Below are 113738 nucleotides of genomic sequence, written 5' to 3'. Positions count from 1 at the left end.
GCCCTTGCTGCTCTTTTGGATCTTCCATTGAGCCAATCGGTAGCCCTACAGAAAAGAGTGACTTGTTTGCTTTATCATCTGAAATTAGCAATACCTCCATACCATTATCTAAGCGAATCGCTTGATAAATGGCTTTATCTGTTGGGCTTTTATGGATCTGCACAGCTAACTTCTCAAACCCTGCTTGAGCTTCCTTCTGTATAGTTTCTATCGCGGGGCTATGTGCAGTTGCAAATACTGTACTGGCTTGAGCTGCACCAAGTACAAAAATCAGCTGTAAGCTATAACTTAAAAAAGACTTTTTCATTGAATCTCCTGAGACCGTATCATCAACTCAAACCATCGTAGGGTACGTTGATGGATAGCATTAAAATCTGGCACAGCAGTTTGAACTACAACCCTATACCAATAAGAATTACTGCTGTCATTTAGACATTTTTCCAACAGCGCTAAATCAAGCTCGTTTTCATTGCCTTCCGATAAAGTTTTAAAATAGCCTTTTAAATCGCTGGTTAAAGCGGTAGTTAATTGGCCAAAATTTGCAAAATAATCTTGTAAGTAAATTTGAATTAAGTCAGCCGCTTGCGATTTATCAAGCGTAGTAAAGCGTAAACATTGCACTTTTTTATCAAAAAAATAAAAACGAAATAGCACATTGTTTTCTTGGGTAACGATTAGAAACAAATAATTTAACCATGCCCTAATAAGATCTTTATCCCGCAGTCTTCCTACTCGCCATTGTACAATTTGTTGCTGTTCAAAACAGTTTTGAATATAACCCTGCACACGAATTTGATAAGTTTCACCATTTGGTAATCGAATCCCTTGCGGATAATCGATTTCAAGTAAATTTTTTTCTTTACCTAAATAATCCGCCAAGGCGATTTGTAACATATGGACTTTTTCATTCATATCCTGCGTTGCCAATTCGCCAAAATACCCATGGGGTAACTTACCTTTTAGCTTAGTATTTTCAATATATTGTGCGTGGTCACAAGGTTTAATTTCAACTAACTTATTCAAAAGCTGATACTCATCAAGCTTCGAAAGCTCAAACACTTCATGTGGCTCTGGCGCATATTCATGTTGTTCGAAGCGAATCCCAAGCTGCCTATTAAAGAAAAACTTAACCGGATCTTGAACATAAGAAATCAGATCATCCAATTCAATTTCATTTGGTAAATCCACGAAGTCTCGCGCTATCGGCTCAGAAAAATCATTTATTGCCTGTGGTTGATGTTTCGCCTGTAACCATTCAACATCATAAGAAATTGCACCATCAATAAAATTATTTGGACTAAATACTGTCATTGGGTGCCGATACAGGTACTGCTGAACTTGAGAATCACTCAGTTGGCTGGAGAGATAATCTAATAACTGTGACACTAAAATAGAAGGCAACTTTTCTTGATTATCGGTGAGTGATTGTCCGATATAACTAATATAGAAGACCTGCTGTGCAGAGAGTAATGATTCCAAAAACAGGTAGCGATCGTCATCTCGTCTGGCACGATCTCCTTTTTGATGGGCATATTGCATCAAATCAAAACTATTGCTCATTTGCTGGCGCGGAAATTCCCCTTCATTCATCCCAAGCAAGCAAACTACTTTGAATGGAATAGCACGCATTGGTAATAACGTACAGAAATTGACATGACCAACCATAAAATTAAGGCTGCTACGCGTATCATGAAAACGACTTTCAAACAGCTGCAAGATAATCTCTGTAGCCAGAGGTTCATTGAACTCTGTTTGTAAGATCGGCTCCATCACTGCTTTAATCGAATGCTGCAAAACTAATACACTGTCGATCTGCTCATGCTCTTCACTATAAAATTGCGTGAGCAAATTAAGTAACATTGCTTGCCACTGCTTAGCGGTATGTGCCGTTTGTAATTGCATATGCCAAGCGGTCAGATTTTCTAAAAAATGTGCAAAATTGCCAGTTAAATCAGCATTTAATCCATAACTTTCATCAAAACCAAGTACATTTTGCCATGGGTTATTTTCTTCTTTTAATGCTGTACCAAGCAACAAACGAGCGATGCCATTTTCCCATGAATTGTAATTTTGCCAAGAGGGGTTATCTTGCTGTAAGCCTGCTCGAATGCCAACAGAGGTGATCCATTCTTGTAGTTGAAGTAGCTGTTCCTCACTGATTTGGTATTTCGTACGAATAGCCGCTACATTTAGCAAATCTAAAATTTCTTCTACACTAAATGTTTTCTCTTTAAATGAAAGCAAATTTAAAAAACTTGCCACGACAGGATCAACATGGCTTATTTTTTGATCGGATAAGCTAAACGGAATATAGCGATTATCACTGCGTTGAAAACGTGCAAATACCGCATTGATATAAGGCGCATAACTATCAATATCTGGAGACATCACAATGATATCTTTTGGCGATAGCTGAGGATCTTGCTCGAACATAGCCAACAAGCGATTATGTAGCACTTCTACTTCACGCATTTTGCTATGACAAGCGTGAATTTGTAAAGAAGGTATTTCGTGCTCATTGAGCGTCTCATCAAATTCAGGCTGATTATATAAAATTGCCCGCTTAACATTAGCCAACAAGGAGTATTTGCCCGTAAAATCATCAAATAAGCGTGGCTCATTAATCAAAGGTTCAAGCTCTTCTAGTAAGTTAAAAAACTCTTTGCCTTGCTTACCCCAAACAGCCAATAATGGATTACCTTTCGCATATTCCTGCATTTCTTCTGATGAAATTTGCTGTTTTAGCGCGAGTTTTTCCAGCATACGTTCATCTTGCTGATCACCCCAATACTCTTGGCTCGGATTAGTGAAAAACAGATGTACAGTAATATATTCACTCAACTTTTTTAATACGGCAAGCTGACTTGGCGGTAAAGAAGATATGCCAAAAACAAAAACCCGTTTCGGCAATTTTTGCAGTTCTAGATCGCTTAAATTAGCCAATTTCTCAAAATAGCGATGTTGCAAATAAGCACGGTGTGAAGTATGAAATATCTCTTCTGCTGTATCTTGGCGAATATCTGCAATCAAGGCATTCCACAACATTCCTTGCCATTGAATCGTATTTTCCAGCTCTGCATGAGCTTGTATTTTAAGAGAAGAATTTTGAGTTATTGCATTCAAGATATGCTGACTTTCGCCTTGTTCCCAGTGAATTAACCACTGCGGGCGATAAACAAGATACTGATCGAAAATATCTGCAATTTTAGTGGCCAACTGGTATAGCTTTAGCTGATCGCCTTCTGCCAAATAGCGAGCCAATGGACTCAGAGAGGGGTGAGAAAGTAGCTTAGGGATCAAACGCATAAACCGCCAAACTGTACTTGAAGGCGAGAAAATATTTTCTTTAGGTAGCTCTGGAAAGAGTGTGCGATATTGCTGCCAAACAAAGCTAGTTGGGAAAGGAAATGCGATATTAGCACTGATACCCATTTTCTGCGCAATCTCCATTTGCAGCCACTGCGCCATACCAATACTTTGTACCAAGATTGTTTCTTGCGAAAAAGGATCTGGATTTGGATCATTCTCTAAAATACCGACAAGCAGATCCTTATGATCCCTTAATTGGTTCGCATAATAGACTTTTAGCATCGCCCTTTCCTCTTTGAAGAAAGGGAGTATTTTAACTTTTTGTAGTGCGATTGACTATGATTTTCCCTTTTGGAAAGTGGATTTCTATCTCTGTGGTAGTACAACGAATAATTTCAAAATAGATACCATTCTGCTCTAATTTACGCTGGCAAGATAACCCTGCCATTTGGCGAGCAATCTGATTTTCTGCAATTTGCAAGGCTTGCTGACGCTGAAAAATTAACTGCTCCTGAGCATTTTGTTCTGATTGCCATTGTAACCACGCTAAGCAGACAATACTGAATAGGCCTACTGCAATGAGTAATGAAATAATACTTTCAGCTTTAATTATTTTCATGGTTTAATGTATTAGCAGAGTTGGGAAGATAGCGCCAATTCGAATAATCTCGCTCAATATTCTGAATGACATTTCTTTTATAACTTAAATTACGCCGATTAGGATCATTAGCATTATTACTCGAATAAATTGTGCCGTAGATACGCTGATCGGTAAAATTAAATAGATAATCAGTAATTACAATACCATAAAATGGCTGCATTAAACGCCCATCAATATTTTGGGTTATACGTACGATCTTTGGATTTTCTTCGCTACTCTCTGGCAAATCATCTAAGCTTGCAATAGGATAAATAACATGCTGATAAGCATTAATATCTAACCAATCATTAATATTCTCAACTAAAATATATTTTTCTTTAGTTGGTTTAGGCTGTATAAAAATTGAATGAAATTGACAGTGGAAGCTAAAAGTTAAATGTTTTTTGTTCAAAGAAATCGTTGGCTTCTTTTGAATCGAACACTCTTGTTCTTTATTTATTTTCTGAAATTCAATCAACCACATCTTCTCAGCAAGATAATTAATATAATTATTTTGGCTAATATTTTCATTTACGATAATATAACCTTTATTAAGAAAAAGAGTAATCCCAATGCTCGATAATATAATAAGAGAAAATAGTACACTATTTGCAAAATAATAACGTGACATATCATTCTCCATTTAACAAATAAGCATAAGCAATTGTATGGTACTGAATTTGACTATTCTTTAATGACGATAAAATTAAGTCTATTTTGAGCAATTTATCTCGCTTTTCCCAACTGAAATGAAGCCTTTCTATTCGATTATCAGATAAAGCTGCAATTTTCTCCCATTGAAAATTCTTGCACTCTTTTAGCCAATTTTTACACTGTTCCGAAAGACAAGGCGTGAAGCTATTCTGCTTACCTGCTATCATTAAATTATTATGCTCTAACTTGATTGCAAGTATCTCCTTTCCAACATCTTTGGCAATGCTAAGTGCTTGCTCACTACACTGTTTTTTTACTCTTGTACCTAAACAACCATCTGCGTTTATATCTTGAATTAATACCAAACAATGCTCTTCTACATGATAAGCACTATTTTGCACCTTAAACCAATCAAAATTACTCTTTTCTCGATTTATACCTTGATAACCCGTATTTAGAATATGTTGCTGTAAATAGTTTAGAATTTGATGTGCATTTTTCTGTAATTTAAATAGTTCTCGGTATTTAGTTTGAGCAAAATAAATCTCACTATATAATTGACTTGCGGCGAACAAGATAATACTACCCAATGATAACGCTACTAATGTTTCTAATAATGTAATGGCTTTATTAATTTTCTTTACATTGACTACGTGCTTTGGTATCAAGAATAACATTAATCACCCCATTACGCTGAATTTGTAAAATTGCCTGATTTTTCCCTTTGGATATACTTAAACAAATAGTCGATTGATTACCACTTCTTCCATCAAAGTACGTGAGAATTTTAGGGTAAGTATTCTTATTATAGATAGACACATTATTATGATTCTTATATAGGTGATAATCCAAACCTAATAGCTGACAACTTTTCAAATTTAAGCAATCACAAGCGGTCGATTTTCCACTATTTCTTGCAATAGCAATAATGCACCAATGCTGACTATTCTGAGCGATATTTAATGCATAATTTCTATTTTGATAACGTGCTTTATCTTGAAGCTGATAGAGAAATGATTTCACATTTTCAATCTCATTTTCTACCAAAAGTTGATCCTGAAAAGAAAATAGTACGGGAGAAATAAAATAACTTGCAATAACGATAATTGCTAATGTAATCAATGTTTCAAGCAGAGTAATTGCTCGATACATAAAAAAATCCCTTACAAAAATTTAGCTGTAAGGGATATTAGAGGTTTCAGGAGGGTTGTAAATCTATAAAAACTATTTTTTCGACACAGATCCCAAAATTAAAAAGAAGCTGTATCTTGGAAAAGACCAACTTTTAAATCAGTCGCAGTATAAATCACTCTACCATCTACTTCGACTTCGCCATCTGCCATGCCCATCACTAATTTCCGATTAATCACTCGTTTCATGTTAATACGATAAATTACCTTTTTCGCAGTAGGTAAAATTTGTCCCGTGAATTTCACTTCACCAACACCTAATGCCCTACCCTTTCCTTTACCGCCGACCCAGCCAAGAAAAAAACCAACCAATTGCCACATAGCATCTAAGCCTAGACAACCTGGCATAACAGGATCACCAATGAAGTGGCAACCAAAGAAAGGTAGATCTTGGTGAATATCCAATTCTGCCTCAATGTAACCTTTCTCAAATAAGCCCTCTTTATCCGTAATTTTGGTGATTCTATCCATCATGAGCATGGATGGTGCAGGTAATTGTGGGCCTTGTTCACCAAAAAGTTCACCACGCCCAGAAGCAAGCAAGTCATTGTAATCGTAGTTTGGTTTTATATTGGGTGTACAGCTGTTCATGATTTTCAAGCCTTATTAAGTAAAAAGAAAGTCTGTTATTTCAATGTTTCTAAATTAAACATATCATAACAGACTTAATAATTAGCAAACAGATGTAAGCTGACTTGTCGGATCAGTTAAATATTTTGCAAATTTTCTGCCAAAATGAACCGCTTGTTCCCATATGCTGCTGTTCATCAATATATTGGTGCACCAAGGTAAATAAAGAAGGCTGCTGAATCTCCACATTCTCTTCATCATAGAATGAACGGTTAAGTAAAATCTCTAGTGCCTCAAAAACATCTTCCACAGCCCAAATTGCAAATTGCTCATTTTTAACAGCAGAAATCACTGCTTGGTTTAAACTCAAATGTGAAAGGCATACTTTAGGAATAATGACCCCCTGTTTGCCAGTTAATCCACGTGCTTGACAAACTTGGAAAAAGCCTTCAATTTTCTGATTTACCCCTCCCACACTTAAAACATTACCAAATTGATCGATGGAACCGGTTACTGCAATAGATTGCGGCAGTGCTAATTTCGACAAGCTACTCATCAACACGCAAAAAATAGCTAATGCAGAGCTATCACCATCAATTTCACCATAAGATTGCTCAAATGCGAGTGAAGCGGAAAATGGTAGCTGTGTAGGTAATTCTAGTAAGTTAGCGAGGCAAGATTGAGCAATCAAAATCCCTTTAGAGTGGATATTACCCCCTAATTCAACTTTACGTTCAATATCATGAATTTCGCCATCACCATATTGAACATTACAACTAATTCGTAACGGCTCACCAAAACTTTGTGGCACACCATTAAATTCTACCACCGACAAACCGTTAATTTGTCCAATCTCTTCATCATCAGTTTCAAGGTAAAGCTGTTCTTTTAAAATATCTTGTAAGGCATATTGGTGCAAAACTGCTGCTTGTTGCTCAATATAGTCAAAATAACCTTGGATATTATCTAGCTGGCAATGTGGTGAATAAAACTGGCGCAATGCCTGTAAATGTTTCTGCAATAAGGCCGGAGAAATTGAAATTAAACTCCGATCTTCACTTTCTCGCACATAATATCGCAATAACTGATTAAGTGAACGATCGGATAACCTCAAGCCATTTTGTTGTGCTGCCGTACGAACATAGTCTGCCCATTTTTCAAGGTTATCGCTAATGTTCAGATAAGATTGAATTTCCGCATAATGTCCAACTTGATAAAGATCTTCATCATATTCAGCAAGCAGGGCAATATCATCACGACTACCCAACAACAGCAACTTAAATTGACTCTGAATCGGCTCTAATGCTACTGGAAGCGCATTTTCACTACGCGCCTCATATTGCCCAAAAAGTAATGCCGATTTAAGCTTATCCCATAAAGCAATATCATTAAGTAATGTAGCGACAGGTAGAATTAAAATTTTGCCATTTATTTGCTCAACAGCACCGCTTACCGTCTCAATCTTATTCTCTTTTGCTCGAAAAAATGCATAACCAAATAGACTTTTTTGATTTGCTTCATTTTTTAATAAAAATGACTGACTATGCTGGCTAAAAAAAGCCTGAATTTCAGTAAGAAAAGCAGGCAAAGTTTCCGTTTTTAATACCAATAGAGAGCCAAAATCAGCGAGTATAAACTGTTTGAGTGCTTGAGTCGCATTTGGTTGAAAATCAAAAAATGTGATTGAATGAGTATGCTCTGCGAATGTATGCTGAACAGTTAAATCTTGCCAAGCAAGTGGGGAAAGTTGCACTTATCTACCTCTTTATAGAAATTTGCTTCATTATACCCATAATTCCGCTATACTTCACAAATTATTAGGGGGAGATATGCGATACCAGAAACTTGAAATTCAGGAAGCAGGTTGGAAATGGAAATATCTGCTGAAAAAATACCGTGAAGGCGAAAACATCACCAAATATGAAGAGCAAAGCCTTATTGAACTAAAAATTCAATTACTGACGACTTTGCAAGATTCACCAGAAGAAATAGAACAATGGATTAAACAAGAAATGACGGCTGAGCAACGTAAGAAAATGCGTCAGTCTATTCGAGCCAGGCGTAAACGTTTCTTCAATGCTGAAAAGCAGTCCACTCGTAAAAAATCTATTGACTTAGACTATGCAAGCTGGCTAAGGCTTTCTAAGCTTTCTAACCGTATGGAAATGACGCTATCAGAATGCATTCACTACTTGATTGATGAGTCTGAAAACAAACAAATCTACACTGAACAAGTTGATAAAATGAAGCAGAACTTAAAAGCATTATTGAAGTAAGAAAAACAAAAACGCCATCAAATGATGGCGTTTTTCAAGCTTAGCTCAAAGATGTATTACATAGAAACTTCTTTAGAACCTTGAACTTGTAATTCAACACGACGATCCGGTGCTAAGCAAGCGATTAATGCTTTACGACCTTTCACTGCATCACAAGTGTTGCCAGTTACTGGGTTTGCTTTACCGTAACCTACCGCTGTGATAGATTCTGGTGCTACACCTTTAGATACCATGTAGTTCGCTACAGATTCTGCACGACGTTGTGATAATGCTAAGTTTGGTGCATCTTTACCAATGCGGTCTGTATAACCATTTACTTGGATAGCCGGAGTTGCTAAACCTAAGTTTTGGATTTCAGCGTGTGCTGCATCTAAAGATTGTTTTGCAGCTGATTTTAAGTTCGCTTTACCGAAATCGAATAACACATCAGAGCTGAATGCAAAGTTTTTAGTTACGATTTCTGGCTCAGCAACTGGCGCAGCGCCTTGACCAAAGCGGTAAGTTAAACCTGCAGATACAGAGCTGATGTCTGGACGATAATCAGAACCTTCAACGCCCATACGACGAAGAGTCGCGTAGCTTGCTTTACCTGCGTTATTTAACCATTGATACTCAATACGTGCACCTAAAGATGGAGTAATTGCATACTCAACACCAGCACCTAAGATTAAAGAGCTTTGGAAACGTGAAGTTTTGGTTGGCACTTTAGTATCTACATTCACAGTTTTGTAGCTGTTATTTACTAAAGCGATACCAGCTTTTGCATAAGTATCTAAACCGCTGATAACTTCGTAGTTACCTTTTAATGCGATAGTAGTACCGTGCGCAGAGTGACGGAAAGTTTTCTTAGAACCGCCTGCTTTGGTTTGCTCTAAACCACGAACACGACCAAAGTATTCATAACCTACTTCAGCTGCTAAGTTATCAATAATTTGATAACCAACAAATGCACCGTAAGTTACAGAATTTTTATTGATACCGTATTTACCACCGTTTTTGTGGTCGATTTGGCTGATACCGTCATGGAATGAAGCCCAACCAGCTTTAGCACCAACATATACAGAGTTAGCTTCTGGAGCAGCATTTGCTGAAGCAACAGCAAAGCCAGCTACTGCTAATGCAACTAATGATTTTTTCATTTGATGATCCTCTATTTACGTCATCGAAAATAAACAACACCATTATTTTATATGGTGCAACCATCTCTCTAACTAATACTTAAAGAGAAGTCATAAAGACTGTCTGATTATAGCAATAATTTGCTTTGCTTAAAATAAAATTTACAAAAAACGCCCAAAAAATGGGCGTTCTTTAAATAAATTTACGCTTCTAACCGAAATTACATTGCAACTTCTTTAGAACCTTGAACTTGTAATTCAACACGACGATCCGGTGCTAAGCAAGCGATTAATGCTTTACGACCTTTCACTGCATCACAAGTGTTGCCAGTTACTGGGTTTGCTTTACCGTAACCTACTGCAGTGATAGATTCTGGTGCTACACCTTTAGATACCATGTAGTTCGCTACAGATTCTGCACGACGTTGTGATAATGCTAAGTTTGGTGCATCTTTACCAATACGGTCTGTATAACCATTTACTTGGATAGCTGGAGCTGCTAAACCTAAGTTTTGGATTTCAGCGTGTGCTGCATCTAAAGATGCTGCTGCAGCTGGTTTTAAGTTTGCTTTACCAAAATCGAATAAAACATCAGAGCTGAATGCGAAGTTTTTAGAAACGATTTCAGGAGCTGCTACTGGAGCTGCACCTTGGCCGAAACGATATACTAAGCCCGCAGATACAGAGTGGATATCTGGACGGTAAGTTACATTACGTAAACGGTTTTCTTTAGATTCTGCTTTGTTGAAGTTACCAACATTGCTTAACCATTGGTATTCAAGACGAGCAGCTAATGCTGGAGTAATTGCATACTCAAGACCAGCACCTAATAATAAAGAAGTTTTTAAGTTGTGAGATTTTTCTTGATCTACATAGTTTTTGTAGTCATTACGAACTAATGCTGCACCTACTTTACCGTAAACATCTAAGCCAGAAACAACTTCATAGCTTGGTTTTAAGCTTAAGTGAGTACCGTGAGCAGTGTGTTTAACAGCTTTGCTATCTTGCTCATCAACTTGTACGTTACCACGAACGCGACCGAAGTAGTCGTAACCTAGCTCAACTGCTAAGTTATCAATGATTTGGTAACCACCAAATACACCGTAAGTTACAGAGTTACGGTTGATACCGTAAGCTGTTGGACCACCAGCATAACGTTCATCTAAAGCATATTTAGAATTGAATTGGTTTACATCGTTGTGGAAAGTTGCCCAACCAGCTTTAGCACCCACATAGAAAGAATTAGCTTCTGGAGCAGCGTTTGCTGAAGCAACAGCAAAACCAGCAACTGCTAATGCAACTAATGATTTTTTCATTTAAGAGTTCCTCTTACTTTGATAAAAAATAGAATTAAAACACAGCTAACAACTACGTCAGTCTGTATAAATTTTGGTGCATTCTAGCAAAAAAATAAAAAAAGAAAATGAACTTTTCCTATTTTTTACTATTTTTTAATCAATTAAACGCTTAAAAGCCCCCCAATTTCTTGCTAATATCACACTCATTTCCTTTTTAGTGCAGTAAACAAAATGATCCCTCATCTTACCCATATTCCACAAATTTCCCCTGAAGTTCAGCAATTTCTCGCCGAACTCAAACACCAACATTTCGCAGGCGATATTGCTGATAGTTATGCCGAGCGTCTTTCGCTTGCTACCGATAACAGTGTTTATCAAGCTTTACCACAGGCTATTCTATTTCCGAAAAGCGTTGCCGATGTGGTGATTATCACGAAACTTGCCAATCGTGATGAATTTAAATCGCTGACTTTTACCCCTCGTGGGGGCGGTACGGGCACAAATGGGCAATCGCTGAATCACAATATTATTGTGGATCTCTCTCGGCATATGACGCAAATTTTGGAACTGAATGTAGAAGAGCGTTGGGTACGAGTACAAGCAGGGGTGGTCAAAGATCAACTTAACCGCTTTTTAAAACTGCACGGCTTATTTTTCTCGCCTGAGCTTTCCACCAGCAACCGTGCCACACTGGGCGGAATGATTAACACTGACGCATCAGGGCAAGGATCGTTGCAATATGGCAAGACTTCTGACCATATTCTTGGCATTAAAGCGGTGCTAATGAATGGCGAAATTTTGGAAACGCAAGCGGTGAAATCTGACGATTTTTCTGCAAACTTAGATCAACTCAATTTATCCGCCCACGGCAAACATCTACACAATGAAATTTTCAAGCGTTGCCGTGAGTTACGCCCAACCATACTCAATGAATTACCCCAACTCAACCGCTTTCTCACTGGCTACGATCTCAAAAACGTGTTTAACGATGACGAAAGTGAATTTAATCTCAGCCGAATTTTAACGGGTTCAGAAGGCTCACTTGCCTTTATTTGCGAAGCGAAACTCAATCTTTTGCCGATTCCGCAACATCGCACACTAATCAATGTGAAATTTAATTCCTTTGACTCCGCCTTACGTGCTGCCCCTTTTATGTTACAAGCCCAAGCCTTGTCGGTGGAAACGGTGGATTCCAAAGTACTCAATCTCGCCAAGCAGGATATTGTGTGGCATTCGGTTTCTGATCTGTTGCGTGAGGATCCAAACAATCCGATTTTAGGCATTAACATTGTGGAATTTGCCTCCAACGATTTTGCAGAAAATCAGCAAAAAGTGACCGCTTTATGTGCCGAGTTAGATCGTAAAATTGCTACGAATGAAGGTGGGATTATTGGTTATCAGCTCACCCACGATGTCGGCGAAATTGAGAAAATTTACGCAATGCGGAAAAAAGCGGTCGGTTTACTCGGCAATGCCAAAAGGTGGGCAAAGCCGATTGCCTTTGTGGAAGATACCTGTGTCCCCCCTGAAAATTTAGCCGACTATATTTTGGATTTCCGTAAATTATTAGACGATCACGGCTTGGAATACGGTATGTTTGGGCACGTGGACGCAGGCGTGTTGCACGTTCGTCCAGCGTTAGATTTAACCGAGCGTTCGCAGGTGGAAAAATTTAAGCAGATTTCCGACCAAGTGGTTGAACTCACGAAACAATATGGCGGTTTAATTTGGGGCGAACACGGCAAAGGTATGCGTTCGGCTTATGGCGAAAAATTCTTTGGCGAAACCTTGTGGAAAGAACTTCGCTATATCAAAACCTTGTTCGATCCGCAAAACCGTCTAAACCCCGGCAAAATCTGCACGCCATTAGCAAGCGATGCGGAACTCTACCCTGTGCTGTCGCCAATGCGTGCGGACTTTGACCGCCAAATTCCAATCCAAGTACGAGAAGAATTTAAAGGGGCGATGAACTGTAATGGCAACGGATTGTGCTTTAATTTTGATGTGGACAGTGCAATGTGTCCGTCAATGAAAGTCTCGGGCAATCGCCTATTCTCGCCAAAAGGACGAGCAGGCATTACCCGTGAATGGTTGCGATTGCTTGCCGAGCAAAATATCAACCCTGCGGAATTGTTGCAAAAAGAGCCAAAACTCTCCGATCTTGTTGCTAAAATCCGCAATCAGTGGAAAAAAGAGAAAGAGTACGATTTTTCCCACGAAGTCAAAGCCGCAATGGATACCTGCTTAGCGTGTAAAGCCTGTGCCAGCCAATGCCCGATTAAAATTGATGTGCCAACTTTTCGCTCGCAATTTAATCAGCTTTATCACAGCCGTTATTTGCGCCCCGTTAAAGATCATCTAGTCGCCAATTTAGAATTTGTTGCACCAATGATGGCAAAAGCCCCGAAACTGTTTAACTTTTTCAGTGGCAATCATCTTGTGGCAAAAGCACTAGAAAAAACGGTGGGAATGACCTATTTGCCCCAACTTTCTGTGCCAACATTACAGGCACAAATTGGCAAGCAACCGACACTGGAAGCGCTGGAAAATAGATCAGCAAGCGGTCAGATTTCGCCAGAAAATGGCATCATCGTGGTACAAGATCCCTTCACCTCATTCTACGATGCCAATGTGGTTGCCGATTTTGTTCGCCTTGCCGAAAAACTCGGCTTTAAAGCGATGGTGTTGCCCTTTAATCCAAGTGGCAAAGCCCAACACGTCAAAGGCTTTTTACGCCAATTTGCCAAAACCGCCCAAAATCAGGCGGAAATGCTTAACCGAGTGGCAAAACTCGGTATTCCAATGGTGGGCGTTGATCCTGCATTAACCTTAATTTACCGCCAAGAATACCAAGATGTGCTGAAAGAAAATCACGGTGGCTTTGAAGTGCTACTCGCCCACGAATGGTTAATTTCAAAATTAGATCAATTTGGTAAAAAAGCACAAAAATCCGACCGCTTGCCGTGGCATTTATTCGCCCACTGCACCGAAAGTACCTCATTGCCTAATTCAATGAAACAGTGGCAACAAATTTTTGATCACTTTGGCGAAACGTTGAACGTGGAAAATATCGGCTGCTGTGGAATGGCAGGCACATTCGGACACGAAATCAAACATCTTGCAATGTCCAAAGCGATTTACGCCCAATCGTGGCAGAAAAAATTAGCGGGCAAAGATTTAGCACGCTGTTTAGCCACAGGTTATTCTTGCCGTTCGCAGGTAAAACGTTTTGAACATAAAGTGCTGAAACACCCTGTGCAGGCGTTGTTGCAAAGTATTAGGTAAATATGATGTCAAATCTTGAACGTATTTTTCAAGCCCTGCTATTTGAAGCGGGGGCTGTCTTTTTTACCGTCGTGTTAATGCGTTTAGCAACCGCTCATAATACAGGCGAACTCACGCTCACTATCGTGTTAATTTCTGTTATCGCCCTGATTTGGAATCTCTTTTTTAATGTTGTGTTTGATAAGCTGTTTCAAGGCGAAAGAGTTCATAGAAGTTGGGCGGTTCGCACCTTGCACACAATCAGTTTTGAACTGGGATTATTGATTTTTACCTTGCCATTAGTGGCATTTATCCTACACGTGAGTTGGTGGGAAGCGTTTGTGATGGATATTTCCATGACGCTCTTTGTCATGTTTTACACATTGATATTTCATTGGTGCTACGACCATATTCGTCATTGGCTCAGTCAGCATAGATAGGGCGAGTTATTCGCCCCATTCTGCTAAAGCAACAAGTTCCAATAATTCGGGATACTGTTTTAGCCACTTTTGCCACTGTACTTTATCTACCTCAATCTCAAGCAAACGGTCGCCAAATTCGTTGAAATATTCGTTAAGAATACAGTTCCGTTGGTAAAATTCAGCATAAATTTGACCGCTTGTCGGTGGCAATAAAAGTTTTTCTCGCACTAATTCAGATTTTAAGCGCGCTTGCATTGCTTGAAAGAGCAAATCAATCCCTTGCCCACTCTGTGCGGAAAGATAAACGGCAATAGGCGTGCCATCGTCAGCATATTCAATATGAGGTAACACCTCCTCCAGTTTATCAACCTTGTTGTAAACCAATAGGCTTGGAATTTCTAATGCATTAATTTCATCTAGCACCGCATTGACCGCATCGATATTTTCCTCACGCCGTTCATCAGCCCCATCAATCACATGCAATAGCAAGGTTGCCTCTGTCGTTTCTTGCAAAGTTGATTTAAACGCAGAGACCAAGTCGTGCGGTAAAAAACGGATAAAACCAACCGTATCAGCGAGAATTGCTGTGCCGACATCTTGAATTTGAATGCGGCGTAAAGTGGGATCAAGTGTCGCAAATAATTGATCAGCTGCATAAACACCTGCATGAGTAATCGCATTAAAGAGCGTGGACTTCCCCGCGTTGGTATAGCCTACCAGAGATACCGTGGGAATATCTGCTTTTTGACGAGTTTTGCGGTTTTGATCTCGCTGTTTTGCCACTTTCTGTAAGCGATTTTGCAACTGCTGGATTCTGACTTTAATCAAGCGACGGTCAGTTTCAAGCTGAGTTTCGCCCGGTCCACGTAAACCAACTGCACCACCTTTTTGTTGATCTTGATTGCCTAAACGGCGAACTAGGCGAGTCGAGAGATGGCGAAGCTGTGCAAGTTCAACTTGCAATTTCCCTTCAAAAGAACGAGCCCGTTGGGCAAAAATATCTAAAATTAAGCCTGTGCGATCGACAACCCGACAATCACATAGCGTTTGCAAATTACGCGTTTGAGCAGGACTCAATTGGTGATTAACCAGAACAACATCCGCGTTAAAGTACTTAACGGCATCGGCAATTTCTTGTGCTTTGCCTTGTCCCACGTAATATTTAATATGAGGGGCAGAGCGAGACGTTGTTAGCACCGTTGCAATTTCAACGCCTGCACCTTCAGCAAGAGTTTGAAATTCATGCAGATTTTCAACATCCTTGTTTTGAGCCAAATAAAGATGCACCAATATCGCTCGCTCTTTGCTTTTAGCAAGCCATGGTGTCTCCAATAAAACAGAACCAAATTCATCCGCTGAATTTGGTTCTTGTTGATTCATCACTACTGACACAGAAAACTTATTCCGCACTTTCTGTTACTGCTGGCTGTACCGCAGCTTGTGCTGGTGCTGAATGATGATTATGCCCACTATTATTATGAGAAATAGAACGTGCTGGCACCACGGTCGAAATAGCATGCTTATACACCATCTGGCTTACTGTATTTTTCAGTAAAATTACAAATTGGTCGAAAGATTCGATTTGACCTTGTAATTTGATCCCGTTTACAAGGTAAATAGACACAGGGATACGCTCACGGCGTAGTGCGTTTAAATATGGATCTTGTAAAGATTGACCTTTTGCCATTTTTGATTCCTTCTAGTCGTTATAAATTGGTTTTTGCCAAAGGCGAGCCGATTCTATCACAAACTGGATAGCTTTTGCTCCATTTTTTCAAGCATTTTAGATAAAGCACCTTGAAAGTCTAGGCTATCTAGCCACTCCAGCTCACTTGTCCAACCTCTCAACCAAGTAATTTGGCGCTTCGCTAATTGGCGAGTCGCACAAATCCCTTTAAAAATTGCTTCATCCAAACTGATTTTGCCTTCCAGATATTCCCACATTTGACGATAGCCAACACAACGAATCGAAGGCAAATCCACATTTAAATCGCCTCGGGCAAACAAGGCTCGAACTTCTTGCTCAAAACCTTGTTCCATCATTTTATGAAAACGCTGTTCAATACGTTGATGTAATACCGCACGATCTTGCGGTGCAATCGCAAACTGAGTAATGTGGTAAGGAATGGCTTCACCTTGCTGTGCGGTGAGCTCAGTCATGCTTTTACCCGAAATATAGAACACCTCTAAAGCACGATTAATGCGTTGGCTATCATTAGGATTAATCCGCGCGCCTGCAACTGGGTCGATTTTCAGTAATTCTGCATGTAAACCTGCCCAGCCAATCTGTGCAGCTTTGGCCTCAATTTCAGCACGAATAGCAAGATCAGCAGAGGGTAATGGCGACAGCCCATCTAATAAGGCTTTGTAATACAGCATTGTACCGCCAACAAGAAGTGGAATTTTACCCTGTGCTGTGATGTCTGCCATCTCCCGCAGTGCGTCTTCACGGAAATTCATCACAGAATAACTTTCTGAAGGATCGAGAATATCAATTAAGCGATGGGGTGCAAGTGCTTGCTCTGCTTTACTTGGCTTTGCCGTACCAATATCCATACCTTTATAGATTAAAGCAGAATCAACGCTAATTACTTCCACTGGTAATCGCTGGCGTAATGCAATGGCAAGATCAGTTTTTCCCGAGGCTGTCGGACCCATTAAAAATATGGCAGGATTTTTTTGCATAATCGTCTTAAAAAAATAACAAGCGGTCAGATTTTACCGAAATTTTGCAAAAGTTTCAGTAAATCTAACCGCTTGTAAGGTATCGTTCGCCGTTAATTTAAATGCTTCGCACTCTAAGAACGACTATTTCACCTGAAAATCAGCTAATGAAGTGCCTGCTGGTGCTTCAGAGCAAGAGAGAATACCACAACCTTGTTTAGTTGCACCAAAGACACCGTTATAGTCTTTGTCTGCACCCTCTGCGACATAGAATGTCCCTGCAATATCTAAGCCTGCTTTACCGTAGAATGCACCGTTAGTATGCACCCCATTATATTGACCGGCAAAGGTATTGCCACCCTCTTTGATATTGCCGCCTAATGTGAGTTTTACCGTATCCGCCTCTTTTAGCTCTACTTTAACTTTTTTCTCATTAAAATCAGCAATTGCCTCGGTATTGAGCTGAACATAGTTGTTCTCTTTGCCATAAAATGCTAAACCTTGGTATGCATAGACTTTATCGGTTGGCAATGCATCTAAAATAGCTGCGCCATCACGGTTAAAATGGTTACCATGATCGTATGGTGAAGCAATTTTTGGCTCTTCAGCATTTTGAACCGGTGTTAAATGCCCTTGTACAAACAAAGTGGTTTTACCATTTTTAGTCACATAGCCATAGCGAGATTGCGTGTGGTCATCATGATATTTACTTTTTGATAAACCTACCACATGACCAAGATAGTCATCTTCATCAATTTCTTTGACCGTTGTTTTACCCATTGAATAGCTGGCTTGAATATCAGCACTATCAAATAATTGGATGCTCTTACCATCAATCAGTAAGGTATTGAGATCTTTATGCGCCGTTGGGAAAGTGCTATCGGCTAATGCACCATTTTCTACAGTTAAAATCTTACCTGCTACATTGCTGATTTTAAATTCTGTTGGGGTTTGTCTAAAACCGTAAGCAATAATTTTATTTTCCGTACCGCGATCTTCAAAGCCCGCTTGTAATGCCGCTACATTTTCAGCAACACGGCGCTCCTCTGCGGCTAATGCCGCAAGTTTATCTTGTTCAGCCTTTTTCGCGGCATCAAGCTCTTGTTGTAACTTATCTGCACGCTCTTTTTCAGCTTGCGCCGCTTTAGCAGCATTGTCTTTCTCTGCTTCTGCCTTTTTTAATTCTTCTTTTGTATTTGTCTCAGAACTATTGGCTTCTGCTAACTTTTTCTCAGACTCAGCCAATTTATTTTCTGCTTCACGCGCTTTTTCTTCGGCATTTTTTTGTGCTTCTTTCGCATCCTGTGCTTTTTGATTTGCACTCTTTTGTGCCTGATTTGCTTGGCTATTAATATAAGAATTCACGCTATCCTTGACAGATGAACACGCTCCTAAAGCAATGGCGCATGCCACAGAAAGCAGGCTGATTTTTAAGGTTTTCATTATGTCTCCAAATAAAAGTTTTAATATGAAATTGGGCGAAAATTCTAACAATAATCCTAGCAAAATTCAATATAATTGATAATAGTTATGATTTGAGTTATTTCTGCGCAATTGGTAAAATGCCGCGGTTTTTACCTCCTGAGGATCTTTTATGCAAAAATTACATTTTAGCTTTATCACTACCGCCTGTGCACTTATGCTTTCAGCCTGTTCATCCAGTAGTGGTGGCGGTAACGGTACTGCACCAATTTTCTTAACAGAAATACCAGATTCCAGCAATAATACCCAGCCTGCGACCCCGTCAGTCACGCCGCCGAATGCTGGAAATACCTCGGCAGATCACGCCGTGCAGCCTAACACGGAAGATAACACTCCTAAGCTGACTTCACCTATGTTTAGTAGCCCTAAAGACGCGCGTTTAACGGGTGCGATACTCAGCATTAATTCAGCAAATGGTAGTGTATCTGGCAAAAATCTACACAATGTGGAAAAAGAAACATTAGAAAGTCTCTTTATTGATAATGTTGAGATCGCGCTGAAAACCCTTGCCGCAGAGGATGAGCAACGTGGGTTTAATTCGCTCACTACGGCTGATCAAAAACATGGTTCATTGGGCGAAATTTCGGGTGCAGTAAACAAAACCTCTGTCTATAGCTTATATGATCAAAGTGTTTATCAATTTGTCCGCTTTGGTGTGATCAACTCAAATGCACATAGCCACTTATTTGTGCAAGGCTTACAAACCCCGATTGAAGGGGTATGGAGTGAAATAGATAATGGACATGCGAATCTGTATCCAATGCCAAAAAGCGGTAAATTTGTTTACAAAAAAGGCGATGCCTTATATGGCAAAGCGGGAAATTACAGTGCGCTTAGTGCAGAAGTAAGAGCTGATTTTAATCAAAAACAACTGAATGTCTCACTCAAAGATGGACAAACTGAAAAACTCGCTTTCAGTGCAGCCATTGAGGGCAATACTTTCAATGGTAATAGTCATGGCGTTGAAAGCAAAGGAGCATTCTATGGCTCAGGTGCAAACCAAGTAGGCGGTGTATTCTACGAAAGCCAAAGCCAATACAATGGTGTTTTTGGCGCAACCGACAAGCGTCCTGACGATTCACAATAAAAACAAGCGGTACATTTTGCAAAAAAATTTACAAAATGTACCGCTTAATTTGAAACAGGCAATTAAAACTTAATTTCTACAGAAAAAGCATAATTACGTCCTGGCGCATAAAAACGTTCTAGCCCTTTGCCTTCCCGATCAACTGTATTGGTTGTACTTTGCAGATTAATACCACGCAAGCTATCCCATGTGTGATATTTACGATTAAATAAATTGTAAACACCCGCACGTAATGTTGTGTGCTTACCAATTTTTGCAAAACCATACATATCAAATAACACCGCGGATCGATTTAAGAATGGGTAAGTACTCGTCCCTCCACTTTGGTCATAATAATACGTTAGGATTTGTGCATCCTTACCTTTCTTCTGCCCTAAATAAGTCCAACGCGCTTGTAACCCCCAGCGATCATTAGGATCATCATAACCTGCCCCTAAAATCACTTTAACCGGCTGAATAGATAGCAAGCTTTCACTCGTACCGTAGAGTTTGCCTTTAGAATAGCCTAACGCGCCCATTACGCTCACACCTTGTGGAATAGCTGCCACCCAGTGATGTAAATTAAGCATACCACGAACTTCTAAACCACTAATTTTGGCTCGATCAATATTCACAGCCTGCTGGAAGAGCGTTCGATAATAAGGTGAGGAGCAACGAAAATCACAGTTAGTATGCAAACGCCACCCTGCGGTTTCACGTTCATATAAGAAATCTTTATAGTTCGTGCGATAAAGTTGCAAAGCAAAATTGCCTTGCTCATTCTCAGCCACCAATGCAACTGATTGGTTTAGGCTACGTTCAGCTTTCAAATTAGGGTTAGCCAGCCAGTTACCTGCCGCATTTAAGAAGGTAAAGTACATTTCAGTTGCGGTCGGAATACGGTAACCACTGGAAATGTGGTATCCAGCCTTCCAAGTTGGATTAATTTGATAATCCAGCCCAAAACTTCCACTCAAATTTTGGAACGTGGTGCTCGCTGATGACACTTGATCACAAAATTGACAGTAAACATTCGATGCTCTTGGAGTAAGTTTAGTAAAATCATAACGCACACCCACATCACTGCTTAACTGCTCATTCCACATAATTTTATCTTGTAAAAGCAGATAAATATTTTGAGTTCTAACCGGTTTTTGCACAGCAGAAATATAGAGTGCCTGATCAAGTTCGCCAAATAAGTAAATATCTTTGTTAATATTTTTAAATTCGCGTTGGGAATAGGCAGTACGTAACGAAAGATTATGCGTACCCCAACGGCTTTCTAATGGAGAGCTATCTAGGCGAAGGTTAATACGGTGGAAATCATTTTTCATGCGGCGATCAAAAATATCATCAAGGTCTTCTACGCCATCAGTACGATACAAGCCTTTAAGATTAATGGCTCCCACTGTAATTTTTTGCCAGTCATAATCTAATTTTAAATAGCCAAGCAAACCATTGGATGGGAAATATTCATAAGCAACATTTAAATTATCCCGTTCTGTTGTATCCAAGGTTCTACGCCATCCGACAAAAGTATAAGAACGTTCGTCTGTGAGATTTTCATGGTTTTGCCCTGTGTAATTTAGGCTAATGCGATGGTTGTCGTTAATAAAATAAGACAATTTCGCCAAATAGTTATGATTACGGTGATGAGAAGGATCAGGCACACCACGCGCTGCGCCACTAATGTCTGCACCATTACCTAAGCTTTTTAATTCATGCCCTCGGCGGTAAGAATAGAGCCCAACCGCTTCCCATTTCTCATCTTTATAAGCTGCGCCAATAGTGTTGGTCCATTCATTATTTTTAGTGGCGTATCCACTACGGAATAACCCTCCAAAACGGTTACCTATCTGCACAATATCATCTGCAACAACCGTACGATAGCTCACCCCACCACCTAAAGCACCGCTGCCTTGAGCAAAAGAATCTGCACCACGCATAATATCAATGCCAGTGACTAATTCAGGATCAATTTGTACACGGGAGCTATTAAAATTACCATAACGTGCGTATAAGCTATTCTCTTCGGAATCAGGTAAAGACACACCATCAATATTGATACCAACACGATTACCCTCTACGCCGCGCATCGCAAAGCCTTTATTATGGCGTCCACTGTCCGCAATCCCAACATCCGTGGTATAACGAACCAAATCTTTCGTATCTGCAATTAATTCATCTTGAATTACACGCCGGCTCTTTTTAATCTCACCATTCGTCTTTGCTTCTTCTTTTGCTACTACACGAACTTCATCTAGCTCTACCAGTTCTTCAGCGAACACATTAGGCAGCGAAAGCACCCCCAATATAGCAAGCAGCATTAAGGCTGTATTTTTTTTCATCCTAATCCCCAATCATTAAATTCTTCACAATTATAACTAGCCAAAAAACAAAGTAAATGAGAATGAATTGTCTTTGCGTAAAATTTATAGATTCAAACCGCTTGCTATTGCATAAATCCATTTTGAAAATATAATGCAAACCATAATCATAATTATGGTGCAACTTATGTTATCGCTTAAACAACAAATCACTGAACTTCTCAATAGCAATCCTAACTTAATTACGTTAGAGCTGGCAGCACAACTCGCACGTCCAGAAGGCGAAATTCTGCTAAATTTACCCGATCAATTTGTAAAAACCTTTCCTGGTACACGAGCAGAAGAAATTTTACGAGCTATTAGTGGCTGGGGAAAATTCACAACAATTATCGAAAAAGCCGGTTCTATTTTTGAGGTTAAAGATCAATTTCCTAGCGGTATTATTGGGCGAGGCTATTACAACTTGAACATGAAGGACGACGAAGGTGCTCTTCACGGGCATTTAAAACTGGATAATATCGCTCATATTGCCTTTGTCAGCATGCCATTTAGAGGCACTGAAAGCTATAACATCGCCTTTATTACTCAAGAAGGTGAAACTATGTTTAAAGTCTATTTGGGACGGGATGAAAATCGTCAATTATTCCCTCACCAAGTACAACACTTCAACGCATTTCAATAACAGGAGACAACTCAATGACTAACCGTCAAGAAGTATTACAAAATCGCTTAGGGCCAGAAATTCAAGAGATGAAACAGCAAGTAAAGACCTTAGTGCTTGCAACCTTAGACAAAAATGGCACACCAAATGTGAGCTATGCCCCTTTTGTTATTCACAACGGCGAATATCGCGTACTGATTTCCACTATCGCCCGCCACGCCCGCAACTTACAAGAAGTACCAAAGGTTTCATTAATGCTAATTGACGATGAAAGCAAAAGCCGTGAAATTTTTGCGCGCCGCCGTTTAACATTCGACTCCACGGCACGCATGGTTGAGCGTCACTCAAATGAATGGGAAGAATGTATTACTCTGCTTAAAGCACGCCACGGCGATTTAGTTTCAGAGCTTGCCAATATGTTAGATTTCAACGTCTTTAGCTTTAAGCCAGAACACGGTTTATTCGTAAAAGGCTTTGGCAAAGCCTTTGATGTGAGTGTGGATGATTTAGTGAGCTTTGTGCATTTAGATCAAGGACACTTAAACCAAGTCCCCCCACAAGAGTAACGACAAAAAGAGGCGAATCATCATTCGCCTCTTTTCCTAAAAACTATCGAGAGTTCTGCTGCAAACAATATAAAATCTGCTTACAGAGAGGGGGTTAGAAGCTAAATAGCCAACCCTATAAACCTAATGCGTATTGCAACGCTTTTTTCTTTAAAACCCCTGCACGCTGAGCAACAACTAACCCTAAATTCCGCAAGGCTTTCACTGGCATTAAATCAGTTTTAAAGGTTTTATAAAACACATCCATACCCGTTTGCATAAGCAAATTATCCGGTTTGCGCTTCCATTCGTATTTTTTCCAAATATCCGCATTTGCAAAATTTTCGCCCTTTTCAAGCGCTTGTTCCGCCTGCTCAAGCAAGGCTTTTACATCTTTAAAACCTAAATTGACTCCCTGCCCTGCAAGTGGGTTAATCGTATGGGCAGCATCGCCTACTAAAATTACACCATTTTGATAGTAGCGTTGAGCATGTTGGCGAGTAAGAGGAAAACTACCTTTTGCCGTCACACTCACTTCACCTAAACGGCTAGGGAAAGCCGCCATAATTTCCGCACTTAATTTTTCATTTGATAGTTGAGTCAGCTCGGCAATGCGTTCAGGGCTGTCGTACCACACAATACAACCATGATTACCGCACAATGGCAAAAAAGCTCTTGGACCACTTGGGAAAAATTGCTGCCACGTAATGCTCTGTTGCGCTAATGCTGTTTCGGCCACAGCTAACAAACAATGTTGGCGATATTGCCAACTCGTCAGTCCAATACCGCCCCATTGCCGTACCTGAGAATTTGCCCCATCGCAAGCCAGTAAGATCGGTGCAGAAAATTGGCGTTCATTATCAAGTGTTACTGTCCAAATTTCATCTTCACGTTTTGCAGAAATCTGTGAAAAACCAACCGCTTGTGTGCAGTTAGCATAATCATTTAAAGCTTGCCACAACCCAATTTGGATCAGGTTATTTTCCACCATAAACCCGAGCTTATCCAAACCAAGTTCACTGGCGTGAAAACATGTATCAAAGCCTTCTACCTCCCACGTTTCCAAACCATCGTAAGGGCAAACTCGCATTTGCTCAATGATCTGCCAAGCCCCCAATTTTTCTAATAAGGAAACCGAAGCGGCACTAATTGCTGAAATCCGTACATCATAAGGACAATTTGGCTCAAAAGCCGGCAGTGGATTTTTCTCAATTAAGGCAACATTCAACCCCAGTTTGGCTAAGCCTAATGCCGTTGCCGCCCCAACCATACCGCCACCGATGACAATGACCTCTTGCATAATTTCCCCCAACCATCAATAAACGCTCTATTCTAATCTATTCTTATCCTATTTAGTTAATCACAAAACTATTTTTGTGATCTGCTTCCAGAATTTACATTTCTTCACTGGTAAATTTCTATTGTTTTTTTAAGCTCGACAAAAACAACTGGAGAACAAAATGTCCCTTGCGATTATTTATAGTCGAGCCTCAATTGGTGTAGAAGCTCCACTAGTCACAATAGAAGTACATATCAGTAATGGTAGCCCAGGTTTAACGCTCGTTGGTTTACCGGAAAAAAGCGTAAAAGAGGCTCAAGATCGGGTACGAAGCGCGTTGATGAATGCCAATTTCAACTATCCCGCCCGCCGAATTACCATTAATCTTGCACCGGCTGATCTCCCTAAAGAGGGCGGCCGTTTTGATTTACCTATCGCGATTGGTATTCTTGCCGCCAGCGGGCAGATTGATATGGATAAATTGCGTGCCTTTGAGTTTTTAGGCGAACTCTCACTGACAGGCAATCTACGAGGCGTACACGGCTCAATTCCCGCTGTCATTTCAGCCCATCATTCCAAGCGAGAGCTGATTTTACCTCGCCAAAATGCCAACGAAGCAAGCCTAGTTTCTCACGCTCAAAGCTACTATGCCACCTCGCTTTTGCAAGTGGTTAATTTCCTGAATAAGCGCGATCAACTGCCTATCGCCCAAGAAATTTCGCAAAAAAATGTGGAAAATCCACCGCTTGTAAGCCGAGATTTAACGGATATTATCGGGCAACAACACGCCAAACGCGCCTTAACCATTGCCGCTGCCGGGCAACATAATCTGCTTTTTCTTGGCCCACCCGGTACAGGCAAAACGATGCTCGCCAGCCGTTTACCAGATTTACTCCCCGAAATGAGCGATGAAGAAGCGATAGAAACCGCAAGTATTACAAGCTTGGTGCAAAATGAGTTAAGCTTCCAAAATTGGAAACAACGCCCATTCCGTTCACCCCATCATAGTGCATCCATGGTCGCATTAGTCGGAGGTGGTTCGATCCCTAAACCAGGGGAAATCAGCCTTGCTCAAAATGGTGTACTATTTCTTGATGAGCTACCCGAATTTGAACGTAAAGTACTTGATGCGTTGCGCCAGCCATTAGAAAGTGGCGAAATTATTATTTCTCGTGCGAACGCTAAAGTACGATTTCCTGCAAAATTTCAGTTAATTGCAGCAATGAACCCTAGCCCCACAGGACATTATCAAGGTACACATAACCGCACCTCTCCTCAACAAGTCATACGTTATTTAAATCGGCTCTCGGGGCCATTTATCGATCGATTTGATCTCTCAATTGAAGTCCCTCTTTTACCTCAAGGTGCTTTACAGCAGCGAGAGCAACAACGTGGCGAAACCACAGAGCAAGTTCGCAAGCGGGTCATTTCTGCTAGAAATTTACAAATGCAACGTGCAGGCAAGATTAATGCTCAGCTAAGTAGCCGAGAAATTGAACGAGATTGCAAACTCCATGCTCAAGATGCCATATTTCTTGAAAATGCACTCACGAAACTCGGTTTGTCTGTGCGCGCCTATCATCGCATTCTAAAAGTCGCTCGAACCATTGCCGATTTGGCTAATGAGCCCAATATTCAGCAAATTCACCTTGCCGAAGCCTTAGGCTATCGAGCAATGGATAGATTATTACAACGTTTACAAGGATAAAATTAAAAAAAATTTTCTTCTTCCCCTTGAAAGCCTCTTTTTCGTTCCTATTTTATGCCCCGTCTGAGGGGAAGCGGTCGGTTTCCCCACATTTTTACAAAGTTTCTAAATAGAGGAATCCAAAATGGGAAAAATTATCGGTATTGACTTAGGTACAACTAACTCTTGCGTTGCTGTGATGGACGGCGATAAACCACGTGTAATTGAGAATGCAGAAGGTGCACGTACAACCCCTTCTATCATCGCTTACACGGCAAACGAAACCTTAGTCGGTACACCAGCAAAACGCCAAGCGATTACTAACCCGAAAAATACCTTATTTGCAATCAAACGTTTAATCGGTCGCCGTTTTACCGATAGCGAAGTGCAACGTGATATTGAAATTATGCCATTTGAAATCGTGAAAGCAGACAATGGCGATGCGTGGGTAAACGTAAAAGATGAGAAAATGGCACCACCACAAATCTCTGCGGAAGTGTTGAAAAAAATGAAGAAAACCGCAGAAGATTTCTTGGGCGAACCAGTTACCGAAGCAGTTATCACTGTGCCAGCATACTTTAACGATGCACAACGTCAAGCAACCAAAGATGCAGGTCGTATCGCAGGTTTAGAAGTTAAACGTATCATCAACGAACCAACAGCGGCTGCGTTAGCGTACGGTTTAGACTCTAAAAAAGAGAACCAAATCATCGCCGTTTACGACTTAGGGGGTGGTACATTTGACTTATCTATCATTGAAATTGATAACTTAGATGGCGAACAAACCTTTGAAGTGCGTGCAACCAACGGTGATACTCACTTAGGTGGTGAAGACTTTGACAACCGCTTAATCAACTACCTCGTGGAAGAGTTCCAAAAAGAGCAAGGCGTGGATTTACGCAATGACTCAATGGCGATGCAACGTGTGAAAGAAGCGGCAGAAAAAGCGAAAATTGAGCTTTCATCAGCACAATCAACCGAAGTGAACTTACCATACATCACAGCGGATGCGACAGGGCCGAAACACTTAGTGATCACCGTAACTCGTGCGAAATTAGAAGCATTGGTGGAAGATTTAGTGGCTCGTTCATTAGAGCCTGTGAAAGTGGCATTAAACGATGCAGGTTTATCTGTTTCTGAAATCAACGATGTGATTTTAGTGGGTGGTCAAACCCGTATGCCATTAGTGCAACAAAAAGTGGCAGAATTCTTCGGCAAAGAGCCACGCAAAGACGTAAACCCAGATGAAGCAGTGGCAATCGGTGCGGCAGTTCAAGGCGGTGTATTAAGCGGCTCTGTGACAGACGTATTATTGTTAGACGTTACCCCACTTTCATTGGGTATTGAAACAATGGGCGGCGTGATGACCACCTTAATTGAGAAAAACACCACGATTCCAACCAAAAAATCGCAAGTGTTCTCAACAGCGGAAGACAACCAATCTGCGGTAACCATTCACGTGTTACAAGGTGAGCGTAAACGTGCACAAGACAATAAATCGCTTGGTCAATTCAACCTTGAAGGCATTCAACCTGCACCACGTGGCGTACCACAAATTGAAGTCACCTTTGATATTGACGCAAACGGTATCATCAACGTATCAGCGAAAGATAAAACCACAGGTAAAGATGCTCAAATCCGTATCCAAGCTTCTTCAGGTTTAAGCGAAGCTGAAATCGAACAAATGGTGCGTGATGCCGAAGCCAATGCCGATGCAGACCGTAAATTTGAAGAGTTAGTGCAAACTCGCAACCAAGCAGACGCATTAGTTCACGGTACTCGCAAACAAATCACCGAAGCAGGTGAAGCGTTAAATGCAGACGACAAAGCGAAGATTGAACAAGCGGTCGCAGATTTAGAAAAAGCTGCAAAAGGCGAAGATAAAGCGGATATTGAAGCGAAAATTGAAGCCTTAGTAAAAGCCTCTGAACCATTGCTTCAAGCAGGTCAAGCACAAGCACAACAAGCAGGGCAAGCACAACCAAATCAAAAAGATGACGGTGTGGTAGATGCTGAGTTTGAAGAAGTGAAAGACAATAAATAATCTTTCAGCATTGAATGTAGGGGCGTATGTCATACGCCCCTTTTATTCATAAACATAGGATAAAAAGTGATATGTATAACATTCGTCTATTAACCCCTGATGGAATAAAATATATTCAATGCAGTCATGATGAATATATTGTCGATGCTGCTGAGCGACAAAATGTAGATCTTCCTTATTCCTGTAGAGCTGGAGCCTGTACTTCCTGTGCAGCAAAGCTCATTATCGGTTCAGTCGATCAATCTGATAATTCTTTCCTAGATGATGCTGACATTGAGGAAGGATGGGTTCTTACTTGTTTTGCTTATCCAACATCTCACTTAACCTTACAGACACATATGGAAGTTGAATTATTAAGCAGCTCAGGAATGCGCCAAACTATTGAAGAGCAAAAAAGAGAGGAAGAAAAACGCAGACAACGTGAAAGCATTAATAGAGAAATTCAACAGGCTGCATCATATGGAAAAGTTATCGACCATTTTGATACCAATGTTTTTAATGGTGGTATTTATGAAGGAGCTAGTATTCATAATAGATTTACGAGAGTAAATAGTACTATTACAAAATATGGTAATAAATTATTTGTCTCTATAAATGTAGGGATTTCTGATCCACAAATAAGAAAAAATACATATTGGGGAGCAACAACAGTTGATGTAATACATAAAGGGAAAGTTATTGCTTCATCTAGGCTAGATGGTCATAGCCACCCATATTTATCACCGGAATTATCCCATGCAGGGACAGCAGTAGTAGATTTAAAACGTTCTTATTCTGGAAAATTAGTCACAGTTAGGACAAATTTATTTGGTATATACAACACAGGAGATGGTAATGCTCCTAACATTCCTAGATATTTAGATAGAAAAGTGAGATTAAAATGAAAAAAACATTATTTTTCTTATTTATTATTCTGAGCATTCTAGGATTTTTCATTGGGAATGATTACTTAGATTATAAAAATGATTTCAAGGAAATTGATGAAATTGTATTAAATACTTTTGAAAAAGGTGGTGATATTGAAGATCAGATAAAAGGTTATGCAATAGCGGATATTTTATTGAAATCGAAAATTGAAAAAAACAAAAATCGCTTTATTCCTAACCTATGGCAAGATTGGTATTTAAACAGACGAATTTCTTTATTCGCAGCATCAGAATATCCAAATCATTACAGTGAATTATTATTTCTTTATGAAGAATTGTATCAATATAATAAGAATGCTCATGCCTTTATTATGAGTTGCTTTTTAAAAGAATATCTAGGTAAAAAAGATTCTATTTGTTATGAAAAAGCCTTACCCCTCATTAAAGCACAGGCAAATTATGAAACCTCACCTTTTTATTGGTTAGCTTATGAATCAGTCGAACCAAATAAATTTGATCAAATAAAAAAATTAGTGAATGAAATAGATGAAAATCGAGAAAATTTCATTTTAAATTTTATTCAATAAGATAAGCGGTCAATTTACCGCAAAAATTCACAAAACGGAAACCTTATGGCAAAACAAGACTATTACGAACTACTTGGTGTCAGCAAAAACGCTGATGAAAAAGAGATTAAACGTGCCTATAAAAAATTGGCAATGAAATATCACCCTGACCGCACCAAAGGGGATAAAGAAAAAGAAGAGAAATTCAAAGAAATTCAAGAAGCTTACGAAGTCTTAAACGATAAAGAGAAAAAAGCGATGTATGACCAATATGGTCATGCCGCTTTTGAGCAAGGTGGCGGCTTTGGTGGAGGCGGTGGCTTCGGTGGCGGTTTTGGTGGCTTTGAAGACATTTTCAGTGAAATGTTCGGCGGCGGTTTTGGCGGTGGACGAGGTCGCCAACGTGTCGTGCGTGGTGATGATTTGCGTTACGACTTAGAAATTACCCTTGAAGAAGCCGTCAAAGGCGTGAAAAAAGATATTCGCATTCGCACCCTTGTACCTTGTGATTCTTGTCACGGTAGCGGTGCAGAAAAAGGCAGCAAAGTAGAAACCTGCCCGACCTGTCACGGTGCAGGCAGAATCCGCCGTCAGCAAGGCTTCTTTATGACTGAACAAGTGTGCCCACACTGTCATGGTAGCGGTAAGAAAATTGAAAAACCGTGTCAATCTTGTCACGGTGGCGGACGTGTAGATAAAGTGAAAAACTTATCAGTAACGATTCCTGCGGGCGTGGATACCGGCAACCAACTACGTTTATCTGGCGAAGGTGAAGCAGGCGAAAATGGCGCACCCGCAGGCGATTTGTATGTGATCATTCACGTGCGTGATCACGACATTTTTGAGCGTGATGGTTCAAATCTTTATTGCGAAGTGCCGATCAGCTTTACAATGGCAGCATTAGGCGGCGAAATTGAAGTGCCGACCTTAGACGGACGAGTTAAACTTAAAATCCCTGCTGAAACCCAAACCGGTAAACTCTTCCGAGTGCGTGGTAAGGGCGTGACCACACCAAGAAGCGGTTATGCAGGCGATTTAATTTGCAAAGTGATTATTGAAACCCCAGTATCGCTAAATGAAGAGCAAAAAGAGTTGTTACGCAAATTAGAAGAGAGCTTAGAAGGTAAAGGGCAACACCGCCCGAAACACGAAGGCTTTTTTCAAGGCGTGAAGAACTTTTTTGATAATTTAGGTAAATAACCAATAGGGCTGAACACAAATGTGAATCAGCCCTATTTTTTGCTCTTGTTCTTCGCTTCCGTCAATTCATGATCTTCTGCATGTAGCTAGAATAGCTTTTCAAAGCAAGCTTACTCTAATTCACCACAGAAACGGTAACCTTCACCATGGATGGTGACAATAATTTCCGAATTTGGCGTGTGATCTTCAAAATGTTTCCGAATACGGCGAATAGTAACATCCACTGTACGATCGTGTGGTTTAAGCTCACGTCCAGTCATTTTTTTCAGCAGCTCTTCTCGTGTCTGGATTTTACCTGGATTTTCACAGAAGTGTAGCAGCGCCCTAAATTCGCTACGTGGCAGCTTAATAACCTCGCCTTCAGGATTAATCAAACTGCGGCTATTAATATCTAACGCCCAACCGTTAAAACGGAATACCTCAACATTCTGTGTCTCTTTAGGTAATTTCTCGCTTTCAGACATAGTACGTTGCAATAAATTTCTTGCCCGAATTGTCAGCTCACGAGGATTGAAAGGCTTAGTGATATAGTCATCAGCGCCAATCTCTAGCCCCAAAATTTTATCAACTTCATTGTCGCGTCCCGTTAAGAACATTAACGCAATATCATCTTTCTCTCGTAGCTCTCTTGCCAGCATCAATCCATTTTTGCCAGGTAGATTAATATCCATGATAACCAAGTGAATTTCCTGTTCACTGAGTACTGAGTGCATTTCAACTCCGTCTTGGGCTTCAAACACTTGATAACCCTCAGCTTCAAATACACTTTTTAATGTATTGCGGGTAACTGCTTCATCTTCAACAATTAAAATTTTTGGGATCTGCATTCTCTGACCTTATCAATCCTTTACGTTATTACGAATAGGAATATTTTACCTGCCATTTTTAACATCAGAAATACTTTATTTAAAAATAAGTTGGTTTTAATCAATTTTTGTCACGAAAGCGAAACATATCTATACAGCGAGATATTCAACTTCTAGCTCAAATAATGCTTTCGCTAACATTGATGTCATCTGATAATGGCTTAAAATTGCCTGTTTTTCGCACAAGACAATACGCTCAATTGGATGTTCGACCCCACTAAAACGATAATAGTTCAGTGCACTTTGCAGAGGTAAGAAACTCGGATTAAAAGCGGCATTTTCCGCATATTTACCATAAAAAATCTCGCCTCCGGCCTGGAATGCAAGACCACTGTATGCCTGACTATAAGGGGCATAAGAGCCATTCATTGCACGGATTGCGGCACATTGTAAAGCATCACCTTGAACTGCTATACCTTGATCCTGCTCATCAAAAAGTAACTTATCAATATTCAGATCTTTCGGGCCAAAATCATCTGGCAAATAGCTATGTAACAAATTATTTTGACTATGCGGTAAATGAATTTTTAACTCATTAGCGCTATTAAGTTCATTCATAAATTGGCGACAATGACCACAAGGCGTGTAATTAACTACAACATCGGTAATTCCTGCTTCGCCAGCAATCCACGCATGTGAAACGGCACTCTGCTCTGCATGCACGGTCTGTTGCATTGCTACACCAGCAAACTCCTGATTTGCACCAAAATAGAAAGCCCCCGACTGACCAATCGCCACAGCACCGACATTAAATTTTGAAACAGGTGTTAAAGCATAACAAGCAGCAAGTTCAATACAGTGCAAAGCAAGCTGTACTGGCGTTAATCTGAACGTTTGGCAAAGCTGCTCAACCTGCTCTGCTGATAACCTACCTTGCCAATTTTGCTCTGCTAACAGTGCTACAATACGAGCAACAATCGGATTATCTTGATTACTACTCTGTGCTAAACGTTGTTTAATATCGGTTAAAGTTGGCATAGTTTGCTCCTTGGTAAAATTTAGTTAGAAAATGACCGCTTGTCGGGAGAAATTCCTAATCGCGTACCACAATCACGCCTACACTTTCGGCCTGTGCCACAGCTTTTGGTTTATGTAACTCAATCCGTAATCTTTGAATCGCAAATTCACGTTGTAGTAGATCTGCCACACGATGTGCTACGGTTTCAACTAATTTAAATGGCGTATTTTCAACAAAATCGAGAATTTTTTGCGAAACTTCGGCATAATTCAAACAAAATTCAACATTATCCTCAGCAACGGCTTTTGAAAAATCCCATTCCATTTCAATATTAAAAACAAGGCGCTGTTTGATGGTGTGTTCCCACTCATACGCCCCGATAGAGGCAAAGGCTGTCAGTTCATGAATAAAAACTTTATCAGTCATCGGATATTCTCCTTGCAAAAGTTGGAGTAGAATAACATAACAATCTCAAAATAAAGGGGGAAAAATGAGCATTATCGCCAATTTCTTGATCTTATTCGCTTATTTGCTCGGTTCTATTTCTAGTGCCGTGATTTTCTGCCGCTTAGCAGGTCTTCCCGACCCAAGAGAAGAAGGGTCTCACAACCCTGGTGCAACAAATGTGCTAAGGATTGGTGGGCGATTGGCTGCACTCGGCGTGCTATTAGCCGACATACTAAAAGGCATGTTGCCTGTTTCAATCGCCTTTTATCTGGAACTTTCCCCCACTTCCATTGGCTTTATTGCACTCAGCGCCTGCTTAGGACATATCTTTCCACTCTTTTTTAAATTCAAAGGCGGGAAAGGAGTGGCAACCGCATTCGGTGCGATCATTCCATTTGGCTGTGAAATTTCAGGTCTCACACTCTGCGTCTGGTTACTCTGCTTTTTTATCTCAGGCTATTCATCGCTAAGTGCCGCAATCACCTCTCTACTTCTCCCTTTAATTGTTTGGTGGTTTAAGCCTGAGTTTACTTTCCCAATTGCTTTAGTTTGCTGCCTATTGATCTTCCGCCATCATGAAAATCTCCAACGCTTATGGCGTGGGCAAGAAGATCAAATTTGGCGCTATGCACTAATTAAAGCTAAACCAGCAGATAAGCATGAGTAATTCATGCTTATCAATATGCTTTATGTGAAATAGCTGGCAATACTTAGCCCAAAAACATCAGCAATAGCATGAGCCACCCAAAACGGTAATAAGTTTTTATCTTTACTGCGTGCATAAAGTAGATAAATCACCAGTCCAAGCCAAATACCTAAACCCAAGGCGGTTTCCATCCCTTGATAAGTGTGGAAACTCACTCGAATAATTAATGAATAAAGCACTGCCCATTTCAAATATTGTGGCTTAACTGCAAGGCAAATACCAAGAAAGAAAATCTCCTCATAAAAGCCATTTAATAACGCATATAACACCGTAGAAAAGCGAACCTCTCCCAATACTTGGGTAAACGGCACTGGATAAACAGGCTCAGCGAACCCGTAGATCAGAACATAATAGAGATCCATTGCCAGCGAAAGTAAAATAAAAAGCCCGATACCATGAAAAATTGCCTGCCATGAAGGTTGAATCCGCCAACGGCTAAAATCAAAACGTCGCCATTTGAGGTATGCTGCTGCAAGCAAGAGTTGTAAGAATTGGCTAATAAAAGCGTAGTAATTTTGCACATTCGAGAACGTTAAATTTTCATCAACTGTCACGACTTCTTGATTAAGTAGCAAATATTGCTGCGTTGAGGTATAGATGGCTAAACCAAATAGAATTAGAGTGAGTACGAATACGTCCCAAGGGGTCAGCTCGTAGCGTGTGCTATGTTTCATGTGTTCTCCTTTTGTAAAATTTTATTAAAAAACAACCGCTTAAAACCAGAGACTATTGGCGTTCAACAGCCTCTGACAAGCGGTTACTTTATTGTTATTTTTTGCTAATAAACTAATCAATCGCTGGTGTATAACTACCATCTACGATGGCATTTTTAATGCGATCTGCTTCAGCCAGCACTTGAGCAAGTAACGCTTTCACATTTTCGAGTGTCGCAATTGGGCTTAATGTGGTCATTTTCAGCGATTGGTGTTCACCGACTTTGGTTACGCCAATGTTCGCTTCGCCACGTGCAAAGAGTTCATCCGCCACATTTTGGTTTAATGTGTCCACAAATTCTGCGGGGTAGCCGTTTGGTACGACACGGAACAATACGGACGCAAATTGTGGTTCAACTAACAATTCTAAACCGTCAGTTGCTTTGATGTAATCTGCCACTTCACGGGTCAATTTCACCCCGTGATCGATCATTGAACCGTATAAGGTTTCGCCTAAGGCTTCAACCGTAAACCACAATTTTAAGGCATCAAAACGGCGAGTGGTTTGTAATGATTTTGAGACAAGGTTTGGTACGCCGTGCTCTTCATCATATTCTGAATTGAGATAGTCCGCTTTGTAGTCAATGTAGCGATATTCTTCAGCATTTTTCAGCAAGAATGCCCCGCACGAAATGCTTTGGAAGAAATGTTTGTGGAAATCAAGGGTAATGGAATCAGCTTGCTCAATACCATTAAGCATAGAACGGTATTCATTAGAAAGCAATAATGCACCACCCCACGCTGCATCAATGTGTAACCATGCACCATATTGATCTGCTACTTTGCGAATATCGGCAATCGGATCAATCGCTCCAGCATCGGTTGTACCAGCAGTGGCTACCACACAAGCGATAATTTTGCCCGAAGCGGTCAATTCTTCACAAATTTTTGCAAGTGCTTCCACGTCCATTTGTGCATTGTCATTGCAAGGTACGGTGACGACAGATTGGAAGCCCATTCCCATCATTGCCATATTTTTCTGTACAGAAAAGTGGGCATTTTCAGAGCAAAGCACTTTCACTTTATGCATCGCTTCTGGTGGGATACCATCTTTTTGTACCGACCACGCTGATCCGTCTGCGTTTTTCCAATTTTTTGCGATACAAGCATCACGAGCAAGCAATACGCCCATCAAATTAGATTGCGTCCCCCCTGAGGTAAACACGCCACTATCGCCTTTGCCATAACCGACTTTTTCACGTAACCATTCAATGAGTTGTACTTCCATCAACGAACCTGCTGGGCTTTGATCCCAAGAGTCCATTGATTGGTTAGTGGCGTTAATCAATACTTCTGCGATTTGGCTAGTCACCATTGTCGGGCAGTGTAAGTGAGCAAGTGAGTGTGGGTGATGCACTTTTAAACTTTTGTTTAAGAATAATTCAATTAAACGATCAAGCGATTTTGCGACACCAAAACCCTCTTTGCTGGGGTTAAATGCAATTTCAGAACGCAGTTGCTTAATTGAGCCGCCTGTGTACATTTTTTCATTTTGTAACCAATCTGACACCGCTTGTACCGCTGTTGCCATGGCTTTCTGATAATCTGCAATAGAGTTTTGATCGTTGCAGAATAACGCTTGTCTATGTTGAGACATATTTGACATGATGATTCCTTTTTATGAGCATAAAAACATAAGTATTGTAGGGCTTGTTAATCATTCAAATCAAGCAACTAGGTCTTTAAAACGTATAACCTCAAAGACACATTAAAATTAGGGATAATTTTCTATTACAGGAACTTTTCTGCTAAAATCGTGCCTTATAGTCGCTGTTTTATAAAAACAGATAAAAATTTCTACTATTTTAAACGAGGTATTTATGCAAAAAATTATGACATTTGCAGCGCTTGCCATGTTAGCAGCTGGGTTAGCACAAGCAGCACCGCACAGCGATGCTCGTCAAGCTCATGCCAGCACAGTTAAAACCACCAAAGTAAAATATGTCTGCCAAGATAATAAAAAACTCACGGTAAAATACGGTTTTAACAAACAAAACCGCCCAACCTATGCTGAAGCAAAATTAAATGGCAAAACACGTTTTATGCCAATTAATTTGCATGAAACAGATGAATCCGGCACAACATTTGGTGATGAAAATAATTTCAGCTTATATGGCGATCCAATGACATTTAGCAACCATCGTCGTGCAAATATCAACATTCAAAGCCCTAGCAACGAAATTTTATACAAGCTTTGTAAAGCGAAAAAACGCTAACCACAACAATACATAAAAACGCCGTCCAGCTGGACGGCGCTTTCTTTCATTTATTAAGCACGCACTGCTTTCAGCGCATCTTCAACTGATTTAGCAAAGCGTTTGATCATCTCTTCACACTCTGCTTGGGTGATGATAAGTGGGCAAAGAATACGTACCACGTTACCGCCACGACCACCACGCTCTAACATTAATTTGTTATTAAAGCACGCTTTTTGGATTTCAGCCGCAAGCACACCATCTGCAGGGAATGCACCAACACGATCTTGTGCTTGGCGTTCGTCCACAATTTCAATGCCGATCATTAAGCCTTTACCACGCACATTACCGATACAAGGGAATTTCTCTGCTAATTTTTTCAATTCTGCTTGTAAGAAATCGCCACGTTCTTGTGCATTTTGAGCAAGGTTTTGCTCACGCATCACTTTCAATGATGCATAGCCAGTTGCCATTGCCATTTGGTTGCCACGGAATGTGCCTGTGTGTCCTGCTGGTAGCCACGCATCAAACTCTTTTTTGATTGCAAGTACCGCAAGTGGCAAGCTACCACCTACTGCTTTTGACATGACTACAACATCAGGATCAATCCCTGCGTGTTCAAAGGCAAACATTTTACCTGAGCGGCAGAATCCTGCTTGTACTTCGTCTAAAATCAACACAATACCGTGTTTACGAGTAACTTCACGGATTTTTTGTAACCATTTAATTGGTGCACTAACCACACCGCCTTCGCCTTGAATGGCTTCCAAAATCACTGCCGCTGGTTTTACCACACCGCTTTCTACATCTTCAATGAAGTTTTCAAAATAGTAAGTTAAGGCTTCTACACCTGCTTCACCACCAATGCCGAGTGGGCAACGATACTCATGTGGATATGGCATAAATTGCACGCCAGCCATTAAGTTTTGTACCGCATTTTTCGCATTGAGGTTACCCGTCATTGCAAGCGATCCGTGCGTCATACCGTGATAACCACCAGAGAAAGCGATCACATTACCACGACCAGTATAAGTTTTCGCTAGTTTAATCGCTGCTTCTGTGCCGTCTGCACCAGATGGGCCACAGAATTGTAAACGGTATTCACCTTTCGGGAAGAAAGAGAGCAATTCTTCGGTGAATGCATCTTTTAATGGGGTAGTTAAATCAAGGGTGTGTAATGGTAAACCGCTTGCTAATACATCTTGGATTGCTTGAATAACGGCTGGGTGATTGTGCCCAAGTGCCAATGTGCCTGCACCAGCAAGACAGTCTAAGTATTCGTTACCTTCCACGTCTGTGACCCAACAGCCTTGCGCTTTCGCAATCGCTAATGGCAATTTACGAGGGTAGCTACGTACGTTAGATTCCATTTCGTTTTGACGGGAAAGATAGTATTCATTGCTGGCTTTAACAGCCGTTACAGGAGTGGTTGTCATTCTGAATTGACCTTCTATAAGAGGTTAAAAAAAATAAGTCGGGTGCCTTGCGGAGGAAGCCTAAGCTCTCGAATTCTAAAAAACTCGGTGCCTTGGGGCATTTTGACTCGCTACTTATTAAAAAAAAGCGTTTCAGCTTTTGTTTTTACCCTGCCAATAAGGAAAAATGACAGGTTGGAAACATTCCCTAAATGGGGCGGTGTATAGTACAATTTTTTGCTAAAAATGAAAGTAATTTTTGTAAAAATAGATGAAAACACTGACACTTACACAACTTAACCAGCTTTGCCAACACTCAGCCGTATCTCATTTGGCAATTGAATTTACTGAAATTAGCGAAAATAGCCTCACGGCTATTGTTCCTGTAGATCATCGCACTGTGCAGCCATTTGGTTTATTGCATGGAGGCGTTTCTGCTCTATTAGCCGAAACAGTCGCATCAGCCGCTGCTATGTTACATTGTGCAGATGAACAAGTTCCTGTTGGAACAGAGCTGAATATCAGCCATTTAAAAGCGATAAAAAGCGGTACGGCAATTGCAACAGCAACGCCATTACATTTAGGGAGAGAAAGCCAAGTATGGCAGGTGAAACAACGCGATGAGCGAGGGAATTTGTGTGCTATTGCACGCGTAAGTATTCGATTATTCAACAAAAAACAAGCGGGCTAATTTTGCATTTTTTCTGCAAGATCAGACCGCTTGCCGTTAGTATTCCAATTTCTGCTGAATCAGCCTCACCATCGCTTGCAGCTCAGCTGTTGGCGCAGGAAGCTGGTTCATAAACCAACGATACAACTCTGGGTCGGTATAGCCTAGCAACACGACAAATGTCTGCTGTTGGCTTTCGTCTAGCTCATCAAAATGTTTTTGGTAAAACGGCATAATGAGCTTATCTAGCTCTCGCATTCCTCGACGGCAATCCCATTCAATTCTAAAACGATTAAGTTCCATTATTGTACCTCCGTAATGCGTAATTCTCTCGGCACTTCAAACACCGTGTTTTCCTCAATGCCTTCTAAATCAGCCACTTCGGTTACACCGAGTGCTTTTAAGCGAGAAACCACCGATTGCACCAGCACTTCAGGGGCAGATGCACCTGCGGTAATGCCAATAGTGCCTACACCCTCTAACCAAGCAGGCTCAATATCTTCAGGCCCATCAATCAGCTTAGATAATACCCCCATTCGAGAAGCAAGCTCCGCCAAGCGGTTAGAATTTGATGAATTTTTGCTTCCTACCACCAACACTAACTGTGATTGCTTTGCCAGCTCCCTAACTGCTTGTTGGCGATTGGTCGTTGCATAGCAAATATCATTTTTGCGCGGACCTTGAATGGCAGGATATTTCTGTTTCAAAGCTTCAATGACATCGCTAGTATCATCAATAGAGAGTGTTGTTTGCGTCATAAAAGTGAGATTATCATCATCTTTTAAGCCGAGTTTGGCAATGTCCTCGACATCTTCCACTAAGAAAATACCGCCTTCAGGATTATCATATTGCCCCATTGTGCCAACGACTTCGGGGTGCCCTTCGTGTCCAATTAGAATGGCTTTGGTACCCTTTTTGCTCGCCCGAGCAACTTGCATATGTACTTTGGTCACAAGAGGGCAGGTTGCATCAAATACCTTCAATTCACGACGTTTTGCTTCTTGGCGAACGGCTTGAGAAACGCCATGCGCCGAGAAAATCACAATTGCACCATCTGGTACTTCGTCCAACTCTTCAACAAAAATCGCCCCCTTGGCTTTTAAACCGTCCACCACAAAACGGTTATGCACTACTTCATGGCGTACGTAAATCGGCGCACCGTGAATTTCCAAGGCAAGTTCTACGATGGAAATTGCTCGATCCACCCCCGCACAAAAACCACGAGGGTTGGCTAAAATTATTTTCATTTGGTTGTTAATCCTTCTAATGTGGGTGTACTCAATACGCCCGCTTCATATATTATTTGTTATTCTTCTTTTTACGACTATCCAACAAACTTTCTAATATCAGCAATCCAGCACCAATTACAATGCCAATATCAGCAACGTTAAACACTGGGTAATGGTAAATATCCCAATAAAAATCGAAGAAATCGACTACATAGCCGTGATAGGCACGGTCAATCGCATTGCCAATCGCACCACCAATAATTAAAGCATAAGCACTATTTTGTAGTTTCAACTCTGCTTTATTTTTAAATAGCAGCACAATCAATGCAACAGAAATGATCACTGCCAATCCTAAGAAAAAGTATTTTTGCCAACCACTGTGATCGGCCAAAAAACTAAAGGCTGCCCCATAGTTGCGCGCGTAGGTTAAATTAAACATCGGCATAATATTGATGCTTTCATAAAGTTCAAAGCGTTGTACTACAATGTATTTGCTGAATAAATCCGTAACCAGCACAGCTAAACTGAGCCATAAAAATTTAAGTCCTGTTTTTGGTTTCATCGGGTTACCTATGTTGGAGCATATTGCTCAAATCAAGATCACAATAAGCGTATGTAATACGCCCTCACAAGCGGTTGAATTTACAGAAAATTCTGCAAATTAAATCGCCTCTTCATTCTCTTCGCCTGTGCGAATGCGAATAGCTCGCTCCACATCATAAACAAAAATCTTACCGTCACCAATTTTACCTGTTTGTGCAATATCGATAATTGCTGCAATGCACTCTTCCACTTGCTCATCGGTAACAATAATTTCTAATTTCACTTTCGGCAAAAAATCAATGGCATATTCTGCTCCACGATAAAGCTCTGTATGCCCTTTTTGGCGACCAAAACCTTTAACTTCGGTTACGGTCATTCCTTGAATACCCACATCGGTTAAGGCTTCACGCACATCATCTAGTTTGAATGGTTTAATGATTGCTTCAATTTTTTTCATGATGATTACCCATTAGTGTATTAGGTGTAGTAATTGATATTCCATTTAGAAGTATCACCTGTGCTAAACGATTAGAAAGAATATTATCATCTACCATTTCTATCGCTTTCTGCATATAAACGTTATTCAGATCATTTAAAACAAAATGCCCCATAGTATGCGTGCCAAAAATCGTATCTATCTCAAATTGATGTTTGGCATGATATAGCGTGGATTCTATAGCAAATGCCATTGCTAACGCAGAAGGGGCAAATTTAATCCCTAATTCTTCAAACAACTTACGGTATACCGCACAAAAATAGATATCTTCATTATGCATAGCCGTTCTGGGTGAAAGCTCTAACGGCAAATTGCACGATAATTTCGCGGAATCAACCAACCATTGTAATTGCAATTCAGAAGGCAATGTTAATAATCTCTTGCTGCGCAGAGAAAATCCTCCATTTTGCACTTCAAAATGCGCTGGAGGAATATTATTAAAGTGCCTCTCCCAAAACTCTTGCCCAGCTTGAATAAGGTGCTCGTCTTGATAGCAGAATAACGTGTTAAGGGGCGCGCCAATATAGTCATAATCTAGAAATGCATCTTGCCAATTTTTGCCATTTAGCACAAAGCCATCATTTTGCACAATGAGTACAAAATCAGTCTGTATGAATTGATGCAGCACATAAATAATAAAATAGTTATATTCTAGATAGCTAAACGGTTTACATTCGAGCCATTCTATAAAATCTGGACATACGTTTGGTTTTTTGGGGCTAATTAACAAACAGCGCAATCTCTCGTTGGATAACTTTTTCTGTAATTCAAAGTAAGAACGAGTAATCGTGTAAACAGAGCCTTGTGCGTAGTCTTGATGCCCTGTAACACTGACAATTGTGATGGTTTTACCACTCATGCTCTTCTCGCCGATTTAGGACGAAAGCTCTCACAAATAGCGGGGTTAGTTTCAATATAAATCTCACTCAAAAGCTGCAAACAGTAAGGAACTGCGGCAAAAATACCCCGAACGAGCGTATTGCCTTTTTCATCTTTTACCCCTTCAAGCGTTTCTTTTATCGCTTTCGGCTGCCCCGGTAAATTTAAAATCAAGCTTGCATGGCGAATAGCACCTACTTGGCGTGAGAGAATTGCAGTGGGAACAAAATGTAGGCTGACTTGGCGCATTTGTTCGCCAAAGCCAGGCATTTCTCGATGTGCAACAGCAAGAGTCGCATCAGGGGTAACATCGCGTTTAGCTGGCCCTGTGCCACCCGTTGTCAGCACTAAATGGCATGCATGATTATCAACTAAATCAATTAGCGTTTGTTCAATAAGCGGTTGTTCATCAGGAATAAGGCGGGTTTCAAGCTCAAAAGGTACAGTTAATGCCCTCTCTAGCCATTGTTGTAATTCAGGTATGCCAAGATCGGTATATACACCTTGTGAAGCACGGTCAGACACTGAGACTAAACCGATTTTAAGCGTAGTTTTGGAAAGACAAGCGGTCATTTTAGCTCACTTTTTTGCAAAAATTATCCTATGGATAAATCAAAAAATTGTTAGGTTATTCCCCCCTCTTTATGAGAATCTGCCGCAAATTAATTTACATGCTCAGCAGCTAATAAGAGGGGATTACTCAAGCATTCAATGACACACATTCTACCCTGTTAAGCGAGCTTTTCCAAAGTTTTAATCTTAAAGAAAAAGTAGTAATACTGATAGGCAATGACGAGCGCGAGCACAATTTTGCCCCATATATTAGGCAATACAAAAAAGGCAAAGATCGAAAATGGTGCTGAAACGAGCAAAATGGAGAGCTTCTGTTTCATAGTCATAGCGCGTTTTTCATCATACTCTTTCAAATATTTTTTATACAATTTGGTGCCCATAAACCAATGCTGTACGCGTGGTGAGCCTTTACCAAAAAAATACATCGCCAAGAGGAGAAACGGCGTGGTAGGTAATCCTGGGGTTGGAATGCCGATAAGCCCGAGAGCCACGGCGATAAAGCCTAAAATAATATAGATTGGTTTCATAATTTGAAGTGATAATAAATCGCAAATTCAAATAATACCCAATTTGACCATTTTTGCAACCTATTCCCACGATAGCTTGACAGGGCAAATTCCACGCTGCGCACTATTTAAAATCCGATTTACTTCCGCAAGACGTTGCTGGATTTGCAAACTCACGTTATTCGCATAAGCAAGTTCGGTTTCTCCAATACCGACACGAGCACGGTTAAATAATAATGCATCCAATAAGTATTCGGCATGCATACCTTCTCGGCAATAATGCAGCACCCCAACTTCATCAAAGGCAGTCACCACCGCCGCACTTTGCGTTGTCGCAATACCCAGTGCACCATCTTCACCACCAAACTGGCGAAATAATTGATCTTGGGGAAAACCACCGCAAGCAAGAAAAAACGCACGTTGGAAAACAACATTCCCACCACAAGTCATCTGCATACTCTGCCATGCCCGTGCAAAATGAGGATGTTCAGTATAACGCGTAGCAAGATTCATTGGCTTCAAGGCCAAACGCACCACGCCGGTATCAGGCCGAAAATCAAAAATACCTTTCGCAACCTGTAGTGCGCCATTTTCATAAGCGTCATCGGCATCTAAAAAGGCAATATACTTTGCGTTTGATTGCAATGCTCCCCAATTCCGTGCTTTTGCTACGCCGCTATTTTGCCCCATTCGTTCAACGCGGATTTTGTGTGGTACCTGGCGAGCAAAGCTTTCAGCAAAAGCCAGCGTATTGTCATTTGAGGCATCATCAACAATCCAAAGCGTGCTGAGTTCGGGTTGATTAAGCACACTTTGTACCGCGCGTTGTAACGTTTTTTCTGCATTGTAGGCAGGAATAATCACATCAATCATTCGCGTATCTCATTAAACTGAAAACCTTGCTCATTCACTTCAAGAATAGATGCTGTTGCTCCCCAGTCCCCAAGCACAATGCGAGTAAAATATGGCTCAGCATGGACTGCTTGTCGGTGTGTATGCCCATGAATCAGCCATACAGCACCAAACTCCCCTACAGTTTTTGCGGTAAATACAGGATTCACATCCATCATTTGAGCCGATTTTGATTGTTTATCCGCTTTACTTTTTGCACGAATTTTTTCTGCTATCGCAATTCGCCATTTCAACGGCAAACAAAGGAAAAGCCGCTGACGCCATTTTTGATGCACTTTACGCCGAAACTGCTGATATTTCACATCATCAATACATAGCGTATCACCATGGCACAGCAGAGTTTTTCGACCATACAGCTCAACCAGATGGTAATCAGGTAATAACTGCATGCCACTCTCTTTTGCAAAACGCTTGCCCAATAGAAAATCACGATTGCCACAGATAAAATAACATGGTACACCCTGTGCAGTAACACGATGAATAGCTTGCTTAACTTGCGTAATAAGTTCGGACTGTTCGTCATCACCAATCCAGAAATCGAACAAATCACCAAGGATATATACTGCCTCAGCAAGCGGTGCTTTTTCTGCCATAAATTGCAAAAAAAGCTCAGTGATGTGGGGTTCATGCTCTGAAAGGTGGAGATCGGCGATAAAGTAAGTGGACATAATCTCTAAATCAATAAAACGATTGCAGCAAATTATAGATAAAAATTTTGCCATAAATCACACTTTATTTATAAATATTTGTTATCTATCTGCAAATCAGTTACATTAATGATACTTTTTTTCACTCTCAGTAATAGGAGCCTTTATGAAAAAACTCGTGATAACAGTAGCCACGGCTTTGTTATTGTCTGCGTGTTCTACTCATACTTTTATTGTTTCGGAGCAGAATGCTGCCTCTCAACCTACTTATGATAAGATGCAACATTTCTTTGTTAGTGGGCTAGGACAATCAAAAGAAGTAAACGGTGCAGAAATCTGCGGTTCGGCAGACAAAGTTGCCAAAGTGCAAACCCAACAAACCTTCCTTAACGGATTATTGCATTCGGTTTCTTACGGTATTTACTCACCACGCGACATGCGTGTTTACTGCAAATAAGGAGATAAATAATGAAAAAAATGCTAACGACTTTGGTAGTAGGATCTGCGTTATTGATCTCTGCTTGTTCAAATCAAACCGTTTATCTAAACGATAAGGCACCAGCAAAATTAAGCTATGAAGAAAATCAATCTTTCTTTATTAGTGGTATCGGACAAGAAAGAACAGTCAATGCCGTTGAAATCTGTGGCGGCGAAGATAAAATCAGCAAAGTAGAAAGCCAATTAACCGGTGGTAATATTCTCGTTGGATTAGTGACATTAGGTATTTATACCCCTCGAGTTTCAAGAGTTTACTGCCAACAATAATGGATAAAAAAAATCGGATACTTCAGTATCCGATTTTTTTGCAAATTATCTTACAAATCCGACCGCTTGATAAACTTTTTGTAGCGTTTCTTCGGCTTTGGCTCTCGCTTTTTCCGCCCCTTCTCGATAGATTTTTTCTAATAACGCTTCATCATTGCGGAAGTGGTTGTAGCGTGCTTGCAAATCGGTCAGCAACTTAGATACCTCTTCGGCAACAGCCGTTTTTAAATGTCCGTACATTTTGCCTTCAAATTCCGCTTCTAAGGCTGGAATCGTTTTGCCTGTGACGCTCGCTAAAATATCCAACAAGTTAGATACGCCCGCTTTATTTTGCACATCATAACGCACTACAGGTGGTTCATCGCCGTCTGTCATTGCTCGTTTAATTTTTTTAGCAACCGATTTTGGATCTTCTAAAAGACCGATCACATTATTGCGATTTTCATCTGATTTAGACATTTTTTTAGTCGGCTCTAATAGCGACATAATTCTTGCCCCTGTTTTCGCGATAAACACTTCCGGCACTTGGAAAATTGGTTCAACTACATTGCCTTCGGCATCTTTTTTGCCATATAACGCATTGAAGCGGTTTGCAATATCACGCGTAATTTCAAGATGCTGTTTTTGGTCGTCTCCCACCGGCACTTGGTTTGCTTGATAAAGCAAAATATCTGCTGCCATTAACACAGGGTAAGTAAAGAGTCCCACGTTTACGTTGTCTTCGTGGCGTGCGGATTTATCTTTAAACTGAGTCATACGCCCCATTTCACCGAAATAGGTGTAGCAATTTAGCACCCAAGAGAGTTGGGCGTGCTCCGGCACATGAGATTGAATAAAAATAGTGCTCTTTTCAGGATCAATACCGCACGCAAGATAGATCGCAAGGGTATCAAGTGTCGCTTTGCGTAAGCTTTCAGGATCTTGACGAACGGTGATAGCGTGTTGATCCACAATACAGAATAAGCAATCAAATTCATCTTGCATGGTTACCCAGTTGCGCAATGCGCCCAAATAGTTACCAAGACTGAGTTCACCAGAAGGCTGCACGCCACTAAATACGATAGGTTTAGTCATTTTTCTTCTCTTTTTAAATTACAAGCGCTCGAATTCTAGCAAAATTTTGCAAAAAATCAGCTAAATTTAACCGCTTGGTAAAAGCAATTTAAGCGACATACGGCTTTGTTACAGCCAAACATGGATAACGATGATTCATCTCTTGTGCCCATTTTGATAGTTCAGGCAAAACGGTATATTTCTCTGCCGTCATCACATTGGCGCGGAACTGAATAAAGTCTACTAAACAGACTACATAGAGTGTGGCAATATTTAGTTCAAATCCCAAATGAGCGTTCATTACGTTCCACCACTTGTTTGTGGTGAGCTTTCCACCATTCGCTTTCAGGTTAGAACATCTTTTCAAGTAACATCAAAGCGGTGCTATTTTCTAATACACCTTCTGCAAATAAAAGTGCTCTTTTTATTGACTTGGCATAGAATGCTGGCTCTTACTCATATTTTATTCGGAATCACTATGCTCTATCGTTGGTTAATTTTACTTCGTGAGCCAAGTAAACGGCTTGGACTTTCTGCGTTATATGCCACATGCTTTGCGATTGGTTTTGCCTTTGCAGCTCGTTTAGCGGGCATTTTCTTACCAGCAAATATTTTCCCCGATATTCGTTTAGAAACATTGGAAGGCTTACTCAATATTATCTCCTCCACTATGTTTGCAGTCAGTACCTTTGCGCTTTCTATCATGGTTTCAGCTTTTGCTTCTGCCTCCAGCAGTGCAACGCCAAGAGCCACTCATTTAGTTATTGATGATGCGCCAAGCCGCCGAACTATTGCAAGCTTCATTTCAGCGTTTATCTATGCTGTTATTGCGAAAACCGCACTAGGAATAGATTTTTACGAACAGAACGGGCGATTTGTGTTATTTCTCTGCACAATATTAGTGCTCGCCTATGTCATTATTACGCTAATTAGTTGGGTTTCAACCCTATCCCAACTTGGTCGCTTGGGGCATACGTTGGATAAAATCCACTCTGCCACAGCAACCGCTTTACAACAATATCGACAAAACCCAGCTCAAGAAACAGCATGGCAAGGCTCATTGAGCGAAAACGCTATTGCTATCTATGCTGATCAAATGGGCTATTTAACTCACATTAATTTAGCTAGCTTGCAAGCGCTTGCTGAGCAACAAGCAAGCCATATGCATATTTGTGTTCGCGCAGGTGAATTAATTACACCAAGTAGCATACTGGTAAAAACTGAAACGGCTGATCAAGAGTTAGCGGATAAAATTAGACACTGCTTTATCATTGCTAAAGAACGTAGTTTTGATCAAGATCCTAACTGGGGATTTATTGTCTTCAGCGAAGTTGCCCAACGAGCATTATCGCCAGCAGTCAATGACCCCGGAACAGCGCTGAAGGTGTTACTGCACACCGCACAACTGCTCATTACGCCGTATGAAGCTAAAAATAACAGGAAATTTACACGTTTATCCATTGTGCCGTTAGACTTTGAAAGTGTGATTGACGACTGTTATTCTCCTATCTGCCGAGATGGCGGCGCTCAGTTGGAAGTACAAATTGTGCTACAAAAAAGCCTTGCTACAATTTGGCAACATTGCCCTGAACCCGCCTTAGCTCTGCAAGCAAAAATTCAAGCCGAAAATTATTTGGAAAGAGCAAAAACACAATTAACTTTTACACAAGATCGAGAAAAACTTGTGAAAAAACATCAAGAACTGTTTGGCAAAGCCTGAAAAGGCTTTGCTGCTTTAAATTCGCTAGCAGCAGATTTTGCCACGACGAGGCAAAACTCTGCCGCTCTAAAGGCTATTGCTTAAAAGCACTATTTAATTTGAATTACTCAACAATCCTTAAATCAAAGCTTTAACTGTGGCAACACAACGTTCCACCACTTCATCAAAACTACCATCAATATCAATAAAAATGACATCAGGCTCATCTGCCTGTGGAACTTCTAACGTATTAAATTGGCTTTGCAACATTTCGGGTTTCATAAAATGTCCCTTACGTTGCTTCATTCGTTCCAACACGAGTTCAAATGCGCCATGTAAGAATAGAAATGTCACCTTTGCATTACCTTGGCGAATTTGATCACGATATTTTTTCTTTAATGCGGAACAGACAATAATTCCTTTTTCACTTTTTTGTTCAAGGCTAAATGCCGCATCGTTAATGCGTGTAAGCCAAGGAGCTCTATCATTATCGTTCAGTGGATGACCACTTGCCATTTTTAAAATGTTCGCCCTAGGATGAAGATCATCACCATCAATAAATTTCATACCAAGTTGCTGTGCAACAGCCGTCCCAACACTTGTTTTGCCTGTACTTGAAACGCCCATCAAAATAAATGCTTTACCCTGTGCCATGATATTGCCCTCAAATTGTTACCGATAACGTCATTTGTTAGCAAATTTAACAGGTTATCCTCAAAAATCACCTAGCATTTAAATAAAATTTGAACCAGATCACAAATTTGAAATAAAAATCAAGCAATCGTTTACTCTGTGCGCATTTTTAGCTATGTTACCGATAACATTTATTCACAAGGAGATCATTATGTTACTTTTCGTGATGTTTGCTGCCATCATCTTACTGTTGGTACTAATTATGAAATTCAAAGTCCATGCCTTTGTTGCATTGATTTTGGTGAGCTTACTCACTGCACTGGCAGCGGGGATTCCTATTGATAAAATTCTGCCAACCTTACTAAATGGCTTTGGCGGCACACTTGCTTCCGTAGCGTTACTTGTAGGTCTCGGTGCAATGATCGGGCGTTTATTAGAAATTACCGGTGGGGCTAAAGTGCTGGCAGACACCCTAATCAACAAATTCGGCAAAGAGCGTGCACCATTTGCCTTAGGTGTTGCCTCTCTTTTATTCGGTTTTCCGATTTTCTTTGATGCGGGTCTGGTCGTGATGCTTCCTATTATTTTTAGTGTGGCAAAACAGTTTGGCGGCTCCGTGCTACGCTATGCTTTCCCATCTGCTGGCGCATTTGCCGTAATGCACGCCTTCCTTCCCCCACACCCAGGTCCTGTTGCATCAGGTGATCTTTTAGGTGTGAATATGGGCTTATTAGTGATTGTTGGTTTAGCCTGCGCAATTCCGACTTGGTACATTGGCACTTATCTTTTCAGCGAATTTATTAGTAAACGTGTTCATGTTGATCTGCCAAAAACCTTTTTAAATGCTCAACCAGTCAGCGAGCTAGCGGTACAAAATCCACCTAGTTTTGCCAAAGTGATGAGCGTGTTAGTTCTACCCATTATGCTTATTTTATTCGACACTGGTTTAAATACTCTATCGGTCGCAAAAGTTATTGATGGCTCACAAACTTGGGTAGAAGCATTACGGCTAATTGGTAAAACGCCAGTTGCGTTGCTAATTACCTTAATCGTGGCAATTATGTTGTTGCGGGATAATCGCAGCCTTGAGCAAATTGAAAAAATCTGTAATAACGCTCTTGGCCCGATTTGTTCTATTGTGCTAGTCACTGGTGCAGGAGGAATGTTCGGCGGTGTATTACGCGCAAGTGGCATTGGTGATGTACTATCTGAAATGGTTGCCGATACCGGCATGCCGATTGTCGTAGCTGCATTCTTTATTGCGATGGTGTTCCGTGTCGCACAAGGTTCTGCAACTGTAGCGCTCACTACCGCATCAGCCCTTGTTGCGCCAATGGTGACTTCTGCTACCGATTTAAGTCAGTTCGATCTTTGCTTTATTGTGATTGCGATAGCTTCTGGCTCAACCGTGCTTTCTCACGTCAATGATTCTGGTTTCTGGCTGATGAGTCGTTTCTTAGAAATGGACGAAAAAACTACGCTGAAGACATGGACGTTACTCGAAACTTCTATTGGTGTAACAGGCTTTATAATTGCGTTGATTGGTAGTATCTTGCTATAAAATAACAACCTAACAAGCGGTGTAATTTGCTGAAAATGTTGCAAAAAACACCGCTTGTTTTTTGACATGGCTCGATTTATTGTGCTTAAAAAAGCGCTACACTACGGCAAGCAGCACAACATAGGAGAAAAAGATGTCTCAACAATATAAAGCCATTTTCAGCGATATTGATGGTACGCTACTCAATAGCCAGCACCAAATCTCGCCACAAACTGCCAAATCTATCCAACGCGTACTCAGACAAGGTATTCCATTTATTCTGGCTTCTGCCCGTCCTCCACTGGCAATGACACCTTTTTATCAGCAACTAAACGCACACTGCCCCATGATTTGTTATGGTGGTGCGCTTATTTTAGATGCTGATTTACAACCGCTGTATAGTATTGAACTTGCACAAGCCGACTTTGAGAAAGTATCGCACATTCTTGAACAGGTGCCAGATCTGTCACTTAATTACTATTCCGGATTAGACTGGTTTTGCCCTAACCCAGAGAACAAATGGACAGTACAAGAAGGTGAGATTACCCACCTCCGGGCCAGTTTAAAGCCAAAATATTTAACTCATGTGCATAAAATTTTGGTTATTGCTGATGCAAAGTTGATTTTAGTGACTGAAAAAGTTCTGAAAGCATTATTTCCACATCTCGCCATTCACCGCTCGAAAAACGAATATCTAGAAATTATGCATCCTAATGCTAGCAAAGCAAATGCATTACAGTTCATGCAACAGAAATTGGGCATTAAGCAAGAAAATATCATTGCATTTGGCGATAATTTTAATGATTTGGATATGCTGGAATATGCAGGCTTAGGTGTAGCAATGGGCAATGCCCCAGAGCAAATTAAACAGGCTGTAGAGCGCGTCACTTTAGATAATAATCATGATGGATTAGCAGTCATACTTGATGAGCTATTCCTCTAAAAATAGGGGCGTTCGTTACGCCCCTTTATGCTTGTGAACGAAAGCAAGCAGAGTTTGAATTTCTGTTTTTGCCGAATCTGCAAGCACTTTGTTATCCGACAACATTTGTGTGCCACGTAGGCGAATAAATTCTAAATAATCTGGGTTTCCGCTCTGTTCAAATTGCTGTTTGGCTGCATACATTTCTGCAAAATAACGTTTAGTTTGAGCAATGAGCAATTTCTGTCCCAGCAAAACAAAGAGTGCTAGAGCTAATGCAATCACAGCGCCATAACCCTGCGTGGGATAATAAAGCACGCCTGCAATAATAAATAAGCCTGTCACTAGCATTGAACTATTTTTTATATAACGCTGTTCTGGCGGTGCTTTTAAGATAGGTTTTAGATCCATTTGCAAAAAATTCCTAAAAATTAACCGCTTGTAAGGCGCGCTTTGCGCGCCTTAAATTGCTTTTAGGCTAATACCCCAAAATGATAACCGAGAATACCCACCCCAAATAGAGCAAAGATAATATACATCGCATTCACTTTTTTGCGTAATAGCCACATACATAAGAAAGTCAGCAACAGCGCTGCTAACCCTGGAAGCAGATCATTGAGCACGCTTTGCACCGTAGTAACAACCTCTTCCCCCACTGCATTAGTGTAACGAGAAAGCTCTAGCGGAATATTAATACTCGTCCATTTTGAAACCAGTGAGCCCATAACAAACAAGCCAAGAATAGAGGCTCCTTGTGTTAATTTTTGTAGGCGTCCCCCGCCCATGTCGCTCACAATTTCTGTGCCTTTCTGATAGCCATATTTAAAGCCATACCAACGCGTTAAAGCGCGGCAAAGATTAATACCGATGAAGAAGAGTAATGGCCCGAGCAAGCTGCCACTAATTGCTAGCCCTGCACCAAGCGCAGCCAACACCGGGCGTAATGTTCCCCAGAAAATAGGATCGCCCACGCCAGCCAATGGTCCCATTAACCCGACTTTGACCCCGTTGATTGCAGCATCATCAATATCTGCACCATTTGCTCGCTCTTGTTCCATTGCTGCGGTCACCCCCATGATGGCTGAGCCAACCCAAGGCTGGGTGTTAAAAAACTCTAAATGGCGTTTTAATGCCGCTGCTTGATCTTCCTTACTGGAATATAAGCGTTTAATCGCAGGAATCATGGAAACACAAAATCCCATTGATTGCATACGTTCAAAGTTAAACGAACCAAGTAAAAAGGTTGAGCGCCAATAGGTGGCACGAATATCAGCTGCGGTAAGTTGTTTTTTCTCTGACATAATCTGTTCTCCTTATAGGCCTTCTAACTCATTCTCTGCTAATTTCTTACGTTGAACAGGGGCTTGAGTAGTCGCATTGAAACGTGGATTTAATTGGATATAGATCATTGCTAAGCACGCGCCCAAGAAACCTAATCCCACCAAGTTATAATTAGAGAATGAGGCAACCACAAAGCCGATAAAGAAGAACGGCATAAGCGCTTCTGCACGCATCATATTAATTACCATGGCATAACCAACAACCACGATAAAGCCACCAGCAATTTGCAAGCCACGCGTAACAACTTCAGGAATCGCATTTAGGGCTTCTGTGACACTGTCTGTACCTGCCACTAAAGCAACAAAGAAGGTTGGAATTGCTACCCGCAATGCTTGTAATGCCAAGCCCGTAAAGTGGCAAAGTTCAATACCTCGGAAATTTGCCTGTTCTGCAAATTTATCTGCTTTATGTTGCAAGAAAATCGTTAAAGTACGCACAAAAATTGTTAATACTTGCCCTGCTGCGGCAACTGGAATCGCGATAGCAATCGCTGTACCTTTATCTTGCCCGCCCTTAATCACCAAAATTGCCGCGATAACGGAAGCCAATGCCGCATCTGGTGCCATGGCAGCACCAACATTCATCCAACCTAGTGCGAGCATTTCTAATGTACCACCTACAATCACACCTGTTTGTAAGTCACCTAATACCCAACCAACTAAGGTACAAGCAATTAAAGGTCGGTGTGTTTGACGTTCATCTAATACGCTGCCCATACCACAGACTGCTGCCACCAATGTGACGAGAATAATTTCCATCGTAGTCATAATTCATTTCCTATTTAAAAGTGAATTTCATCAAGTTTTTTCTGCGTTAGCTCAACTTTTGGGTTGCTTGCTACTTTTTGTAGTGAAAGCTCAATGCCTAATTCAAGCAATTTCTTAAATGCTGCAACATCCTCTTTACCCACCGTGACGGCATCAGATAACTGTTTATTACCGTCTTTATAGGTCATACCACCAACATTCACTTTATCAATTTTCACCCCTCCTTCAATAAGACGCACAATGTCAGCAGGTTTAGTTACAAGCCATAATACATGGCGGCTAGCATATTTAGGATTGTGATAAACTTTAATCGCTTTTTCGACGGGGATAACGTAGGCTTTAAGGTGCTCTGGGGCAATTTGGAGGAGGAGATTTTTACGCAGTTCATCTTGGGCAACTTCATCACTCACCGCAAAAATAGCTTCACATTTCACGGCTTTTGCCCAAGACGTCGCAACTTGTCCATGGATTAAACGATCATCAATCCGCATTAAGGAAATCGTCATTCTACCTTCAGGATCATATGTTTCTGGTTCTGCAAGCAGAGGCCTTTCAGCTATTTGTTCATCTGCTATAGCTGCTTGGTGATGAAAAGTTTTTACACTCTGTTGCCCTACTTCTTTTGCCAACGCAGCCAAGGCAGAAGCGCTCTTCTCATCAGCAGATGCGTCCATCACTTCCAGTAACATTGGCAAATTTACGCCTGTCACAATATCATCTTGCGGACGCATCGCAACTATTCGAGCAGCGGCGTTATACGGACTGCCACCAAATAGATCGACTAAAAATAATACCTGAGCATCTTGCGCTAAAGTCGCAATAATTGCTTGACATTTCTCAACAAGGGTATCCTGCCCCTCTCCTGGCACAAAAGTCACAACGTGCAAATTATCTATGTCGCCATAAACCATTTGTGCCGAATTAACCAACTCGGCGGAGAATTTTCCGTGAGTGGCGATGATCAAATTTACCATTTGTAATCACCTCTCTGCGCATTGCTATATTCCGAAACAAAATCTGTTTCACCAATTACTCGCAAAAAGAAATCGTTTGCGGTAACGTTCTCAATCTAATTTTTGCTAATTATTTTGTCAAATGAAGAAATTAGCAAAATAATGCTTTTTAGATATAGATCACATTTTGCACATTTTTAGGCTAAAACGACCGCTTGTTATATTTCATCCGGCTATTTAGCCAAGTGTGAAAAAGTATCTAATAGCGGCGCGCTCAATAGGCAATAAAAAAGCCAACCTCAGAGGCTGGCTTAACTTTAAATTTATTAATAGATTACCAATATTTTTCAATCTCGGCACGAATGGCTTCGGCTGTTTGTTTACCTTTTTCACCCACTAAAGCGCGTCCAGCGATAAATACTTTAGCATTTTTGATCTCTTTAAAGAGGTGAATTTCTTCCGGCACAATGCCACCAGTGATGGAAAGTTCTAAGCCGATTTCTTCAAGGCGTTTCATTTTCTCAATATCTTCCGCTGTCCAGCCTTTACCTGCAAGCTCTGCATCACGAGAACGGTGGTAAATCGCTTGTTTTACACCTAAATCAACCCATTCTTTAGCATCTTCAAAAGTCCAATTACCGTAAATTTCAATCTGAATTTCTTTTTGTACTTTTAACTCTGGGTGAGCAGCATTAAAGTCATCAGCCACTTTCTTACAAGCCGCTTTTGTTGCGGGGTGCGCCGCTGCAGAAACAGTAAGCCAATCCGCTCCCGCTTCAAATGCCATTTTGGCAAGGATCGCGCCACCATCGGTGGTTTTAAGATCGCAAACCAAAATATGATTCGGATGCAGTGCACGTAAAGTTGAAACCGCTTTCATCCCTTCCGCACAAGCCAGAATTGTGCCGATTTCAATAATTTCTACCACACCTTCGGCTTGTTTGGCATCTGCTACCGCTTTTTCAAGTGATAGAGAATCTAGAGCGATTTGTAACATTGGTTTTGACATATTTACTCCTTTAATCGTTATATAAATTGGAATTACACACCCATTCTGTTATGCAGATAACGCTGCATCAATCACTGCATAGACATCTTCAGCACTTTGGCAACGGAGAATTTTTTCTAAATCTACCCCACTCTCGCTTTCTGGGTCATCTAATACTTGGGTAATCTCCATTAAGCCTTGCATATGTTGGTCAGAATCACTGCCTGCTAATGTTAATAACACACGAACCCCTTCTTCTTCCCCCTCAAAAAATACAGGTTCAGTTAATGTCACTAAGGCGAATGATGTTTTAATAACACCTTCTTCTGGACGAGCATGCGGCATAGCTAATCCTGGAGCAAGAATAATATAAGGTCCAAGCTCTTTTACCTTGCTAATAATATTATCGTAATAGCGTGGCTCAATTGTGCCTGCTTTTATTAATAAATCTGTTCCAATCTTTACTGCCTCTTCCCAATTTTTAGCAGATTGATTTAATAAAATAGAATTATTTTCAATAAGAGATTGTTTTAAGTTCATCACACATTCCTTTGAATAGTTGGGGCGAATAATCATTTCGCCCCATATTATTACGCCTGATTACGCTTTAGCATTATGTTTGTTAATCAATTCGATTAATTCATCACCGAATGAATTCGGATTTAACATATTTTGTACACCAAGTACGGCTTTACCTTCAGGAACTTCAATTTCGCCAGCTAAATGTTTGCTTGATACAATAATATCAACTTCATTTAATTTGCCTTTGTAATCTGTTACTGCACAAGAATCCATAATATTTGGAATACCGCGTTTATCTAAGTAGCCTTTAATTTTCATTTTCATCATCATAGATGAGCCTTGTCCAGAACCACACACTGCTAAGATGCGTACTGGATTTGCAGAATTTTCGGTATTTACAACCGCTTGTACAGGCTCTTCTTCGCCTTTTACTTCATCTAAGCCATAGCCATCTAGCTGTTCAAGGGTTAAACCTTTTGCTGCTGCTTCAGCTTCTTCAGCACGTAATTGTTTTGATGCAAAGAACATATAGACCATTGCAGCTGCAACAATGATGAAGAAGAAACCAGGAACACTAATAATACCTTGTAAAATTGGTGGGAAGAATAATGCCCAGTCTGCCATACCCATCCAACCATTGAAGGTTGTACCCTGTTCAGCCAGCATTTGAATAACCCATGCAGAACCAAATACTTCAATTAAACCCATGACAAAACAGATTTTCATCACAGCTTTCCAACCACCAAATTGGTTAGCAAATACACCAATAGTTGCATTTGAGAAGAACATTGGAATAAAGCCAGGGATAATTAATACTGGAGAACCCACACCGAGTAAGGCTGCAACTGCCACAAACTGACCAATTGCCCCCCACATAAAGCCGAACACCATGGCATTTGGAGAGAATGCGTAGATTGCCGCACAGTCAATCGCCAAGACTGAATTTGGAATTAAGCGTTCTGCAATACCTTTGAAAGCTTCTGAAAGTTCAGCCACAAACATACGCACACCTGTGACGATAATTTGAATTGCTACCGCAAATTTCAAACCCATCTCTAAGATATACATGAACCAGTTGGTATTTCCAGCCATTTCTTTCAAATTATCTAAGCCGAAAGACAGTAGGATAATACCGAAGAAAACTGTCATTACAATCGCTGTAGCTGAAATACTGTCGTGGAAAATATGTAACCATTTTGGCAAGTTCATATGATCCACAGAGTCTTTTCTATCTCCCAGTTTCGGCGCGAGTTTAACCGCAATCCAAGAAGCAATTTGTTGTTGGTGGCCAATAGAAAAACCTGCACCACCAGTAACCGCTTGAGTTGGTTTATACATAATGTTAGATGAGATACCCCAATAGAGCGCCATTAACACAGAAGTATAAATAATCGTTTCCCACATAGAGGCGCCGATAATCATATAGAACACAGCAACTAAGCCTGCTTGCTGGAACATAATATGCCCCGTAAGCATAATAGTACGAATACCCGTTAAACGACGAAATACAACTAATAAAATATTGAGTAATAGTGCGCCGATAACAGCATAACCAACCCATGCATAATTCTCACCCATTGTTTGAATGGTTGATTGCATACTGGTATATGGATCAATAACTGCCCCAGTTAATTGATGATATTTTGCTAGACCATCAATTACAGGTTTAAAGTTACTAGTTAAGAAACCTGAACCTGCTTGCACAATAAAGAAACCAACAATAGTTTTAATTGTGCCTTTAATAATTGTTGTGGTGTCTTTTTTCAGTAAGGTATAACCGATAAAAGCAACAATACCCAATAAGAAAGGTGCTTTATTTAGCACTTGATCCTTTAAAAAAAGGAGAATATCAGTAAGAAAGTCCATAAGAGTGCCTCTTATTTATGTGTTGTGAAATAAAAATTATTATCCCTAAGGGATCAACGTGATAAATAATAACAATTATTGACGATTATAAAAGATTGAATTTGATTATTTGTGATGAAGTTCACAAAAAAAATCATTTTTTCATTGCGCCATTTTTTTTAAAAAATAAAATAAATCTCGTATATATCTTGGTATTGTTCCCAGATAAAACTAATTATAAACACGAGACTAATCAATGTAGATAAAGGCTCATACAAATAAGAAAAATTAGACATAGATCACAAAATTCTAAAAATGTATTTTACAAATCCTGATGATTAGTTATGATTATTTGTGATTATTTAATCTTATTTGAACAAAAGGAGTTCGTAATGAGCAAAATTTCTGAAATTACCCGTGAAAGCTGGATTTTATCAACCTTCCCTGAATGGGGTACTTGGCTAAATGAAGAGATCGAGCAAGAAGTTGTACCAGAGGGTAACTTTGCTATGTGGTGGTTAGGTTGTGTGGGTGTGTGGATCAAAACCCCAGCGGGTGCCAATATTTGCATGGATTTATGGTGTGGACGAGGAAAATCAACTAAGAAAGTAAAAGATATGGTACGTGGTCACCAAATGGCAAATATGGCAGGTGTACGTAAACTACAACCGAACCTACGCGCACAGCCAATGGTATTGGATCCATTTTCAATTAACGAGGTAGATTTTATCTTAGCTTCACACTATCACTCAGACCACATTGATGTAAATGTAGCTGCTGCCATTGTGAATAATCCAAATCTCAACCATGTTAAATTTGTTGGTCCATGGCACTGTGCTGAGCTATGGAAAAAATGGGGTGTACCAGAAGAGCGCATTATCATTGTAAAACCAGGTGATGTCGTAAAACTCAAAGACGTTGAAATTCATGCGCTAGATTCATTCGACCGTACCTGTTTAGTAACCTTACCAGTCGAAGGTGCAGAAGAAAGAGGTGGAGAATTAGCAGGTCTTTGCCCTTCTGATGAAGAAATGGGACGTAAAGCAGTAAACTACGTGTTCAAAACCCCTGGTGGTACTATTTACCATGGAGCAGACTCTCACTACTCTATTCAATTTGCAAAACATGGTAAACAGTTTGATATTGATGTTGCACTCAATAACTATGGTGAAAACCCTGTAGGTATCGCAGATAAAATGACCTCTGTAGATTTATTGCGTATGGCGGAATGTTTACGTTGTAAAGTGATTATCCCAGTACATCACGATATTTGGACGAACTTTATGGCAAGTACTGATGAAATTCTACAATTATGGCGTATGCGTAAAGACCGTTTACAATATCAATTCCACCCATTCATTTGGGAAGTAGGTGGAAAATATGTGTACCCACGAGATAAAGACCTTATTGAATATCACCACCCTCGTGGCTTTGATGATTGCTTTGAGCAAGAACCAAATATTCAATTTAAATCTATGCTGTAACGAATTGTAGGGGCGGATCGTCATTCGCCCCTACCGTTCATTACGGCTAATAATAATCAAAAAACACAGGACGAATAATGAACGAGAATTATCGACACAGACAATTATTGAATTTGCTATCAGACAAGCAGTTTCTCTCTACCCAAGATATTATTGAATTACTCAATGTTTCGCCCGCTACCGCTCGCCGAGATATAAATAAACTCCATGAGCAAGGTCGATTACAAAAAGTGCGCAATGGCGCTGAAGTATTGCGTACGGACTTTATTCCAAAACATAAGGGAATTATTTCTAATAGCGATGAAAAACAACGTATAGCTCAAGCAGCAAGCAAATTATGTACTGATGGCGATAGCGTTTTACTCACCTGTGGTTCGACGATGCTGATGCTCGGCGAACATTTGTGCCGGAAAAAATTGCAAATTATGACCAATTATCTACCGCTTGCTAACCATCTAATTGAGCATAATCATGAGGATCTCGTGATTATTGGTGGACAATATAACCATAATAAAGCAATTACATTGTCACTAAATGCACAGAATGAATCAACTTATGCGGCGAATATTATGTTCACCAGCGGTAAAGGCTTCACTCAAGATGGCTTATTTAAAACGGATATGATTATAGCCAATTCTGAAAAACAGATGTCAGCAAGAGCAAATAAATATGTGGTTTTATTAGATAGTAGTAAATTAGGTAAACGTGTCGGAATGCTGTTTTCTGAACTAAAAGAAATTGATTTACTGATTACAGGGAAAGAAGCCGACTCTGCAATTATCAATGCCTTAAGAAATAAGGGATTAGAGGTTATTTTAGCTTAACCAATCAAACAATAAACTTCCTTCATAAAATGCGATCTGAAATATGGTTACCGTAATACTATAGGAGAATAGTGTAATGAATAAAAAATCTTGGAAAAGGTTAATTTTCTATTACATTTATTAGCATTGGATTGGGAGCTTTAGTGCCTGTGCTGTACGTTTAATTATTGACCCAGCCACCGCTCAAAGCGAACAATCATTTCTAACAGATGAGCAAATAGAACAGGGATATTTCTTGATGGCTGTGGCCTATCCAACAGGAGATTATGTTATTGCTACTTACCAAGAAGAGTCTCTTATTAGAAACGGAAAAATAAATATTACCGAAAGGATTTAATCCTTTAGGTGGAAAAAATTACTTTCTGAAATTCTGCTCAGCTATCTTTACTCTAAAAATAGGAAAACCTATGAGAAAACACAAACTTGGTATTTATGAAAAAGCGTTGCCAAAAAATATTTCTTGGCAGGATAGACTTTCTATTGCGAAAGCCTGCGGTTTTGATTTTGTGGAAATATCTATTGATGAAACCGATGAGCGTTTAGCACGATTAGATTGGAGCAAAAAAGAGCGGATTAAGCTCGTGAAAGCAATCATTAACACAGGCGTAACCATTCCTTCAATGTGCCTTTCAGGGCATCGCCGCTTCCCATTTGGTAGTCACGATCCAGAAATCCGTGCGAAAGCGCGTGAAATTATGGAAAAAGCGGTGCAGTTAGCGGTTGATCTTGGTATTCGTACCATTCAGCTGGCCGGTTATGATGTGTATTACGAAGAGCAAGATGAAGAAACGCTCAAACATTTCCAAGAGGGATTAGAATGGGCGGTAGAACTTGCAGCAAGCAATGAGGTAACGATTGCAGTGGAAATTATGGATACTCAGTTTATGAGTTCTATTTCTCGTTGGAAGAAATGGGACGATTTGATTAAAAATCCGTGGTTTACCGTTTATCCCGACATAGGCAATTTGAGTGCGTGGAATGACAATTGGCAGGAAGAGTTACGTTTAGGTATAGATAAAATCTCTAAAATTCACTTAAAAGATACTTACAAGGTCACCGAAACCTGCAAAGGGCAATTCCGAGATGTGCCATTCGGTGAGGGCTGTGTGGACTTTGTCGGTTTCTTTAAATTACTTGCAGAACTTAACTATCGTGGTGCATTTTTGATTGAAATGTGGACGGAAAAAGCCGAAGAGCCTATCGCAGAAATTATCAATGCTCGTCGTTGGATTGAGCAAAAAATGCAAGAAGGAGGATTCCAATGTTAAAAGAATTGCGTGAACGTGTGCTTAAAGCCAATCTTGAACTCCCAAAATATAAATTGGTGACCTTTACTTGGGGAAATGTGAGTGAAATTGATCGTGAAACAGGCTTAGTCGCCATTAAACCATCAGGCGTGGATTACGATGTAATAACTGCTGATGATATTGTGATTGTGGACTTGCAAGGTAACCGTGTGTGGGGGGATAAAAAACCTTCATCGGATACGCCAACGCACTTAGAATTTTATCGTCAATTTCCGAACATCGGAGGCGTGGTGCATACTCACTCTCGTCATGCAACCGCTTGGGCACAAGCAGGCGAAGATATTCTCTGCTTAGGCACAACACAGGGCGACTATTTTTATGGCTCTGTGCCTTGCACTCGCCGAATGACGCCAGAGGAAATTGCAGGGGAATATGAATTAGAAACAGGTAAAGTAGTGGTGGAAACTTTCCGTAAACGTGGGATTAACCCAGATCAAGTACCAGGTGTATTAGTTCATTCTCACGGTCCATTCACTTGGGGTAAAGATGCTTTTGATGCAGTGCATAATTCCGTAGTGTTAGAAGAAGTTGCTTATATGAATTTTGTCAGTCATCAAATTCGTCCACAAATTAACTCAATGCAACAGGAATTATTAGATAAACACTATTTACGTAAGCATGGTGCAAATGCGTATTATGGACAATAAATTAATTTAAATTATCGGGGGAAAATCCCCCGATATATAATTTCATATTTTTTTAAAATATCCCCACCAGCGCAAACGATTGGCATATTTTTAAAATAAGAAAATATCCCTTCAAAATAATTTACAACCCCTTCTATTTTTTAATCCAAAATCAAACAAAAAAACAACATTATTGATTTTGATTTTAATTTTTGTTCTAATTTACATCCCTTGTTTTACATTTCTATTAAAGGATCCGTAATAGATTTACGAATAAACAAGGGGTATCTTTGTATCTATTAGAAGGAAACCAAAAGGTGAAAAATAAAAGTTATGTTGCTGCAATAGCAACACTATTAGCCTTATCGCCAGAGGTTAATGCAAGCCAAGTTTCTGAACAGCTTGCAAGTACAATGAGATACTATCCTTCCGCCACGGATAGCTATTATAAATATGCTCCGATTTACTCGGGATATTATTACACTTCGAATTATCGTAATAATTATTCGTCTTGGTATAATCCCGCCCGCTATACTGGAGTAACAACCAGAACTGTATCAACAACTATTGACGGTATCACTATTACCAAGATTTATACTACGGTAAATGGTCGCACAACCGTCCGTACAGTTTACACACCTGTTGTAACCAGACCTGTTGTCGATACGCCAACTCGACCTGTTGTTGATATCAAACCTGTTGAGGAAACGCCAATTCAACCTGTTGTTGATATTAAACCAGTTGAGGAAGAACCAACTCCCCCTGTGGTTGATATTAAACCAGTTGAGGAAAAACCTACCCCTCCTGTTGCTGATATTCAGCCTGTTGAGGAACCTCCTGCTCAACCTGTTGTCGATATCAAACCAGTTGAGGAAATTCCTGTTCAGCCAGTTGTTGATACGACACCTGTTGTAGATGCGCCAATTTATGATGTGGGTCCAATCATCATTAAACCAACAGAACCTGTAAACGTTCGCCCAACACCTGTTGCAATCAATGTGCCAAATAGAGGAATTCAGTGGAATGATCGCTCGCGCGGTTATAGCACTACAGATCCGAATAATAAGGCCAATGTTCGACTAGATGGTGCAGGCGTTACTGTTGGGGTACTAGATAGTGGTTTTAAAAACAATCTTATGTATGACGACATCAATAAAAAATTTGGGCATCGTGCTGTAGTGATTGAAACAGGGCGCACGGCTCCAGCTAGCGCAACCCATGGTATCCAAGTTGCGGAAATGATTGGGGGCGGGAACTCTCGTAATGGCGTTGCACCTAAAGCAACACTATTATTAGCAGATATTACTAAAACGACATCCAGTGGCACGGGCTTATCCGCAACCGCCTCAATCTATAATGATTTATGGTATCGTGGTGCCCGTATTTTTAACCAGTCATATGGTATTCCAAAACCACTGACTTACTTTAACAACAATAGAAACTCCTCTTATTACTATCTCCGCCAATTTGATAGTGATGTCTTAAGATTCTATAAAGATAAAGTAAAAGATGGTGGGTTATTTGTCTGGGCTGCGGGAAATAACCGCGGTGATCTCAATCCATCAGTCCAAGCAGGTTTACCTTATTATGAACCAAGCTTGGAAAAAGGTTGGATCTCTGTTGTTGCAGTAGCAACCAGAACTAATGAAGGATTGGGTAACTTTGAATGGAGCAATTTATTGCCATATTCTCAAGCCGGTGTGGCAAAAAATTGGACCGTTACCGCAATGGGTGACTACATCTTTAATTTAGGTGGTAGAAACATTATTGCTAGCGGTTCATCCTTTGCAGCTCCAGCAGTCACGGGTACGGCAGCACTCGTGAAACAAAAATATCCTTGGATGGATGGCAACCTCATCAAACAATCTATCTTATCAACGGCAACCGATATTGGTGCACCAGGGGTAGATGATGTATATGGTTGGGGCTTGCTTAACGTTGAAAAAGCAGTAAACGGTCCAGCCAGCTTTGACAAACGTCTTGCATTAGCAGATAACGTTACCGTTAATATTCCAGATGGAAGCTATGAGTTTTCAAACAATATTGATGGTGATGCAGGCTTAGTAAAAAATGGTCAAGGCGAATTAATTTTATCGGGTGCGAGTACCTTTGCAGGAGACACAACGCTCAATGAAGGTGCTATCACTATTAACGGTAAACAATATGCGTCTAAAGTCAACGTGTCGCGTAGTGGTACATTGGTTGTCAATAATACCACGTTAGAAAATGGCGTAAATAACGAGGGTACTATTGTTAACCAGGGTTATTCTACGATCAATAAAGATTACGTTGCTACGGCGCAAAGTACGCTAGTGTCAGATTTAGGTTCAAACTTAAACGTAAAAGGAGAAGTTGACTTAAACGACTCTACTTTATCACTAGCTGCAGTTAAAGATGGTAAAGCGCAGTATGTCACCGAAAAAGGTGTCACCATCAATGCGATTACCTCTGACACTGCAATTAAGGGTAACTTTGCTGCAATAGAAACATCTGGGTTATTAACTGCGACGGCAGAAAAAACCAGCGAAAATGAAGTTACAGCAACAGTTAGCCGTAAAAATGTCGCAGAGTATGTGACCGAAAACACTTCTGGCGAAACAATGCGTGAAAATGTTGCCATGGCATTAGAAAGCGCTTTCACCACATTAGATTCGCAAATTGAGGGAAATAACGGCACAACGGCTGCAACGAATGAAACCTTTGCACAACACGCAGCTGTTCTACAAAACAGTATTGCCAATAGCAATACGCAAGGAGTTGCTTTAGATAGCTTATCTGGTCAAATTTATGCGTCTGCGCAAGCGCTTACATTTGAAAATGCAGAAACAGTGAATAAAGACCTCTCTAATCGTCTTGTTATGCTAGGTAAACTAGATAACGTAGGCGAAACTGCTGGTGTATGGGCTACGGGTATTTATGGTAACGGTACACTAAAAGAAGCAGGTTTCGGTGAAGGTAAAACCAACACCTATGCTGGCCAACTCGGTGTTGATAAACAAATCAGCGAAAATGTCATTTTAGGTACTGCATTCAATTACTCAAAAGCAAAAGTAAGTTTTGACCGCTATGGCGGTAGCGCTAAAGCTGATAGTATTGGTGCATCATTATATGCTCGTGTGGGTAACAAGCATAAAACACCTTGGTATCTCCAAGGTCGCCTTGGTTACGGTAGTGTAGATTCTGATGTCGAACGTAATATTATTTTGGCGGATAATAACGTAAGTACAGCAAAAATTAACCACCGTGATAAGGTATTGTCTGCTTACCTCGAATCAGGCTATGACTTCAACGTAGGTCAATTCGCATTAACACCGTTTGTCGGTTTAAGTCATGATGTTGTCAGACGTGGCGCATTCAGTGAAACAAACAGTCAATTTGGTTTAACCGCGGATAAAACGACCTATCAACAAACTAGCGCATTGGTTGGTTTACGCACAGCGTTAAGTCTTGATGTAGGTGGTGTAAAAACTACATTCCAAGGCTATGTAAATCATCAACAAGCGTTTAAACGTGAAGATCTTAGCTTTAAAGCAAGCTATACTGGCTTACAAGATGCAAAATTCGATGTAAAAGGTATTGGCCTTGCGAAAAGCAAAACGTGGGTAGGGGTCGGCGCATTAGCTGAGTTAAACAAAAATGTTTCGCTATATGCTAATTATGATCTCAAACTTGCGAAAAGCAAAGGTCACAACAATATTGTGACAGCCGGTATCAGAATTAACTTCTAACTGACGACAAACTAAATTAAACGGGCGTTAGCAATAACGCCCGTTTTTCTTTTATGAACCAACGAACAAGCGGTCATTTTTCGGTAAAAATTTGCAAAACCCTGCAAGCCAAAGGATAATACACAAGATTTTGGCAACATAAGGATAACCTCATGATTATTGTAACTGGCGGAGCTGGCTTTATTGGCAGCAATATTGTAAAAGCATTAAATGCGATTGGTAGAAAAGATATTTTAGTGGTGGACAATCTCAAAAATGGCGAGAAATTTATCAATCTTGTAGATTTAGACATTGCGGATTATTGCGATAAAGAAGATTTTATCGCTTCTATTATCGCGGGCGATGAATTTGGTGAGCGAATTGAAGCAGTATTCCATGAAGGTGCTTGTTCAGCAACCACTGAGTGGGACGGTAAATATATGATGCAGAATAACTATGAATACTCCAAAGAGTTACTGCATTACTGCTTAGATCGTGGTATCCCGTTCTTCTATGCATCCAGTGCCGCAACCTACGGTGGTCGCTCAGACAACTTTATTGAAAAACGCGAATTTGAACAGCCGTTGAATGTCTATGGTTACTCAAAATTCCTATTTGATGAATATGTACGCAAACTTCTACCGCACGCCGATAGTCCAATCTGCGGTTTTAAATACTTCAACGTTTATGGCCCACGTGAACAGCATAAAGGCTCAATGGCAAGTGTTGCTTTCCATTTAAACACGCAAATTCTCAAAGGCGAAAATCCAAAACTATTCGCAGGCTCAGAAACCTTCTTACGTGATTTCGTCTATGTAGAAGACGTGGCAAAAGTAAACCTTTGGGCATGGCAAAATGGAGTATCGGGTATTTTTAACTTAGGGACTGGCAATGCGGAATCTTTCCAAGCCGTTGCCGAAGCGGTGATTGATTTCCATCAAAAAGGCGAAATTGAAACTATCCCATTCCCAGATCACTTAAAATCTCGCTATCAAACTTTTACCCAAGCAGATTTAACCGAATTGCGTAAAGCAGGCTACAACGGTACATTTAAAACCGTTGCTGAAGGCACAAAAGAATATATGGCGTGGTTAAATCGCTAAACAAAAAATCCGCTTAAGTGATAACTTAAGCGGATTTTTTTAAAGTTTAATAAAACCATCATAAATATGCGTTGCATCACCAGTCATATATAAGGGGTCACCAACACCATTCCATTCAATTTGCAAACTGCCACCTGGTAAATCAACCTGTACACTGCTATCCAGTACACCTTGCATAATACCAACAGCAACTGCGGCACAAGCACCACTACCACAAGCTTGTGTTTCTCCCGCACCTCGTTCAAACACACGCAATTTAATATGATTACGATTAATCACCTGCATAAATCCAACATTCACTCGCTCAGGAAAACGCTCATGGCATTCTAACAAAGCACCCAACTCGTTTACGTTTGCCGTACCGACATCTTCCACCTGTAAAACACAGTGTGGATTGCCCATCGATACTACGCCACAGAGTACCGTTTGAATTTCTGTGCGAAGAATATAGTTTTTCTCAAATTTATTTGCTACAAATGGAATTTTCGTAGGTTCCCAAATCGGCTCCCCCATATTTACTCGTACTTGCCCGTTTTCTTTCAAGCTCAGCACCATTTTACCTTTTGCCGTACTCACCCCAATATCGGTTTTATTGGTCAAACCTTTCAGTGCCACAAAACGGGCAAAACACCTTGCGCCATTGCCACATTGGGAAACCTCACTACCATCTGCATTAAAAATACGGTAGTGAAAATCAAGCTCTGGATCATAAGGCGGCTCCACCAATAAAAGCTGGTCAAAACCAATACCGCGATGACGATCAGCAAGTTTACGGATGATCTCGGTGGTTAAATAGATATTTTGCGTCACGCCATCAATCACCATAAAGTCATTGCCTAGGCCGTGCATTTTAGAAAACTGCATATTTTTCTCTTTTTAAAACGATTATTTGACCTGCATTATAGAATTAACTGCTTTTTATTGCTACATTGTCCGCCCTTGTCAGGAGCTGTTGCTAATGAATTTAAATACTCAACACCCTAACAAGGCTGTTTTAATTATCATAACACTAAGGAATCCAATATGATTTGGTTACATTTGGCAGTTGTGCTGCTATTTATTTTCTTGGGAACCCGCTTAGGCGGCATTGGTATTGGCTTTATGGGCGGAATGGGGGTGGTTGTTCTCGCTTTACTCGGTTTAACACCGGGCGCTATACCATTTGATGTTATCTCTATCATTATGGCAGTTATTATGGCGATTGCTGCAATGCAAGTTGCTGGCGGTATGGATTATCTGGTTAAAGTGGCGGAACGTATCTTACGTAAACACCCAAAACACGTGACCTATCTTGCTCCAGCGGTGACTTATGCCATGACTATGTTTGCAGGTACCGGACACACTGCATTTTCCACTTTACCAGTGATTGCTGAAGTAGCAAAAGAGCAAGGTATTCGTCCATCTCGCCCGCTTTCTATTGCCGTAGTCGCTTCTCAAATTGCGATCACCGCATCACCTATTTCTGCTGCAGTTGTTTTCTTAACAACAGAGTTAGAAAAACATTTTGGCTTAAGCTACCTCCAGCTGCTCGGTATCTGGATCCCAACTTCTTTCGCCGCTTGTATGATTACCGCATTTGTGTGTAACTTTTTGGGCAAAGAGTTAAAAGATGATGAAGTTTACCAAGAACGTCTTGCAAAAGGTTTAGTCCCAATGCGTGGCGAAACCCAAATTGAGTTAAAACCTTATGCTAAACGTTCTGTTGCTATTTTTGGTATCGCTATTGTCGCAATTATGTGCTACGCCATTGCGATCAGTGGTAATGTTGGTCTAATTAAAGACCCAATCCTCAGCCGCGATAATGCGATTATCTCTTTCATGCTTGCGACCGCGGCATTAATTTGCGTATTCTGTAAAGCAGATAGCGCAGAAGTCCCAAATGCACAAACGTTCAAATCAGGTATGACAGCTGCAATCTGTGTACTTGGTGTAGCATGGTTAGGTAATACCTTTGTTGGTGGCCACATTGAAGCAATTAAATCTGCTTCATCAGCCTTCTTAACCGAATACCCTTGGAGCTTAGCGGTTATCTTATTTGTTGCGGGTACTCTACTTTACTCACAAGCAGCTACAGCGAAAGCACTATATCCTGCTGCGCTAGCGCTTGGCGTTTCTCCAGAAGCGGCTATAGCTGCCTTTGCAGCTGTTTCAGCACTATTCGTATTGCCAACATACCCAACCTTAATCGCAGCAGTACAAATGGATGATACAGGCTCAACCCGTATCGGCAAATTGGTTTTCAACCACCCATTCTTAATTCCGGGTGTATTAGCTATCACCCTTGCTGTTGCATTCGGCTTCATGCTTTCAAGTATGGTGTTGTAATATAGTTCGTTAATTTACGCCAAAGCCAAAGAAACTTCTCTTTGGCTTTTTTATTTTTTCCGCTAGTATGTGCAAGCGGTCGATTCCCGCTATTTTTTTGCAAAAGCCAAACAGGAGTTTCTTATGAAACAAAATTGGATTACAGCCACTATTTTCAGCTTAGCCGCTTTGCCCTCTCTTGCTGGAAGCTGGGTGGATGAACAACATGGCAATGTGAAAACAACGTTAAATCGTTGGTCGCACAGCATTGATAACTGGATTGGTGAAACCGATCCTAGCAACCCGGCTTCAGCAACATTGCGAGTTATGTTTGATAATGAATGGAATCGTTATGATGGCTACTCCATCAAGCCTCGTATCCGCGCTAAAATTAAATTGCCTGCCTTAAAAAGGCACCTTAAAAACCTTAGTTTAGTGTTTGGTGATGAAGATCTCGATAACCAATCACGCGATAATCAACAGCTCCACCGTAATTATCGTACACCATTACAAGGCGATAAAAAATACGATCGTAAACAAGCACGCGATGACAATGCGTCAATGGCGATCCGCTGGTCTAATGGAATTAAAAGCCTAGGTATTGAAACCGACCTCGATGTCGGCGTTCGTTCTGGAGCAGATATTTTCGTCCGTGCCAAAGCAAGCAAATTATGGCAAGTGAATGAACAATATAGTGTACGCCTAGAACAGATCTACCGCTATGGTTCAAACAGCAAACACTATTTACGCACCAATTTTGAAAATAAGTTTACTGAAACAGCGCGTCGTTTTATCAATAACCATACCTACCTGCAATATACTCATGATAATGATGAAGAACTGTTTTGGGGCAATAGCTTATACCGCCAACATACCTATTCAAATTTCAAACGCTTAAATTACGGCTTTAATTTTGGTGGAGAAATTGAACATAAGAAAGTTGATCTCAATTACTATGGACCCTTTATCAACTGGCGTCAGCCAATTTTGCGCCAATGGCTATTTATTCAACCCGAAGTGAATTTCTACAATAACCGCAAAGAAGATCGCAAACACACATTGGGCGCATTTTTACGGCTTGAAGCCATTTTCTAAACCTACTAAAAACAAGGGGGCGAAATCTCATCATTCGCCCCTTTCGTTTAGATTGCCTTCAAACGATACAGCACATCCAATGCCTGTTTTGGTGTTAGCTCATCAGGGTTGATCTCAGCTAATGCCATTTCCACTTTAGATAGCTCAACAAGCGGTTGATTTTCTGGCGTTTTTTGCAAAGGTTCACTAAACAATAAATCTTGCTGTGGGCTGTCGTGTAACTGCGTGGTTTGCTGCGAAAGCTGCTCCAAATGAGCCAGCTTCTGTTTTGCTAAGCCAATAACTTGTTTCGGCACGCCCGCCAATGCGGCTACCGCCAAACCATAACTTTTGCTTGCTGCCCCTTCTTGAACGCTATGCATAAACGCAATGGTATCATTATGCTCAATCGCATCTAGATGCACATTCGCAACACCTTTCAACTGATTTGGTAATGCTGTTAGCTCAAAATAGTGAGTGGCAAACAGTGTTAAAGATTGTGATTTTCGGGCAAGCCACTCGGCACACGCCCACGCTAAAGATAAACCATCATAAGTTGATGTCCCCCGCCCAATTTCGTCCACCAACACAAGGCTATTTTCGGTGGCTTGATGCAGAATGTTCGCCATTTCGGTCATTTCCACCATAAAGGTTGAACGCCCAGACGCTAAATCATCACTCGCCCCAATGCGGGTAAAAATACGGTCAATCGGGCCGATTTCTGCACTTTCTGCCGGCACGGCACTGCCGATATATGCCATCAATGTAATCAACGCAATTTGTCGCATATAGGTACTTTTACCGCCCATATTCGGGCCAGTTACAATGAGCAAATGGCGTTGTGGATTAAGATAAACTGGGTTAGCAATAAACGGATCTTTCAGTACCTGTTCCACCACAGGGTGGCGACCGCCTTTGATTTTCACACCCCGTTGAGCAGAAAATGTTGGCATGGTGTAATTGAGCGTTTCGGCACGTTCGGCAAGGTTGGTTAAAACGTCCAATTCCGCCAGCACCAGTGCGGCAAGTTGCAATTCGCCCAAGCGTGGCATCATCAAGTCAAACAGTTCTTCGTAAAGCTGCTTTTCCAAAGCAAGGCTTGCCCCTTTGGCTTTCAGCACCTTATCTTCGTAGGTTTTCAGCTCTGGAATAATATAACGTTCCGCATTTTTCAATGTTTGGCGGCGAACATAGTGAATAGGGGCTTTGTGAGCCTGCCCTTGCGAAATCTGAATGTAGTAACCGTGTACCGCATTAAAGCCGATTTTCAGCGTATCAATCCCTGTTTTCTCTCGCTCACGGATTTCTAAATCTTCTAGATACTGGGTTGCACCATCGGCAAGGCTACGCCATTCATCAAGCTCTGCGTTATAGCCTTGTGCAATCACGCCACCATCACGAATTAACTGCGGTGGATTATCAATCACCGCACGGGCAAGTAGATCTTGCAATTCGCTAAAATCAGCCAGCTGACTTAGCATTTTGTCCAAGCAAGGGGTCAGATTTTGCGAAAAATTGACCAAATCAGGGAGCTGTTCAAGCGCGGTTCGCAAACGAGTTAAGTCCCGAGGGCGAGCAGAACGCAATGCCACCCGCGCCAAAATCCGTTCCATATCGCCCACTTGTCGCAACAGCGGTTGCAAATCGGCTATGCGATCATTTTGTTGCAGAGCAAGAATAGTTTGTTGGCGAGTTTGTAATTTAGCCAGATCACGAATAGGCTGATGAATCCAGCGTTTGAGCAAACGACTCCCCATTGGCGTAACGCATTTATCTAATACCGCAGCAAGGGTATTTTCTGCCCCACCTGCAAGATTTTGGGTGAGTTCTAAATTGCGGCGAGTAGCAGCATCAAGCAAGACAGTATCGCTATTTTGAGCCAGATGAATCGCATTGATATGCGGCAGTGCGGTGCGTTGGGTTTCTTGCGCATAATGCAACACACAACCAGCGGCACAGAGTGCCACCACCGCTTTTTCCACCCCAAATCCCGTGAGATCTTTGGTGCCAAATTGACGATTCAGCAAATTAATTGCGGTAACTAACTCAAATTCCCAAATTGGACGACGGCGTAAACCTTTGAAACGCTGAACAATCTCCATCGGTTCAAACTGTTCAGGATAGAGCAATTCCGCAGGGGAAACCCGTTGCAACTCAGCGGCAAGCTGTTCAGCATTTTGCAATTCAGTAATCAAAAAACGACCGCTTGTCATATCCAGCGTAGCAAGGGCAAAAATGCCTTTTTCCGCATAAACGGCTGCAACTAAATTATCTTGGCGTTCAGGTAATAAGGCTTCATCGCTCACCGTACCAGGGGTGACAATCCGCACGACTTTCCGCTCAACAGGGCCTTTGCTGGTATTTGGATCACCCACCTGCTCACAAATTGCGACACTTTCGCCCAATGCAACCAATTTCGCTAAATAGCCTTCCACCGCGTGATAGGGTACACCCGCCATTGGAATCGGTTCACCGGCTGAACTTCCCCTTTTGGTCAATGAAATATCGAGCAATGCCGCGGCTTTTTTCGCATCGTCATAAAACAACTCATAAAAGTCGCCCATACGGTAGAAAAGTAAAATATCTTTATTTTCCGCTTTAAGTTGCAGATATTGTTGCATCATTGGGGTGTGTTGCGAGAGATCTTTGCTTGTCATTCGTCTATTTTGATAAGAAAATTTAGTGCTATTTTAGCAGATTGGCGACGATAATGGGCTGTTATCTTTTTGGGTGGGATTTGCTATCATTTCGACTAAATTTAGAGAGGGAGCATAATCATGATCATCTGCACCGCAGGCCATGTCGATCACGGCAAAACCACATTATTACAAGCATTAACAGGCACACATACCGCCCATTTACCCGAAGAGAAAAAACGCGGACTCACCATTGATTTGGGCTATGCCTATCTGCCGATTGAAGGCGATATTTTAGGGTTTATTGATGTACCAGGGCATCAAAAATTCTTGTCGAATATGTTAGCCGGCTTAGGTGGCTTGCAACATGCTATGCTGGTTGTGGCAGCAGATGAAGGCATTAAACCGCAAACAGATGAACATCTTAACATCCTCAAGCTGCTCAATTTTAGCCAAATCATCGTGGTGCTAACCAAAGCTGATCGTGCAAATGCAGAGCAAATTTCAAACTTGCAAAGCGAGCTAAAACAGCGTTATCCGTTTTTAAATCAAGCCGCTTTTTTTGTTACCTCAGCGCACACTGGCGAAGGTATTGCGAATCTCAAACAGCACCTTGTCTCACTCAATCACTTAAGTTCTCATCTAGAAAAACCCTTCCGTTATGCCATTGATCGAGTCTTCAATATTAAAGGGGCAGGCTTAGTCGTCACCGGTACAGCAGTAGCGGGCAAAGTGCAAGTAGGAACGGAATTATATCTTTCTAACGGCAAACGTGTGCGCGTAAAAAATATTCACGCTCAAAATAGTGAAAGCCAGCAAGGGCTTGCTGGACAACGGCTTGCCTTAAATTTAGCAAACATCGAAAAAACTGAGCTGGCACGAGGCGATTGGCTGACCGAGCTTGAACCAAATTTTGCGACCGATCGCATTAGCGTACAGCTACATAGCGAACAAGAATTGCCCGAAAATAGCGTTGTACACCTATACCATTTTGCTAGCCATATCACCGCAAAATTGAATTTACTCAATAAACAAGCGGGTGATTTTGCACAAAATTCTGCCAATTTACTTGCCGAAATTATTCTTGATCAGCCATTGCATATTGCCAATGGTGATAAACTCATCATCCGTAACGGTGATGACAGCCAAACGCTTGCGGGAGCAAGTGTAATCGAAATCCATTCGCCCAAACGCCATAAACGCAGCGAAACTCGTTTAGCATTTTTGCAAAAAATCAGTCAAAACCAACCGCTTGCAAACAAAATTTCATATGACCTTGAAACAAAAGCAGTGGAACTGTCATTTTTAGCGTGGGCGGAGCAGCAATTTATCAGTAATTTGCTGCGATTTGGCGAAAACTTAGGGCAAAAATGGCTTTTTAGCCCCGTTTTTAAACAACAATTACAACAAACTATTCTTGAAAAATTAGCCAATTATCATGCTCAACATAATGATCAAGTAGGTGTGACCAAAGCCCGTCTTTACCGTATAGCAGCACTGGCTCAGCCAGAAAATCTGGTCTATCACTTTATAGATGAATTGGTTGAACAGGGTAAACTGGCTCAAAGCCGCGGCTGGATCCATTTGCCTGAACATAAAATTGCGTTTTCTGCCGAGGAAATCGCAATTTGGCAACAAGTTTTGCCCATTTTCCAGCGGACTACGCAAGCGCTTTGGGTGCGGGATATTGCGAGCGAATTAGCTACAGATGAGGGTGAAATGCGAAATTTACTCTATAAAGCAGGCAAACTTGGTTATTTAGTGCCGATTGTGAAAGACCGTTTTTTAACCTTTGAGCAGATCAGCAATTTTGCCCAACTGATCAAAAGCATTATTCAACAAAATGGTGAAATTTCTGTAAACCAGCTACGAGATGAAATTGGCTATGGTCGTAAAGTGACCGTACAATTAATTGAATATTTTGACCGAGTCGGTTTTTTACGCCGCAAAGGAAATGTACATTTGCTCAGAGATGGGCAAGGATATTAATTCTTGAATCGTTAGGCTCATTTTCTTCCCCCTTGCGGGGAAGAAGCAAGTAAAGTCAGCTCATGGTATTGATTTTTATAATGCAATTTGCGGGTAGAAATGTTCGCTGATTTCAACCAATGCCGCGAAAGAAATCACTGGCAACGATGTTGTTAATCCTCTTGCTTGCAAATCGGTTTCTAATACAAACACATTCGCGCAATTTGCAAAAAATTGCGGATTTTTCACCGCTTGCAGAACGCCATCTTGCCAAAGCACAATGGCATCATTTTCGGTAAATTGCGAAATAATAGCTTGAAGTTGATTTGAGTCGTAATCGGCACGGCTTATGGTATAAAGCATAACTATCCTTAAAACGTCAAAACTTTCTCGGCATTGCGTAAGCAAGCAAAAATGTGCTCTCGTGCCACAAACTGCACGTCTTGTAAAATCCACTCTGCGTTATCTAATCCACGTTCGGTAACAGATTGTTGGCAAATAAAGCATTCGCTTAATTCATACAGTTCCAGCAATTTAAATGTGGCAATGTGATCTTTTTGCAAAATCTGCTCTGGTTGCTGCTTTTTCAGCAGGTTGAAAACGCCATCGAACAAAAAGCAGATTGCTATTTCATCTTCGTCACAAAAAGCTGATGCAGCTAACACGGCATCGAGTCCTTCTCGACTGGTTGCACTGCCAAATGGAGGTTGTGTGAATAATACGGCTAGTTTGTATCTCATGTTAAAAACTCATTACTCTATCCGCTTCTAGCACGGCTTTGCTAAATTCACCTAATCCAGCCAACACAAAGCCTTCTGCTAAATTTTCCGCCGAAATCCCCCGCCGCTGGCTGGCGGCAATACACAAGTGTAACGGCACATTATGCTGTTGTGAAAATTGCTGCCATGCCTGCACTAAATTGAGCTCATCACTGGCTGGTTCAACCAAGCTATTGCCGTTACTAACCCCGTTTTGAAAAAAGAAAATTTGGCTAATTTGGTGCTGTTTAGCCAGTAATGCGTTGGCAAACTGGTAAGCGAGATAAGCCCCTTGCCCGCCATAAACAGGCGATTTAATCGCTAAAACATAATGCATTATTCTGTTTCCTGCTTAAGTTGGCGAATATAGAGATAGATGGTATGTCGAGAAATTCCCAACCGTTTGGCGACTTGATGAATGGCATCTTTAATCTCAAAAATACCTTTCTCATAGAGCGCAATGATAATTTGGCGGTTTTTACTGTTATTGGCAATTCGCTGATCATTACGTACTTCTGCAATAGTGCTATCAATACTCTGCACCACCAAATCATCTAGTGAGCTGGCAAAATTTACCCCATTTTCCACCGCTTGTTCGCCCTCATCGGGTGCAATGAAGGTACTTAAGAATTGCGAAACGGGCACATCTAGATTCATATTGATACACAATAAGCCTATCACATGCTGCTTACGGTTACGAATAGCAATACTGACAGATTTCATCAGTACACCGCCTTTCGCTTTAGTAAAGTAAGGCTTGGAAACACTGTCGGTCTGCATATGCCGGAGCGATTGCAAAGCTCGCTCAGTAATCGGTGAACCAATCGTTCGCCCTGTGTTATGCCCATTAGCAATATAGATCGCTGAATTTTCTAGATATTCTAATGAATGCAAGACAATTTCACAGTGTGTACCAATTAAGGTTGCGATGCCATCTACCACAGGAAAATAAGAAGCAAGAATAGCATGATCTTCGTCAGAAAGCGGGGTAAAAATTTGATTCATAAGTCAATGTAAAAAGGCGAGTGACCTCGCCTATTGAATATTATTTTAGATTATTTTGCTGGCGTGAAATCAAGTAATTCCACTTCAAATTTTAAGGTAGAACTCGCCGGAATTCTGCCTGCTTGGCGATCACCATAAGCAAGCTCAGGTGCAGCAACGATTTCCATTTTACCACCTTTTTTCAGCATAGGAATCGCCTCTACCCATGCAGGGATTAGCTGGCTTAATTGGAACTCAATCGGCTCACCACGGTCGTAGGAGCTATCAAATACCGAACCATCGGTAAGCGTGCCTTTGTAGTGAACTTTCACGGTATCTTCCGCTTTCGGGGAATCACCTTCACCGGCTTTTTCAATTTTATAGAGCAAGCCCGATGCTGTTTTCTTCACACCAGACTGTTTTTCATATTCTGCGCGAAATTTATTACCCGCTTCGATGGTTTCTTTATTTTTTTCCGCTTGTAATTTGCTCTCTTGTGCGGAAAGATAATCATCGAGTGCTTTTAGCTGCTTTTGCAAATCTTCATCAGTGAGTTTGCCTGTTTTTTTGAGTGTATCTTGCACCCCAGCAACAATACGATCTTCATTGTATGAGAAAAACGCTTTTTGTGAGTCAATGATACCTTCAAGGTTTTTCCCCATCAGCACGCCGACAGCATAAGAGGAATCATCGACAAATTTAGGATCCTGTTTGTCTGCAAATGCAGATGTTGCGGCCACGACACCCGCAACCAAAATAGCTAATTGTTTTTTCAACATTGTATTTCCTTAATTTAAATTAAAATAAAAATCAGTTTGTAATCGAAGGGCAATAGGGTAAAGTGTATTTCTGTTTAAAACAACCCATTTTGCGTAAAATGTCTTCAAATAACACCAAACTTCAGCAATATTTGATCGAACTAGAAACAAAAGTTGCCTTTCAGGAACAAACGATTGAAGAATTAAATCAAGCGCTTATTCATCAACAATTTGCTTTAGATAAACTTCAATTACAAGTACGCAATCTCGCTGAAAAGCTACAAGGGCTCTCCTCGAGCAATGTTGCCAGCCGTTCAGAAGAGACTCCCCCACCCCACTATTAATACGAAAAAAGCAGTGCTTTCGCACTGCTTTACCTCGCCCATCACGAAGAAGATTATTTTTTGATAATCTCCATTACCTCTACTTCGGTCTTATCCCACTCTTTATCTAACACACCACGAATTTGAATGCGATCTGTTGGAGTAATCGTTTGACCTTGCCACGCACGACGGCTTACTTCAATTTCCACTTCGCCAGTTGCATCTTTGAAAATAAAGTCCTTTTTGCCCACACGTTTGGTGATATTGCCTTCAAGCAACACAAAAGATTTATCCTTAGCTGCAGGAAGATCTTTGACACTTTTCACAGCATTATTTTCATCGAAAAATCCGATGCCTTTTTTATCACCATATTTGCCATCCTGTTTACCATGCTTACGCAATTTTTCTCTTTTCATTTCTGCGCGCTCTTGCTCGTTCGCCTTATAGGTACGTGCATCATTCGGGTCTTCAAATCCCCCTTGCGCTACAGCAAAAGATGAAACTACCAGTAAAGTAGATAACGTGATTAATTTTTTCATAAATAAGCTTCCCTGATTAAATTATAATAGTAAAAATAAGATCTTTAAATTAACAAGAACCGCCGCCCTTGTTAGCCTATATTCAACCATGAATTTATTAAGGAAATCTTAAGGGCAACGATTTTCCCTGTCACAAACCAAATATCGCTTAAAGCTTGAGCATTCAAAATAATCACTCACTCTAGCAAACCCTGTTTATATTTTGTTAGACTAAGAACATTTATTCGTCTAATTGATTATTTATCAGGAAAGAATTGTATGAATCTTCGCAACCTCATTCTTCAACACCAACTACAATTGTTCTTCCAACAAGGCAACTTCGGTTTAGAAAAAGAGAGCCAACGGATTGATGCTAAAGGCAATATTGTTACTACCCCTCACCCTGCTGTTTTTGGTAATCGTTCCTATCATCCTTACATTCAAACCGACTTCGCTGAAAGCCAATTAGAATTAATCACCCCCCCGAACACGAAACTGAAAGATACACTACGCTGGCTCTCTGCTATTCACGAAGTCGTATTACGCTCGCTCCCCGAAGATGAATATCTTTTACCAATCAGTATGCCGAGCGGTTTACCGCCGGAAGATCAAATTAAAGTGGCACAATTAGATAACCCTAATGATGTTGCCTATCGCGAGCATTTAGTACGCTCTTATGGCAAATATAAACAGATGGTCAGCGGTATTCATTACAATTTCCAAATCAGCCCTGATTTGATTGACAAACTGTTTGCAATGCAGAATGAATACAGCGAAAAACACGCTTTTCAGTCCGCTGTGTATATGAAACTTGCTAACAATTTCCTACGTTATCAGTGGGTGTTAGTTTACCTGCTTTCCGCCAGCAACACTGTAGAATCGCACTATTTTGGTGAAAATTCACCGCTTGCAGAGGGCAGATTTGTACGTTCGCTACGTTCTAGCCAATATGGTTATGTGAATGCCGAACATATCAAAATCAATCACAACAGTTTGCGTGATTATGTGGAAAGTTTGGAAAAATTCGTGGCAAATGGCGACTTGATTGCCGAAAAAGAGTATTACTCCAATGTCCGTTTACGTGGATCCCAAAAAGTGCGTGAATTATTGGATAAAGGGATTCAGTATTGCGAATTCCGCCTGTTTGATCTCAATCCCTTTGCGCCTTATGGCATTACTCTAGAAGATGCCGAATTTATCCATAGTTTCTTGCTGTTAATGCTTTGGAAAACGGAAACCAACAGCCAAGCAGGTGTGGATTTAGGACGAGAACGTCTCTTTGAAGTCGCTATGGAAGATCCGCTTTCCATCACAAAATACCAAGATGAAGGTCTCTCTATTCTGCAAGAAATGATTGCCATGTTACAAGAGATCGGTGCAGATGAAAGCAAAATCACAACCGTTCAAGACAAAATTGCTCAATTTTATGAGCCAAGCCAAACGCTTGGCGGACGCTTTGTCAATGCGCTTCAACAAGCGGGCGGTTATCAGCAATTTTCTGCAAAATTAGCACAACATTATAAAGCCCAAGCCTTTGAACGTTTCTATGCCCTTTCTGCTTTTGACAATATGGAGCTTTCTACCCAAGCACTCCTATTTGATTTGATTCAACAAGGCATTTCGGTTGAGCTATTAGACGAAAACGACCAATTCCTCGCACTGAAATTTGGTGATCATCTGGAATACGTTAAAAACGGCAATATGACTTCCCACGATCAATACATTTCGCCATTGATTATGGAAAACAAAGTGGTCACCAAAAAAGTGCTCGCCAAAGCAGGTTTTAACGTGCCAAAAAGTGTGGAATTTACCGATGTCGCAACTGCTGTTGCACATTACCCACTGTTTGAAGGTAAAGCCGTGGTAATCAAACCCAAAAGCACCAACTATGGTTTAGGGATTACTATCTTCCAACAAGGCGTGAATAATCGTGACGACTTTGCTAAGGCGATTGAAATTGCATTTAGAGAAGATAAAGAAGTGATGGTAGAAGATTATTTAGTTGGCACGGAATACCGCTTCTTTGTACTAGGCGATGAAACCCTTGCTGTGTTGTTGCGAGTGCCTGCAAATGTGGTGGGCGATGGTGTGCATACGGTGCGAGAGTTAGTTGAAATGAAAAATGCCGATCCATTGCGTGGTGATGGCAGCCGTTCGCCGTTGAAAAAAATCGCACTGGGCGAAATTGAACAGCTACAACTGAAAGAACAAGGCTTGACGGTAGATAACATTCCAGCCAAAGGGCAAAACGTGCAGCTACGAGCAAACTCGAATATCAGCACAGGGGGCGATTCGATTGATATGACCGATGCAATGCACGATAGCTATAAACAAATCGCGGTCGGCATTGCCCACGCAATGGGCGCAAAAGTGTGTGGCGTGGATTTAATCATTCCAGATCTCAACCAAGCTGCCGAGCCATCATTGCGTTCGTGGGGTGTAATTGAGGCTAACTTTAATCCAATGATGATGATGCATATTTTCCCTTATCAAGGAAAATCACGCCGTTTGACTCAAAATGTCATTAAGATGCTGTTTCCAGAACGACACCACTAAATTTTCTAGATAACAAGCGGGCAATTTTGCAGAAATAAGTGCAAATTTGCCCGCTTGCTTTTTACCTACTTACTTAGCAATGCTATCAATCCATTGGAACAATTCATCTAAATCATAGTCGCCCGAATGGGGTACATCCCACGGCAGCGCATAATCTACCGTTTTCCCGCTCATTCTCAGTTTGGCGGTTAATGCCGCAGAAATGGCGTGAGAGGTGTCATAATCTGCCGACCCGACACGGATCCGCCAATGTTGGGCGGCGTGATGGTTGTCGGTATAGTTCATTGCGTTCACCAATTTCACGGTTTGTGGATCCGCCATTGCGCCTTTTACTTGGCTGTGTGCCAAGCCAAATGGCGTGAAATGTTTGTTATTGGTTGTTTGATCGCCGAAGAAATTATTTTCACCACTGCTTAAATCCAAGGCATCAAACGCCGGTGGCGATTTCATGCGTTTTTTCTGTGCAACAAAGCCTTCAAAATCCAGCCCGATAACCTTGCCGTTTTCGATTTTCAGCCAGCCCAGTTGTGATAAATCTTGCCCTTCGCTGATGGCTTTATTGGCAGAGGCAATCAAACGCTCCACAATGAAATCTTTAAAACTGCCGTTACCCTCATCATCAAGCGTCAGCGGTTTACCGTGGCTGTCTTGCAGATTGAGGCTGTTTAAATAAGCCGGATAAGCCGCTTTCAAGCGGTCGGATATTGTGATTTCTTGCGCATTTAAAGTACCACTCAGCATCGGTTGGGCAATGGTGCGGTCGTTATAGGCTTGGGCATCCATTCGAGACATATCTTTGCGCTCATAATCGTGTAATTTGTTAAATTGCCATTCATAGGCCATATCGGCGTGTTCTAAATCGGTAATCGGGCAATACACCGAAGCGGCAAAAATCGCATCGCTGGCTTCTGCTGCCCCCAGCGTTTTCAGCAAATCGGCATAATCGCTGTGATCGCCACTTGCTGCCAGCAATGCCGACATCGCGCCACCGGCACTAGTGCCATTTGAGATAATTTTATTGGCATCGCCCGCCATTAACGCATCATTGGCACGCAGATAACGCACGGCGGCTTTTAAATCTAAAATTACCGCAGGCGCTTTGCCTGTATAATTTCCTTCCCTGCCTAGCGTTCTGCCTCTTGCACCAACCGAGGCAACCACATAGCCTTGTTTTAACGCTTGTAAAATCGTGCTGGCTCTGCCACGCATGCCACCTTGGTCTGCTGTTGCCGCTAATGCTGGCATATAGCCACCAACTGCGTTAGGCAAAAAAATTGGTGCGGTTTCTGCGGTGTAGCCGTTGATCTCTTCCCCTTTAAAATAGGCTTCCGGCACATAGAAATTCAAGGTTTGATATTCCGCTTCTATCGGATTTTTCACATAAACAATCTTTTCTACCGCACGAAACGGCAGGCTTTCGCCATTTAATTCTGCTGTTTTGGCAACAAATTTATGCGGTTCAAAAGTTAATGAAAAGCCTTGTTCGGTTTGATTGGCAAACGGCAAATCGGCAAGTGGATTTCGTTTGGCAGGCGGCGCAGCGAATAGTGCCGTAGATAGGCTTGCCACGGTAAAAGTGGTGATGAATTTAGACAGTCTCATAGTTACTCCATGTTGCCTTTGAATCTTAAATAAAGCTATGCTGATGTTTCAGCTACCGTACTAAATTAAGCAAATTTTTCTGGAAATCAATCGCTTGTCACTATTAAATAGCGCACAACTATTTTATACTACGCGTTTTTTAGGAGATCATCAATGTACGAACAACTCAAACTTTCTAACCAACTCTGTTTTCCACTGTATGCAGTGTCAAAAGAGATCACTCGCTGCTACACCCCTTTTCTGGATAAATTGGATCTCACCTACCCACAATATTTAGCCATGCTCGTATTGTGGGAAAATGATGCCATCAGCGTTAATCAAATTGGGGCTCGCCTCTATTTAGATAGCGGTACACTTACACCGTTACTCAAGCGCTTACAGACAAAAGGGCTGGTAGAGCGTACCCGCAGCCAAACAGATGAGCGTAGTGTGATTATTCGTTTAACAGAGCAAGGTAAAGCCCTTGAAGCACAAGCTGCCCAAGTGCCTGCACAGATGGCAAACATGCTCAATTTAAGTGAAGAAGAAGCTGCGACACTACATAAAATTGTTGCGAAACTACACCGCTAATTTCTGGCTTAGAAAGGCAATCAACACTTGAATCCGCTTGGCTTTATTACTGTGTTGTAGATAGTAAAGATAGACCGCAGGATAGTATTTCCAATAATCTTGCAACACAGGAATAAACTGATCGCTATCCGGCAATAAGCGGTGGATTGGGGTAAAAATTTTGCCAATACCTAAGCCGGCGCGAACCCCATCTGCCATTACGTCAATATCGTTGGCGACCACAACCTACTCTCCATTTCCACCATCAATTCTTGTTCATTTTGATTGAGCATTAAAAGGCAAAATACGGTTAGCCATCATAAATGGAAATTTCCAGCTGAACATATGGATAGAGACGGCAGAATTCAGCGAAATACGGTTTTAAAATCTGTTGGAAACGGGAAAGGGCAATCCGCACCGTGCCAGTTGGCATTTCACCCAAGTCTTGCGCGCTTTCTATCGCATATTTTAATGATTGGACGAGATGTTTAGTACTCCCTAACAAGCGTTGCCCAGCCTCTGTCAGCGCCATTTTACGAGTGATAGAAGTGGTAAAAAATCAAATAACATAATTGTAGATAAATTGATGTTAGACATTGCCTGATTTTGCAAAAATCTCCCACAAATTGACCGCTTGTTTAGTGTTCTCAAGCGGTCTTTTTTGCTCTCAAAGAAGCAAATTTATGCTTGTTTTTGTGCCAAAATTGCTTTGACATTATTTTCTAGCCAATCTACTAAACCATAAATTTTTTCGGCGGCTTGTTCACCATATTCTGTTAAGTGATATTCCACATGGGGCGGTACGGTATCAAAAGCATGGCGGACAATCATACCGTCTTGTTCTAACTGTTTAAGGGTTTCCGCTAACATTTTTTCACTCACCCCATCAATTTCTCGGCGAATTTCAGAAAAGCGTTTTGTCCCTTGTCTTAATACAATCATTACAAGCGATCCCCAACGGCTGGTTAGGTGATTTAAAATCAAACGGCTGGGGCAATCTTTGGCAAGAACCTGTCCTTTTTCAAAAGGGAAATGCATAGTGTCTCCTTTAAATAAAATGATTAGCATACGGTTTCGGCTTACCTTTTTGTAAGTACTTACAAAAAGTAAGTAAACAGATTATACTGCGTTCCGTTTTTATAACTCTACTTTAAAGGAAAATTTTATGTCTCGTGTTCTCGTTATTTCCGCTCACCAAGATTTAAATCAATCTACCAGCAACCGTTTAATTCTTAACACGTTAGAAGAAAAACTCGGTTCACAAGTTAGTGTTCGCCGTTTAACTGAACTTTATCCTGATTTCAACATTGACGTTGCAGCTGAACAGCAAGCGTTGGTAGAAGCTGATGTGGTGGTATTCCAATTTCCACTCTTTTGGTACAACGTACCAGCGATTTTGAAAAAATGGCTTGATGATGTTTGGACGTATGGCTTTGCTTATGGTGAAGGCGGTAATAAATTACAGGGTAAAAAATTACTGGTTTCATTAACGACTGGCGGTGTTGCGGAAGTTTATACCGATGCGGTGATGGGGAACATTGAAGATCTCGTTAAACCACTAAAAAGCTCTGCAACCTACACAGGCTTTGAATGGGCAGGCGTAGAAGCGACATTTGCTCAGCTTTATATTCCCGGTGTGCATAGTGATGCGGATTTAGCAAATGTGCAAACCAAAGCACAAGCACACGCCGAACGTATGGTGGCAAAATTAGCAAGTTTGTAATCGTTTAGATTAATTTAAAGCTGTTTTAGTGATCTAAAACAGCTTTTTAATTAATGCATCGTGCCAAATCTCAGTTACGCCCAATAGTAGCGAACAATATGGAAGAACACGGGGGCTGAGAAGCAGATAGAATCTACACGGTCTAACATTCCGCCATGACCTTTAATCATTCTCCCCCAATCTTTTACCCCGTAATCACGTTTGATTGCCGACATCACTAAGCCACCGAAAAAGCCCATTAAACAAATCACAAAGCCAATCACACCAGCCTCTAAGGTAGAAAATGGTGTAATAGGAGTCAGTAACATCGCAATTAACGTTGCCGTTAAAATCCCTCCTACGGTGCCAGCAACGGTTTTAGACGGCGATAGGCTCGGCATAATTTTGCGTTTGCCAATTAATTTGCCCCAAATGTATTGCAACACATCGCTTAATTGCACAATTGCAATCAGAAAGATCAATAGCTGAATATTTTGTGCCTTTTCTAAGCCTTTTACCTCTAAGGTCAATAATGCAGGAACGTGAGAAATACAGAAAATGCTGATCATCGCTGCCCATTGGATTTTTGCCGAACGCCCTAAAAAATGCTCGGTTTTGCCAGTGAGACTGCCGACGATAGGCAATAGTAAAAAGCCGTAAACAGGGATAAAAATCGAGAACATACCATACCATTCTGTCCACACAAAATAGTATTGCAGCGGTAGCAACAGATAAAAACAGACAACCAGTGCGTAATAGTCGTGTCTGTCTTGATAGACAAGGGTCATAAACTCACGCAAGCCGGCAAATGAAATCAGGAAGAAGAGTAAAATCGTGCCATTTTGCCCAAATGCAAAAGCGAAAACTAACACAAACAGCATAATCCACCACGCATAAATACGGGCATTTAAATTTTCAATAGTGCTGGTATTGCCTTTTTTCTGTTTAAGTACAAAACCGATAGCTGAAGCTAGCAGTAAAACAGCGAAAAAGGTCAGGAAAATCGTGTTAATCGTCATCTGATTACTCCTTATTCAGCGGGGAAAGGGCAAGTAAGGCTTGGCGTGAGCGCTCGATAAAATCGGCTTTTTCTTCCCCATCTTGTAGTGAAATCGGATTGCCAAAGCGAGCTTGGCACATTAGTGGTATCGGTAAAATTGCCCCTTTGGGTAGAACTTGTTTCATATTATCAATCCAAACCGGCACAAATTGAATGTTTGGCTGTTGCTTGGCAAGATGATAAATACCACTTTTAAACGGTTGCAAAGGCTCTTCGCCTAAATTTCGAGTGCCTTCCGGGAAAATAATCAGATTTTCACCTTTGCGAATGGCATTGCTCATTGTTTCAATCGCCTGCTGTGGATTCTCGCTGTTACGATCCACCAAAAGGACATTAAACACCGAATTTGCGATAAAACGGCGGATTCGCCCTTGCTGCCAATAATCCGCCCCTGCAACTGGTCGGGTACACAGACGTAAATTCTGCGGCAGTGAAATCCAGACTAAAATGAAATCGCCGTGGCTGTGGTGATTCGCATAATAGACGGTTGGCATTGGGTTTTCTGGCAACAGTTGTGGGCGAACGCCAGTAATAAAAGCCGTGAAAAAACAGATGATATGGTCAATAAATTTTGCAAGCAGGATTTTCATTTTATTGCTCCAAGCGGTTCAGTTCGGTAGAAATTGCCATTGTGCGAACATAGCAAGTGTATGCGGTGCCGACAGTCATTACAATTAAGGTCGCAGAAAGTAGATAAGTCGTTGAATTAAAAATGCTTTCTACTGCTGTGAGCAGACAGCCTATGGTGAGGGTTGCCATTCGTTGTTGCTTTGCCATCGGTCCTTGAAAACGCTGAGGCAAGCCTACACTGCCGCCAAATACCCGAATGTAAGCCGTTAAAGCGGCAAGCAATGCAGCCAGCCAACCTAACCATGGAAAAGGTGTGGCATAACCTAATGCGATTAAAAACAGACTGTCCGCCACACGGTCAGGAAACTCATTAAAAATGGCACCGTTAGCGGTTTTCTTTCCGCCTTCCACTGCCACCATACCATCAAATAAATTACACAATAGGCGAAGTTGCACCATTACGGCACAAAAAACGAGTGCAAAAATAGATTGACTGAAAAATAATACGACAGCACCCAATAAGGCAAACACCATACTCAAGCAGGAAATTTGGTTTGGGGTCGGGAATGCGCGTTTCGCCAACCAAGTAGCAAAACGGGATAATAATGGATTATCACGAGAGCTAAGTGGGCGGCGGTTTTCAACGGTTTTTTCAACATTTTCTGACATCATTTTTCCTTGATTAAAATTTAACAAGCGATTTGATTCTAGCAAAAATTTGCAAAATTTCAGCAAAAAATGACCGCTTGTAAAATAGATATTTTTCGTAGGATTATTTGCCATTTAATTGCTGGATTAAAAAGGCGATTAATACCTGAATCCGCTTAGCTTTTTGGCTGTGTTGCGGATAATAGAGGTACACCGCAGGATATACTTTCCAATAATCTTGTAATATGGGAATCAATTGCTCACGATCAGGGAGTTGTTGGTAGATGGGCGTAAATATCCGCCCAACCCCTAGCCCAGAACGTATGCTTCTTATCATTTCAAATTCGTTCATTATAATAATGGGTAATTTTTATAGGAGAATTCATTATGCAAAACATTCAAAACAAAGTCGTGATTATCACCGGTGCATCCTCTGGTATTGGAGAAGCTATCGCCTACAAACTGGCTGAAAACGGGGCAAAATTGGTGCTTGCTGCTCGTCGTGAAGCAAAATTAAAAGCGATTGTGGCGAACATTCAAGCCAAAGGCGGTGAAGCGGTGTATCAAGTTACCGATGTTACTCAGCCTGCCGATAATGAAGCCTTAGTTACATTGGCAAAAAATACCTTTGGTAAAGTCGATGCGATTTTCTTAAATGCCGGACTGATGCCAAGTTCACCGCTTGCGGTACTGGAAACTGACAATTGGAACAAGATGATTGATGTTAATATCAAAGGCGTGTTAAACGGCATTGCAGCGGTGTTGCCTACCTTCAACGAGCAAAAATCAGGGCATATTCTCACCGTATCCAGTGTAGCTGGCTTAAAAGTCTATCCGGGGGCGGCGGTCTATTGCGGCACAAAATGGGCGGTGAAAGCGATTATGGAAGCCTTACGAATGGAATCAGCACAAGCAGGCACCAACATTCGCACTGCAACCATTTACCCAGCGGCAGTGCAATCGGAATTAGTCGCTGGCATTACCGATGAAACAACCTCACAGGGTTATCGCCAGCTGTATGATGCTTATGAAATTCCTGCTGAGCGTGTGGCGAATGTCGTGGCATTTGCACTTGCTCAGCCAGCAGATACTAATATCAGCGAATTTACTATCGGGCCAACAACACAAGCGTGGTAATCAAATGAAATTAGCTAAACTCATATTAAGTATGATGATGTTCACAACAACACTTTCCGCTCATTCTGTCCCCTTGGTGCGTTATTTTGAATTAACAACCGAGCCGAGCCAGCAAGCGGCATTTGATGCGGTGGGCGTGCATAATCTTTCAACCTCGATTGAAACCGAAAACGGCACTCTGGCAATGTACGCCTTAAAACACAGTGAACAACCGAATTTAAATTATGTGTTTGAAATCTATCAAGATGAAGCCGCTTACCAAATTCACGCTCAATCTCCGCAATTTAAGCAATTTGTCGAGGTAGCGAAAACCGCTGTTGTTGGGCGAAAAGTGGTGGAGACCGATCCACAATTTTTAGCCGAAAAAGCAGAGCCCCTTCGCCTCACCCAACATCAGCTAAAAGTGAATTTTGCCGAAGTGCAAGTGAAACCAGAATGGAACGATCAATTCAAAGCAATTGTGTTAGATGAAATGCAACAATCTCTTGCCAAAGAGCAGGGCGTGTTAGCAATGTATGCGGTAACCCTTAAAGATCAGCCGAACGAATGGCGTTTTTTTGAAATCTACACCGATGAAAACGCCTATTCTGCCCATCGAGCCAGCGAGCATTTTCAACACTATCTTTCCGCCACTTCTGAAATGGTTAGTGAGAAAAAGCTTATCCGCTTGCAAGGCGGTACTTTGATGAACAAAGGCGGAATGCAGTTTGTAGCGAAGTAAAAAACAACACAAGCGGTCTGGTTTTGCAGAAAATTTGCAAAAGTTGACCGCTTGTTTTAAGTCACTTTCAACGAATCAATCACTACTCGCAAAGCTGGGGATACATTGCGGTGCGGATAGTAAAGATATAGCGCAGGTAACGATTGGCAATGCTCTGAAAATAGCGTGATTAAACTGCCATTTGCTACTTCATTTTCCACTAACATTTCAGGCAGATAAGCAATGCCTAGTCCCTGTAATGTGGCTGTTTTTATCGCAAAATCATCATTAAAAATCCATTGGCAAGGCGGTGTAATTTTGATGGTTTCACCATTTTGCTGAAATTCCCACGCATATAATTGCCCATTAGTGAGGCGATAGCCTAAGCCTTGATATTGGGTTAAATCGCTTAATGTTTTGGGAAAACCGTGTTGAGCCAAATAATCAGGGCGAGCAACTAAGACCATTTTCATCGGATCGCTAATTTTTACCGCAATCATTCCCTCGCCTACATCGCTGCCTAATCGTACCCCCGCATCAAAGCCCTCTGCAATAATATCCACAAAATGATTTTCTGAAATCAGTTCTAGCAGAATATCAGGGTATTGTTGGCGAAAATGAGCCAGTTTTGGGATTAAAATTTGCTCCACTACTTGCAATCCTGCGTTAATCCGTACTAAGCCACTCGGTGCGTTGCGGTAATGGGCAAGTAGTTCAAGCTCGTGATTGAGTTTAGCAAAGCTCTGTTCGGCAGTGCGGAAAAGCTGTTCTCCTGCGTGAGTGAGCGAGACTTGTCTTGTCGTCCGTATAAACAGTTGTAAACCTAAACGCTCTTCCAACAAACGAATGGTTTTGCTTAATGCTGGCGGAGATACTCCTAATTTCATTGCAGCACGGCTAAAATTTTTTTCCTGTGCTACAGTAAGGAAAGTATATAAATCGTTGTAATTTTCTCGCATAAAACCCTCTCATTAATAACCATAGGTTAATAGTTTATCAACTTTTCAGCGTATTATCATTTTATTCTTAACTTCTATAATAAGTGTCACGTAAATAGTGACTTATTTTCTTTTTTTAGGAGTTTTAGATGAAATTAAAAAAATTGACCACCGCATTGATTTTAGGCTCAACAGTATTTGGAGGAATCGCTATGGCAAATCAATCTGTAACCGTCATTGAAGTCCCGGCACAAAGGATTCAACTCACCCAAGAATGGGATAAAGTCTTTCCAAAATCCGATAAAGTGGAACACCGTAAAGTCACTTTTAAAAACCGTTTTGGCATTACCTTAGCCGCTGATCTGTATATGCCGAAAAATGCGACAGGCAAATTACCTGCGATTGCCGTTGCTGGCGCATTTGGTGCGGTAAAAGAGCAGATTTCAGGCTTATATGCACAAACCCTTGCTGAACGTGGTTTTATTACCGTTGCCTTTGACCCGTCTTACACCGGCGAGAGTTCAGGCTTGCCGCGTAATACCGCCTCACCTGAAATTAACACCGAAGATTTTTCGGCAGCGGTGGATTTCTTAGGTATATTGGAAAACGTTGATCGTGAAAAAATCGGTATTTTAGGCATTTGCGGTTGGGGCGGTTTTGCTTTAAATGCCGCCATTGCTGATCCTCGCATTAAAGCGGTGGCAACCAGCACCATGTATGATATGACACGTGTAATGGCGAATGGCTACAATGACAGCGTCGATAATAACGCCAGAATGGAAATGCGTAAGGCGGTAAATAACGCTCGCTGGGTATCCGCTCAACATGATTACGCCGATGTCGGTGAACCGGACAAACATCTTACCCCACAAGATCAAATTACAGCGGATACGCCGCAATTTGTAAAAGAGTATTCCGACTATTATAAAACAGAACGTGGTTTCCATACGCGTTCGGTAAATTCAAATAGTGCGTGGTCAACCGTAATGACGGCTTCGTTCATCAATATGCCGATTTTACAACGGGCGGACGAACTACGCACTCCGGCGTTAATCGTGCACGGCGAAAATGCGCACAGCCGTTATTTCTCCGAAGATGCGTTTAAAGCATTAGGCAGCAAAGATAAAGAGCTTTATATTGTACCGAATGCCACCCACGTTGATCTCTACGACGACAAAGCGGGTAAAATCCCTTACGACAAATTTGAAGCCTTTTTCAAAGCAAAATTGAACTGAACGCAACTGAACACCGCTGATCCCAATATACAAAAAGCGATCTGCGTGCGTTACTATTATCACTGTCGTTAAAACAAGCGGTCGTTTTTGAGTAAAATTTTGCAAAAAAATGACCGCTTGGCGTGTATATGAAAAAAGTATTATTGGGGCTTTTCGCCTTTTCTTCCCCTATTTGGGCAAACCAAACGATGAACATTTTAATCCAAACCGATAATCCGAATAGCGTGATTAAAGCGACCCTTGCCGATAACGATACCGCAAGGGATTTTTACCGCACTCTGCCGTTAGAAATCCGCCTAGAAAATTATGCAGGTGTAGAGAAAATTGGTTACGATTTACCGAAACTTTCCACCAAAAATTCCCCCAAAGGCTACGCAGGGCAAGCAGGCGATCTCACTTATTACGCCCCTTGGGGAAATCTAGCCATCTTTACCGAAAACTCTCACGTCGGTTATGCCAATGGGCTCATTTATGTTGGTAAAATCACGCAAGGCCTAGCGGAATTAAAAGCCTTGCCGGATAACGCAAAGGTGCGGATTACGGCGGAATAACTGCTAAAATCAGACCTTCAACGCTTCAATCAATGCTTTTAATAATGGTGAGGGGTGGCGATTAGGATAGTATAGATAGTAAGGGGGATAACTGATCGCCCAATCATCTAATATAGAGACCAGCTCTCCATTGGCAAGATAATGCCCAACTGCTGAACGCTCAATCCAAACAATGCCTAAACCGTCTAAGCACGCGTTAATCGCTGTATAGGGATCGTTTACAATAATTCCGCCTTGTTGTACCCACACTGTTTTTTCGTGATTATCAGGCGAGATAAATTCCCAATTTAATAATCCGCCTAAGGTCGGTAAACGAAAGCGAATGCCTTTATGAGCGGTTAAATCTGATGGCTGGTGTGGTACTCCGTTTTCTGCTAAATAAGCTGGGGAAGCTACGCAACACATAGTATTAGACTCGGAAATTTTTACCGCAACCACATCATTATTCAACACATCACCGGTGCGAATCCCTGCATCAAAACGCTCTTTGATAATATCCACAAACCGCATATCTACTGATAATTCCAGCGTCATATTCGGATTTTGTTTGCAAAACTGGCTGAATTTTTCTCGCAATGCCGTATTGATTGCATGCGGCGTGCCAGTAATACGTAAAGTCCCTCGTAGCTGATTTTGGCTACTTAACACTTCACTGATTTTCTGATCGATGTTCTGAAACAGCGGAGCCACTTGCTGGAATAACTGTTCACCGATATCTGTAGTTGCCACCTTGCGAGTAGAGCGATGAAATAGACGAGTACCGAATTGGCGTTCTAATTGGCTAATACTCTGGCTCACCGCCGAGCGAGAAACGCCTAACTGAGCCGCCGCTTTGGTAAAACTTTCCGTTTCTGCCACCAATAAAAAAGTGCGTAAGTCTTGATGATTTTCAAACATAAACAAACCTATTGGTTAGAATTTCTAACCACTGTATCTTAAAATCACTCTCTTATCAATCTAATTAAAAACCATCACTCAATGTAACCGTGATTGAAGCTTTTCGGCAGAAACAAGTTGATTATTAGGTTAAAACTTATTATCAATTTGTGATTACTCATCTTATCATTGTCAATCCTATCATTATAATGTTCGTCATCTCAACGCAGAAGGACAACACAATGAAAAACGTATTGATTATTTCCGGACACCCGAATTTAAAAAACTCGGTGGCAACAGCTACGATTATGGAAGAATTAGCAACCTTGCTACCACAAGCAGAAATCCGCAAATTAGACGAGCTACATCAGCATTATGAATTTGATATTCAGGCAGAGCAAAAAGCGATTGAACAAGCCGATGTGATTATTTGGCAAGTGCCGTTTTATTGGTATGCCATGCCAGCATTGATGAAAAAATGGCTTGATGACGTGTTCCATCACGGCTTTGCCCACGGATCTACCGCCAAAATTGGCGGTAAAAAATTGTTAGTCTCTATTACCACAGGCGCACCAGCAGAGCTTTACCAAAAAGAGGGCTTTTTTCAGCACGAAATGAGTGAATATCTGGTTGGATTTGAAACCACTGCGACCCTTTGCCAATTAGATTATCAAGGGGCAATGTGGCTTAATGGTGTGAGTTATGTCGGACGTGATGAAGCCAAAACCCGACAACAGCAAGCAGAGGCTCGCCAATACGCCCGCCAACTTGCCGAAAAAATTCAATCACTTTAAGGAGCAACCGTGTATATCATCAATATCGCATTAAAAATGGATAAAATTCCAACCGAACAAGCGGAGCAAATGTTTGCAGAACATCGTGCGTGGTTTGCTCGCTATTTTGAACAAGGTAATTTTTTGATGTTAGGCCCTTACCTCGATCAAGCACACGCGGGTGTCATTATTGCACAGGCGGAAAGCCGTGAAGCGTTAGATAAAATCCTTGCCGAAGATATCTATTTTCCTAATTTAGCGGATTATGAAGTGCGTGAGTTTAAAGATGCAATGAGCAAACTCAGTTAGCCAATTTCACCCCATTAGTGTAAAATTGCATTGATGAAAAGCCCTAAAATTAACAGTGATAACAATGTGTTAATTTTAGGGCTATTTTTATAGAGTATGTAATTACCAATTCTTCCCTTGAATGCTTTCTACCAAAAAATCTAAAAAAGTCCGCACACTTAATGGCAGATGATGACGAGAAGGATAAAGTGCATAAAGTTGATAAACTGGCAATGTCCACTCGGTTAAAATCGCTTTAAGTCGCTGTTCGGCTAAATGTTGATTTAAAAGATATTTCGGTAACATCGCAATGCCATTTCCGGCTAAAACGGCATTTAATAACGTTTGTGTATCGTTAGTGGTAAAAGGGCTGGTCAATTCAATCATCATTTCTTGATTATCCCGATAAAATTTCCACGCTTTGCGATTGATATTCGCATGAGCTAAAAAGCGGAATTGGCTCAGCTCAACGGGTGAATGCGGTTCGCCTTGTGCAAGATAATCAGGACTTGCAACCAAGAGTGAATGACATTCGCCTAAATGGCGAGCGATAAGGTTAGGATCTGGGGTATTCGTAAAGCGAATGGCTAAATCAATCCGCTCTTCCACTAAATCTACCGCTTTATCAGAAAGATGAAGCTGAATATGTAATTTAGGGTGCTGTGCCATAAATTGTTGCACAATCTGCAATAATTCTGTACTGCCAAACATCGGTTCTGCCGCAATGCGTAATGTGCCACGCAATTCTCCCGAACGAGCCAATAGATTTTGCTCCATTTCTTCGGTTAAATTTGCCATTTTTCTACAATACTCTATCGCTTGTTCCCCTGCTTCGGTAAGGGATACTTTACGAGTCGTACGTTGTAACAGGCGAGCATTAAACCACTCCTCCAACAATACTACCGCACGGCTTACCATTGGTTTGGAAAGATCTAATCGCTCTGCTGTGGCAGTAAAACTACCTGTTTCGGCAATCGTGAGAAAAATGTTAATTGCTTGTATTCTATCCATCTTCTATTTTGTTTCAATTTTTGAATCAATTATATTCAAAAACCGCTATTTTTCCCATTTTTTATTTCACTATAATGCCCTCATCAAGTCGTTTGGTGGGCGTTGTTACTGACCAAACAAAATCAATCAACAAAAGGAAATCAAAAATGAAAAAATTACTCCTAGCAACTTTAATGATGAGTGCCAGCATCGCCAATGCGTTAGAAATCAAAACCTATTCAGCCGATGAAAACAGCTTTTCTGTGCAATCCACATTGGTAATGGGTGAAAAAGAAGCAATTTTAATTGATAGTGGCTTTACTCGTGCCGATGCGATGCGAATTGCAGCAAACATTTTGGATAGCAAAAAAACATTAAGCACCATTTTAGTGAGCAATGCCGATCCTGATTACTATTTTGGAGTGGCGACACTCAAAGAAATTTTCCCTGATGTCAAAGTAGTGGCATCGCCTGCGGTGTTAGAAAAAATTGAAAGCAAGGTAGAAACGAAATTGAGCGTTTGGTCGCCAAGAATGGGTGAAAATGCCCCGAAAAATGTGGTGCTTCCAGAAGCAATGAAAGAGACTGTTTTGACGCTTGATGGCGAAAAAATTGAACTGCGTGGCACAACAGGCGAACTGGCACACCGCCCTTATGTTTGGATTCCATCACTCAAAACCATTACCGGCAATGTAGGCGTATTTAATGATATGCACTTATGGCTTGCCGACACACAAACCGTACAATCACGTCAAGCGTGGTTGGCTCAACTTGATGAAATGATTGCTTTAAATCCTGAAAATATCGTGGCAGGACATTCATTCAAAGGCAAAGTGAGTGATAAAACAACCCTTGAATTTAATAAGGCTTATTTACAAAAATATGAGCAAGTTTTAGCCGAAAGCAAAGACAGTGGCGAAGTGATTACCAAAATGAAACAGGCATATCCAACCTTAGCCGCTGAAAGTAATCTTGGCTTAGGAGCAAAAGTAAATAAAGGCGAAATGAAATGGTAATTTGCCCTTTATATAGCGTAAAAAATCTCTCAAATTAAGGAATAAAAATGAAAAAATTACTGTTAACCGCAACCGCACTTTTCACTGCTTTCTCTGCAATGGCAGCAACCACGCCTGAGCAAAATAAACAAAACGCATTGGCATTTTATGAAATGGCGTTTAATCAGCACAAGGTAAAAGAAGCGACCGAAAAATACATTGGTGCGGAATATCTGCAACATAACCCAACAGTAAAAGATGGTGGGCAAGCCTTTATTGATGCGTTTGAACCATTTTTAAAAGCACACCCAAAATCAAAAGCAGAAATTAAACGTGTGGTGGCAGATGGCGATTTAGTGATGTTGCACGTTCACAGCACAATGGACGAAAACGACCGTGGCGAAGCGGTGGTGGATATTTTCCGTTTTGATGAAAACGGCAAAATTGTGGAACACTGGGACGTTATCCAAGCAGTGCCAGAAAAAACCGAAAGCGGTCGTTCAATGTTTTAATTAGGAGTGCAAAATGCCTTACGTTAATTTAAAAATTGGCGGAAAAACGCTACAAGATATTCGAGATGGGAAATAGTATGAAACTGCTCTATCTCTTCGATCCACTTTGTGGCTGGTGCTACGGCAGCTCGCCTGCGGTGCGTAAATTAGCGAAGCAATTTGAGCTATCAGCATTTGCCACAGGTTTATTTGCCGATGGCGGTCGTCAAATGAATGCCACATTTGCCCAACACGCTTGGGCAAACGACCAGCGTATCGCCCAACTCACTGGGCAACCTTTTAGCGAAAAATATTATCAACAAATTTTGCAAGGCTGTGGCGAGTTCAATTCCCGAGCGTTGAGCAACGCTTGTTTCGCCCTATTGGAGCAAGGCAGTGAAACGATGTTGAATGTTCTTGCCGAGTTGCAAAAAGCCCGTTATGTAGAAGGAAAAGACACTAGCCAAAGTGAAGTTGTCCGCCAAATTCTGCAAAATCTGGGACAAAGTGCGGTGGCGGAAACCTTTGATTTAGCCGAAAATCAGGCAAAAACCACCGATTGGATCGCACAAGCTCAAGCCATTGCTGCTCAATTCGGCGTGCAAGGCGTACCGTGTTTGTTTGCTGAAACCGAGCAAGGTTGGGTCAATGTGCCAAGCCAGTTGCTCTACCAAAATGCAGAAAATGCGGTGGAAAATCTGAAAAATTGGTTATATCGGTTATAAAAATTATGTACAAGCGGTGAATTTCTCAGGGAATTTTGCAAAAAATCCAGTGAAATTGACCGCTTGTTTATCTATTTATTCAAGGAGTTCAAGCAACACAATGACTCATAGCAATTCTAAATTCTTTTTGGTTTTACTACTTGGCGTACTCTCGGCATTTGGGCCTTTTGTGGTGGATCTTTATTTACCTGCCTTACCACAACTTGCCGAGTTTTTTCACACCAGTACATCAATGACCCAACTCACGCTAACCACAGCAATGATCGGCTTAGCGGTAGGGCAACTCTTATTAGGCCCGATTAGTGATAAATTTGGGCGGAAAAAACCGCTGATTCTCTCGCTTTTGATCTACATTATCAGCACCATCGCTATTATGTTTTCACCCAATATAGAAACGATGATTATATTGCGAGTACTTCAAGGCTTATCTTCTGCGGGAAGTGTGGTGATTTCTCGAGCGGTCGCCACCGACTTATATCGTGGGCGAGAAATGACTCGCTTTTTTGGCTTACTCATGACGATTAACGGACTTGCCCCTATCATTTCACCGATATTAGGCAGCTTGTTGTTAGAATACATTAACTGGCAAGGCATTTTTGCATTTCTTACCTTTATTGGTGTCGCTGTTACGTTATTCAGCTTACGCTTAAAAGAGAGCCTAGCATTAGAAAATCGCTTACAAGGCTCGGTGATTTCCGTGTTTGGCTCATTTCGCAAAATCATCAAAAACCGTGTATTTATGCAATTTGTTGGCATAGAAACCTTTCTATTTGGTGCAATGTTTGCCTATATTGCCGCCTCACCTTTTATCTTACAAAGTGTTTATAGTTTATCTGCATTCGCATTTAGCCTCTGCTTCGGTGCAAATGGCACAGCATTAGTGCTTGGCTCAAATTTTGGCAGCAGACTTTCTAACCGTATCGCACTGAAATGGGGAGTACTTGGTTTCTGTTTCGCTGTCGTTTATACCGCTGCAATGTTGCTAATTCAACCACACTGGCTTTTAGTTGAGCTTGGTTTTTTCTTTACGCTGCTCATGATGGGTTTACCATTGCCCGCTATTTCATCACTGGCAATGGAAAGTGAACGAGAATATGCTGGTGCAGCTTCGGCACTACTTGGCTTTGCCCCATTTTTTCTGGGAGGCATTGTTTCACCATTAGTCGGTATTGGCGATATATTCTATGCCTGTGCGATAGTGATGCTGCTCTGTGCCATCATTGGATTTGGGTTATATTGGTCTGTGAAAGATCAAATTAAAAATGAGACATAAGAGAAAGAGCTAGTGCAAGCATTGTTTCAATATATAAAACAATCTTATTCATAAATCGCTATTTTTCCCGATTTTTATTTCACTATAATGCACAAAATCAATTATCCATAAGGAATTAACATGACTTTTTTACAAAAATTACAACCTCAAATTTTAGCATTCGTTCGCATTTTAACTGGCTATGCCTTTTTACTACACGGCACAGCGAAATTCTTTGAATTTCCATTTTCAATGACAAATGGCAATGGTTCAGTGCAATTGATGTCTATTTTCGGTTTAGCTGGGATCTTAGAATTAGTGGGTGGTGTACTGATTATTTTAGGTTTATTCACCCGAGTAACTGCTTTTATTTTATCTGGACAAATGGCTGTCGCCTATTTTATGTTCCATTTCTCCTTCCTACCTCTCACCAACGGCGGCGAACCAGCTATGTTGTTTAGTTTAATCTTTTTAATGCTAGCGGCATTTGGTGGCGGAGCGTGGAGCTTGGATAATCGCTTTACCCAAAATAAATAAAAAACATTTTCAAAAGACCGCTTGCGATTTGCAAGCGGTCTTTTTTTGCCTAACATTTACCAAATCATCATCGTTGCCAGCTTTTTCCCTGCGCGAATTTTTCGCCTAAAAAATCCATCACTGCTTGCACATTGGCGGAACGATAGCTACTTTGTGGGGTTAAAAAAGCGATATAAATCTCTTCTAAATCACTGGAAATGGACATATCAGGCAATATCGGAACAAGTTTACCTGCTTGGATCTCATCGGCGACTGCCCAATCTGGCATCATCAGCAAGCCACCACCTTTAATCGCCATTTCAATCAAACTCGGGGCATTGTTGCTGACAAAATAAGGTTTCGCCTCTCTCACAATCCCTTGCTCGCCAAATCGCCAGTGTAAAATGCCGAATTGTCCACGATAAAACAGACCACGATAGTGGGGCAAATCGTCAATCGTACAAGGCGTACCATATTTGGCTAAGAAATCAGGCGAAGCTACAAGATAATGTTTCTGCTTGGCGATGATTTTCATTTTGAGATTACTGTCCACAAGACTGGCAATGCGAATAATCAAATCTACATTTTGGCTATACGGATCAACAAAATCATCGGATTGAGTCAGATGAATTTCCAATTTCGGGTAGCGAGCTTGCAAGGCACACAAATGCGGCACAATCTGCTTTTGCCCGAAAAATGTCGGGACGTTAATGCTTACTATCCCAGCTGGTTCTTGATTAGCTTGCTGTAATTCATCAGAGAGTAATTGATATTGATTTAACAGCGTTTGAGCGTGCTGAGCAAAACGTTCGCCTGCTTGGGTCAAAATCATTGAACGAGTATTACGATAAAACAGCGTTTGCCCAAAATCATCTTCTAACTGTTTAATTTGCCGAGAAATCACCGAACTCGCTACATCATAATGGCGAGCAACTTCGGAAAAATTTTTTTCTTTGGCAACCGCAAGGAAAATCTCTAAGGCATGAAAAGTGGTATTTTTACGGTTCATTTGTGTGTTTTATGCAAAGGTGTTTTGTGATTGATGTTATTTTAGCAGGTTTAAATTCCCGTTAAAATTGCGTTGTTTTATGAATATCACCTTTTAAGGAAACAGAATGAGCAAACAGATCCAATTTACCCAAACAGGCACACCCGATGTTTTACATATTGTGGATGTACAAACATCTGCACCAAAAACAGACGAAGTACAAATTCAAATGCAAGTACTAGGCTTAAACCGTGCAGAAGCAATGTATCGCTCTGGTGCTTATGTGATTGAGCCTGTTTTTCCTGCCACAATGGGTTATGAAGGAGCTGGCGTGGTAACGGCAGTGGGCGACAAAGTCAGTGAATTTTCGGTTGGCGATAAAGTGAGCGTGATTCCTTCTTTTATGTTTACCGAATATGGCACTTACGGCGAAATCGTGAATATGCCAAAACACGCTGTGGTTAAACACCCTGACAATCTTTCAATGGAGCAAGCTGCGGCAAGTTGGATGGCGTTTGTTACCGCCTACGGTGGGTTAATTGAATTTGGCAAAGTAAAAGCAGGCGATTTTGTAGTATTGGGTGCAGCGACAAGTTCAGTCGGCTTAGCTGCTATTCAAATTGCTAAAATGCAGGGGGCAACGGTGATTGCTCTGTCTCGCACCCACGCCAAAGGCGATATTTTACTGGAAAAAGGAGCGGACTTCGTGCTTGCCACCAAAGAAGATGATATCACCGCTAAACTGCTTGAAATCACCAACGGTAAAGGCGTGAATATGGTGTTTGATCCTGTGGGCGGAAAAGAAGCAGCTGCTATCATCAATGCAATGGCACAAGAGGGCAACTATATTATCTATGGTGCATTAAGCCATGATGATATTGCTGTGCCTGTTTTCCCAATTTTGGGCAAACATTTAACCGTGCGTGGCTATGAGCTGTTTGAAATCACTACCGTACCTGAAAAACTCGCACAAGCGAAACAATTCGTCTTTGAGGGCTTAGCAAGCGGTCAGTTAAAGCCTGAAATTGACAAAATCTTTGCCTTTGAAGAGATGGTGCAAGCTCACGAGTATATGGAAAGTAATGCACAAATGGGGAAAATTTTAGTAAAAATCTAACGTTTAAACCAAATACCGCTTGGATTTAACGCCAAGCGGTGTTTTTGTGTGGAAATTTTGCAAAATTCAAGCCGTCTGCACCGCCTTGATGATCTCGCCTAATTCCGCCCACACTTGGCGAATAGGCACAGGCAAATCCTGTTTAAAATAGTATTGCCACGTTTGTAACATTAAATGAGCCACCATTTCACCTTGATAATCCAACTGCTTATGCGGAAATTGTTTTTGTTGTTTGGCGATGTAATGGTTTTTTAACAGCAAAAACATATCGTCCCACAGATGATGCCGTTTGGTTTTAATCGTCCAAAGTGCCAAAATCACTCGGCGTTTTTCATAAAATTTGGGCAAAAGTATCTCAATAAATTCATTTAAATTATCAAGATTTACTCTTTCATCAATCAAATCGGTATATTCGGCTTTCAGTTCACTAATCATCGCCCCTGCCAAATCGCTTTTGCCTGAATAATATTTGTAAAAAGTATTTCTATTGACCAAAGCTCTATCCAAAATCTCTTGCACGGCGATGTTTTCATAGGTTTTTTCTTGTAGCAATTCCACAAAAGCGGTGCGAATGACCTTATGCGTTTTTTGTACTCGCAAATCTTGTTTTTCAGACGGCATAACGATTTTGCTCCAATTTATCTATTTAATAGTACAGATTTTAAAATTTGTCATCTTATTGTAGCAGTTTTGGGCAATTTTGACCGTTTTTATTGTGTAATTTCTCTCTTAAAATAAACACATACCACTTTTATTGAAGAGAAATTAAAATGACACAAAAACAATCACTTCACCTAAATATCGGCAGATGGATATTAATCGGCATTATGTTTGTACTCACTGCCTACTTGTATTTTGCCCCTGAAATGCAAGCACCGCTCGGGCCGCTGTTTGCGATGATGATAGCCGTATTTGCTTTTTGGCACGGTTTTGAGCGTTTTGGCGTCAAAAATATGCTGATTTTCTTTTTTATTACTTGGATTATCAGCCATTTTTTTGAGTCGCTTAGTATTTCCACAGGTTTTCCGTTTGGCTATTATCACTACGAAAAATTGCCCGGCCCAAGAATTGCCAATGTGCCATTGATGATTATGCCTGCCTATTTTGCAATGGGTTATACCTCTTATATTCTCGGACAGGTCTTAACAGGGCAATATGGCAAAAAACTTCAAGGAATTCAGATGATTATCACTCCATTGATTGCTACCTTTATTATGGTAATGTGGGATTTGGTGATGGATCCGTTGGCGGCAACCATTAACCAATCTTGGATATGGAAAGAAAATGGTGCTTATTTTGGCGTGCCATTGTCTAATTTTGCTGGTTGGTTTTTTGTGGTGTATCTGTTTATGCAGCTTTTTTCACTCTATCTTGCCAAATTTGATAACGAACTGAAAACCTACAACAAAGCGTTTTGGCTGGAAGCGGTTGCGGTATATGGCATTAAAGGTTTGTCGTTTATCATTCCTGCTTTTGTACTGGAAACACACCCCGAAATCAATGGCTCAATGGCATTGGTAACGGTATTTACAATGATGTTTGTAACCTTGCTTTGTGCCATTCATATTTTGACAATGCCTCATCGTCTTAACGATTAGCCGTTATGGATAAATAAAACCCACCGCTTGTTTTGAGTTAAACATCAGACAAGCGGTGTTTTTTATTGGCAAACTTTTCAGCAGGCAGCCCCAAAAAACTTAATTTGTAATTCATTCTCATTTTTTGCTAAAGTGGCGGTTATTTTAAGTTGAAGTTTAAAATGAAAAAATCCTTAATCGCCCTAGCATTATCGCTTGCCTTAACTGCCTGTCAAACAATGCCGGCAGACACGCATTCAAATGCAAAAGCCGAATTTGACAAAGCTGTCTCTTTATACCAAGCCCAAGATTATCAAACCGCCAAACCCTTGTTTGAACAAAGCACCCATCTAAAAGCCAAGCGTTATTTGGGTTTGATGTATCTAAACGGTCAAGGCGTGGCAAAAGACGAAACCAAAGCCTTTGATTATTTCAAGCAGGCAAGCGAACAAGGCGACATCACTTCGCAATATTGGCTTGGGTTTTGTTATGAAAATGGCATTGGTACGCCAAAGGACTTAAATCAAGCAATGAGTTGGTATCAAAAATCCGCCCAAAGGGGCGACCACGTCAGCCAGCCTGCGATAGATGCCCTAAAACGCCTAAACACTCAACCTTAATTTTGGAATTTTTATGAAAAAACTTCTCTTAACCACCGCACTTTTGGCAAGTTTGACCGCTTGCCAAACGCCTGTTTCTAAGTCCCTCGTTTCCCAAGCACAAACAACCGCCCAAGCCAGCATTTGGGATAGAGAATTGTATGGCGGCGCAGACAAATCCTACGACAGCGAGCTTTTGGCACAGCGAGAAATGCTGGCAGCAAAATTTACCCAACTAGAATTTCAAGACCTCAAAACAGGCAAAACACTTGCCTATAATCTTTACATTCCCAAAAATCTTGACCCAAACAAAAAATATCCGCTGGTGTTGTTTATGGCGGACGCAAGCACCGCAGGCAAAGGCATAAAAGCCCCGTTAATGCAGGGCTGGGGCGGGATTATTTGGGCGACTGACGAAAATCAGGCCAAAAATCCCGCTTTTGTACTGGTGCCGGCATTCAGCGAAAAAGCGGTTTATGACGATTGGACTACCCGCCCCGAGGTGGCGATGACGCTGGATTTGGTCAAACAAACGCTTGATGATTACCCCATTGACCGCAATCGGGTTTACACCACAGGTCAGTCTATGGGCGGTATGATTTCCTTTTATTTCAACAGTATCGAGCCGGATTTGTTTACCGCTTCGTATTTTGTCGGCTCAAAGTGGGACATCAACGTTTTAAAACCGCTGGAAAAAAACAAATGGATTTTTACCCTTGCCGACGGCGATTTGGGGGCGGTCAAAACCCACGGCGAATTAACCGCCATGCTTAAAGCCGACAAGGTGGCGTTTGAACAGCTCAATTTGTCGGCAAAACTGCCCCAAAGCGAGCAAAACGCCAAAGTGTCGGCACTGCTTGCCAAAGGCAGCCCGATTAATATCGTTTATTTTGACAAAGGCACGGTTCTGCCCGAGGGCAACACGATGACCAAAGGCGGCGAGCATATGTATTCGTTTGATTATGCCTACAAACTTGCCCCCGCCCGTGAATGGCTGTTAATGCAGAGCAAGGGGGCGAAAGGGGTAATCACCGCCGATAAAATGCAAGCGAAACAACTGCTTGACCAAGCCGTTGCCCTGTATAACCAAAAAGACTACACGCAGGCGATGCAGGCCTTTATCCGAGCCGATGAAGCGGAGCATATCAAATCCAAACGCTATATCGGTCTGATGTATTTAAACGGTCAGGGCGTGGCAAAAGACGAACGCAAAGCCTTTGATAATTTCAAACAGGCAGGCGAACAGGGCGACATTACGTCGCAATACTGGCTGGGCTATTGCTATGAAAACGGTATCGGCACGGCAAAAGCGTTAAATCAAGCGATTGTGTGGTACAAAAAATCCGCACAAAGAGGCGATCATGTTAGTCAGCCGGCGATGGACGCTTTAAAAAGATTAAAAGTCAGCCCTTAATATAAGGAGAAGCAGTATGAAAAAACACCAATACCGCATTACGGTGGATTATCTTGCCGACCGCGACGGCAGCCCCGTTGAAGCCCCGCCGTTGGTATTTGAAGCCCCTAACCACGACAATCTGTTTGAGCTTTTGGAAAAAGTCAAACAAATGCACCCCGACATCAGCGGACAGGATTTAAGCCGTTTTCTGATCGGCTTGAAACTGTTTAGCGAAGTCTGCTTGGAAAATCGTGATAACGCATTTTTTAGTCAATTTTCCCCCTATATTAAAGACATCATGATGACAGTAAAGGGCAAAAAATAATTTTACCCCATCAACTTTGGAAAAATATGTTATGAAGAAACTCATCTTTACAACCGCTTTTTTAGCATTTTTAACCGCCTGCCAAGCCCCTGCTTCCCAGAGTGCAGGTCAAGCCCAAGGTGAAAACCCTGCTTGGGATTCCCAATACGGCGGGGCGGACAAATCCTACGACACCGAGCTGTTGGCACAGCGAGAAGAATTAGCAAGCCGTTTTCAAGTGTTTGAATACACCGACAAAAACGGCGTGAAAATCAGCTATAACCTGTACACCCCTCAAAACCTTGACCCCAACAAAAAATACCCGCTGGTCATGTTTATCGCCGATGCCTCCACCTCGGGCAAAGGTGCCAAAGCCCCGTTAATGCAGGGCTGGGGCGGGATTATCTGGGCGACGGACGAAAATCAGGCGAAAAATCCTGCCTTCGTGCTGGTGCCCGCCTACGAAAAAGGGGCGGTGAACGACAGTTGGGAGACTTCCGAGCAGGTAAAAGTTACCGCCAATCTGGTGCGTGAGGTGATGGCGAAATACCCCGTTGATAACAAACGGGTTTACGCCACAGGTCAGTCTATGGGCGGTATGATTTCGTTTTATCTGAACAGCACCGAGCCCGATTTGTTTACCGCCTCTATGTTTGTCGGAAGTCAATGGGACATCAATGTGTTAAAACCACTAACAAATGCCAAGTTTATTTACACTGTTTCCGCTGCTGACCCAAAAGCCTCTATCGGAATGAAAGAAGTGATGGGTTTAATGCAGCAAAATAGCGTACCGATTGCTGAAACTGAATTTTCTGCTTTGTTGCCAAAAGATGCGCAAAATCAGAAAGTTGCTGAAATTTTAACACAAGGTAAACCCGCCAACTTTATCCGCTTTACACCCAACACCGTTGTGCCAAAAGGCGTAACCCACAAAGGGGGCGAGCATATGTATTCGTTTGATTATGCTTATCAATTAGATGCCGCTCGAGAATGGCTATTATCGCAAAGTAAATAATGCGAATAGTGAAGGCACCGCTTAAATAAATTCAAGCGGTGTTTTTTATGATAATTTTTGCAAATTTCTCAACGTTTGCATTGCCAATGTCGCTTTTTCATAAGGCACAAAAATATGGTCGTGATAATTCCCTGCGACCACATTGCAACTAATCCCCACATTACCTAACGCTGTGGCAAAAGCCGCTGTTAATCCCACTGCGGCAAGATCAGAATGTACGGCCAAACTAATCCACGCACATTTAAACTGAGCTTGTAAACCGTATTCCGCCACCGTCTCTTCATTTATCACAACCGATAGCCCCTCTTCTTCACGAATCGTTGCAATGATTTTTGCAAGTGGTAAATCATCGTCATGATTGAGTGTGGCAAAATAATAAACCCCATCATTTAATTTTGGGGTCATTGTGCGTAAAAGTTCGTTTAAATTACTGATCGCTTGGGACATCTCATACTCCGAAAATAAAAGTGCAATAATATGCTGTTTTGATATATTGAGCAAAGCATACTTTTACCCAACCTTTGCAAATTTTGCAAAACTGTTTCCCAATTGCATCTATTTTTCTCATCAATCTTATTCCTTAAAATACGCCTATTACACATCAGATAGGAATACGAAATGACGACGCAATCTCCTGCTTTTTCTCAAGTTTTTCAACAAGATAAATTAACCTTAGGCTTAATCGCCCCTTTTAAAGGCTATGCAGATACACCTTTTCCTGATATTTCCGATTTAGGCGATTTAGCGGAATTGGCCGATCAATTAGGTTTTTCCGCATTATGGCTGCGAGACGTGCCTTTTTACGATCCCCATTTTGGCGATGTGGGGCAAGGGTTAGATCCTTTTGTCGCATTAGGCTATTTAGCGGCACGCACCAAAAATATCGCACTGGGTACAGCAGGCATTGTCTCGCCTCTTCGTTCACCAGCTCATATCGCTAAATCGGCGACCAGTGTGGATAATTTAACGCAAGGGCGATTTATTTTGGGCTTATCCTCTGGCGATAGACCCGTAGAGTACCCTGCATTTAACGAAAATTTTGAAAATCGTGCTGAGCGTTTTCGGGAGAGTTTTGATTTAATCCGCACACTCACTGATCCAAAAACACAGGATTTTCCACTGTTCAAAGGCAAACATTACGGTAGCTTAACAGGCGATATTGACACCTATCCCAAAGTAAAAAACCGCCTGCCGATGGTGGCGATCGGGCGGGCAAGGCAAGAATTTGATTGGCTGGCGAATACCCCCGATGCGTGGATTTGGCACGGGGTAAATCCTGCCAATACCGCTAAAATTATTGCTCAGTTACAAGAGTTAAACCAAGATGGCATTTGGCGTCCTTTCGGTTACGCCAATTTTGTGGAATTGTTAGAAGATCCAAATGCACCTGCTCAGCTTTATAACAACATCTACTTGCGTGGTGGAGCAAATGGTTTACGAGAATTTTGGCAAGAGCAGAAAGAACAAGGCTTAGCACACGTAACGATCAATCTCAAACCTACCACTCGCCCAGCGAAAGAGGTATTACAAGATTTAGCCGAAAATGTGTTAGCAAAATTATGATGAAAAGAGACCGCTTGTAAGCGGTCTTTTTCTGCACACGATTTGACAATACCCTTTCTCCCATTATAATGCGTTCACATTTTTAAACCTATAAGCCAATATGAACGAACAAACCTATGCTATGCAGTTGATGAAAGATTGCATTCCCATTTTTACCGTTTTAGCTGATGAAAATCGTCATCTAATTTTAAAACTTTTACTGGATCGGGGAGCAATGAATGTCAATCAAATTACAGAACAGCTACATCTTTCTCGCCCTGCGGTGTCGCATCATCTAAAAATCATGTTGCAGGCAAATGCGGTGAACGTTGAGCAAATTGGCAAAGAGCGTTTTTATCGTTTAGCAATGAAAGAAGAGATTGAGAAAATAGGCAAGCTGGTTGAGTTGATGAGACAGTATTGCCCAAGCCAATCCGCATAGTATTACGGGTGCAGCCATTGCACCTTTTATTTTGATAAATAAGTTTACGTTTTTAAACATATAAACATTATGGAGATTTTTATGTTATTTCAACCCTTTACTTTCCCCAACGGCCAAACCGCTAAAAACCGTTTTTTTAAATCAGCAATGGAAGAGCAACTTGCGAAAAATGACCGCCCTACGCCACATTTGGTAAATCTTTATCGCACTTGGGCAAAAGGTGGGGCTGGTGTATTGGTTACAGGGAATGTGATGGTAAGCCGTCAAGGAAAAGGCTCGATCAATGATGTTGTCATTTCTGATGAGAGCGATTTAACTACTCTTAAAGCGTGGGCAGAAGCGGGTAAAACCGATAATACGTTGTTGATTATGCAAATTAACCACGCAGGTAAACAGTCGCCCAACGTTATCAATCCTACCCCTGTTGCTCCTAGTGCTGTTCCTTTGGTGGGAATGGACGGCTTTATCAATCCGCCTCGTGCATTACAAGCGGTAGAAATTCAACAAATTATTGCAGAATTTATCCGCACGGCTCAAATTGCGGAAAAAGCTGGATTTAGCGGTGTGCAAATTCACGCCGCACACGGCTATTTAATTAGCCAATTTCTCTCCCCTCATCATAACCAACGTAGTGATGAATGGGGTGGTAGTTTAGCTAATCGTATGCGATTTTTGGTTGAAATTTATCAAGGGATCCGTGCCAATGTGAGGCAAGATTTTCTCGTAGGGGTAAAATTGAATTCAGCTGATTTTCAAAAAGGCGGTTTTGATGAAACAGAAAGCATTCAAGTTGTGCAAAAACTGTCGGTATTAGGCATTGATTTCATTGAGATTTCAGGCGGAAACTATGAAAGCCCTGCGATGCTTGCCGAGAAATCTAACACTCGTCAGCGAGAAGCTTTTTTTATTGATTATGCGGAAAAAGCGAGAAAAGTCAGCCAAGTACCGCTAATTATTACAGGCGGATTTAGAAGTGAAGCGGCAATGAATGATGCCCTAGCCAGTGGTCATTTAGATTTTGTCGGCATGGCGAGACCCTTTGCCTTGCTGCCAGATTTGCCGAATCAAATCCAAAATGGCACTTATCAAACCCTAGCTACACACCGCATTCAAACGGGCTTTGCACCCATTGATAAAAAGCTCGGGGCAATGCTGGAAATGAATTGGTATATGGCTCAAATGGCATTGATGGGGCAAGGAAAATTGCCTAATCCCAAATTATCCGCATGGAAAGTGTTATTCAAATCGCTGTGGGAAAACGGCAAGGCAGGGCTGAGAACGGGAAGAAGCTAAATGAAAATAACGGCTCGCTCCTCTGTTTTCGCAATGGGGCGAGCCTTAAAATCAATGAGCTTAGACAAGCGGTGGATTTTGGCGAGAAATCTGCAAATAATCATAACATTCTTTGATGTCATTTCCATTTATGGAAACCATCTTTCCATTAAAATAGATTGCACGCAATTAAATTTAGATCTATTATATATTCATTCCTTACTTAAATCAGGAGAAAAATAATGAATAGCAAAATTATTGAAAAATTAAACGAACTATTAGCGGTATATCAAATGGCAAACATTCAGCATCAAACACACTTAGTATTGGTGCGTGCGTGGGGCTATGAAAAATTGGCAGAGACAATGGCAGCTCATATTGATGATGAGCCAGAAACGATCATCAATTTACAAAATCGTATTTTGGATTTAGGTGGTGAAATTGCTTACACTTTGCCACAACCTACTTTTGGTACAGATATTGCCAGTGCATTTGAAGCTGATTTGAAATTACAAATTGACGCTCGCCCTCGTTTAAATGAAGTGATTGAGCTTTTCCAAGCAGAGCACGATGCCACCTCTCGTGTGTTGGTGGAAGGGATTTTAAAAGATGAAGAAGAGCATTTAGCGTGGTTAGAAGCGGAAATGAGCTTGTTAGACCGTTTGGGCGATCAGCTTTATTTAGCGGCAAGAGCGTAACAAGCGGTTTAAATACCATAAAAATTTGCAAACAAGGATACTCATTATGCGTCAATTTGATAAAGATTATTTAACCAATCCATTTAAACAAGCCGTGACTAATCATCAAGTGCAGGTTGGTTTTGCGCTCAGTTCAGGTTCAGCAACGGTCGCTGAAATTGTGGCAGGTTCGGGCTTTGATTTCCTTTGGATTGATGGCGAACACGGGCCAAATACGCTTGAAACTGTTCTTGCTCAGGCAAGAGCGATTGCGGCTTACGATAGCCACGTAGTCGTTCGCTCATTAGAAAGCGACCGCGCGTTAATTAAACAGCTCCTTGATGCAGGCATTCAATCTATTATTGCCCCGATGATTGAAACAGGCGAGCAAGCCAAATATATCGCAGAATCTATGTATTATCCGCCAAAAGGCAAGCGTGGATTTGGGGCACCGGGCGCAAGAGCAGGACGTTGGGGACGCATTCCAGATTATGCTGCAAGCGGTGAGCAACATCTATTCCTTGCACTACAAATTGAGAGCAAATTAGGTGTGCAAAATGCCGAAGCGATTGCCAAAACCGAAGGGGTAGATGCTATTTTCTTAGGCCCTGCTGATTTGGCGGTGGATATGGGCTATTATGGTGATTTCTCTGGCGAAGAGATGCAAGCAACCATCAAAAAGCTGATTCAAGATATTCGTGGTTGGGGAAAACCAGTCGGTACTCTTGCAAGCTCGCCAGAAGAAGCACAACGCTACATTGAGTGGGGAGCAAGTTTCGTGGTGGTTGGTGCTGATGTCTTTGCGCTTGCCCACGTTGCAGACAGCACCGCAGAAACATATCGTGTGTTAAAAGGTTAATTTCATTCAATTATTCATTTTTAGAAGGAACATTGTATGGCTAACATTTTAGTGATTTCAGCACATCAAAATTTAAATCATTCAACAAGTAATCGTTTGATTTTAGATGAATTGGAACAAGGCTTAGGTTCACAAGTGAGTATTCGCCGTTTAAGTGAACTTTATCCTGACTTTAACATTGATGTTAGTGCAGAGCAGCAAGCCCTGCTGGAAGCGGATGTTGTCGTATTGCAATACCCAATTTTTTGGTATAACACCCCTGCGATTTTGAAAAAATGGCTTGATGACGTGTGGACATACGGCTTTGCTTATGGTGAAGGCGGTGATAAGTTGAAAGGTAAGAAATTATTGGTTTCTACCACCACAGGCGGTGTTAAAGAGGTTTACACTGATGAAGTAATGGGCAAAATAGACGACCTGCTTAAGCCAATGAAAAGTTCAGCGATTTATGCAAGTTTTGAATGGCTTGAACCAGAGGTGAGCTATGCGCAACTTTACATTCCAAACGTGCATACAGAAGCGGATTTAGCCAATGTTCAAGCTAACGCCAAAGCACACGCCGCACGAGTAATTGCTAAGTTAGCAAACCTATAAAAGTATCTTTTTTACCTTTGCAAGCGGTGGCTTTTTCGCAAAATTTTGCTAAAAATCTACCGCTTGTTGTTTATTGTTCGGAAAGCAAAATGAAATTATCAGCATTAAGCCTTGTGCCTATTCGTCAAGGGCAAACACATAAGCAAGCGATTGAAGCGATGTTGCGAGAAGTAAAATTAGCCGAAGAGTTAGGGTTTGAACGCTACTGGATTGCCGAGCATCACAACATTAAAGCCTATGCCAGCTCTGCGACACAAATTTTGCAGCATATCGACCGCATTAAAGTTGGGGCGGGCGGGGTAATGAGTCCGAACCATAGTCCACTTATTGCGTGGAACAATACGGCACATTAGCAACCTTGTATTCCAATCTACTACTAACATTTCCAACCTTCCGCATACTGACAGCAGCCCTATGTGATTTTATATTGGAATATTGCGATAGCCGATAGTGATGAAGAAGCGCATTCTAGTAAATAATTTAGAAATGCTTTATAAATCTTATAGGCTTATTCTCCGTTTGGTACTTTTAAGAAGGGTGTAAAAGTTAAAAGCATTCATATTTTTCAAAATTATATTGCGAACAATAAAAATAAGCGTATAATATTCCCCAATACGCAATGACAAACGTATAGTTCACTTTAAATTGTTTTTATTAAGGAATTACTATGAAAATTTTTTATCACACAAGTGCAACTGCAACAGGCGGTCGTGATGGACATACCCGTGTAGATGACGGTTCAATCGGCTTTGATTTAGTTGGTTTCCAAAACGAGAGCAGCAAAGAAGGAACTAACCCCGAGCAACTTTTTGCTATGGGGTACGCAGCATGCTTTGACAGTGCAATGAATCATGTTGCACCAACTTTGGGGATCAAACCAAGTAAATCCTCAACTAGTGTTGCAGTAGGTATTGGACAGAAAGCGGACGGTGCATTCTCATTAGATTTAGATATCACTATTACCGTAGCAGGAATTAGCGAAGCAGAAGCCCGTACATTAATTGAACGTGCACACGAAGTTTGTCCATATTCAAATGCGGTACGGGGCAATGTGGAAACTCGTTTACACGTAAATTTAATTCAATCTTTTGATTTGTAATTTAAGCGGTCGTTTTGGTAAAGAAATTTGCAAAACGACCGTTTTTATCTTTAGGCTAAAGGACGAAATTATGATTACATTACATTATTTGAAACAATCTTGTTCACACCGTATTGTTTGGCTCTTAGAAGAATTAGGGTTAGATTACGAGCTCAAAATTTATGATCGAGAGCCCGAAACTGGCTTTGCACCAGCTGAATTAAAAGCACAACATCCATTAGGTAAAGCTCCTGTATTACAAGATGGGAATTTAATACTCGCCGAGGGTAATGCAATTATTCAGCACCTGCTTGATCGCTACGATAATGGTAAACTCACTCCTCATCACAAAACTGACGACTACTCTTACTATCTTTATTGGCTCTCTATTTCTTCCTCACTATTCTCAGCAAATTTAGCACAACTCTTGGCAAAGCAAGGCGACCTAGGTGCATACAACGACTATGCTAAAATGCAAACAACACTTTATTTCAAGCATATTGAACAGACTCTCGCAGGTAAAAAATGGATTATAGGCGAACAATTGACTGGAGCTGATTTCTCGCTCAGCTTTCCATTACAATGGGGGAAAAATTATGTTGATCTGGCAGATTATCCAAATATTCAGCGTTACTTAGCACAAATTGAACAATACCCAAGCTATCTCCGAGCAAATCAAAAAGCAGCGATTCTAGACATGGGTGCATTTTAAACTAGATAAGCAATGCCACTTAAATTAAGCGGCATTGTTTTAAAGTAGAACAGCATTTACCCAAATATACTCAGGTTTAACTTTGCAAATTCTCTTTTGGCAGTCTGATAGCCTAAATTAAAAATAGCATCAAGTCGCTTACTTGATAATTCAAATACACTGTATTGATTAACGTCTTTGGGATTAATCAACCAGTCACAAAAACGATTCTGCATAGCAGAATTCTGTGACATCATAATTTCAATCGCACGCCATGCTGTTTGAGGAGCAAAAGCAAATTTGTTTGCTGGCTTATAGTCTAAACCGCAATCTAAATTTACCCCTATGACAAAATCACATCGCCCTTGAATTACATTAGCTGGAAAATTATTTAAAATACCACCATCGCTATATAATTTTCCTTCTACCATGATTGGAGAGAATACGCCAGGAAAAGCACAAGATGCAGCAACCGCTTCTTTCAATTTAGTTTGAGGGCTAAAAATCTTAGGTTTTGCCGTCTCAATATTTGTCGCAGAAATATAAACTTCTTTTGGTAAATCCCCCACCCTTAACTCACCAAATACTTGTTCTAAATAGACCATAAATTTTTCAGCATTTAATAATCCATTTTTGGCTAGGGAAAAATGGTGTACATTAAACAAATTAACCGAGCGGAAAAACTCTAATATCTCCCGAGGGCTTTTGCCTACAGCATATAGACTACTAATAAGAGCTCCTGCACTAGTGCCAGAAAAGAGCTGTGGCTCAATCTTCTGCTCTTGCAGAAACTGCAATACTCCTGCGTGAACCAACCCCTTATGTCCTCCGCCCGATAAAACTAAACCAATAGAATACTGTTGCATTTCGTTTCCTTCATTTCAGCTAGAGAACTCAATATAGCATATATGGATTTTCCTTAGCCAGAGAACGAATAGCCAGCTCGTAAATTTTAGAAAGTTTTACATTTCAGATATAAACAAACCGCTTGTATTCATTTATCACCAATAACAAGCGGTTTATTTTCACTAAAAATCTGCAAAAGTGTAGCGGATACGTAGCAGATACAATAAAACATTTCGGATAAACTCAAAACATCCATAAGCAAAAACCCCAAGCCTTGCGACTTGGGGTTCCTTAAATTAAAC

Annotated in this window: 121 protein-coding genes and 1 pseudogene (1 of these 122 running past the window's edge); 58 read left to right on the top strand and 64 right to left on the bottom strand. The window is 41.1% G+C overall.

Annotated elements, in window-relative coordinates; translation table 11 throughout:
* From ptrA to EDC51_RS09205, 8 genes are all read right to left on the bottom strand, one after another.
* Positions 1 to 307, bottom strand: the 5' end (the start) of a protein-coding gene (gene ptrA, locus EDC51_RS09240) for a pitrilysin (RefSeq protein WP_131928776.1). The gene continues 2639 nt to the left of window position 1, outside the view; the window shows 307 of its 2946 coding nt (coding positions 1-307); its start codon is at positions 305 to 307; the stop codon falls past the left edge of the window.
* Positions 304 to 3591, bottom strand: a complete 3288-nt coding sequence (gene recC / locus EDC51_RS09235) for an exodeoxyribonuclease V subunit gamma (protein WP_131928775.1) — start codon at positions 3589 to 3591, stop codon at positions 304 to 306. Before recC ends, ptrA begins: the two co-directional genes overlap by 4 nt.
* 31 nt (positions 3592 to 3622) lie before the next feature.
* The gene (locus EDC51_RS09230) at positions 3623 to 3928 is read right to left on the bottom strand and encodes a DUF5374 domain-containing protein (RefSeq protein ID WP_025288815.1); all 306 of its coding nucleotides are present in this window, start codon (positions 3926 to 3928) and stop codon (positions 3623 to 3625) included.
* Positions 3915 to 4580, bottom strand: a complete 666-nt coding sequence (locus EDC51_RS09225; RefSeq protein ID WP_131928774.1) for a DUF2572 family protein — start codon at positions 4578 to 4580, stop codon at positions 3915 to 3917. Before EDC51_RS09225 ends, EDC51_RS09230 begins: the two co-directional genes overlap by 14 nt.
* A 1-nt stretch (position 4581) precedes the next feature.
* Entirely contained in the window at positions 4582 to 5280 is a 699-nt protein-coding gene (locus EDC51_RS09220; protein ID WP_025267435.1) for a hypothetical protein, read from the bottom strand.
* Positions 5234 to 5755 (bottom strand): Type II secretory pathway, pseudopilin PulG, encoded by a 522-nt coding sequence (locus EDC51_RS09215; protein WP_131928773.1) that lies wholly within the window; start codon positions 5753 to 5755, stop codon positions 5234 to 5236. The genes EDC51_RS09220 and EDC51_RS09215 overlap by 47 nt, the downstream gene beginning before the upstream one ends.
* 98 nt (positions 5756 to 5853) lie before the next feature.
* On the bottom strand, positions 5854 to 6384 hold the full coding sequence (gene fabA / locus EDC51_RS09210) for a bifunctional 3-hydroxydecanoyl-ACP dehydratase/trans-2-decenoyl-ACP isomerase (protein ID WP_015431653.1): 531 nt from the start codon (positions 6382 to 6384) through the stop codon (positions 5854 to 5856).
* A gap of 112 nt (positions 6385 to 6496) precedes the next feature.
* Positions 6497 to 8116, bottom strand: coding sequence for an AAA family ATPase (locus EDC51_RS09205; RefSeq protein ID WP_015431652.1), 1620 nt, complete (start codon positions 8114 to 8116; stop codon positions 6497 to 6499).
* A 76-nt stretch (positions 8117 to 8192) separates the two neighbouring features.
* Here EDC51_RS09205 and matP point away from each other — a divergent pair, with 76 nt between their 5' ends.
* A complete protein-coding gene (gene matP, locus EDC51_RS09200) occupies positions 8193 to 8639 on the top strand; it encodes a macrodomain Ter protein MatP (RefSeq protein WP_025267437.1) in 447 nt (148 codons plus the stop codon).
* A gap of 56 nt (positions 8640 to 8695) precedes the next feature.
* Here the strand turns inward: matP and ompA (EDC51_RS09195) are convergent, their stop codons facing one another.
* Positions 8696 to 9778, bottom strand: coding sequence for a porin OmpA (gene ompA / locus EDC51_RS09195; protein WP_025267438.1), 1083 nt, complete (start codon positions 9776 to 9778; stop codon positions 8696 to 8698).
* A gap of 200 nt (positions 9779 to 9978) precedes the next feature.
* Positions 9979 to 11073: a porin OmpA gene (gene ompA, locus EDC51_RS09190; RefSeq protein ID WP_131928772.1), complete on the bottom strand. Its 1095-nt coding sequence runs from the start codon at positions 11071 to 11073 to the stop codon at positions 9979 to 9981.
* A gap of 213 nt (positions 11074 to 11286) precedes the next feature.
* Here ompA (EDC51_RS09190) and ydiJ point away from each other — a divergent pair, with 213 nt between their 5' ends.
* Positions 11287 to 14340 carry a D-2-hydroxyglutarate dehydrogenase YdiJ gene (gene ydiJ, locus EDC51_RS09185; RefSeq protein WP_131928771.1) on the top strand — a complete coding sequence of 1018 codons (3054 nt, stop codon included), beginning with the start codon at positions 11287 to 11289 and terminating at the stop codon, positions 14338 to 14340.
* 5 nt (positions 14341 to 14345) lie between these two features.
* Positions 14346 to 14759 (top strand): PACE efflux transporter, encoded by a 414-nt coding sequence (locus tag EDC51_RS09180; protein WP_131928770.1) that lies wholly within the window; start codon positions 14346 to 14348, stop codon positions 14757 to 14759.
* 6 nt (positions 14760 to 14765) lie between these two features.
* Here EDC51_RS09180 and hflX read toward each other — a convergent pair whose 3' ends face one another.
* The 4 genes from hflX to EDC51_RS09160 form a co-directional block, all read right to left on the bottom strand.
* Positions 14766 to 16121, bottom strand: a complete 1356-nt coding sequence (gene hflX, locus EDC51_RS09175) for a ribosome rescue GTPase HflX (protein WP_131928769.1) — start codon at positions 16119 to 16121, stop codon at positions 14766 to 14768.
* A 19-nt stretch (positions 16122 to 16140) separates the two neighbouring features.
* On the bottom strand, positions 16141 to 16428 hold the full coding sequence (gene hfq, locus EDC51_RS09170) for an RNA chaperone Hfq (protein ID WP_015431645.1): 288 nt from the start codon (positions 16426 to 16428) through the stop codon (positions 16141 to 16143).
* A 56-nt stretch (positions 16429 to 16484) separates the two neighbouring features.
* A complete protein-coding gene (gene miaA / locus EDC51_RS09165; RefSeq protein WP_015431644.1) occupies positions 16485 to 17426 on the bottom strand; it encodes a tRNA (adenosine(37)-N6)-dimethylallyltransferase MiaA in 942 nt (313 codons plus the stop codon).
* 123 nt (positions 17427 to 17549) lie between these two features.
* Entirely contained in the window at positions 17550 to 18848 is a 1299-nt protein-coding gene (locus EDC51_RS09160) for a transferrin-binding protein-like solute binding protein (protein ID WP_025267443.1), read from the bottom strand.
* Between the two features lie 151 nt (positions 18849 to 18999).
* Between EDC51_RS09160 and EDC51_RS09155 the strand changes: the two genes are divergently transcribed.
* Entirely contained in the window at positions 19000 to 19974 is a 975-nt protein-coding gene (locus EDC51_RS09155; protein ID WP_025267444.1) for a transferrin-binding protein-like solute binding protein, read from the top strand.
* Positions 19975 to 20036: 62 nt separating this feature from the next.
* Here the strand turns inward: EDC51_RS09155 and EDC51_RS09150 are convergent, their stop codons facing one another.
* On the bottom strand, positions 20037 to 22301 hold the full coding sequence (locus EDC51_RS09150; RefSeq protein ID WP_131928768.1) for a TonB-dependent hemoglobin/transferrin/lactoferrin family receptor: 2265 nt from the start codon (positions 22299 to 22301) through the stop codon (positions 20037 to 20039).
* A 166-nt stretch (positions 22302 to 22467) separates the two neighbouring features.
* On the opposite strand from EDC51_RS09150, the gene hutX reads away from it, so the two are divergent.
* Both hutX and hutZ read left to right on the top strand, forming a co-directional pair.
* Positions 22468 to 22962, top strand: a complete 495-nt coding sequence (hutX, locus tag EDC51_RS09145) for a heme utilization cystosolic carrier protein HutX (RefSeq protein WP_025288805.1) — start codon at positions 22468 to 22470, stop codon at positions 22960 to 22962.
* 14 nt (positions 22963 to 22976) lie between these two features.
* Positions 22977 to 23507 (top strand): heme utilization protein HutZ, encoded by a 531-nt coding sequence (gene hutZ, locus EDC51_RS09140; RefSeq protein ID WP_131928767.1) that lies wholly within the window; start codon positions 22977 to 22979, stop codon positions 23505 to 23507.
* A gap of 115 nt (positions 23508 to 23622) precedes the next feature.
* Here the strand turns inward: hutZ and EDC51_RS09135 are convergent, their stop codons facing one another.
* Positions 23623 to 24786: an FAD-dependent oxidoreductase gene (locus EDC51_RS09135; protein WP_131928766.1), complete on the bottom strand. Its 1164-nt coding sequence runs from the start codon at positions 24784 to 24786 to the stop codon at positions 23623 to 23625.
* A 160-nt stretch (positions 24787 to 24946) separates the two neighbouring features.
* Between EDC51_RS09135 and EDC51_RS09130 the strand changes: the two genes are divergently transcribed.
* The 5 genes from EDC51_RS09130 to dnaJ all read left to right on the top strand — a co-directional run bounded on the left by EDC51_RS09130 (position 24947) and on the right by dnaJ (position 31128).
* The gene (locus EDC51_RS09130; protein ID WP_131928765.1) at positions 24947 to 26473 is read left to right on the top strand and encodes a YifB family Mg chelatase-like AAA ATPase; all 1527 of its coding nucleotides are present in this window, start codon (positions 24947 to 24949) and stop codon (positions 26471 to 26473) included.
* A gap of 124 nt (positions 26474 to 26597) precedes the next feature.
* The gene (gene dnaK, locus EDC51_RS09125; RefSeq protein WP_015431635.1) at positions 26598 to 28496 is read left to right on the top strand and encodes a molecular chaperone DnaK; all 1899 of its coding nucleotides are present in this window, start codon (positions 26598 to 26600) and stop codon (positions 28494 to 28496) included.
* Positions 28497 to 28567: 71 nt separating this feature from the next.
* Complete coding sequence (locus tag EDC51_RS11075; protein WP_131928764.1) at positions 28568 to 29380, top strand: 2Fe-2S iron-sulfur cluster-binding protein; 813 nt, start codon at positions 28568 to 28570, stop codon at positions 29378 to 29380.
* Positions 29377 to 29949: a hypothetical protein gene (locus EDC51_RS09115; protein WP_131928763.1), complete on the top strand. Its 573-nt coding sequence runs from the start codon at positions 29377 to 29379 to the stop codon at positions 29947 to 29949. The genes EDC51_RS11075 and EDC51_RS09115 overlap by 4 nt, the downstream gene beginning before the upstream one ends.
* A gap of 45 nt (positions 29950 to 29994) precedes the next feature.
* Positions 29995 to 31128: a molecular chaperone DnaJ gene (gene dnaJ / locus EDC51_RS09110; RefSeq protein ID WP_015431632.1), complete on the top strand. Its 1134-nt coding sequence runs from the start codon at positions 29995 to 29997 to the stop codon at positions 31126 to 31128.
* A gap of 110 nt (positions 31129 to 31238) precedes the next feature.
* Here the strand turns inward: dnaJ and arcA are convergent, their stop codons facing one another.
* The 3 genes from arcA to folB all read right to left on the bottom strand — a co-directional run bounded on the left by arcA (position 31239) and on the right by folB (position 33378).
* The gene (gene arcA, locus EDC51_RS09105) at positions 31239 to 31955 is read right to left on the bottom strand and encodes a two-component system response regulator ArcA (RefSeq protein WP_131928762.1); all 717 of its coding nucleotides are present in this window, start codon (positions 31953 to 31955) and stop codon (positions 31239 to 31241) included.
* A gap of 129 nt (positions 31956 to 32084) precedes the next feature.
* The gene (cdd, locus tag EDC51_RS09100) at positions 32085 to 32972 is read right to left on the bottom strand and encodes a cytidine deaminase (protein ID WP_131928761.1); all 888 of its coding nucleotides are present in this window, start codon (positions 32970 to 32972) and stop codon (positions 32085 to 32087) included.
* Between the two features lie 55 nt (positions 32973 to 33027).
* A complete protein-coding gene (gene folB, locus EDC51_RS09095; protein WP_015431629.1) occupies positions 33028 to 33378 on the bottom strand; it encodes a dihydroneopterin aldolase in 351 nt (116 codons plus the stop codon).
* Between the two features lie 64 nt (positions 33379 to 33442).
* On the opposite strand from folB, the gene plsY reads away from it, so the two are divergent.
* On the top strand, positions 33443 to 34066 hold the full coding sequence (plsY, locus tag EDC51_RS09090; RefSeq protein ID WP_064318447.1) for a glycerol-3-phosphate 1-O-acyltransferase PlsY: 624 nt from the start codon (positions 33443 to 33445) through the stop codon (positions 34064 to 34066).
* Between the two features lie 20 nt (positions 34067 to 34086).
* On the opposite strand, the gene EDC51_RS09085 is transcribed toward plsY, so the two are convergent.
* Complete coding sequence (locus EDC51_RS09085) at positions 34087 to 34779, bottom strand: CPBP family intramembrane glutamic endopeptidase (RefSeq protein ID WP_025288795.1); 693 nt, start codon at positions 34777 to 34779, stop codon at positions 34087 to 34089.
* A gap of 112 nt (positions 34780 to 34891) precedes the next feature.
* Positions 34892 to 36424, bottom strand: a complete 1533-nt coding sequence (locus EDC51_RS09080) for a pyridoxal phosphate-dependent decarboxylase family protein (protein WP_131928760.1) — start codon at positions 36422 to 36424, stop codon at positions 34892 to 34894.
* 214 nt (positions 36425 to 36638) lie between these two features.
* Between EDC51_RS09080 and EDC51_RS09075 the strand changes: the two genes are divergently transcribed.
* Positions 36639 to 37034 (top strand): ACP-like domain-containing protein, encoded by a 396-nt coding sequence (locus EDC51_RS09075; protein WP_025288793.1) that lies wholly within the window; start codon positions 36639 to 36641, stop codon positions 37032 to 37034.
* Positions 37035 to 37087: 53 nt separating this feature from the next.
* Here EDC51_RS09075 and EDC51_RS09070 read toward each other — a convergent pair whose 3' ends face one another.
* On the bottom strand, positions 37088 to 38449 hold the full coding sequence (locus EDC51_RS09070) for a diaminobutyrate--2-oxoglutarate transaminase (RefSeq protein ID WP_015431623.1): 1362 nt from the start codon (positions 38447 to 38449) through the stop codon (positions 37088 to 37090).
* A 250-nt stretch (positions 38450 to 38699) separates the two neighbouring features.
* On the opposite strand from EDC51_RS09070, the gene EDC51_RS09065 reads away from it, so the two are divergent.
* Positions 38700 to 39119, top strand: coding sequence for a hotdog fold thioesterase (locus EDC51_RS09065; protein WP_131928759.1), 420 nt, complete (start codon positions 38700 to 38702; stop codon positions 39117 to 39119).
* Between the two features lie 36 nt (positions 39120 to 39155).
* On the opposite strand, the gene EDC51_RS09060 is transcribed toward EDC51_RS09065, so the two are convergent.
* The 9 genes from EDC51_RS09060 to lpxH all read right to left on the bottom strand — a co-directional run bounded on the left by EDC51_RS09060 (position 39156) and on the right by lpxH (position 44904).
* Positions 39156 to 39404: an FAD assembly factor SdhE gene (locus EDC51_RS09060; RefSeq protein WP_131928758.1), complete on the bottom strand. Its 249-nt coding sequence runs from the start codon at positions 39402 to 39404 to the stop codon at positions 39156 to 39158.
* Entirely contained in the window at positions 39401 to 40345 is a 945-nt protein-coding gene (ispH, locus tag EDC51_RS09055) for a 4-hydroxy-3-methylbut-2-enyl diphosphate reductase (RefSeq protein WP_015431619.1), read from the bottom strand. Before ispH ends, EDC51_RS09060 begins: the two co-directional genes overlap by 4 nt.
* A 52-nt stretch (positions 40346 to 40397) precedes the next feature.
* Entirely contained in the window at positions 40398 to 40889 is a 492-nt protein-coding gene (lspA, locus tag EDC51_RS09050; RefSeq protein ID WP_131928757.1) for a signal peptidase II, read from the bottom strand.
* A 99-nt stretch (positions 40890 to 40988) separates the two neighbouring features.
* Positions 40989 to 41327: a P-II family nitrogen regulator gene (locus EDC51_RS09045; RefSeq protein ID WP_131928756.1), complete on the bottom strand. Its 339-nt coding sequence runs from the start codon at positions 41325 to 41327 to the stop codon at positions 40989 to 40991.
* Positions 41314 to 42225, bottom strand: coding sequence for a DUF5672 family protein (locus EDC51_RS09040; protein WP_131928755.1), 912 nt, complete (start codon positions 42223 to 42225; stop codon positions 41314 to 41316). Before EDC51_RS09040 ends, EDC51_RS09045 begins: the two co-directional genes overlap by 14 nt.
* Positions 42222 to 42818 (bottom strand): molybdopterin adenylyltransferase, encoded by a 597-nt coding sequence (gene mog / locus EDC51_RS09035; protein WP_015431615.1) that lies wholly within the window; start codon positions 42816 to 42818, stop codon positions 42222 to 42224. The genes EDC51_RS09040 and mog overlap by 4 nt, the downstream gene beginning before the upstream one ends.
* Positions 42819 to 42976: 158 nt before the next feature.
* Positions 42977 to 43345 carry a YbaN family protein gene (locus tag EDC51_RS09030; protein ID WP_015431614.1) on the bottom strand — a complete coding sequence of 123 codons (369 nt, stop codon included), beginning with the start codon at positions 43343 to 43345 and terminating at the stop codon, positions 42977 to 42979.
* Between the two features lie 60 nt (positions 43346 to 43405).
* A complete protein-coding gene (locus EDC51_RS09025) occupies positions 43406 to 44197 on the bottom strand; it encodes a glycosyltransferase family 2 protein (protein ID WP_025267459.1) in 792 nt (263 codons plus the stop codon).
* The gene (gene lpxH, locus EDC51_RS09020; RefSeq protein WP_131928779.1) at positions 44194 to 44904 is read right to left on the bottom strand and encodes a UDP-2,3-diacylglucosamine diphosphatase; all 711 of its coding nucleotides are present in this window, start codon (positions 44902 to 44904) and stop codon (positions 44194 to 44196) included. Before lpxH ends, EDC51_RS09025 begins: the two co-directional genes overlap by 4 nt.
* A 145-nt stretch (positions 44905 to 45049) precedes the next feature.
* On the opposite strand from lpxH, the gene EDC51_RS09015 reads away from it, so the two are divergent.
* Together EDC51_RS09015 and EDC51_RS09010 are read left to right on the top strand one after the other, a co-directional pair.
* Positions 45050 to 45340 (top strand): Bor family protein, encoded by a 291-nt coding sequence (locus tag EDC51_RS09015; RefSeq protein ID WP_131928754.1) that lies wholly within the window; start codon positions 45050 to 45052, stop codon positions 45338 to 45340.
* An 11-nt stretch (positions 45341 to 45351) separates the two neighbouring features.
* A complete protein-coding gene (locus EDC51_RS09010; protein ID WP_015431610.1) occupies positions 45352 to 45648 on the top strand; it encodes a Bor family protein in 297 nt (98 codons plus the stop codon).
* A gap of 45 nt (positions 45649 to 45693) precedes the next feature.
* Here the strand turns inward: EDC51_RS09010 and trpS are convergent, their stop codons facing one another.
* Together trpS and EDC51_RS09000 are read right to left on the bottom strand one after the other, a co-directional pair.
* Entirely contained in the window at positions 45694 to 46722 is a 1029-nt protein-coding gene (gene trpS / locus EDC51_RS09005) for a tryptophan--tRNA ligase (RefSeq protein WP_015431609.1), read from the bottom strand.
* An 88-nt stretch (positions 46723 to 46810) separates the two neighbouring features.
* Positions 46811 to 47002, bottom strand: a complete 192-nt coding sequence (locus tag EDC51_RS09000) for a hypothetical protein (RefSeq protein WP_131928753.1) — start codon at positions 47000 to 47002, stop codon at positions 46811 to 46813.
* A 141-nt stretch (positions 47003 to 47143) separates the two neighbouring features.
* Between EDC51_RS09000 and EDC51_RS08995 the strand changes: the two genes are divergently transcribed.
* Entirely contained in the window at positions 47144 to 48421 is a 1278-nt protein-coding gene (locus EDC51_RS08995; protein ID WP_249038488.1) for a DUF2254 domain-containing protein, read from the top strand.
* Positions 48422 to 48538: 117 nt separating this feature from the next.
* Here EDC51_RS08995 and EDC51_RS08990 read toward each other — a convergent pair whose 3' ends face one another.
* A complete protein-coding gene (locus EDC51_RS08990; protein WP_015431607.1) occupies positions 48539 to 49054 on the bottom strand; it encodes a gluconokinase in 516 nt (171 codons plus the stop codon).
* 190 nt (positions 49055 to 49244) lie between these two features.
* Between EDC51_RS08990 and EDC51_RS08985 the strand changes: the two genes are divergently transcribed.
* Together EDC51_RS08985 and EDC51_RS08980 are read left to right on the top strand one after the other, a co-directional pair.
* The gene (locus tag EDC51_RS08985) at positions 49245 to 50594 is read left to right on the top strand and encodes a GntP family permease (RefSeq protein ID WP_131928752.1); all 1350 of its coding nucleotides are present in this window, start codon (positions 49245 to 49247) and stop codon (positions 50592 to 50594) included.
* 133 nt (positions 50595 to 50727) lie between these two features.
* Complete coding sequence (locus EDC51_RS08980) at positions 50728 to 51516, top strand: Cof-type HAD-IIB family hydrolase (RefSeq protein ID WP_015431605.1); 789 nt, start codon at positions 50728 to 50730, stop codon at positions 51514 to 51516.
* A gap of 15 nt (positions 51517 to 51531) precedes the next feature.
* On the opposite strand, the gene EDC51_RS08975 is transcribed toward EDC51_RS08980, so the two are convergent.
* The 7 genes from EDC51_RS08975 to EDC51_RS08945 all read right to left on the bottom strand — a co-directional run bounded on the left by EDC51_RS08975 (position 51532) and on the right by EDC51_RS08945 (position 57932).
* A complete protein-coding gene (locus EDC51_RS08975) occupies positions 51532 to 51906 on the bottom strand; it encodes a hypothetical protein (protein ID WP_015431604.1) in 375 nt (124 codons plus the stop codon).
* 62 nt (positions 51907 to 51968) lie between these two features.
* Positions 51969 to 52796, bottom strand: coding sequence for a PTS mannose transporter subunit IID (gene manZ / locus EDC51_RS08970; protein ID WP_131928751.1), 828 nt, complete (start codon positions 52794 to 52796; stop codon positions 51969 to 51971).
* Positions 52797 to 52808: 12 nt separating this feature from the next.
* A complete protein-coding gene (locus EDC51_RS08965; RefSeq protein WP_131928750.1) occupies positions 52809 to 53603 on the bottom strand; it encodes a PTS mannose/fructose/sorbose transporter subunit IIC in 795 nt (264 codons plus the stop codon).
* Positions 53604 to 53617: 14 nt separating this feature from the next.
* Positions 53618 to 54577: a mannose/fructose/sorbose PTS transporter subunit IIB gene (locus EDC51_RS08960; RefSeq protein ID WP_131928749.1), complete on the bottom strand. Its 960-nt coding sequence runs from the start codon at positions 54575 to 54577 to the stop codon at positions 53618 to 53620.
* Between the two features lie 313 nt (positions 54578 to 54890).
* Complete coding sequence (locus EDC51_RS08955; RefSeq protein ID WP_015431600.1) at positions 54891 to 55565, bottom strand: 3-keto-L-gulonate-6-phosphate decarboxylase UlaD; 675 nt, start codon at positions 55563 to 55565, stop codon at positions 54891 to 54893.
* 48 nt (positions 55566 to 55613) lie between these two features.
* Positions 55614 to 56084, bottom strand: coding sequence for a PTS sugar transporter subunit IIA (locus EDC51_RS08950; protein WP_025267465.1), 471 nt, complete (start codon positions 56082 to 56084; stop codon positions 55614 to 55616).
* A 60-nt stretch (positions 56085 to 56144) separates the two neighbouring features.
* Positions 56145 to 57932, bottom strand: a complete 1788-nt coding sequence (locus EDC51_RS08945; RefSeq protein WP_131928748.1) for a PTS ascorbate-specific subunit IIBC — start codon at positions 57930 to 57932, stop codon at positions 56145 to 56147.
* Between the two features lie 371 nt (positions 57933 to 58303).
* On the opposite strand from EDC51_RS08945, the gene ulaG reads away from it, so the two are divergent.
* The 6 genes from ulaG (at position 58304) to rfaD (ending at position 66962) form a co-directional block, all read left to right on the top strand.
* Positions 58304 to 59395 (top strand): L-ascorbate 6-phosphate lactonase, encoded by a 1092-nt coding sequence (gene ulaG, locus EDC51_RS08940; RefSeq protein WP_025267466.1) that lies wholly within the window; start codon positions 58304 to 58306, stop codon positions 59393 to 59395.
* 77 nt (positions 59396 to 59472) lie between these two features.
* Entirely contained in the window at positions 59473 to 60219 is a 747-nt protein-coding gene (gene ulaR / locus EDC51_RS08935) for an HTH-type transcriptional regulator UlaR (protein ID WP_025267467.1), read from the top strand.
* Between the two features lie 407 nt (positions 60220 to 60626).
* Positions 60627 to 61487, top strand: coding sequence for an L-ribulose-5-phosphate 3-epimerase (locus tag EDC51_RS08930; protein WP_015431595.1), 861 nt, complete (start codon positions 60627 to 60629; stop codon positions 61485 to 61487).
* Positions 61481 to 62173, top strand: coding sequence for an L-ribulose-5-phosphate 4-epimerase (araD, locus tag EDC51_RS08925; protein WP_131928747.1), 693 nt, complete (start codon positions 61481 to 61483; stop codon positions 62171 to 62173). Before EDC51_RS08930 ends, araD begins: the two co-directional genes overlap by 7 nt.
* A 296-nt stretch (positions 62174 to 62469) precedes the next feature.
* A complete protein-coding gene (locus EDC51_RS08920; protein WP_131928746.1) occupies positions 62470 to 65880 on the top strand; it encodes an autotransporter domain-containing protein in 3411 nt (1136 codons plus the stop codon).
* A 152-nt stretch (positions 65881 to 66032) separates the two neighbouring features.
* Positions 66033 to 66962 (top strand): ADP-glyceromanno-heptose 6-epimerase, encoded by a 930-nt coding sequence (rfaD, locus tag EDC51_RS08915; RefSeq protein WP_015431591.1) that lies wholly within the window; start codon positions 66033 to 66035, stop codon positions 66960 to 66962.
* A 39-nt stretch (positions 66963 to 67001) separates the two neighbouring features.
* On the opposite strand, the gene dapF is transcribed toward rfaD, so the two are convergent.
* Positions 67002 to 67826 carry a diaminopimelate epimerase gene (dapF, locus tag EDC51_RS08910; RefSeq protein ID WP_025288774.1) on the bottom strand — a complete coding sequence of 275 codons (825 nt, stop codon included), beginning with the start codon at positions 67824 to 67826 and terminating at the stop codon, positions 67002 to 67004.
* A 159-nt stretch (positions 67827 to 67985) separates the two neighbouring features.
* Between dapF and EDC51_RS08905 the strand changes: the two genes are divergently transcribed.
* Together EDC51_RS08905 and EDC51_RS08900 are read left to right on the top strand one after the other, a co-directional pair.
* Positions 67986 to 69287: an anaerobic C4-dicarboxylate transporter gene (locus EDC51_RS08905; RefSeq protein ID WP_015431589.1), complete on the top strand. Its 1302-nt coding sequence runs from the start codon at positions 67986 to 67988 to the stop codon at positions 69285 to 69287.
* 123 nt (positions 69288 to 69410) lie between these two features.
* On the top strand, positions 69411 to 70361 hold the full coding sequence (locus EDC51_RS08900) for a hypothetical protein (RefSeq protein WP_131928745.1): 951 nt from the start codon (positions 69411 to 69413) through the stop codon (positions 70359 to 70361).
* Positions 70362 to 70408: 47 nt separating this feature from the next.
* Here the strand turns inward: EDC51_RS08900 and mutS are convergent, their stop codons facing one another.
* The gene (gene mutS / locus EDC51_RS08895; RefSeq protein WP_131928744.1) at positions 70409 to 72997 is read right to left on the bottom strand and encodes a DNA mismatch repair protein MutS; all 2589 of its coding nucleotides are present in this window, start codon (positions 72995 to 72997) and stop codon (positions 70409 to 70411) included.
* Positions 72998 to 73117: 120 nt separating this feature from the next.
* Here mutS and selB point away from each other — a divergent pair, with 120 nt between their 5' ends.
* Entirely contained in the window at positions 73118 to 74965 is a 1848-nt protein-coding gene (selB, locus tag EDC51_RS08890; RefSeq protein ID WP_131928743.1) for a selenocysteine-specific translation elongation factor, read from the top strand.
* Between the two features lie 75 nt (positions 74966 to 75040).
* On the opposite strand, the gene tusB is transcribed toward selB, so the two are convergent.
* Genes tusB through EDC51_RS08865 form a run of 5 tightly spaced genes read right to left on the bottom strand, consistent with a single transcriptional unit; the run spans position 75041 to position 77465 of the window.
* The gene (tusB, locus tag EDC51_RS08885) at positions 75041 to 75307 is read right to left on the bottom strand and encodes a sulfurtransferase complex subunit TusB (protein ID WP_015431585.1); all 267 of its coding nucleotides are present in this window, start codon (positions 75305 to 75307) and stop codon (positions 75041 to 75043) included.
* An 8-nt stretch (positions 75308 to 75315) separates the two neighbouring features.
* Entirely contained in the window at positions 75316 to 75684 is a 369-nt protein-coding gene (tusC, locus tag EDC51_RS08880) for a sulfurtransferase complex subunit TusC (protein WP_025267469.1), read from the bottom strand.
* Position 75685: 1 nt separating this feature from the next.
* On the bottom strand, positions 75686 to 76039 hold the full coding sequence (tusD, locus tag EDC51_RS08875; RefSeq protein WP_131928742.1) for a sulfurtransferase complex subunit TusD: 354 nt from the start codon (positions 76037 to 76039) through the stop codon (positions 75686 to 75688).
* Positions 76039 to 76707, bottom strand: coding sequence for a helix-turn-helix transcriptional regulator (locus tag EDC51_RS08870; RefSeq protein WP_015431582.1), 669 nt, complete (start codon positions 76705 to 76707; stop codon positions 76039 to 76041). The genes tusD and EDC51_RS08870 overlap by 1 nt, the downstream gene beginning before the upstream one ends.
* A gap of 50 nt (positions 76708 to 76757) precedes the next feature.
* Entirely contained in the window at positions 76758 to 77465 is a 708-nt protein-coding gene (locus EDC51_RS08865) for an FKBP-type peptidyl-prolyl cis-trans isomerase (protein WP_015431581.1), read from the bottom strand.
* A 98-nt stretch (positions 77466 to 77563) separates the two neighbouring features.
* Here EDC51_RS08865 and EDC51_RS08860 point away from each other — a divergent pair, with 98 nt between their 5' ends.
* Positions 77564 to 77788 (top strand): SlyX family protein, encoded by a 225-nt coding sequence (locus tag EDC51_RS08860; RefSeq protein WP_025267470.1) that lies wholly within the window; start codon positions 77564 to 77566, stop codon positions 77786 to 77788.
* Between the two features lie 53 nt (positions 77789 to 77841).
* On the opposite strand, the gene EDC51_RS08855 is transcribed toward EDC51_RS08860, so the two are convergent.
* Positions 77842 to 78306: a YgiW/YdeI family stress tolerance OB fold protein gene (locus tag EDC51_RS08855; RefSeq protein ID WP_015431579.1), complete on the bottom strand. Its 465-nt coding sequence runs from the start codon at positions 78304 to 78306 to the stop codon at positions 77842 to 77844.
* Between the two features lie 258 nt (positions 78307 to 78564).
* On the opposite strand from EDC51_RS08855, the gene gshAB reads away from it, so the two are divergent.
* Complete coding sequence (gene gshAB / locus EDC51_RS08850; protein WP_131928741.1) at positions 78565 to 80841, top strand: bifunctional glutamate--cysteine ligase GshA/glutathione synthetase GshB; 2277 nt, start codon at positions 78565 to 78567, stop codon at positions 80839 to 80841.
* 69 nt (positions 80842 to 80910) lie between these two features.
* Here gshAB and EDC51_RS08845 read toward each other — a convergent pair whose 3' ends face one another.
* Complete coding sequence (locus EDC51_RS08845; protein WP_131928740.1) at positions 80911 to 82443, bottom strand: subtype B tannase; 1533 nt, start codon at positions 82441 to 82443, stop codon at positions 80911 to 80913.
* Between the two features lie 153 nt (positions 82444 to 82596).
* Between EDC51_RS08845 and EDC51_RS08840 the strand changes: the two genes are divergently transcribed.
* A complete protein-coding gene (locus EDC51_RS08840) occupies positions 82597 to 83013 on the top strand; it encodes a MarR family winged helix-turn-helix transcriptional regulator (RefSeq protein WP_131928739.1) in 417 nt (138 codons plus the stop codon).
* Here the strand turns inward: EDC51_RS08840 and EDC51_RS08835 are convergent.
* The 3 genes from EDC51_RS08835 to EDC51_RS08825 form a co-directional block, all read right to left on the bottom strand.
* A complete protein-coding gene (locus EDC51_RS08835; RefSeq protein ID WP_131928738.1) occupies positions 83002 to 83235 on the bottom strand; it encodes a type 2 periplasmic-binding domain-containing protein in 234 nt (77 codons plus the stop codon). The genes EDC51_RS08840 and EDC51_RS08835 overlap by 12 nt on opposite strands.
* Positions 83236 to 83302: 67 nt before the next feature.
* Positions 83303 to 83524 carry a type 2 periplasmic-binding domain-containing protein gene (locus EDC51_RS08830; RefSeq protein ID WP_131928737.1) on the bottom strand — a complete coding sequence of 74 codons (222 nt, stop codon included), beginning with the start codon at positions 83522 to 83524 and terminating at the stop codon, positions 83303 to 83305.
* 149 nt (positions 83525 to 83673) lie between these two features.
* Entirely contained in the window at positions 83674 to 84030 is a 357-nt protein-coding gene (locus EDC51_RS08825; RefSeq protein ID WP_025288762.1) for a winged helix-turn-helix transcriptional regulator, read from the bottom strand.
* A 127-nt stretch (positions 84031 to 84157) separates the two neighbouring features.
* Between EDC51_RS08825 and EDC51_RS08820 the strand changes: the two genes are divergently transcribed.
* Entirely contained in the window at positions 84158 to 84715 is a 558-nt protein-coding gene (locus EDC51_RS08820) for an NAD(P)H-dependent oxidoreductase (protein WP_131928736.1), read from the top strand.
* 74 nt (positions 84716 to 84789) lie between these two features.
* Here the strand turns inward: EDC51_RS08820 and EDC51_RS08815 are convergent, their stop codons facing one another.
* The 4 genes from EDC51_RS08815 to EDC51_RS08800 all read right to left on the bottom strand — a co-directional run bounded on the left by EDC51_RS08815 (position 84790) and on the right by EDC51_RS08800 (position 87309).
* Positions 84790 to 85713 carry a phosphatidate cytidylyltransferase gene (locus tag EDC51_RS08815; RefSeq protein WP_131928735.1) on the bottom strand — a complete coding sequence of 308 codons (924 nt, stop codon included), beginning with the start codon at positions 85711 to 85713 and terminating at the stop codon, positions 84790 to 84792.
* A 4-nt stretch (positions 85714 to 85717) separates the two neighbouring features.
* Positions 85718 to 86335, bottom strand: a complete 618-nt coding sequence (locus EDC51_RS08810) for a lysophospholipid acyltransferase family protein (protein WP_170169288.1) — start codon at positions 86333 to 86335, stop codon at positions 85718 to 85720.
* Between the two features lie 10 nt (positions 86336 to 86345).
* Positions 86346 to 86993: a CDP-alcohol phosphatidyltransferase family protein gene (locus tag EDC51_RS08805; RefSeq protein WP_170169286.1), complete on the bottom strand. Its 648-nt coding sequence runs from the start codon at positions 86991 to 86993 to the stop codon at positions 86346 to 86348.
* 103 nt (positions 86994 to 87096) lie between these two features.
* Entirely contained in the window at positions 87097 to 87309 is a 213-nt protein-coding gene (locus EDC51_RS08800; RefSeq protein WP_131928732.1) for a type 2 periplasmic-binding domain-containing protein, read from the bottom strand.
* Positions 87310 to 87359: 50 nt separating this feature from the next.
* Between EDC51_RS08800 and EDC51_RS08795 the strand changes: the two genes are divergently transcribed.
* The gene (locus EDC51_RS08795; RefSeq protein WP_131928731.1) at positions 87360 to 88109 is read left to right on the top strand and encodes an SDR family oxidoreductase; all 750 of its coding nucleotides are present in this window, start codon (positions 87360 to 87362) and stop codon (positions 88107 to 88109) included.
* A gap of 4 nt (positions 88110 to 88113) precedes the next feature.
* Positions 88114 to 88830 carry a putative quinol monooxygenase gene (locus EDC51_RS08790; RefSeq protein ID WP_131928730.1) on the top strand — a complete coding sequence of 239 codons (717 nt, stop codon included), beginning with the start codon at positions 88114 to 88116 and terminating at the stop codon, positions 88828 to 88830.
* A 56-nt stretch (positions 88831 to 88886) separates the two neighbouring features.
* On the opposite strand, the gene EDC51_RS08785 is transcribed toward EDC51_RS08790, so the two are convergent.
* Positions 88887 to 89768, bottom strand: a complete 882-nt coding sequence (locus EDC51_RS08785; protein WP_131928729.1) for a LysR family transcriptional regulator — start codon at positions 89766 to 89768, stop codon at positions 88887 to 88889.
* 128 nt (positions 89769 to 89896) lie between these two features.
* Here EDC51_RS08785 and EDC51_RS08780 point away from each other — a divergent pair, with 128 nt between their 5' ends.
* Both EDC51_RS08780 and EDC51_RS08775 read left to right on the top strand, forming a co-directional pair.
* Positions 89897 to 90982, top strand: a complete 1086-nt coding sequence (locus tag EDC51_RS08780) for an alpha/beta hydrolase (protein WP_131928728.1) — start codon at positions 89897 to 89899, stop codon at positions 90980 to 90982.
* A 128-nt stretch (positions 90983 to 91110) separates the two neighbouring features.
* Positions 91111 to 91533, top strand: coding sequence for a cyclophilin-like fold protein (locus EDC51_RS08775; protein ID WP_170169285.1), 423 nt, complete (start codon positions 91111 to 91113; stop codon positions 91531 to 91533).
* 9 nt (positions 91534 to 91542) lie between these two features.
* Here EDC51_RS08775 and EDC51_RS08770 read toward each other — a convergent pair whose 3' ends face one another.
* Positions 91543 to 92430, bottom strand: coding sequence for a LysR family transcriptional regulator (locus EDC51_RS08770; protein ID WP_131928726.1), 888 nt, complete (start codon positions 92428 to 92430; stop codon positions 91543 to 91545).
* Positions 92431 to 92651: 221 nt separating this feature from the next.
* Here EDC51_RS08770 and EDC51_RS08765 point away from each other — a divergent pair, with 221 nt between their 5' ends.
* Together EDC51_RS08765 and EDC51_RS08760 are read left to right on the top strand one after the other, a co-directional pair.
* Positions 92652 to 93203, top strand: a complete 552-nt coding sequence (locus EDC51_RS08765) for an NAD(P)H-dependent oxidoreductase (protein ID WP_131928725.1) — start codon at positions 92652 to 92654, stop codon at positions 93201 to 93203.
* 9 nt (positions 93204 to 93212) lie between these two features.
* Positions 93213 to 93491, top strand: coding sequence for a YciI family protein (locus tag EDC51_RS08760; protein ID WP_131928724.1), 279 nt, complete (start codon positions 93213 to 93215; stop codon positions 93489 to 93491).
* 102 nt (positions 93492 to 93593) lie between these two features.
* Here EDC51_RS08760 and EDC51_RS08755 read toward each other — a convergent pair whose 3' ends face one another.
* Positions 93594 to 94481 (bottom strand): LysR family transcriptional regulator, encoded by an 888-nt coding sequence (locus tag EDC51_RS08755; RefSeq protein ID WP_131928723.1) that lies wholly within the window; start codon positions 94479 to 94481, stop codon positions 93594 to 93596.
* 146 nt (positions 94482 to 94627) lie between these two features.
* On the opposite strand from EDC51_RS08755, the gene EDC51_RS08750 reads away from it, so the two are divergent.
* The 5 genes from EDC51_RS08750 (at position 94628) to EDC51_RS08730 (ending at position 98460) form a co-directional block, all read left to right on the top strand.
* The gene (locus EDC51_RS08750) at positions 94628 to 95476 is read left to right on the top strand and encodes an MBL fold metallo-hydrolase (protein ID WP_131928722.1); all 849 of its coding nucleotides are present in this window, start codon (positions 94628 to 94630) and stop codon (positions 95474 to 95476) included.
* Between the two features lie 47 nt (positions 95477 to 95523).
* Positions 95524 to 95967: a nuclear transport factor 2 family protein gene (locus EDC51_RS08745; protein ID WP_131928721.1), complete on the top strand. Its 444-nt coding sequence runs from the start codon at positions 95524 to 95526 to the stop codon at positions 95965 to 95967.
* A 77-nt stretch (positions 95968 to 96044) separates the two neighbouring features.
* Complete coding sequence (locus EDC51_RS08740) at positions 96045 to 96671, top strand: DsbA family protein (RefSeq protein WP_170169284.1); 627 nt, start codon at positions 96045 to 96047, stop codon at positions 96669 to 96671.
* 100 nt (positions 96672 to 96771) lie between these two features.
* Positions 96772 to 97944, top strand: a complete 1173-nt coding sequence (locus EDC51_RS08735; protein WP_131928719.1) for a multidrug effflux MFS transporter — start codon at positions 96772 to 96774, stop codon at positions 97942 to 97944.
* Positions 97945 to 98064: 120 nt separating this feature from the next.
* A complete protein-coding gene (locus EDC51_RS08730; protein WP_131928718.1) occupies positions 98065 to 98460 on the top strand; it encodes a DoxX family protein in 396 nt (131 codons plus the stop codon).
* 67 nt (positions 98461 to 98527) lie between these two features.
* Here EDC51_RS08730 and EDC51_RS08725 read toward each other — a convergent pair whose 3' ends face one another.
* The gene (locus EDC51_RS08725) at positions 98528 to 99448 is read right to left on the bottom strand and encodes a LysR family transcriptional regulator (protein WP_131928717.1); all 921 of its coding nucleotides are present in this window, start codon (positions 99446 to 99448) and stop codon (positions 98528 to 98530) included.
* A 106-nt stretch (positions 99449 to 99554) separates the two neighbouring features.
* Between EDC51_RS08725 and EDC51_RS08720 the strand changes: the two genes are divergently transcribed.
* Complete coding sequence (locus tag EDC51_RS08720; protein WP_131928716.1) at positions 99555 to 100544, top strand: zinc-dependent alcohol dehydrogenase family protein; 990 nt, start codon at positions 99555 to 99557, stop codon at positions 100542 to 100544.
* 66 nt (positions 100545 to 100610) lie between these two features.
* On the opposite strand, the gene EDC51_RS08715 is transcribed toward EDC51_RS08720, so the two are convergent.
* Positions 100611 to 101165, bottom strand: coding sequence for a TetR/AcrR family transcriptional regulator (locus tag EDC51_RS08715; RefSeq protein WP_131928715.1), 555 nt, complete (start codon positions 101163 to 101165; stop codon positions 100611 to 100613).
* Between the two features lie 149 nt (positions 101166 to 101314).
* Between EDC51_RS08715 and EDC51_RS08710 the strand changes: the two genes are divergently transcribed.
* From EDC51_RS08710 to EDC51_RS08690, 5 genes are all read left to right on the top strand, one after another.
* The gene (locus EDC51_RS08710) at positions 101315 to 102142 is read left to right on the top strand and encodes a carotenoid biosynthesis protein (protein WP_131928714.1); all 828 of its coding nucleotides are present in this window, start codon (positions 101315 to 101317) and stop codon (positions 102140 to 102142) included.
* A 161-nt stretch (positions 102143 to 102303) separates the two neighbouring features.
* Positions 102304 to 102741 (top strand): tetratricopeptide repeat protein, encoded by a 438-nt coding sequence (locus EDC51_RS08705; RefSeq protein ID WP_131928713.1) that lies wholly within the window; start codon positions 102304 to 102306, stop codon positions 102739 to 102741.
* Between the two features lie 13 nt (positions 102742 to 102754).
* Positions 102755 to 104134 carry an alpha/beta hydrolase-fold protein gene (locus tag EDC51_RS08700; RefSeq protein ID WP_131928712.1) on the top strand — a complete coding sequence of 460 codons (1380 nt, stop codon included), beginning with the start codon at positions 102755 to 102757 and terminating at the stop codon, positions 104132 to 104134.
* Positions 104135 to 104150: 16 nt separating this feature from the next.
* Positions 104151 to 104441 carry a DUF3861 domain-containing protein gene (locus EDC51_RS08695; protein WP_131928711.1) on the top strand — a complete coding sequence of 97 codons (291 nt, stop codon included), beginning with the start codon at positions 104151 to 104153 and terminating at the stop codon, positions 104439 to 104441.
* Positions 104442 to 104472: 31 nt separating this feature from the next.
* Positions 104473 to 105435 (top strand): carboxylesterase family protein, encoded by a 963-nt coding sequence (locus EDC51_RS08690; protein WP_025267486.1) that lies wholly within the window; start codon positions 104473 to 104475, stop codon positions 105433 to 105435.
* A 45-nt stretch (positions 105436 to 105480) separates the two neighbouring features.
* On the opposite strand, the gene EDC51_RS08685 is transcribed toward EDC51_RS08690, so the two are convergent.
* Positions 105481 to 105882: an ACT domain-containing protein gene (locus tag EDC51_RS08685; RefSeq protein ID WP_131928710.1), complete on the bottom strand. Its 402-nt coding sequence runs from the start codon at positions 105880 to 105882 to the stop codon at positions 105481 to 105483.
* A 171-nt stretch (positions 105883 to 106053) separates the two neighbouring features.
* Here EDC51_RS08685 and EDC51_RS08680 point away from each other — a divergent pair, with 171 nt between their 5' ends.
* From EDC51_RS08680 to EDC51_RS08640, 9 genes and pseudogenes are all read left to right on the top strand, one after another.
* Complete coding sequence (locus EDC51_RS08680) at positions 106054 to 106998, top strand: TIGR03571 family LLM class oxidoreductase (RefSeq protein WP_131928709.1); 945 nt, start codon at positions 106054 to 106056, stop codon at positions 106996 to 106998.
* Positions 106999 to 107098: 100 nt separating this feature from the next.
* Positions 107099 to 107419, top strand: coding sequence for an ArsR/SmtB family transcription factor (locus EDC51_RS08675; RefSeq protein ID WP_131928708.1), 321 nt, complete (start codon positions 107099 to 107101; stop codon positions 107417 to 107419).
* 81 nt (positions 107420 to 107500) lie between these two features.
* Positions 107501 to 108712, top strand: coding sequence for an NADH:flavin oxidoreductase/NADH oxidase family protein (locus EDC51_RS08670; RefSeq protein ID WP_131928707.1), 1212 nt, complete (start codon positions 107501 to 107503; stop codon positions 108710 to 108712).
* Positions 108713 to 108933: 221 nt separating this feature from the next.
* The gene (locus tag EDC51_RS08665; RefSeq protein WP_131928706.1) at positions 108934 to 109389 is read left to right on the top strand and encodes a ferritin-like domain-containing protein; all 456 of its coding nucleotides are present in this window, start codon (positions 108934 to 108936) and stop codon (positions 109387 to 109389) included.
* Positions 109390 to 109435: 46 nt separating this feature from the next.
* Positions 109436 to 110227, top strand: a complete 792-nt coding sequence (locus EDC51_RS08660; RefSeq protein WP_131928705.1) for an HpcH/HpaI aldolase family protein — start codon at positions 109436 to 109438, stop codon at positions 110225 to 110227.
* A 36-nt stretch (positions 110228 to 110263) separates the two neighbouring features.
* Positions 110264 to 110821, top strand: coding sequence for an NAD(P)H-dependent oxidoreductase (locus EDC51_RS08655; RefSeq protein ID WP_131928704.1), 558 nt, complete (start codon positions 110264 to 110266; stop codon positions 110819 to 110821).
* An 89-nt stretch (positions 110822 to 110910) separates the two neighbouring features.
* A pseudogene (locus EDC51_RS08650) lies at positions 110911 to 111191 on the top strand (LLM class flavin-dependent oxidoreductase); the annotation flags it as partial.
* A gap of 297 nt (positions 111192 to 111488) precedes the next feature.
* Positions 111489 to 111920 carry an organic hydroperoxide resistance protein gene (locus EDC51_RS08645; protein WP_131928703.1) on the top strand — a complete coding sequence of 144 codons (432 nt, stop codon included), beginning with the start codon at positions 111489 to 111491 and terminating at the stop codon, positions 111918 to 111920.
* Positions 111921 to 111990: 70 nt separating this feature from the next.
* Positions 111991 to 112611 carry a glutathione S-transferase family protein gene (locus EDC51_RS08640; protein WP_131928702.1) on the top strand — a complete coding sequence of 207 codons (621 nt, stop codon included), beginning with the start codon at positions 111991 to 111993 and terminating at the stop codon, positions 112609 to 112611.
* Between the two features lie 56 nt (positions 112612 to 112667).
* On the opposite strand, the gene EDC51_RS08635 is transcribed toward EDC51_RS08640, so the two are convergent.
* Positions 112668 to 113456: a patatin-like phospholipase family protein gene (locus tag EDC51_RS08635; RefSeq protein ID WP_131928701.1), complete on the bottom strand. Its 789-nt coding sequence runs from the start codon at positions 113454 to 113456 to the stop codon at positions 112668 to 112670.
* Positions 113457 to 113738 lie beyond the last annotated feature (282 nt).

Origin of the sequence: Bibersteinia trehalosi, assembly GCF_004346205.1 — a bacterium.
Classification (GTDB): Bacteria; Pseudomonadota; Gammaproteobacteria; order Enterobacterales; family Pasteurellaceae; genus Bibersteinia; species Bibersteinia trehalosi.
Note: the sequence above shows the minus strand (reverse complement) of the source record. Positions and strands in the feature narration are given on the sequence as shown.

Bases quoted from the DNA above. Each gene is read 5' to 3' on its own strand.
- EDC51_RS09065 (WP_131928759.1), top strand. From the start codon at position 38,700: ATGAAAACACTGACACTTACACAACTTAACCAGCTTTGCCAACACTCA.
- EDC51_RS08950 (WP_025267465.1), bottom strand. From the start codon at position 56,084: ATGAACTTAAAACAATCTCTTATTGAAAATAATTCTATTTTATTAAAT.
- EDC51_RS08815 (WP_131928735.1), bottom strand. From the start codon at position 85,713: ATGACGATTAACACGATTTTCCTGACCTTTTTCGCTGTTTTACTGCTA.
- EDC51_RS08735 (WP_131928719.1), top strand. From the start codon at position 96,772: ATGACTCATAGCAATTCTAAATTCTTTTTGGTTTTACTACTTGGCGTA.
- EDC51_RS08990 (WP_015431607.1), bottom strand. From the start codon at position 49,054: ATGGCACAGGGTAAAGCATTTATTTTGATGGGCGTTTCAAGTACAGGC.
- EDC51_RS08975 (WP_015431604.1), bottom strand. From the start codon at position 51,906: ATGGATCTAAAACCTATCTTAAAAGCACCGCCAGAACAGCGTTATATA.
- hflX (WP_131928769.1), bottom strand. From the start codon at position 16,121: ATGAATCAACAAGAACCAAATTCAGCGGATGAATTTGGTTCTGTTTTA.
- EDC51_RS09085 (WP_025288795.1), bottom strand. From the start codon at position 34,779: ATGAAACATAGCACACGCTACGAGCTGACCCCTTGGGACGTATTCGTA.
- dnaK (WP_015431635.1), top strand. From the start codon at position 26,598: ATGGGAAAAATTATCGGTATTGACTTAGGTACAACTAACTCTTGCGTT.
- EDC51_RS08785 (WP_131928729.1), bottom strand. From the start codon at position 89,768: ATGCGAGAAAATTACAACGATTTATATACTTTCCTTACTGTAGCACAG.
- EDC51_RS08680 (WP_131928709.1), top strand. From the start codon at position 106,054: ATGACGACGCAATCTCCTGCTTTTTCTCAAGTTTTTCAACAAGATAAA.
- EDC51_RS08665 (WP_131928706.1), top strand. From the start codon at position 108,934: ATGAATAGCAAAATTATTGAAAAATTAAACGAACTATTAGCGGTATAT.
- ispH (WP_015431619.1), bottom strand. From the start codon at position 40,345: ATGAAAATAATTTTAGCCAACCCTCGTGGTTTTTGTGCGGGGGTGGAT.
- EDC51_RS09040 (WP_131928755.1), bottom strand. From the start codon at position 42,225: ATGAGTGGTAAAACCATCACAATTGTCAGTGTTACAGGGCATCAAGAC.
- EDC51_RS08700 (WP_131928712.1), top strand. From the start codon at position 102,755: ATGAAAAAACTTCTCTTAACCACCGCACTTTTGGCAAGTTTGACCGCT.
- EDC51_RS09160 (WP_025267443.1), bottom strand. From the start codon at position 18,848: ATGAAAACCTTAAAAATCAGCCTGCTTTCTGTGGCATGCGCCATTGCT.
- EDC51_RS08640 (WP_131928702.1), top strand. From the start codon at position 111,991: ATGATTACATTACATTATTTGAAACAATCTTGTTCACACCGTATTGTT.
- arcA (WP_131928762.1), bottom strand. From the start codon at position 31,955: ATGCAGATCCCAAAAATTTTAATTGTTGAAGATGAAGCAGTTACCCGC.
- EDC51_RS08715 (WP_131928715.1), bottom strand. From the start codon at position 101,165: ATGCCGTCTGAAAAACAAGATTTGCGAGTACAAAAAACGCATAAGGTC.
- EDC51_RS08930 (WP_015431595.1), top strand. From the start codon at position 60,627: ATGAGAAAACACAAACTTGGTATTTATGAAAAAGCGTTGCCAAAAAAT.
- EDC51_RS08645 (WP_131928703.1), top strand. From the start codon at position 111,489: ATGAAAATTTTTTATCACACAAGTGCAACTGCAACAGGCGGTCGTGAT.
- recC (WP_131928775.1), bottom strand. From the start codon at position 3,591: ATGCTAAAAGTCTATTATGCGAACCAATTAAGGGATCATAAGGATCTG.
- EDC51_RS08780 (WP_131928728.1), top strand. From the start codon at position 89,897: ATGAAATTAAAAAAATTGACCACCGCATTGATTTTAGGCTCAACAGTA.
- hutX (WP_025288805.1), top strand. From the start codon at position 22,468: ATGTTATCGCTTAAACAACAAATCACTGAACTTCTCAATAGCAATCCT.
- EDC51_RS08660 (WP_131928705.1), top strand. From the start codon at position 109,436: ATGCGTCAATTTGATAAAGATTATTTAACCAATCCATTTAAACAAGCC.
- EDC51_RS09215 (WP_131928773.1), bottom strand. From the start codon at position 5,755: ATGTATCGAGCAATTACTCTGCTTGAAACATTGATTACATTAGCAATT.
- EDC51_RS08980 (WP_015431605.1), top strand. From the start codon at position 50,728: ATGTCTCAACAATATAAAGCCATTTTCAGCGATATTGATGGTACGCTA.
- ompA (WP_131928772.1), bottom strand. From the start codon at position 11,073: ATGAAAAAATCATTAGTTGCATTAGCAGTTGCTGGTTTTGCTGTTGCT.
- EDC51_RS09045 (WP_131928756.1), bottom strand. From the start codon at position 41,327: ATGAAAAAAATTGAAGCAATCATTAAACCATTCAAACTAGATGATGTG.
- EDC51_RS08725 (WP_131928717.1), bottom strand. From the start codon at position 99,448: ATGAACCGTAAAAATACCACTTTTCATGCCTTAGAGATTTTCCTTGCG.
- plsY (WP_064318447.1), top strand. From the start codon at position 33,443: ATGAGCATTATCGCCAATTTCTTGATCTTATTCGCTTATTTGCTCGGT.
- EDC51_RS08745 (WP_131928721.1), top strand. From the start codon at position 95,524: ATGAAAAAATTACTGTTAACCGCAACCGCACTTTTCACTGCTTTCTCT.
- dnaJ (WP_015431632.1), top strand. From the start codon at position 29,995: ATGGCAAAACAAGACTATTACGAACTACTTGGTGTCAGCAAAAACGCT.
- EDC51_RS09230 (WP_025288815.1), bottom strand. From the start codon at position 3,928: ATGAAAATAATTAAAGCTGAAAGTATTATTTCATTACTCATTGCAGTA.
- EDC51_RS08985 (WP_131928752.1), top strand. From the start codon at position 49,245: ATGTTACTTTTCGTGATGTTTGCTGCCATCATCTTACTGTTGGTACTA.
- EDC51_RS09220 (WP_025267435.1), bottom strand. From the start codon at position 5,280: ATGTTATTCTTGATACCAAAGCACGTAGTCAATGTAAAGAAAATTAAT.
- EDC51_RS09080 (WP_131928760.1), bottom strand. From the start codon at position 36,424: ATGTCAAATATGTCTCAACATAGACAAGCGTTATTCTGCAACGATCAA.
- EDC51_RS11075 (WP_131928764.1), top strand. From the start codon at position 28,568: ATGTATAACATTCGTCTATTAACCCCTGATGGAATAAAATATATTCAA.
- EDC51_RS09150 (WP_131928768.1), bottom strand. From the start codon at position 22,301: ATGAAAAAAAATACAGCCTTAATGCTGCTTGCTATATTGGGGGTGCTT.
- ompA (WP_025267438.1), bottom strand. From the start codon at position 9,778: ATGAAAAAATCATTAGTTGCATTAGCAGTAGCTGGCTTTGCTGTTGCT.
- EDC51_RS09010 (WP_015431610.1), top strand. From the start codon at position 45,352: ATGAAAAAAATGCTAACGACTTTGGTAGTAGGATCTGCGTTATTGATC.
- EDC51_RS08905 (WP_015431589.1), top strand. From the start codon at position 67,986: ATGATTTGGTTACATTTGGCAGTTGTGCTGCTATTTATTTTCTTGGGA.
- EDC51_RS08635 (WP_131928701.1), bottom strand. From the start codon at position 113,456: ATGCAACAGTATTCTATTGGTTTAGTTTTATCGGGCGGAGGACATAAG.
- mutS (WP_131928744.1), bottom strand. From the start codon at position 72,997: ATGACAAGCAAAGATCTCTCGCAACACACCCCAATGATGCAACAATAT.
- gshAB (WP_131928741.1), top strand. From the start codon at position 78,565: ATGAATCTTCGCAACCTCATTCTTCAACACCAACTACAATTGTTCTTC.
- lspA (WP_131928757.1), bottom strand. From the start codon at position 40,889: ATGAAACCAAAAACAGGACTTAAATTTTTATGGCTCAGTTTAGCTGTG.
- EDC51_RS08710 (WP_131928714.1), top strand. From the start codon at position 101,315: ATGACACAAAAACAATCACTTCACCTAAATATCGGCAGATGGATATTA.
- EDC51_RS08805 (WP_170169286.1), bottom strand. From the start codon at position 86,993: ATGTCAGAAAATGTTGAAAAAACCGTTGAAAACCGCCGCCCACTTAGC.
- EDC51_RS09030 (WP_015431614.1), bottom strand. From the start codon at position 43,345: ATGAAACCAATCTATATTATTTTAGGCTTTATCGCCGTGGCTCTCGGG.
- EDC51_RS08960 (WP_131928749.1), bottom strand. From the start codon at position 54,577: ATGGTAAATTTGATCATCGCCACTCACGGAAAATTCTCCGCCGAGTTG.
- hutZ (WP_131928767.1), top strand. From the start codon at position 22,977: ATGACTAACCGTCAAGAAGTATTACAAAATCGCTTAGGGCCAGAAATT.
- EDC51_RS08870 (WP_015431582.1), bottom strand. From the start codon at position 76,707: ATGAATCAAATTTTTACCCCGCTTTCTGACGAAGATCATGCTATTCTT.
- lpxH (WP_131928779.1), bottom strand. From the start codon at position 44,904: ATGTCCACTTACTTTATCGCCGATCTCCACCTTTCAGAGCATGAACCC.
- EDC51_RS08840 (WP_131928739.1), top strand. From the start codon at position 82,597: ATGTACGAACAACTCAAACTTTCTAACCAACTCTGTTTTCCACTGTAT.
- EDC51_RS08995 (WP_249038488.1), top strand. From the start codon at position 47,144: ATGCTGGCTCTTACTCATATTTTATTCGGAATCACTATGCTCTATCGT.
- folB (WP_015431629.1), bottom strand. From the start codon at position 33,378: ATGACTGATAAAGTTTTTATTCATGAACTGACAGCCTTTGCCTCTATC.
- manZ (WP_131928751.1), bottom strand. From the start codon at position 52,796: ATGTCAGAGAAAAAACAACTTACCGCAGCTGATATTCGTGCCACCTAT.
- mog (WP_015431615.1), bottom strand. From the start codon at position 42,818: ATGACCGCTTGTCTTTCCAAAACTACGCTTAAAATCGGTTTAGTCTCA.
- EDC51_RS08900 (WP_131928745.1), top strand. From the start codon at position 69,411: ATGAAACAAAATTGGATTACAGCCACTATTTTCAGCTTAGCCGCTTTG.
- EDC51_RS08790 (WP_131928730.1), top strand. From the start codon at position 88,114: ATGAAATTAGCTAAACTCATATTAAGTATGATGATGTTCACAACAACA.
- selB (WP_131928743.1), top strand. From the start codon at position 73,118: ATGATCATCTGCACCGCAGGCCATGTCGATCACGGCAAAACCACATTA.
- EDC51_RS08800 (WP_131928732.1), bottom strand. From the start codon at position 87,309: ATGATAAGAAGCATACGTTCTGGGCTAGGGGTTGGGCGGATATTTACG.
- EDC51_RS08860 (WP_025267470.1), top strand. From the start codon at position 77,564: ATGTCTTCAAATAACACCAAACTTCAGCAATATTTGATCGAACTAGAA.
- EDC51_RS08795 (WP_131928731.1), top strand. From the start codon at position 87,360: ATGCAAAACATTCAAAACAAAGTCGTGATTATCACCGGTGCATCCTCT.
- tusC (WP_025267469.1), bottom strand. From the start codon at position 75,684: ATGAGATACAAACTAGCCGTATTATTCACACAACCTCCATTTGGCAGT.
- tusB (WP_015431585.1), bottom strand. From the start codon at position 75,307: ATGCTTTATACCATAAGCCGTGCCGATTACGACTCAAATCAACTTCAA.
- EDC51_RS08755 (WP_131928723.1), bottom strand. From the start codon at position 94,481: ATGGATAGAATACAAGCAATTAACATTTTTCTCACGATTGCCGAAACA.
- EDC51_RS08775 (WP_170169285.1), top strand. From the start codon at position 91,111: ATGAAAAAAGTATTATTGGGGCTTTTCGCCTTTTCTTCCCCTATTTGG.
- EDC51_RS09225 (WP_131928774.1), bottom strand. From the start codon at position 4,580: ATGTCACGTTATTATTTTGCAAATAGTGTACTATTTTCTCTTATTATA.
- EDC51_RS09070 (WP_015431623.1), bottom strand. From the start codon at position 38,449: ATGACAACCACTCCTGTAACGGCTGTTAAAGCCAGCAATGAATACTAT.
- EDC51_RS09000 (WP_131928753.1), bottom strand. From the start codon at position 47,002: ATGAACGCTCATTTGGGATTTGAACTAAATATTGCCACACTCTATGTA.
- EDC51_RS08685 (WP_131928710.1), bottom strand. From the start codon at position 105,882: ATGTCCCAAGCGATCAGTAATTTAAACGAACTTTTACGCACAATGACC.
- EDC51_RS08695 (WP_131928711.1), top strand. From the start codon at position 104,151: ATGAAAAAACACCAATACCGCATTACGGTGGATTATCTTGCCGACCGC.
- EDC51_RS09025 (WP_025267459.1), bottom strand. From the start codon at position 44,197: ATGATTGATGTGATTATTCCTGCCTACAATGCAGAAAAAACGTTACAA.
- matP (WP_025267437.1), top strand. From the start codon at position 8,193: ATGCGATACCAGAAACTTGAAATTCAGGAAGCAGGTTGGAAATGGAAA.
- EDC51_RS08670 (WP_131928707.1), top strand. From the start codon at position 107,501: ATGTTATTTCAACCCTTTACTTTCCCCAACGGCCAAACCGCTAAAAAC.
- EDC51_RS09135 (WP_131928766.1), bottom strand. From the start codon at position 24,786: ATGCAAGAGGTCATTGTCATCGGTGGCGGTATGGTTGGGGCGGCAACG.
- EDC51_RS08720 (WP_131928716.1), top strand. From the start codon at position 99,555: ATGAGCAAACAGATCCAATTTACCCAAACAGGCACACCCGATGTTTTA.
- rfaD (WP_015431591.1), top strand. From the start codon at position 66,033: ATGATTATTGTAACTGGCGGAGCTGGCTTTATTGGCAGCAATATTGTA.
- EDC51_RS08690 (WP_025267486.1), top strand. From the start codon at position 104,473: ATGAAGAAACTCATCTTTACAACCGCTTTTTTAGCATTTTTAACCGCC.
- ulaG (WP_025267466.1), top strand. From the start codon at position 58,304: ATGAGCAAAATTTCTGAAATTACCCGTGAAAGCTGGATTTTATCAACC.
- EDC51_RS08945 (WP_131928748.1), bottom strand. From the start codon at position 57,932: ATGGACTTTCTTACTGATATTCTCCTTTTTTTAAAGGATCAAGTGCTA.
- trpS (WP_015431609.1), bottom strand. From the start codon at position 46,722: ATGACTAAACCTATCGTATTTAGTGGCGTGCAGCCTTCTGGTGAACTC.
- EDC51_RS08675 (WP_131928708.1), top strand. From the start codon at position 107,099: ATGAACGAACAAACCTATGCTATGCAGTTGATGAAAGATTGCATTCCC.
- dapF (WP_025288774.1), bottom strand. From the start codon at position 67,826: ATGCAGTTTTCTAAAATGCACGGCCTAGGCAATGACTTTATGGTGATT.
- hfq (WP_015431645.1), bottom strand. From the start codon at position 16,428: ATGGCAAAAGGTCAATCTTTACAAGATCCATATTTAAACGCACTACGC.
- fabA (WP_015431653.1), bottom strand. From the start codon at position 6,384: ATGAACAGCTGTACACCCAATATAAAACCAAACTACGATTACAATGAC.
- EDC51_RS08770 (WP_131928726.1), bottom strand. From the start codon at position 92,430: ATGTTTGAAAATCATCAAGACTTACGCACTTTTTTATTGGTGGCAGAA.
- EDC51_RS08740 (WP_170169284.1), top strand. From the start codon at position 96,045: ATGAAACTGCTCTATCTCTTCGATCCACTTTGTGGCTGGTGCTACGGC.
- EDC51_RS08705 (WP_131928713.1), top strand. From the start codon at position 102,304: ATGAAAAAATCCTTAATCGCCCTAGCATTATCGCTTGCCTTAACTGCC.
- EDC51_RS08955 (WP_015431600.1), bottom strand. From the start codon at position 55,565: ATGTCAAAACCAATGTTACAAATCGCTCTAGATTCTCTATCACTTGAA.
- EDC51_RS09115 (WP_131928763.1), top strand. From the start codon at position 29,377: ATGAAAAAAACATTATTTTTCTTATTTATTATTCTGAGCATTCTAGGA.
- EDC51_RS08845 (WP_131928740.1), bottom strand. From the start codon at position 82,443: ATGAGACTGTCTAAATTCATCACCACTTTTACCGTGGCAAGCCTATCT.
- EDC51_RS08965 (WP_131928750.1), bottom strand. From the start codon at position 53,603: ATGACTACGATGGAAATTATTCTCGTCACATTGGTGGCAGCAGTCTGT.
- EDC51_RS08830 (WP_131928737.1), bottom strand. From the start codon at position 83,524: ATGGCGCTGACAGAGGCTGGGCAACGCTTGTTAGGGAGTACTAAACAT.
- EDC51_RS08655 (WP_131928704.1), top strand. From the start codon at position 110,264: ATGGCTAACATTTTAGTGATTTCAGCACATCAAAATTTAAATCATTCA.
- miaA (WP_015431644.1), bottom strand. From the start codon at position 17,426: ATGCAAAAAAATCCTGCCATATTTTTAATGGGTCCGACAGCCTCGGGA.
- EDC51_RS09130 (WP_131928765.1), top strand. From the start codon at position 24,947: ATGTCCCTTGCGATTATTTATAGTCGAGCCTCAATTGGTGTAGAAGCT.
- EDC51_RS09180 (WP_131928770.1), top strand. From the start codon at position 14,346: ATGTCAAATCTTGAACGTATTTTTCAAGCCCTGCTATTTGAAGCGGGG.
- ulaR (WP_025267467.1), top strand. From the start codon at position 59,473: ATGAACGAGAATTATCGACACAGACAATTATTGAATTTGCTATCAGAC.
- tusD (WP_131928742.1), bottom strand. From the start codon at position 76,039: ATGCATTATGTTTTAGCGATTAAATCGCCTGTTTATGGCGGGCAAGGG.
- EDC51_RS09075 (WP_025288793.1), top strand. From the start codon at position 36,639: ATGCAAAAAATTATGACATTTGCAGCGCTTGCCATGTTAGCAGCTGGG.
- cdd (WP_131928761.1), bottom strand. From the start codon at position 32,972: ATGCCAACTTTAACCGATATTAAACAACGTTTAGCACAGAGTAGTAAT.
- EDC51_RS08730 (WP_131928718.1), top strand. From the start codon at position 98,065: ATGACTTTTTTACAAAAATTACAACCTCAAATTTTAGCATTCGTTCGC.
- EDC51_RS08820 (WP_131928736.1), top strand. From the start codon at position 84,158: ATGTCTCGTGTTCTCGTTATTTCCGCTCACCAAGATTTAAATCAATCT.
- EDC51_RS08855 (WP_015431579.1), bottom strand. From the start codon at position 78,306: ATGAAAAAATTAATCACGTTATCTACTTTACTGGTAGTTTCATCTTTT.
- EDC51_RS08750 (WP_131928722.1), top strand. From the start codon at position 94,628: ATGAAAAAATTACTCCTAGCAACTTTAATGATGAGTGCCAGCATCGCC.
- EDC51_RS08825 (WP_025288762.1), bottom strand. From the start codon at position 84,030: ATGCATTTCCCTTTTGAAAAAGGACAGGTTCTTGCCAAAGATTGCCCC.
- ydiJ (WP_131928771.1), top strand. From the start codon at position 11,287: ATGATCCCTCATCTTACCCATATTCCACAAATTTCCCCTGAAGTTCAG.
- EDC51_RS09155 (WP_025267444.1), top strand. From the start codon at position 19,000: ATGCAAAAATTACATTTTAGCTTTATCACTACCGCCTGTGCACTTATG.
- araD (WP_131928747.1), top strand. From the start codon at position 61,481: ATGTTAAAAGAATTGCGTGAACGTGTGCTTAAAGCCAATCTTGAACTC.
- EDC51_RS08765 (WP_131928725.1), top strand. From the start codon at position 92,652: ATGAAAAACGTATTGATTATTTCCGGACACCCGAATTTAAAAAACTCG.
- EDC51_RS09015 (WP_131928754.1), top strand. From the start codon at position 45,050: ATGAAAAAACTCGTGATAACAGTAGCCACGGCTTTGTTATTGTCTGCG.
- EDC51_RS08865 (WP_015431581.1), bottom strand. From the start codon at position 77,465: ATGTTGAAAAAACAATTAGCTATTTTGGTTGCGGGTGTCGTGGCCGCA.